Origin of the sequence: Solitalea lacus, assembly GCF_022014595.1 — a bacterium.
Classification (GTDB): Bacteria; Bacteroidota; Bacteroidia; order Sphingobacteriales; family Sphingobacteriaceae; genus Solitalea; species Solitalea lacus.
This window is the reverse complement of sequence record NZ_CP091740.1, coordinates 2,883,343-2,998,685: the sequence shown is the minus strand read 5'-3', so window position 1 is coordinate 2,998,685 and position 115,343 is coordinate 2,883,343. Positions and strand designations below refer to the sequence as shown.

The window sequence follows — 115,343 nt, the reverse complement described above, 5'->3', positions numbered from 1 at the left end:
CAGAAATTTTGATACGCGCAGTTTGCGATTCTTTAGTCAGCGAATTAAAGATATTGTAAAAGAGAAAAATAAAACGGATGTTTTTCTATTTCCAGATGCCAACTATGGACAATCAGCTTATTCAACTTTTATTGATTTGAATGGAGGTTACGCCATTCGTAATCAAGATGGTTCAGGCAGTGCAGAAACTGATGCAGATTATACTTGCGTGCATTTTTCATTGATTGATACACCACCTTCAAATGCTGGGGCCTATTATCTGTTTGGAAAGCTAACAGATTATCAGATAAAAGAAGATTATCAGTTGCATTTTAATGAAATAACTCAAAAGCTTGAAACACAACAGTTATTTAAACAAGGTTATTATGATTTCTCATATGTTTTTGTGCCTAACGATCAAACGGTCTCCGATATGTGCCAAACCGAGGGTTGTCATTTTGAAACCGATAATGTATACACAATTTACGTGTATTATAAACCTCCCGGTAAGAGGTATGATGAATTGGTAGGAGTAAGGAGGTTTAATTCAAGAGGGTATTTTATTATGCGTTAAAAACTGTAGGACAAGAACTATTTCAGCGGAATGTCAAGTTAATAGTTCTAAGTTTGAATGTATTTTGTAGGATTTTTTGTCTCTTTAATCCTCATTTATTTTACATCTTTGCGCACCAATCAATTATAATTTATGAATAGATTAAGTGCCGAAGATCAGCGCAAACTAGAGTCGTTATGCGAGAAAATCGAAACTAATACGCGAAATTTTTTAGGCTATCCAGTTTCTAAAGATTTTGATTATTCTGAGCTTGTTAACCTGTTAAAATTCCCGATCAATAACTTAGGAGATCCCTTTGCCGAATGCACTTACGCAGTTGATTCTCGTGAAATGGAAAGGGAAGTTCTTGAGTTTTTTGCACAAATTTTCCGTGCACCAAAAAGCGATTGGTGGGGTTATGTGACCAATGGCGGTTCGGAAGGCAATATGTACGGATTGTATATGGCCAGGGAACTCCACCCGAAAGGAATGGTGTATTATTCTGCTGCAACACATTATAGTGTACACAAAAATCTTCATTTGCTCAATATGCCTAACATCGTGATCAGAACTCAAAAAAATGGGGAAATCGATTACGAGGATTTGAGCAATACCATTCGAATGAATCGTCATATGCCGGTGATTATTATGGCAAATATTGGCACCACGATGACTGAGGCTAAAGACGATATCAATAAAATCAAAGCTATTCTAAACGATGCAGCCATACAGAATTATTATATTCATTGTGATGGAGCCTTATCGGGTAGTATCAGTCCGTTTTTAGAACCGCGCCCGGCTTTTGACTTTATGGATGGTGCTGATAGCATAGCTGTGAGCGGACATAAATTTATAGGCTCTCCAATTCCTTCTGGAGTATTACTGGTAAAGAAATCACATCGTGATCGTATTGCACGCTCAGTGGCTTATATTGGTAGCTTAGATACCACTATTACCGGATCACGAAATGGTCATAGTCCAATTTTTTTATGGTATGCCATTAAAACACTGGGTTATGAAGGATTAAAAAAACGTGTTGAACATAGTTTAAAGGTGGCAAATTATGTTGAGGAGCGATTAAAATCTATCGGTATTGAGGCTTGGAGAAATCCTAATGCCATTACGGTAGTATTTCCTCAACCTCACGAAATGGTTCGTAAAAAATGGCAATTGGCATCAGAAAAAGGATGGTCTCATGTTATTTGTATGCCCAATGTGACTGAACAACAAATTGATGAATTGATTTCAGACATTCAAAAACAACAAGAGGTTGTGCTTAAATAGTTATAATTACACAGGGTGCTTTCTTGTTTTCCTGTGTAATTATAATATAATCAGTGGGATATGTAACAATAGCTTTACCTCATTCTAATTATATTTTTTTAGATTTGCAGCAATGAAAAAATTTATCGCTATACTAATGAGCATTTTATTTCTATTCAATGTAGTAGGAGTGAGTGTCTATGCTCATTATTGTGGCAATAAATTACAGAGCGCAAGTGTCATGATTGCTGCTGACAGCTGTTGCGACGATGACACTGATAACTCTTCTACTGAAACTAAAAGCGATTGTTGCCATAATAAGGTGGAAACATTCAAAGTCAAAGATGATTTTCTTTCAATAGCAAAGTTTGAACAGGCAAAACTATTTCCGGTTGAACTGTTCCTTTTTGCATACCGTATTTCTTTTCAGAATAGCTTAACCGATCTCCATTCTGCAATTTCTGTTAATTTAAAGGGCCCTCCGCCCCGAAATTGCCCTATTATTCTTCTTACTCAAACTTTTCTTATTTGATCATTTTCTGTTGATGTATTTGCGAAAACATGTTGTTTTTGCCTAGAATTTTATTGTCATACAGATTTTGATATTTTATGAAACCATTTTTAATAGCTTTAATAATAGCTTTAATTGGTTTTGAGGTAAGTGCACAGCAAATTGTTAAAGGAAAGGTGTATGAGCTCGATACCAAGAATAAAGAAGTTTTGCTCGAAGGAGCAAGCATATCATGGATTAATACTTCGAAAGGGATATTTTCAAATGCAAATGGTGAGTTTGCAATTAATGCTCAAGGTATTGCCGATCGCAGGCTGATTGTATCGTTTGTGGGCTTACAAACTGATACAATTTTAGTAAACGATAACAAGAGTCTTAAAATCGTTTTAAAATCTAACGGAAAGCAACTTGACGAAGTGGTGGTTGCTCAACAGCGTGAATCGACTATGGTTTCCGTACAACCACGAAAGACCGAGATCCTTACGTCGAAAGAGCTTAAGAAAGCTGCTTGTTGTAATTTAGGTGAGAGTTTTCAAACTAATACCACTGTGGATGTTACCTATAGGGATGGTGTTACAGGTAGCAAAGAATTGCAGGTACTTGGACTGGCCGGCTCTTATACTCAAATATTGACGGAAAACGCACCCGTTATTACAGGATTGGGTACTACTTATGGAGTATATGGTATTCCGGGAACTCAAATTGATCAAATTCACGTTGTTAAAGGGCCTGGCTCAGTAGTTTTTGGTCCGGAGTCAATTAGTGGAATGATCAATGTGGAGTTAAAGGATCCAATGAGGGCAGATAAACTATTTGTTAACGGGTATTTAGATGGTTATGCTCGCGCTGAACTAAATGTTGATAAAACGTTTAAGATTAACCAAGACTTAAGTTCCTTATTTTCATTTCATATTGATCGTTTTAAGTTAAAGATGGATCAAAATGAAGACTCCTTCCTTGATATGCCTATGTTGCAAAATATTAATGTATTGAGCAAATGGAAATATGAAGCGGGTAATGGTTGGTTTTCTCAAAATTCTATAAAATACTTGAATGAAAACCGTCAGGGAGGACAATCTCATTTTAATTTCAATAATAATCAGCTTGACCAATCAATTTATGGGCAGCAGTTAAAAACAACTAGATTCGAATTCTATGGTCGTACAGGTTTTGTAGTTCCTTCAGGTAATTATAAAAGTCTGGGATTACAATATTCGTATGTTCTGCACGATTTAAGTGGGTTTTATGGTCCTCGCAGCAATAATGGCCGTCAGCAAAGCTTAAACCTTCGTTTAATCTATAACCAAGCCATAGGTAAGCATAATTCAATTAATGCAGGGGCAAGCTATCGTTTGGATAAAATTAATGAGCAGTTTGGTACTTTAATGCTGAACAACGATTTGAATATGCCAGGAGTATTTGTTGAGAATACTTATACCAGTTCTGGTAATAGGCCTCTGTCGGTAATTGTTGGCGGACGTGCCGATTGGGCCAACGGTGAGTTGGTATTTACGCCAAGAGGCAATGTGAAATGGTCAGTGGATAAAAACACGGACTTACGTTTCTCTGTAGGAACAGGTTTTAAAACAGCCAATATTCTAGCCGAAAATGCCAATATTAAGGTTAGTAACCGTGAAGTTGTTATTCAAGAACCTTTAAAGTTTGAAAAGGCACTTAACTACGGTTTCAACGTTAATAGAAAGTTCGAAATTGATTATAGAAAAGGGAGTATCGGAATTGATCTATACAAAACGCAATTTTCCAACAAAATTATTCCCGACTATGATACTGACCCAACAAAAGTATTCTTTCACAATTTAACAGGTAAGTCGTTTGCTAATAACATTCAGGTAGAAGCTGCTTATTTCATTTTGAAACCTGTAGAGTTAAAAGTGGCTTACAAGTACCTTGATGTATTTCGTAAAACGGATGGACAACGGATTGTTGAACCTTTTGTTCCTAAGCACAGAACAGTAGCATCTTTGTTTTATGAATCATTTAATCGTAAATGGAACGCCAACTTTACCTGGCAATGGTTTGGTAGCAAGAGAATGCCTTATTTGAATGAAATATTTCAACCAGAAATTAGCGACTACAATAATTATTCAAGATCTTATTCGACTATAAATCTTCAGCTCACACGTAATTGGAGAAATTTTGAATTGTATTTGGGTGCTGAAAACTTATTGGATTTCCGTCAACAGAATTACATTGTGGGTGCATCAAATCCCAATACAGGCTTTTTTGATGCTTCATACATTTGGGGGCCAATTGAAGGGAGAAGAGTTTATGCAGGATTCAGATATAAAATAGATCGTTAAAATAGTAAACCAGTTTAATCAATTTAACACGAAGAAAAACAATGAAAAAAATGAAATTTATTTTATCAGCTGCTTTATTGAGTTTTGTTGCTCAATATTCAGTAGCTCAGGATATTAAAACAGAAAGTTTTAAGGTTTGGGGTAATTGTGGCATGTGTGAAAACAGGATTGAAGGTGCTGCTAAAAAGGTGGAAGGTGTTCAAGCTGCAGATTGGGACAGTGCTACCAAACAGTTGAAGGTTAGCTTTACAGCCCCTGCAAGCTTACTGAGTATTCAGAAGGCTGTTGCAGATGCAGGTCATGATACAGATGGTATAAAAGCACCGGATAAGGTATATGACAAACTTCACGGTTGCTGTCAATATCCGCGCGAGATTAGCAATCAGGAGGTATCGAAAGGAAAAGTTCAAACTGTATACTTTAAAGTAACAGGGATGACATGTCCTGACGGTTGCGCTAAAGGAATTGAAAAGGCTTTGTATAAGCATAAAGGTGTAAAGCAAAGTGAGGTGAACTTTGAATCCGGAATTGCTAAAGTTGTTTTTGATCAATCGAAGCTTTCTGTTGAGGAAATGAAGAAAATTATTGAGGGCTTTAGTCCTGAAGGTGAATCATTGAAGTATCATGCCGAGGTTGTGAAACAATAACCAGGTAAATAAAAAGCGAGGCCGATTCTGTGATGAATCGGCCTCGCTTTTTATAAAGGAATTTCAATTACACATTAAAACGGAAGTGCATAATATCACCATCTTCCACTACATAGGTTTTTCCTTCTACACCAAGTTTTCCTGCTTCTTTACAGGCATTTTCCGAACCTAAGTTTACAAAATCATTGTATTTAATTACCTCAGCTCTGATAAAGCCCTTTTCAAAATCAGTATGGATAACTCCAGCCGCTTGAGGGGCTGTCATTCCTAAGGTAATGGTCCAGGCTCTTACTTCCTGTACTCCTGCTGTAAAATAAGTAGCCAGGTTCAATAAGCGGTAAGCTGCACGGATCAATTTATTTACACCAGATTCTTCTAAGCCTAAATCAGCCAAGAAAAGCTGTTTGTCATCATAATTGTCAAGTTCTGCAATTTCAGACTCGATTTTAGCAGAGATAATCAATACTTCAGCATTCTCACTCTTAACAGCTTCACGAACAATATCAACATATTTATTGCCGGTATTTACTGATGCCTCGTCAACATTACAAACATACATAACCGGCTTAAGGGTTAATAAGTGAATGTCGTCAACATGTTCAAAGTCTTTTTCTTCTAATTGTGCTGCACGTGCTGATTGCCCTGAAAGTAGTTTTTCTTTAACAGCGCTTAAAACCTCAACGGCTCTTTTAGCATCTTTATCGCCAGTTTTGGCTGATTTTTCAACTTTCTGTAATTTCTTTTCAACTGACTCTAAATCTTTCAGCTGAAGCTCAGTGTCAATAATTTCCTTATCGCGGATTGGGTCAACCGAACCATCAACGTGCACAACATTAGGATCATCAAAACAACGCAATACGTGCAAAATAGCATTGGTATTACGAATATTTGCCAAAAATTGATTGCCTAATCCCTCTCCTTTACTTGCACCTTTTACCAATCCGGCAATGTCAACAATTTCAACCGTGTTAGGAACCACACGTTGAGGGTTAACTAACTCGGTCAGTTTATTTAAACGTTCATCAGGAACGGTAATTACCCCAACATTTGGCTCAATGGTACAAAACGGGAAATTTGCCGCTTGTGCCTTTGCATTTGAAAGAGAGTTAAATAAAGTAGATTTACCTACGTTTGGTAGTCCCACGATACCACATTGTAAAGCCATATTCTATCTGTACGGTTTTTAAAATCAGGCGCAAAGATACGGTTTTATTAAAGGATAAAGGAAAGCATGACAAAGAATCTGCCTTTACATATTTATTTTAAATCAGTTAATGGCCTTTTTCAACCTTATCTAATGATTCATTAACCTGTTTTTTAAATTCGAATCGTTGTAGTGAAGGGTCATTTTGCTCGTCTAATTGAAATCCATAAAGTCGTGCTATTTCAATTCTAAAATTGCTGCCTCCATAATCCAAAACATGACCTCCGTGTTTCTTGTCATTTGATAGGAAATGAAAATGCAATCCACTGATACTTACACTATTTAAATAACCCGGCAGATAAAAACCAATTAAAGTGCCGTCAATGTTCTGTAAATTAAAGAATTGTTGTTTGTCAAGTACGGTTGACAGAGGCGGAAAGGGTTCCTGGCTGAAGGGAGGAAATGCCCTCGTTTTTACAGTATTGAATTTTCCAGTGATTTTAATCGCATACATCCCGTTCTTGTCTTTTAGGAAATTCATAATAGAGGTTGAAAAGTTTTTCTGGTTTAACTCATCTTTGACAGTAAAACTGGTATCGGCTTTAAAAAAGGTAACAAATGAAAGTGATGTGGTGGTTTGATTATTGGGTTCAATGGTTTCTCCGTTTGCTTTCGATTGATACACTTTTCCATCTAAAATGATCAGTTCCCCATCGAGCAAATTTGGCGCTCCCAGTCCGAAATTTCCATGTTGTTTTAATTCTTTTAGCGTGAGTGAGCCTTTGTATAATCCTCCTATAAAGGCATCAGCTACGCCATATTGATAAAAATGATTGAATCGCTTTGAATTGTTGATAGCATGTTGTGAAAAGCTGTTTATTGCATTTAGCAGTAAGCAACTAAATAGTAAAAATCTCAGTTTCAATGGATAAATATTAATGGTTATTTCAATGATTCAATAATAGTAATATGGAATCAATGTCCGAGCATTAAAATTATTTTAAAAAGATTGCCAAATATAAATGTGGATTTTAATTTTATTGCAAAATCAATTAGAATCTTTAAACATGATTAATAGAAGGAAATTTGTTAAGGCTGCAGGTTTAGCTGCTGTGTCTTCAACCTATGTTTTAGATGCATTAGCCAAATCTGATAGCAAAAAAGTCAATGCTAAGCCTATTGTTATTTCTACCTGGGATTTTGGCCAAGCCGCAAATGCAGCAGCTTGGGATGTGCTGAAAACCGGAGGTAGAGCACTAGATGCAGTAGAAAAAGGGGTGAGTGTTCCTGAGGCAGACCCAAGTAATCAAAGTGTAGGATTGGGCGGATTTCCAGATCGTGATGGGCGCGTAACGCTTGATGCCTGCATTATGGATGAACATGGTAATGCTGGTTCGGTTGCGGCACTGGAGCATATTGTTCATCCCATCTCAGTGGCACGCATGGTTATGGAAAAGACCCCTCATGTGATGTTGGTTGGAGAAGGCGCTTTGCAGTTCGCTTTAAAAAATGGCTTTAAAAAAGAAAATTTGCTAACTCCTGAGTCTGAAAAAGCATGGAAAGAATGGCTTAAAACTTCAAAGTATGAGCCAGTAATGAATATCGAAAACCGAAAAGCTGCTCCTAAGAAGCTTCCTGGAGGGAAAGACAATCACGATACCATTGGCATGATTGCCTTGGATGCAAATGGAAATCTTTCGGGGGCGTGTACCACAAGTGGAATGGCATTCAAAATGCATGGACGAGTGGGCGATTCGCCGATTATAGGTGCCGGAATGTTTGTAGATAACGAAATAGGAGGGGCTGCAGCTACTGGGGTAGGAGAAGAGGTTATTAAAATTGTAGGTTCCTTTTTGGTGGTTGAATTGATGCGTCAAGGTCGAACCCCACAACAAGCCTGTCAAGAAGCTGTTGAACGCATTGCTAAAAGAGATCCTAAAAAAGCAAAAGAAGTTCAAATAGGTTTTATTGCTCTTAATAAGCGTGGCGAATACGGTGCTTATTGCTTGCAGGCTGGATTTACCTATGCTGTAAAGTCAAACGATGAAGATATCGTGTTAAAAGGCAAAAATTTGTTTTAGTTTAGCAGTACCTTGTATTCAATATAAATGCCCAATCTTTTGAATAAATAGATTGGGCATTACTTATTATTCTGTTTTTGTTATTCTGTATTTGTAGTGATACAAATCACTCCGTCTTTGGCCTTTTGGCCATATAACAAAATACCTTTTTCTCCTTTGTAAAATAAAATGGATTTAATTTTATCCGACGGCAGTTTTGAAAAGGTGTCATTGTCTATCTCCTTCCCGTCTAAAATATAAAGAGGTTTTTCATTTGATGCTGCTTTACATTCAGAGCAATTTGGATTTAATTGCAAAGCTTCATTGAGGTCAAGATTATGATCCAGGTTAAACAACTTTTTAGACGATTTTTTGCTGAGATCGATTTTCTTGCTATTATCTAACTTAAATTTTGAGCTATCTAGCTTCAGAATTGAATCATTGTTTATTAGTGTGAGATAGCCTGATCGGAAATGCTGTGCATGAACGAAGGTTGTTAAGGAAATTAAAAATCCAAGAACGAAAATAAATCTCGATGTAGGTGTTGTCGTTAATAATTTTTTCATGATAGAGTTATGTTTTGGGTTTGAGTAGAAACTAAAATTCGTTAAAAATATTGTTTCGACAAAATATGAATGGTTGTTCATTTTTTGGTATTTACTTCTATCTTTATGTTCCAAATAAATGTATAATGAAGACCCAAATAACTGATAAACGTCAGTCGATTTTAAATGCATCTTTAGAAATAATAACTGAAAATGGATTTCATGGGTCGTCTATGAAATTAATAGCGGAAAAGGCAGGGGTAGCCTCAGGAACAATTTATTTGTATTTTAAAAGTAAAGAAGAGTTGATTAATGATCTGTTCTTGGAAATTCGTCATAGAATTAATGACGTTGTGCAAAATGCTTATGATGAAGGAGTTGATTATAAAGTCAATTTTACATCGATTTGGCACGCTCTTTATGACTTTTATTTAAATAACGATCAGGTTTTTAAATTTATTGAACAATATTCGAGTTCTCCGTTTATTGTTGAAGCCACTAAAAGAAAAGGAGAACGAATACTTGCTCCGGTTTATGAAATTTTAGGTGTTGGAATAGATCAAGGTTATTTAAAGCCAATGCATTTAACCGCTTTGTTGTCATTGGTATATGGGCCAATAATAGCATTAGTTCGTTTTCATCATAACAATGAAATTAACTTAAATGAAGATATCATTTTAGGGGATATTATTGAATCTTGTTGGTTAAGCATTAAAAAATAAAGGCATAAAAAAAGCATGGTACTAATCATGCTTTTTTTATCTTAATCTTAATATTTTGGGGTTAGAATGAGAAATCGTCATCAATTTTGTCATGAACGCCATTGCTTTCGTAAGCTTCGTAGCGTTTTTCAACAACATCCTGGTTCGATTTGATATAATCAACCACCTCATTCAAGCCTTCAGCGAATTTTTCGAAGTCTTCTTTGTAAAGGAAAATCTTGTGTTTCACAAACACCCCATCTTCCATGCGTTTTTTACTTTCTGTTACGGTAATATAATAATCTCCCGCACGTGTCGATTTTACATCGAAAAAATAAGTACGTTTTCCTGCTCTTACTTTTTTAGAGAATACTTCTTCGCGCTCTTTGTTATCAAAATCTCCCATTGTTAGTGTCAATAAGTTTAGCTTGGCGTAAATATAAAGTAATAATTTTCAAAATTCCAAATATTAAAAATAGGTATTTTTTGAACTTTTTTTAAAAAAAATAATCATTTGAAAATCAGTGTGTTTAAAAATGAGTTTAATGCAAATTTTAAAAGGCTACTTCTTAATTATACTAAAATAATTACACTATGTAATCTAATTATCTAATAACTCCTCTTCTTCTAATAATTGTTTTTCATATAATTCATAATATTCGCCTTTTAGGTCCAATAAAGTCTCATGATTTCCGCTTTCAATGATTGATCCTTGGTCTAAAACAAATATTTTATCGGCATTTTTTATCGATGAAACCCTGTGACTTATAATAATGCTGGTCTTATTTTGCATTATTTGTCCCAAATTGCTTAAAATTTCTTCTTCAGTCTTTGTATCTACTGCGGAAAGGCAGTCATCAAAAATCATAATTTGAGGTTCTTTAATTATTGCCCTTGCAATTGAGATACGTTGCTTCTGTCCGCCCGAAAGTGTTATGCCCCGTTCGCCAATTGTGGTTTCAAAGCCTTGTGGAAATGCCTGAATGTTATTGTAAACAGCAGCTTTCTTTGCAGCGTCATACACCTGCTCCTTTTCAATATTATGTATTCCGAAAGAAATATTATTACTTATTGTATCAGAGAATAAAAACACTTCTTGCGGAACAAACCCCATTGAGTTTCGCAGGTTATTAATTTCATAGTTTTTAATGCTTTTATCATCTATTAACACCATGCCTTCGGTCGTATCATACATACGGGCAATTAAATTGGCAATAGTTGATTTGCCCGATCCTGTACGTCCTATAAATGCAATAAACTTACCTTGTTCAGCTACAAAGCTTACATCCTTTAATGCTTCAATACCTGTATCAGGGTACGTGAAGCTTACGTTTTTAAATTCAATTTTTCCATTAATTTGAACTTGTTGACTGATAGCTGATTGAATTTCAGGTTCAATATTCATGAATTCATTAATTCGTTTTTGGGATGCTGCAGCCCTTTGTATAAGGGAAGTAACCCAGCCTAGTGACATCATCGGAAAGGTGAGCTGGTTTACATAAACAATGAACTCCGCAATATTTCCGGGTGTTATATTGCCATTGTTAACTTCGATGCCGCCTATGTAAACAGTTAACACCACGCTCATACCAGCCAGCAGCAATACAGTTGGATAAAAGAATGCCTGGATCTTTGCCAAACTCAGAGAACGTTTTTTATACTCTTCACTTTGCTGTTCAAAATCTTTTCGAACGGTTTCTTCTCGTACATATGCCTTTAAAACTCTCATTCCGGCAAAAGTTTCCTGAGTAAAGGTAGATAAGTTGGAAAGCTGTTCCTGAATATGTTCGCTTTTACGATGAATAATGGAGTTTACATAGTAAATGATGACAGCCATTAACGGTAAGGGTAGTAACGAAAATAATGTGAGCTTTAAATTGATGCTTGCCATTGTTGAGATGACCAATAAAAACAGCACTATCGTGTTTATGGTATACATAATAGCGGGTCCCAGATACATTCTAACCCGGCTTACATCTTCTGTAATCCTATTCATTAAATCGCCTGTATTGTTGCGACGGTAAAACGCCAAAGACAATTGTTGATAATGGTTATAAATGTCGTTTTTAAGGTCATATTCAATTAAGCGTGACACAACAATTATAGTCTGGCGCATAAAGAACAAGAATATTCCCCTTAAAATGGCCATCAATAACAGGGTTAGTCCAAAGATCAACATGGTTTTTCCGAAAACGGAGTAAATGCTTTCTTGGCTATTAAATCCAGAAAATAGTTTATAGAGGGTTATGTTCTCATTTACCAAATCAAAGGCCCGTCTTATAATTCGAGCAGGGATAACTCCGAAAAAATTCGAAATAATCACGAAGGAAATTCCTAAAAGCAAGCGATAGCGGTAACGGAAAAGGTATTTATTAAGGTATTTTAATTCACCCATTTTTAAGAGATATACGAAAACAAAAATATCGATTTAAAAAATACTCTGACTAATAAAAAGCTGAGATCATTGGTCGAAAAATATTTTTTAACAGCTGTTGATAACTAAAAGCTGTTTAATGTCTTTATTAGTAATGATTTGGTGCGGCTTTTGTTTCAAAAGCGTGAAAATTAATAGATTTGTTTATAAGGCTTTATCAAAATCTTTAACGCAGAAATAACTCTTTCGTATGTTCGAAACCAAAGAAATCAATTCCCTTGAGCTGAACCCGGTGTTCGGGAAAATGTTTGAAAACTCGCACAAAAACATCGTTTATTGTTTTGATAAATCAACAGGGTTAAAAGCCATCATTGCTATACATGATACTACTTTAGGGCCTGCAATTGGTGGAGTACGCATGTGGAATTATCGATCTGAAGCTGATGCGTTAGACGATGTTTTACGACTTTCAAGGGGGATGACTTATAAAGCTGCCATTACAGGGTTGAATTTTGGAGGAGGAAAGGCTGTTATCATCGGTGATTCGAATAAAGGAAAGTCTGAAGCATTAATGCGCCGGTTTGGAAAGTTTGTTAATAATATGAGTGGTGAATTTATTGCAGCTCAGGATGTTGGTACGAACCTTCGTGATATGGAATACATTCGAATGGAGACTAATCATGTAGCTGGAATCTCAGAAGCTGTAGGGGGAACAGGACATACCGGTCCGGTTTCAGCATATGGTGTTTACATGGGAATGAAAGCCAGTGCAAAGGAGCAATGGGGGAATGATAGCTTATCAAATAAGTCGGTTGCAGTTCAAGGTATCGGCAATGTTGGTGAGCACTTAGTGAAGTATCTTAGAGAAGAAGGAGCCCGGGTGTACATTTCCGATTTGGATGAAGACAGACTAACGCATGTAGCCCGTAAACATGACGCTATAATAGTTCCCAATAATCAGATATATGATTTAGATGTGGATATTTACGCTCCTTGTGCATTAGGGGCAACCGTAAATTCGGATACATTAAAGCGATTAAAATGTTCAATCGTTGCAGGTTCTGCAAATAATCAATTGGAAGATGAAGAACTGCACGGGCAAATGTTAATGGACATGGGTATTTTATATGCTCCCGACTTTTTGATTAATGCTGGCGGATTAATTAGTGTTTATGCTGAATTAAGTGGTGCCGGAAAAAAAAGAGCAATGCAATTAACAGAAGATATTTACAAGGTTACTCAAGATATTTTCCGCATGTCGAAAAAGGAGCAAATTACCCCGCATAAGGCAGCATTGAAAATAGCAGAGAAACGTATTGAAGATATCAGGCAGTTGAAAGCCAATAGTTAAGAAAGAAGATAGGAAAGGGAAGGCTTTAGATTTTAGATTACAGATGCATGGCAATTTCTTAAATGGCATAGTGGTTTAAACTATTTAAGGAAGCTTATGCATCTGGCGAATCTAAAATTACATTTCGTACTTCTAAAATATAACTTAAAATTGTACCTTTGCGGCCTTATTTTTAATTGTTCTTTTAGATGCTAAACAGAAGGCACTTGCGTATTAAAGCATTACAAACATTGTATGCTTTTTATCAGGCAGAAACCAAAGATATCCAGGGGTTTGAGAAAAGTTTGTTACAGAGTGTGGCAAAGGTGAATGAAGCGTACCTAACAGTATTAACCCTTACTATTGAAGTTGCAAAATATTCGATAATTGATGCACAGGAAAGAGCCTCTAAATACATTCCTACTGAAGAAGATTTAAATGCCAGTGTTCGACTTTCTGAAAATAAACTGGTTAAATTGCTAGACACATTTCCTACATATACCGATGAGGTAAAAAAACTTAAAATAGATTTTGCCAATGATCAGGAAGTAATCAGGACTTTGTTTAAAGATTTTTGTGCAACTCCTGAATACAAGGCTTATTGCATTGATGCTGATCATAACATGAATGCAGAACGCGATATATTAATCTTCTTTACCAAAAAAGTATTGCCTCAATCAGTTTTATTTGAGCAAATGATGGAGGATCGCTTCATTAACTGGCCTATAGATAAAGATTCAGTAATCAGTATGATGCTGAAAACTATAAAGGAGTTTGGAGAAACTAAACAAAAACTGGCTCCTATTTCAGCTAATTGGCTTGATGATAGAGACTTTATGATTGATTTGTTTCGTCTGACTATCCGCAATAATGGTGAGTATCAGGATTATATATCATCGAAAACTCAAAATTGGGATCCGGAGCGCATTGCTTACATGGACACCATTTTAATGAAAATGGCTATTTGTGAATTAATGAACTTTAATGAGATTCCTGTTAAGGTAACCATTAATGAATATATCGATCTTTCAAAAGAATTCAGTACTCCCAAAAGTAAAGTGTTTATTAATGGAATTCTTGATAAGATTCTATTAGATTTGAAGTCGCAAAATAAGATCAGAAAAGTGGGCAGAGGATTGGTAGAATAATCAACGTTTAAACCCAAATGAAAAAAATTGCATTAACAATTGTTTTAGCCGGAATATTGGCGGCTTGTAATAGTGGTAAAAGTGCCGACTCAAACGACAAAGGTGCCCAGGTGGAGATTGACTCATCAAAGTTTACCACAATTAAATTTGAAGAGGCCAAATACGACTTTGGTAAAGTAGCAGCAGGGGAAGTGGTGGAGCACTCGTATAAGTTTACTAACACAGGCCAGTTTCCACTTATTATAACCAGTGCTACAGCTAGCTGTGGTTGTACAGTACCAAGTAAACCTGATAAGCCAATTCAACCTGGTGAAACTGGTGAGATTATGGTGAAGTTTAATAGCGAAGGCCGCAAAGGCTTGCAAGAAAAAAACATTACAATTGTTGCCAATACAAATCCTAACATTACTGAATTAAGATTATTTGGCGAAGTACAGTAAATCTATAAACCCCATATTTAGAAATGACAGCTAACGTTTTATTACAAGCCGGTGGAACCAACTCCATTTCATCAATTATTATGATGGTGTTGATTGCCGTAGTATTCTATTTCTTCATGATCCGTCCTCAAACCAAAAAAATGAAGGATCAGAAAAAATTTATTGAAGAATTGAAGAAAGGTGATAAAGTAATTACCGTCGGTGGCATTCATGGCAAGATTTCTGAAGTTGGCAATGAATATTTTATGATTGAAGTTGATCATAACGTGCGCCTAAAAGTTCAAAAAACAGCCATTTCTTTGGATAATTCTAAGAACTTAACTTCAACAGAAACAACAGCTTAATCAAGCTAAAATGTATTTTTTAAAGCCATCCTTATAACAAGGATGGCTTTTTCGATTATATTGCATATAAAATAGCTTCATGTTAGAAAAGAATAATACATGGTTTAATTTAAGTAAACGAGATCAACGCAGAGCGAGTCTTTTTATCGTTTGCTTACTATTAGCTGTTGGCTTTTGGCTGATATCTTCTTTTTCTAACAAGTACACCTTTAATGTCAATACGGAGCTCATTTTAATTAATATACCAGAAGATAAGACCTTAAATGTCAAAAACGTTGAGGCTGTTACCTTAACTGTTCAGGGCTCAGGCTGGCAATTGTTGTTTTCTAAAATCGATTTATTTAAGCAGCCTTTACATTTGGATTTGGCTAAAGTAAATGATTCCAATATTAAGTTGATGAAATATGCGGAGTCCTTTAATCACCAGATGCCTGATGGCATTAAAATTATAGGAATAGCTCCGGTAAGCATTGACTTGGATTTTTCGAGTAGAGTCGTTAAAAAGGTGCCAGTAGAATTGTTAGCTGATATAACGTTTAAAAAGCAATATTTTTATTCTTCTAACCTCACGCTGGATCCTGATAGTATAACCATTAGCGGACCTTTTGATGAGATTTCAAAAGTGAAATCTTGGTCAACACCAAAATTATCGCTTACTAATTTAAGCGACAGCGTTTTCTCCATTGTTAAACTGGTAGATCGAAAGACTGATAATATACAAATTAGCCCAAACGTGATTTCTCTTCATATTCCGGTTGAAAAATTTACAGAAGGGCTGATAGAAATACCACTTAGCTTGGTGAATAATAAAGAAAATTTTGATGTGAATCTGTTGCCTGGTAAAATAAGAATAAAGTACCTGTGTCCGATTAGTAAATATGCTTTAGTGGATGAGGATATGTTTCATGCCCAGGTCGATTTAAACCAATGGAAACTGCAGCGAAAAAATCGACTTGATGTTAAAATGCTTCGTTCGCCTGATTTTATTCGTGTAATCAGTGTTCAACCTCAATTAGTTGATTTTTTAGTCACAAAATAATGTTGAAAGTAGGTTTAACCGGAGGTATTGGCAGTGGAAAAAGTACTGTGGTGAGTATTTTTAAGCAGTTAGGTGTGCCTGTTTTTATTGCAGACGATGAAGCCAAGCGTATTATGGTTGAAGACAAGCAACTTGTTGAGAGCATAAAGAAAGAATTTGGGGATGAGGTGTATACAGCGGATGGGACTCTTGATAGAGCACGGCTTGCCTCTTTGGTTTTTAACAATAAGGTGCGGCTGTCTGTTTTAAATTCACTAATACACCCAGCTACCTTGAGAGCTTTTGAAGAATGGTGTCAGAAACAGATTGATCGTAAATACGTATTGAAAGAGGCGGCTGTTCTTTTTGAAAGCGGTGCTTACAAGCAAAATGATATAAACATATTGGTAACAGCGCCTGAAGAAGCACGGATAAAACGGGTAATTCAACGTGATGGAAGTACTGAAGACCAGGTGCGCAGCCGTATTAATAATCAGCTTGGTGAGGATGAAAAACTAAAACTTGCTGATTTTGTGATTGTAAATGATGAAAAAAGTGCATTGATACCCCAAGTGTTGAACTTGCATCGTCATTTTTTGATTAGAGCAAATGATTGAAGAATATTTTAAGTTAACAGAAATAGGGCTGTATTGTCAGCGTTATAATTTTTACCTAGACCCTCAGAAGCCGGTGCAAAATGCGGTTGTATCGCATGCTCATGCTGACCATGCAGTGGCCGGTTCTGAAAATGTATATTGCACCGATTTTACACGTGCCGTCATGGAGCTTCGCTATAAAAAAAATGCTGGTAAGTTTTTTCATGTAAAAACTTACGGGCAAACATTTGTGATCGGAGAGGCTCGAATTACTTTCTATGGTGCTGGACATATTCTTGGGTCTGCTCAGGTTTTGATTGAAATTGATGGTGTAAAAATGCTGTACACTGGTGATTTTAAATTAGACCCTGATGCCACAGCTGAGCCTTTTGAGTTTGTTAAAGCAGATGTTTTAATTACCGAAACAACTTTTGCCTCAAAAGAAACTGAACACCCGGATGCAGCAATGGAAATTCAGAAGCTACAGCGTTTAAAGGGCAATGTTATTTTTGGAGCATATGCATTAGGGAAGGCTCAGCGGATAACACAGTTGATCAATAAATATTGTCCTGAATTTAATGTGTTGATTCATTACTCTATTGCGCCTATACATCGCTTATATGAGCAATTTGGGGTTGAATTGGGTAAGTGGCAGTTATATGATCGTAAAACTATGAAGCATAGCTCTAATAATGTTTATGTAGTTCCCCCTTTAACATTTTCTAGCTATAAGCATAGTCGAGACGTATTTAAAGTTTTTGCTTCCGGATGGGAAAATCTTCAGCAATATTGTGATGAGAAGCTGTTTATTAGTGATCATGCTGATTGGAGTCAAATTTTAAGACTGATAGAGCAAACAGAAGCCGCGGAGATATGGACACTTCATGGAGATGGAAATGAATTAAAAGCGCATTTACAGCATACTCACAAGGTTAAAATATTGAATGACTAATGCTCAAGCTTGGAGAAGATTATACAATTAATGAAAATGGACTAATGGTTTTTACACGGCAATATCACCTCAAAAGGGGATACTGTTGTAAAAATCAGTGCTTGAACTGTCCTTGGAATTACGCTGAAAAGCTTAAAGCAAACCAGTACATGCCTAAAGAAAAATGAAAATATTTTGAATAAAATATACTAAGCAATAACAATTAGTGTTGTTGCTTAGTATATTTGTAACTCAACCACTTACACAAAAATACCTACCATGCAAATTGAGAAAGAAATTGTTCAGGATAAGTTTGAGAACAATTACCAGAAAGCAATTGTAAATATTGTCTTTACACAAAGCTGGATCATGTCGAACATGAGAAATGTGCTTGATCCCTTCGATATTACCCCTCAACAATTCAATGTATTGCGTATATTAAGAGGGCAATACCCTAAACCGGCTACTTTAAATCTGGTTAAAGATCGGATAATTGATAAAATGTCTGACGTTTCTCGTATTGTTGATAGATTAGTGAAAAAAGAATTGATCGAACGGAAAATATGCAAAAGCGACCGTCGAGCAGTTGACTTACTCATCACTCCCAAAGGTTTGGAGTTATTGTCGACCTTAAGTAATGACAAAATTCAAGGATATGTTCATGAAAATCTTACCAGTGATGAACTTGAAACACTAAATAATCTTTTGGATAAATTTAGAGGGTAATCCAAAGGTTTCATAATTGATAATTCTGCTTTAGTTATAAATAATAAAGCTCATGAGAAAAATCATGAGCTTTATTATTTAGTGCTCTATTCACACTCCTAATGACTATGTGCATGAGCTCCTTGTAAAAAGAACAATGTTATGGAAATACCCGCCCCTAAAAAGATAGCAATGGTTTTGTAGAAATTGAATTTATGGTCTTCACTAGCTTCAAATAAAATGGTGGTGGAGATATGTAGAAAAATACCTATCACCACAGCCATAATGTAGTCAAAATACTGTGATAGTACTCCCGAGGCATTAGGTCCTAAATTCTTACTTAATATGAATCCTGCCGGCGACATAATGGCAAACAATACCAACATTAAAATAGTAGTTTGTTTGCTAACATGACTCTGAACTAAAATACTTCCTAGTGCAAATGCTGCCGGAATATGATGTACGGCAATACCAAATAATAATTCATTTTGAGCTTCTGAGCTTGCTAAAGGCAAGGCTTCCAGAAAAGCATGTAGACATAAGCTTATCATTAACCCAATTGGAAAAGCAGAACCATGTTCATGGCTATGAACATGAATGTGACCGTGCTCAACACCCTCAGAGAATTGCTCTAAAATTATTTGAAAGGCAAAGCCTACCAACACAAATAAACCAACAAGTGGATTATGAGAGCTGTATACTTCGGGCATTAGATGAAGTGCACAAATGGCAAATAAATAAGCTCCACTGAATGAAAGTATTAGCTTAAGTTGTTTGGTGGTCCCTTTTTGAATGAAAAATACAGCTATACCGCCTAAAAAGGCACTGCCAAATAATATTAAACTTTTAATTAATTCCATCTATTGGTACAAGTGTTTTACGGAGCGAAGAAACTCCATAACCAATTAATAAACCTAAAATTCCTCCGCAGGTTACATCAAACGGATAATGAACACCTACATAAACCTGAGCAAAGCAAACAAGGGCTGCCCAAATTAAAGCTGCCGGTAAAACCCATTTCCAGCGTTGGTAAAACGTGCCGATTAAAAACATGGAAATGGCAAAATGATTTGCGGCATGTGATGATACAAAGCTAAAACCATTGCCACAACGATTAAGACGTAATTTTACCAAGCCGACTAATGCCGGATCGTTACAAGGCCGGAGGCGTTGAAAATATTCTTTTATAATACTTGCACTTGTAAAATCAGCAATTGCAAACGTTAAAAGAAGGAAACCGATAAGATAAAGCCCTTTTTTCTTGTATTCTCGGATAAAGAAAACAATAAGGAATACATATACAGGTGTCCAAAAATATTGGTTACGCAGTAAAGGCATTAACAAATCAAAAAAAGAATTGGAAAGGCCTGTATTTATGAAAAAGAAAGCTTTTTGGTCAAAGGTGTTTAATTGATTAAGCATTATTGGGTTTTTCTGCAAATGAAAAGTAATCGGTCTGACTTTAACGGGTCAAATGGACGTAAGTCATAGTCGCCAAATGTTGCTTCAATATCAAAATTTGCATTCTTAAAATAACGTTCAAAATCCGTCATCATTAAAGCTTTAACTTCTTCTTTAAAGGCAAAATGGCGGCCTTTATTTTCAAAGTCTATTTTTTTGATAATTGCCCCGTCTTCAATTTTACGTTGAATGTGAAATTCGATGTTTTCAACCGTCTGAATCTCTCTAAATACCAAATTGTTTTTAAGTTTTTCAGCATTCATAAAATCAAGCACCAGAACACCTCCTGTTTTCAGTGATTTAGCAAACATGTTAATGGCATGTTGATGGTCGCGGTCTTTTTCAAAGAAGCCAAAACTGGTAAATAGGTTAAGAACGACATCGAAATAGTTTATGAAAAACAAATTTCTCATATCGTGAACGTAAAAATGCAATTTAGCATTTTCATGAGCAGTGGCTAACTTGATATTTTCCTCTGAAAGGTCAATACCGGTTACATCGTACCCCTTTTTATTAAGGTAGATGGCGTGTCGTCCTTTTCCACAACCAATATCAAGCATACGTTCCTTGATTGAGGGCGTCAGATATTCGCAAAGGTTGTCAATTAAATGTTCTGCTTCGCGTTCATCTCTTTTGTTATAAAGTATATGATAATAAGGCGAATTGAACCAATTCTGGTACCACTTCTGTTGTTTATCAGGCATAGCAACAAATATATAAAACCAATATGAGCAATTTCAGGCTAATTAAAATATCTTAATTGTATAAAATTTTGACAATCGTTTGCGTGCAATACTTCATATCCAATTTAAAAACTGGGCAATATCTTTACAAGGGCATAATTGCCTATTCTGATTTAATATTATAATTTTGTTCACTCTAATTTAAAATTAATAACATTGACACTAATTAAATCTATTTCAGGTATTAGGGGTACAATTGGTGGCGCCCCAGGTAATGCTCTTACTCCTGTTGATGTAGTAAAGTTTACTTCGGCTTTTGGCCAATGGGTAATTAATAAAACCGGTAACAAAAAGATTGTTATTGGTAGAGATGCTCGTATTTCAGGCGAAATGGTACGCAACCTGGTGGTGGGGACCTTGCAAGGTTTAGGAATAGATGTAGTTGACCTAGATCTATCAACCACTCCAACCGTTGAAATTGCGGTTCCTTTAGAAAACGCCGGTGGTGGTATTATCCTTACAGCCAGTCACAATCCTAAGCAGTGGAATGCATTAAAATTGTTAAATCATAAAGGTGAATTTATTTCAGCAGCTGATGGACAGGAGGTTTTGGATATTGCCGAACAAGCCGCTGTTGAATATGCTGATGTTGATTCATTGGGCTCATATAAGGTAGACAGTACTTATGTTGATAAACATATTGAAATGATTTTGGCATTACCATTGGTAGATGTTGAAGCTATTAAAAAAGCTAATTTCAGTGTGGTGGTTGATGCTGTGAATTCAACAGGCGGAATTTTTGTTCCAAGATTGTTAAAAGCCTTAGGAGTACAAACTGTTCATGAGTTGTATTGTACCCCTGATGGTAAGTTTCCCCATAATCCAGAGCCTTTGGCAGAACACTTAACAGAGCTTTCTAAAACAGTTACTGCTAAGCATGCCAGTTTAGGTATTTCAGTTGATCCGGATGTTGATCGTCTTGTATTTATGAGTGAGGATGGTAACTTATTTGGTGAAGAATACACCCTTGTAGCTGTTGCCGATTATGTGCTCCAGCATACAAAAGGTAATACAGTTTCCAACCTTTCATCGACACGTGCTTTGCAAGACATTACTGAAAAGCATGGTGGTAAATACAGTGCCGCTGCAGTAGGAGAGGTTAATGTGGTTGAAATGATGAAAGCTACCAATGCAGTAATTGGAGGAGAAGGTAACGGAGGGGTAATTTATCCTGAGTTGCATTACGGAAGAGATGCTCTGGTGGGAATCGCTCTGTTTTTAACGCACCTGGCTAAATTTGGTAAAAGTATTTCAGTATTAAGAAACTCTTATCCTAACTATCATATTTCAAAAAATAAGATCACCTTAACGGCTGATATGGATATTGATAGTTTGTTGAAGAAAATTCAAGATAAATACAAAAAGCAGCCAATAAATACAATTGATGGAGTTCGTATAGAATTTGATAAGGAATGGGTACATTTGCGTCGTTCTAATACTGAACCAATTATCCGTATTTATTCTGAAGGCAATTCAGAAACGGTTGCTGATGCATTGGCAAACAAGATAATTGCAGATTTTAAAGAAATGATATAATGAATGAAGTGAAATGAGGGATTTGAGATGAAACATGCCAGGTAACTTGCACATTTTATCTCATACATTTCACTTTATTGAACCAATACCAATTAATTTAACTTAACCTAAAAATGAGAGTTTATTTAGACAATGCTGCTACTACTCCAATTGATAAGGAAGTATTGGCGGTGATGTTCAACATGATGGAGAATCAATTTGGGAACCCTTCTTCCATCCATGCACACGGTCGCGAGGTGCGTTCTGCAGTTGAAATGGCGCGCAAGACTATTGCAAAATTGTTGAATACTTCACCTGCTGAGATTTTCTTTACTTCTGGAGGAACCGAAGCCGATAACACGGCAATCCGTTGTGGAATTATTGATAATGGTATTACTCACGCCATTACTTCAAAAATTGAGCACCATGCAGTTGGTCACACTTTTGAAGAACTGGAGAAAAAGGGCATTATCAAGCTAAGTTATGTAAACATTGACGATAAGGGAAATGTCGATTATAACCACCTTGAAGAATTGCTTAAAACCAACGAACGAAGCTTTGTTTCGTTAATGCATGCCAATAACGAAATAGGTACTTTATTGGATATTGAGCGAGTTGGCAACCTTTGTGAGCAGTACAATGCATTATTCCATTGTGATACAGTGCAAACCATGGGACACTATGTGCATGACTTAAGCAAGCTTAAAGTGCATTTTGTGGCTTGTGCAGCACATAAATTGCACGGACCTAAAGGAGTTGGCTTTTTATATGTAAACCATAATGTTAAAATTAAACCTTTAATTTACGGTGGAGCTCAAGAGCGTAACATGCGTGGTGGAACTGAGAATGTTTATGGCATTGTAGGTTTGGCTAAGGCATTGGAAATTGCTTATAATGAGATGGAGCAACATGCTCAACATGTTCAAGATTTAAAATCGTACATGAAAGAGCAATTACTTCAAAATTTCCCAGACATTCAATTTAATGGTGAAACTAACCCCGAAAAGAGTTTATATACAGTATTAAACGTGTCATTCCCTGAGTCTGATATGGGCGATATGATGTTGTTTAACTTAGATATTAACGGTATCTCGGCTTCAGGTGGAAGTGCTTGTTCTTCAGGTTCAAACATTGGTTCGCATGTGCTTTCGGGTATTGGAGCTGATCCAAACCGTCCGGCTATTCGTTTTTCTTTCAGTAAAATGACGACTAAAGAAGAGATCGACTATACAATCGAAAAATTAAAACAGATTGTTCCTGTGGAAGTTGCAGTGAAGTAATTTGTTTTTAGCAATATTTTAAAAAGTGGATTATCATTATAGATAATTCACTTTTTTATTTGTAATAAAAAGGGAGTCTTTGAAAATTACAATTCCCTGAAACACAGCTATTAATTGTGTTGAATTCAAAAAAATAACCCCGAAAAAGTCTCAAATGAGGCCAAATCGGGGTTTTTCATTATTTTGGTTTTGCGAAACAACAAAATAATATGCTGCAAAACTACTTATTTCCTGTCAACGAACTGCAAAGTCCCCGCGAAATTATTTTTCAGACGACCAGCTTGGGCAAACTCCGCCAGGTACTTCCACTGGACCGCTTGGCAGCCCTCTTACCGGCTAAGGGCAGTGCACGTGGCGCTAAAGCCTGGCTGGCTCCAGAGGGCATGTTGGCCTTGTTGTTTTTGAAGTCCTATACTGGTCTGAGTGATGAGCAGTTGATTGAACACCTGAACGGGAATTGGCAAATGCAGTTGTTTTGCGGCATGCGCCTGGCCGATAATGAACAAATCAAGGATGTCACCCTGGTCTCCAGAATCCGCAGTTATGTGGCCAAACACCTGGATCTGCAGCTGTTTCAGGAAGAACTGATTCGTTATTGGAAGCCGCAGCTGAAGGAAACGCAGGTTTTGTTCTGCGATGCCACCGTGTATGAAAGCGACATGAAATACCCTACCAGCGTGAAACTGCTGTGGGATTGCTGCCTGTTCAGTCATGAGTTATACGAAGATTTGTTGAAATCCTGTAAGCTAAAGCGGGCTAAAAACGCTTTTAATGAACAACAACTCAAACAATCGACTTTCAATTTACTCCGTAAGAAAAGCCAGCGCAAGTCACGTCGTCGCTGCCAGCAGTTAATCAAGTTACTCACCCGCTTGAATGGCCTGATTAAGGATGTTTTTCGCTTAATGGGCGACAGGCTGCAACTGGCCGGGCGGCTCCGGGAACGCTTTGACTTGGTGGAGCAAGTGTTAAAGGAGCAGCGGTTCTTGTTGGAAAATCCCGGTAAGAAACTACCCGACAGGGTATTGTCCCTGTACAAGCCTTTTGTGCGTTCCATTGTACGGGGCAAGGAAAACAAACCCTGTGAATTTGGGGCCAAAGTGCACATGCTGCAGGTGGATGGGATCAATATCATTGAACATTACAGCTATGCGGCTTATAATGAATGTAAGCGAGTAGAAGCTTCGCTAGCCCTACATGGGCGCCTGTTCGGTACCTGTCATCAATTTGCAGGCGACCGGATTTATGCCACCAATGCCAATCGAAAATACCTGAGCGAGCGGAAGATTGCTACCGGCTTTGTGCAAAAAGGCAGAGGCGATACGCCGGAAAAGAAAACCCTGAGAGCCCTGTTGAATAAAGAACGTTCCACCCGGCTGGAGGGTAGCTTTGGAACGGAAAAGAATCACTACGATCTGCGGCGCATCAAGGCACGTAACCAGGCTAATGAAACCCTTTGGATGTTCTTTGGGGTGATGACCGCCAACGCCGTGCGCATGGTCACTAAGCGGGAGAAGGCCCAAGCTCCCGATTTAGCCGCCTAAAACCTCCTGCCACAGCTGCCCAAGCAATCCCGCAAGGGCAAAGTGTGCCCTGTTGCATCGTTTTTTTCAAAATTTCGACCCTTTTCCACAAATCCTGCCCAGTTATCCACAAGTTGGTCGTGCTGGCCTACTCAAACTGCCACAAAGAAAGAAAGCGGCAACCCAAATTTTATTTGGATTGCCGCTTTCTTCGGAATTTCCCAAGAGTCCCTAAAAAAAACGGATGAAGCAGTAACCCCTCCATCCGTTAATTTTTTTAAGTATTTACTTTATTTCTGAACAATTTTTAAAAACGAAGCAATTTTGGATTTCATTTGGCGACGGTCAACAATGAAGTCTAAAAAGCCGTGTTCCAATACAAATTCAGCACTCTGAAAACCTTTAGGAAGATCCTTTTTAATGGTTTCTTTAATTACACGCGGTCCGGCAAAGCCAATCATCGCTCCAGGTTCCGAGATATTAATGTCACCCAGCATTGCATATGAGGCTGTAACGCCACCTGTAGTAGGATCCGTTAATAACGAAATATAAGGGATTTTAGCTTCAGCTAATAATGCCAGTTTAGCTGATGTTTTGGCCATTTGCATTAACGAGAAAGCAGCCTCCATCATACGGGCCCCACCTGATTTAGAAATCATCAGGAATGGAATTTTGTTCTTTAATGAGTAATCGATAGAGCGGGCTATTTTTTCTCCCACAACTGAACCCATTGAACCGCCGATAAAATCAAAGTCCATACAAGCAATAACCAAGTCTTGTCCTTCAATTTTACCAACACCGGCACGAATCGCGTCTTTTAGGCCAGTTTTGGCCATGGTTTCAATAATTCGATCAGTGTATTTCTTACTGTCTACAAAGTGTAACGGGTCACCGGAAGTAAGGTTGGAGAATAACTCAGTAAACTGGTTATCATCAAATAAAATCTCAAAATATTCTTTAGAGCCTATACGGATGTGGTAGCCGCAATGGTGGCAAACATACTTGTTTTCTACCTGCTCTGAATTATGCAAAACTTTTTTGCAAGAAGGACATTTATTCCAAAGACCATCCGGGGTTTCCTTTTTTTCTTCGGTTTTGGTTGTGATACCTTCTTTTGCACGTTTAAACCAACTCATGATTTGTTATGTAATGTGTTTGTTTTAGTTGTTAATCAGTTTTTTATATAAAGTTAAACAATGGAAACTAATCCGGTGTATAGCTACAATAAAAAGGGCTGCAAAATAGTAAAAATCTGTAACTCGTCGGCATATAGTTCTTAATTTAATCTTAGGTTCTCACTACCAATGGTTAGTAATTGTCAAATTCGTAAAAAATCGATTGAAAAACGGTTTTAATAACTATATTTAGCCACTCAATTTAAAAAATCTTCTATTAAAACTAATCTCGTATGTCAGATCAGACTCAAACAGCTATTTCAAAGGGCGTTTTGCACGGAGATGCAGTGCAGGAATTATTCGAATTAGCAAAGCAACATCAATTTGCATTACCAGCTGTGAATACTATTGGAACCAATACTATTAATGCGGTAATGGAAGCTGCTAAAGCGGTTAACTCTCCGGTTATTATTCAGCTTTCAAATGGTGGTGCTCAGTTTTATGCTGGTAAATCATTAAATAATGATAATCTGCAGGCCTGTATTGCCGGTGCTGTTTCTGCTGCACAACACGTACACTTACTGGCTGAAATGTATGGAGTTTCTGTTATTCTTCATACAGACCATGCTGCTAAAAAATTATTGACTTGGATTGATGGTATGCTAGAAGCAGGCGAAAAGTTTTATGCTCAGCATGGCAAACCTTTATTCTCGTCGCACATGATTGACTTGTCAGAAGAGCCATTGCATGAGAATATTGAAATCTGCAAAACTTACCTTGAGCGTATGAGCAAAATGGGTATGACTTTAGAGATTGAACTTGGAGTTACAGGTGGTGAAGAAGATGGTGTTGACAACTCTGATGTGGATAGCTCAAAATTATATACTCAACCTGAAGAAGTTGATTACGCTTATACCGAGTTAAGTAAAATCAGCCACCGCTTTACTATTGCAGCTGCTTTTGGTAATGTTCACGGTGTGTATAAGCCAGGTAATGTTAAATTATCTCCGATTATTCTCAAAAACTCACAAGAGTATATCAAGAAACAACATAATTTATCAGCTGAGAAACCGGTTAACTTCGTATTTCATGGTGGTTCAGGTTCTTCTCAAGAAGAAATTCGTGAGGCAATCTCTTACGGAGCTATCAAAATGAACATTGATACAGACTTACAATGGGCATATTGGGAAGGTGTTTTAGGTTTCTATAACGATAAAAAAGACTATTTGCAAGGTCAAATTGGTAACCCTACAGGTGAAGATGCTCCTAACAAGAAATACTATGATCCACGTGTTTGGTTGCGTAAAGGCGAAGAAACATTTGTTAAGCGCTTAATTCAGGCATTTGAAGATTTGAATGCAAAAGATGTACACAGTAGAGTTTAAGCTATATTGTTGAAACTAAATAAAAAACAAAAGCTTTCCGGCATCGGAAAGCTTTTGTTGCTTTTAGGGTTTAGCCGAGGGATATAATGTTCAAATTTTCTATTTTTAATCCATGATAACTGTTAAACATGTCCATGCACGAACCGATTTAGAAGAGGTTTTTAAAATCAGGAGAAAGGTTTTTGTAGAAGAGCAGGGTGTTCCTGCTGATTTGGAGTATGATGAGCATGATGATGAGGGAGCTGCTCATTATCTGGCCGAGATGGATGGAAAGCCTGTTGGAGCCGCACGCTGGCGAGAAACTGAAAAAGGATTTAAATTGGAGCGTTTCGCTGTGCTTAAAGAATTTAGAGGCAAAGGAATAGGAGTTGAGTTGGTGAAAAATGTTCTAAATGATATTCCTGTAAGCGACAAAGAAATTTACTTAAACTCTCAGCTCAAAGCGGTAGAGTTTTATGAACGACTAGGTTTTCATAAAGTTGGAAATATATTTGTTGAGGCGGGAATTGAACATTTTCAAATGCAGTTAAAACGATGATAGGTTAGCTAATCAACATCTTATGAAAAAAAAACTTTCGTTTATTCTTGGGTTCATTCACTTGATCTCATTTTCTTATGCTCAACAAGTTGATATTTCAGGAGACTGGTTTGGAGGTGTCGATGTAGGTGTATTCTTACGGATCAGCTTTCATATAACTAAAACTGAAAACGGCTTAAAAGCCACTATGGATAGCCCTGATCAAAAAGCTTTCGGCATTCCAGTTGACGAGGTAACTGTTTTAGGAGATTCTATTAGGTTGAAAATTAATAGGATAAATTTCAGTTACCATGGTTCTTTTAATCCCTCTCAACAAACAATTCAAGGAAAATTCTCTCAAAACCTATTAACCAAAGAGATGAATTTAAGCAGAAAAGAGCTTGCACCACGTGTTGATGTGAAGCATTTTCAAGAGCCTAAGCCACCATTTGCTTATTATACGGAAGATATAGGTTTTGATAACACAATTGATAATATAAGGCTTTCCGGAACATTTACCCGGCCTAAAGCTGAAGGTAAATACCCCACAGTTGTATTGATTTCAGGCTCAGGACCTCAAGACCGAGATGAAACTATTTCTGGTCATAAACTATTTTTAGTTATTGCAGATTATTTGACCAACCAGGGGTTTGCTGTTTTACGTTTTGACGATCGGGGATTTGGTCAATCTACCGGTTCATTCGCCAACTCTTCATTATATAACTTTGCAGATGATGTAAGGAGTGCTATTGAGTACTTGAAAAAACGATCAGATGTAAATGTAAAACAAATTGGCTTGGTTGGACATAGTGAAGGAGGTTATATTGCTCCGTTGATTGCCTCTACTAATAAAGATGTTGCTTATTTGGTACTTTTGGCTGCTCCAGGAACTAAGGGAGAACAGGTTTTACTTGAGCAATCAGCATTGTTAATGAGAGCCAATAATGCACCTCAAAACAGAATTGATCTGGAACTGGAAACAATTGAAAGATGTGCTTCTATCATCAAGGAAGCAGACAAGAATCAAGAATATGAGTTGAAAAAAGAGTTTGACAACTACTTTACGAAACTTAGTCAGTTGGAATCATTAGGGAATCTGAATAAAGATGCTTTTATAGCCAGTAGAATAAATATATGGATGGCACCATGGTTTGTTAATTTCCTGAAATTTGATCCTACCCCTTATCTCATTAAAATAAAATGCCCCGTTTTGGCTTTAAATGGCACTAAAGATTTGCAGGTTCCTTATCAATCAAATCTCTCCGCCTTGAAATCTGCTCTTGATAGAGCAGGAAACAAACGTTGCACATTTGCTGCTATGGAAGGTTTGAATCATTTATTTCAGACAGCAAATAAGGGAACTGTTGATGAATACCAATCCAGTGCTGAAACGTTTTCTCCTAAAGCCCTTCAACTTATTGGTGATTGGTTGAAACAACATATTAATGAGCATTAAGCTTAGTATGATAAGTCAATAATTAGTAGGGTGGTTTTGTGTTGAAATGATTGTTATTTGAATTCTTTTGTTTTTTCATCTCATATTCCAACTTGCAATGCTCAAATCTATACCTCATGCTTGATTTTAGATTAAAAGTGTTTTATACCGTTGCAAAGCAAGCCGGTTTTACCCGTGCTGCTCGAGAACTATATATTTCGCAGCCGGCTATAACCAAACATATTAAGGAGCTTGAATCGACAATGGATGTCCGCCTGTTTGAACGCAGTGGTTCCAAAATATTTTTAACCCAAACAGGAAAAGTGCTTTTTTCTTACATTGAAAAGGTGATTGAGTTAAATCGTGAGTTGGAATATGAGTTGGGGCTGTTGAAGGAAAAAGTGAGCGGGCAAATCCGTCTGGGGGCGAGTACTACAGTGGCGCAATATGTTTTGCCTGCGGCTTTAGCAGTATATCATGAGCGCTTTCCTGAAGTAAAAATTCAATTGTTGACAAACAATACGCAAGCCATTGAAGAAATGCTATTGAGGGGTGAGATAGATATGGGTTTGGTAGAAGGGAAAAGCCATCGAAATGACTTGCAATACAAAACCTTTATGGCCGACGAGTTGGTGTTAGTGGCTCATCAAAACAACAAAAAAGCTTTTGCTAAAGAGATTTCCCTTGCAGAATTAAGAAACTTTGATTTAGTGATGCGAGAGCCCGGTTCGGGAACCTCCGAAGTTATAGAAGCGGCTTTACAGGAAAAAGGCGTTAAATTTTCAGACTTGAAGATTGTAATGCAATTGGGAAGTCCCGAAAGTATAAAATCATTTCTTGAACATTCATCCTGTTTAGCTTTCCTTTCTAAACTCATAGTGAAACGTGATTTAGAAAACGGTATGTTTCAGGTTATACCTGTAAAAGATTTAGCCATAATCAGAAGTTTTGATGTTGTGCTTCCATTGGGGAAGTCAACTAAAATTATTGAGCGTTTTTATCGGTTTTTGTTAGACTTCTATAACTTCAGGTAATGGTTTATAGTAATTAGTGATTTGATTGACAGATCTTGCAGAGGTAGTTTTGTAAGGTTGTAAAATCAATCATCAGTTATGTCGACAGGGACTTCTCTTCATAAAATAGCTTTTATCTTTTTGGCCTTATTCAGTTTTTTGCCAGGTATTGATTCTGCTGTAGCATTATTATTGGGTGTTGTGGTAGTTAACATCTTTGGAAATCCTTTTGTAAATCATACTTCCGGTTTAATGCATCAATTGTTGAAATATTCGATAATAGGGATGGGGTTTGGAGTAAATTTTCAGGAGGCTTTAAAAATTGGAGAGGAGGGTCTTGAGTTAACAGTATTGTCAATTTTACTCACCATCATTTTAGGTTTGGCACTGGGGCGACTGTTCCGTACAGAAAAGAAAACCTCATTAATGATTTCAAGTGGAACAGCTATTTGCGGTGGAAGTGCTATTGCTGCTATTTCTCCGGTTATTGAAGCCAATCCCAAACAAATTTCAGTCGCATTGGGAGTCGTTTTTCTGCTTAATTGCGTGGCTTTATTTGTTTTTCCTGCAATTGGGCATTATTTCGGGCTTTCGCAGAGGCAGTTTGGTTTATGGGCAGCCATTGCCATTCATGATACCAGTTCGGTGGTTGGAGCGGCGGCCAACTATGGCTCTGAAGCCTTGCAGATAGCCACAACGGTAAAACTTTGCCGGGCATTGTGGATCATTCCAGTATCGCTGATTTTTGCATTCAGGTTTAGAGGTGATGTTAAAAAGATCTCCGTGCCTTACTTTATTTTTGGTTATGTAATGGCAATGATTATCAGTACGTATGTTCCACAAATTCATCAACTTTCTACAGGAATTACCGGTCTTGCCAAATCAGGTTTTTCTCTTTCTTTATTTTTGGTGGGCACAGGATTGTCAAAGTCAGCACTAAAACAAGTAGGTATTAAGCCTTTATTGCAGGGACTGTTTACATGGGTATTTATTTCGGCTATAGCATTAATTTACTGCATCAATTGGTAATAGGATGTAAAGTCGCCGGTGTCTTTGAGGCTTTGCCTGAAAGTTTTTATGCAATTGTAATCTCCTTATTCAAGTAAATATCCTGCACTGCATTTAGAAGCTCAATGCCTTCTTTCATGGGACGTTGAAATGCTTTTCGTCCCATTATGAGTCCCTGTCCAGCTGCTCGTTTATTAATTACAGCAGTAGTTACGGCCTCTGTCATATCGCTAGCACCTTTTGATTCCCCGCCCGAATTTATAAGCCCAATACGGCCAGCATAGCAATTTAACACCTGATAGCGACATAAATCTATCGGGTGGTCTGAACTTAAATCAGAATACATTTTGGGATTACTTTTAGAAAAGTTTATGGCAGTAAAACCTCCGTTGTTTTCAGGTAACTTTTGTTTAATGATATCAGCCTGAATAGTTACGCCTAAATGATTGGCTTGTGAAGTAATATCTGCTGCAACATGATAGTCAATGCCATCTTTTTTAAAAGCATTGTTACGTGCATAGCACCAAAGGACAGTTGCCATGCCCAGCTCATGTGCACGTTCAAAGGCTGCTGCTATTTCAATAATTTGTCGAGATGATTCCTCGGAGCCAAAATAAATAGTGGCACCAACGGCCACAGCCCCCATGTTCCAGGCATCTTCAACACTTCCAAATAATATTTGATCAAACTTATTAGGGTAGGTAAGTAGCTCGTTGTGATTTATTTTTACTAAAAACGGAATTTTGTGGGCATATTTTCTCGAGACAGCTGCTAAAACACCAAATGTAGAGGCTACAGCATTACAACCACTTTCAATGGCCAGTTTCACAATGTTTTCCGGGTCGAAATAAATAGGATTTGGGGCAAAAGAAGCTCCTGCCGTATGTTCTATGCCTTGGTCAACAGGTAATATGGATAAATAACCTGAATTTCCAAGCCTTCCATGTCCATAGAGGGCTTGCAGGCTTCCTAAAACTTGGTTAGTGCGATTACTTCCAGCAAACATTCGATCAACAAAATCAGCCCCCGGTAGGTGTAAACCCTCTTTGCTTACCTTGGCTTTATACGTTAATAGTGATTCGGCTTTATCGCCTAACACTTGAGAGATGTTTTGGAGAGACATACTGAAAATTGATTGGTATTTTAAGATAAATAAAATTCTTGCTTAAAACCAGAGTGGGATTAAGTTTTTAATTCTAGCGTATTAACTTAATACGTTTAGCTAGTTTAAATAACTCAAAAGGTACTATTGATAGAGCCCCGATAATTGCACAATGGCTAAACTGATCTATAGTTGGTTGCTCAAAGTAGAATAGTTGGAGTAAAAAAGGTTGTGTGATTAACAGGTAAAGTGCAATTAACGTTATTGCGATAATTAATGGAAAAAACCTGTTCTTATAACGAAATGTATAAAGAAATGAGTAGTAAAACGAGCGGTTGGCTAGAGTTAAAAATATATTGGAAGTGATTAATGTACTGAAAACAAGTGTACGTGTCAGGTTTTCAGTGTAATTGTTTTGAAGAGCGAAGTGATAAATATAAAAACAGCCAGTAGTAATTACCAAACCCTGAAAAATACTGATGCTTAATTCGTGAAGAGTAAGAAACGTATCTGTCATTTTTCGAGGAGGTTGCAACATCAGGTTCTTTTCGATCGGTTCGTTTTCATAGATAATAGAACAGGTAGGCCCCATTACCAATTCCATAAAAATCACATGTATGGGACTAAAGATATTCGGGAATTTCCAACCCAGGAATAAGGGCAGTGCAACCGTTAAGATAATGGGAATATGAATGGAAATTATATACTGAATTGCTTTTTTTAGATTGCTGTATATTTTTCGACCCATAGCGACAGCATCAACCATTTTTCCTAAATCATCGTCTGATAAAATTAACGCAGATGCTTTTTTTGCAATTTCAGTTCCCCTTTGACCCATAGCAATTCCAATGTGAGCCGCTTTTAAGGCCGGTCCGTCATTTACCCCATCACCAGTCATGGCTACAATTTCATTGTTTGCTTTGAGCGCGTTAATGATGCGTAGTTTTGCCTCCGGAAACATTCTGCTAAACAGATTGGTGGTTTTAATGCGTTCAGATAATTCCACGTCGGTTAATTGCATGAGCTCCTTGCCGTTTATGGAGTTTTCTATGCCTTTGAAATTCACTAATCGAGCAATTGCGCCGGTTGTTTCCGAATTATCTCCCGTGATAATTTTTACGTTGATACCAGCCTTGTAAAAACTGTCAAATGTTTGCATGATATTGGCTTTAGGAGGGTCAAAGAAAGCTACCAATCCAATAAATTTAAATTGAAATGATTGTTGGATTTCAGGGAAATCGTCACCTATAAAAATGGTTTCAGCTACAGCCAAAACTCGATAACCTTGCGCTGAAAGTCCTCTTGAAATTCGAAGTATTTCTTTGATTGCAGTTTCCGAAAGTTCGCATGATGGTAAAACTCCTTCAACAGCACCTTTGGTTGCAACAATGCGTTCTTGTAAGGAGTTTTCAAAAATATGTGTCATCATCGGTGGTGTACCTGAAAGAGGATATTCATGATACATTTTGAAATCCTTTCGCAAATCTCTTGATGTTAATTTTTGGTAAGCAGAATGCAACGACTTTTCCATTGGGTCAAATGGAATGGGTTCGCTTGCCCACATTGCTGTTGTAATTATAGTTAAGGCTTCAGTTTGATGGAATTGTTCCGGTAACAGCACTTGTTTTGTTTTGGGACAGTACACCCGTGCTAGTTCCATGCGATTTTCAGTAATAGTACCCGTTTTATCTGTACAAATTACAGTTGATGAACCCAGCGTTTCAATGGTTTGGGTTTGCTTAACCACAATCCCCAAATTCATTAATCGCCAGGCGCCAAGGGCCATAAATGTGGTAAAAGCAACAGGGATTTCTTCAGGTAAAATAGACATGGCAAGTGTGAGGCCTTTTAATAAACTCTGCAGTAAACTTAAACCTTCAAAATAATTGACAATACAAATGAGTAAAAACACAATTATGCCTACAATAGCCATTTTTTTTACAAAAGTGGTTATTTGAGCTTGCAGGGGAGTGATTTCGGGTTTAATATCTTCTATGGATTGGCCAATTTTATCCAACTGTGTTTGACTTCCAATTGCTGTAATCCGCACAATAGCAAGCCCAGAGGAAACGGTAGTACCTTTGTAGACTTCATTGTTTCCTTCCTCTGCATTCTTTTGAACGGGAAATGATTCTCCGGTAATTATGGACTCGTTAACAGAAAAGTCGTTAGAGTGAATTATGGTGCCATCGGCTGCAATACTATTACCCTCATCAATTATCAATAAATCACTAATAACTAATTCCTCTATTTCAACTTCATGTTTTTTGCCATTTCGTAATACGGTTGCTTTTGATGAGGTGAGTTTTCTTAATGCTGCTAACGCGTTACTACTTTTATAGTCCTGATGGATTGAAATGGCTGCCACTAAAACTATAGCAATAAGTAAAAAAAAGCCCTCCTGCTTTTGATTCAAAATGAAATAAATAAATGAGGAGGCGACCAGAAATAGAAACATGGGTTCACTGGCAGCTTTCTTTAATGCATGTATTAATCCGGATGTTTCTTTTTTATGGTCAACAATGTTTCTACCATATTTTGCTCTTGAGGCTAAAACTTCTTCATTATTTAATCCTTGTTGGGTAATAGGCAGTGCTTGAATCCGATCCATGACTCTGTTGATTGTTACCTCGTTTAAATTTTTACTACTGTTAGTACTAACAGTTCAATTGCGTTAAATTTGCGGCCTCGTAGTGTTAATATAATGAAAAAAAATATCCTTCTGATGTGTAGTCTTTTGATTAAGAGTCAATTGTTTGCTTATGAAGTAACTGGCTTACCGTGTAGTCATATTAATGAAAAGGAATCCAATTTTTAAGTACTCAGTAAAGAACTCCTTTTCATGCACAAATCCATAAAGTATTTTCCCGGTTTAAGCGCACTTCGTTTTTTTGCAGCCTATTTGGTGTTGATGCATCATACAGAAACCATTCGTAAGAAAAATGGCTTGTTTAATTTAGAAGAGCTTTCACTTTTTAAAAACGGGAGTACGGCTGTTTCTTTTTTCTTCGTTTTAAGCGGATTCTTAATCAGCTATTTATTGCTGAAAGAAGATAAGGAACATGGTGACATTAGCGTCAGGGGTTTTTATTGGCGGCGAGTGGTGCGTATTTGGCCACTTTATTTTTTGTTGGTAATAATTGGTTTGTTACTTGTTCCGTTAGCCCTAAATATCATTGGGTTTAATTATGATATGCCATACACGATAGCTCAAACATGGTGGATGTACCTGTTGTTTCTGCCATTTTCGGTTAATATACTATTCGGAAGTAGTTTGTTGGAGCCATTGTGGTCAATAGGGGTGGAGGAGTGGTTTTACATTATTTGGGCGCCATTAATGAAGTTTTTCAGACATCATATGTTAAGACTGTTCTGGTTAATTATTTTTATTAAAACTGTATTGATTGTTGGGTTTAAATTTGTTGATATTGTGCCCGGCTCTGCTCTGGACAATATTTATCAGATAATTGATACCTTAAAGTTTGAGGCTATGGCAATTGGTGGAATAGGTGCATATTATGTGTTTTATGGTGATAAACCTTTTGCTAACTGGAAAATTTTTACACCTTCTATCCAATTGTTAGGTTTTGTATTAATAACATGGCGATTAGCATTTCATTGGGAATTGGTAAAGGCCGGTGGGCTTTTAGGACAATTATCTGACCTATTGTTCAACACTCCAGTTCTTTCAAATCTTATTCTATATCTGTTGTTTTTGTGGTTGATTCTAAATATTTCATTGAACCCAAAATCTTGGATAAAATTGGATATCAAATGGTTAAACTCTTTAGGCGATATTTCGTACGGTATTTATATGTACCAGATGCTGGTGATTTTTGGAGTTATTTTACTATTTAAGAATACATTGCATAGTCTAGCACCTTTCATCTCTACCTTGATTTTTTATGGTTTGATAACCGCAGGAGTATTGGCAATATCGTATGCCTCCAAGTTTTGGTTTGAAGACAAGTTTCTTAAGCTTAAAGGTAAAGTAAAGTAATTTATGAAGAAACTATTCAGCTTCTTTGAGCATGCGCTACTTTTTCAATATAATTACCAATAACATAACCGGCAGCTCCTCCTACAAGTGCTCCAATTATAATACTCATCCAATTAGAATCGTATACCAAAAATCCTATTGAGGCTCCCATAAGCCCAATAAAAGCGGTAAAAAACAACGCAGTATTATTGTGGCTGCGCTTGTCTTTTTTAGGATTTGCGGATAAGCTTGTTTGCTGTTGATGATTTCGGTGTGGGTGGTAACCGTGGTGTTTATTTCGAGTGCGACTTTGAGGCATAGTGTCAATTATATAGTTAAACAAATCAATTTTATAAATTATACCATCATAATTTACTAATTATGAATGATTTAAACCTAGTTCAGGCTTAAGTTTACTTTATAATGTGTATGGTATTGAATAGCTTATTCTTGTACTAAAATAGAGAGTAGTCGCATTCTGGCATTTTGAAAAAATCCTTTGTTTGGGCTAATGCAACCTGCTCATCAAAATCAGCACAGGTGTAAATTATCAGTGAAAGAAACTTATGTCCTGACCAAATTGCAATATAGATGCCAGAATCGATCAATGGGACAAAGGCATCGTATCCCTGGTTTTCTATTTTTCCGAGCCCGCCCGTTGAATGAATAATTGGATCTCCGTATGTACTAAGGTGGAGACTTGCCGTAATGAAATGAAAGAAGTCGGCTAGTGTATTTTCTTCAACAGTAATGCTAAAGAACCCTTCTATTAGCATTCGTTTCCTAAAGATTTGGGGGGCAAGATTTTTCATACTTTAATTTAATGAAAAATTCGGCTCGCAAACTCCATGGCGTCTTGCCATGTGTTTAAATCTAGCCCTAAATCAATGTTTTTTTTCTGAAAGAAGGAAATTATGCTTTCTGTGGCAATATTTCCTGTAAGCTCATCTTTTGCCATTGGACAGCCTCCGTAACCTTTCAATGCCGAGTCAAATCGGTAGCAACCGGATTGCCATGCGGCTTCAATTTTTTCAAGCTGAGTATTGGGGGTTGAGTGCAAGTGCACACCAAATTCAAGTTCAGGATGATTGTTACGTAAACTACTGAACAAATAAGAAATGGTATCAGGGGTAGAAACACCAATGGTATCAGACAAGGCCATTGTTTTAATTCCTATACTGTTTAAACGATCAGCCCAATATGAAACAATGTCTGAATTCCATTCATCTCCATAAGGATTTCCAAACCCCATTGAAAGGTAAACTACCAACTCTTTTCCATTTTTCATACAAAGAGACTGTATTTGTGCAAGTGTATCGAACGACTCTGCAATAGTGCTGTTCGTATTTCTTCTTTGGAACGTTTCTGAGACAGAGAATGGAAAACCGAGGTAATGTATCTCCTCAAACTGCACGGCGTCTTCTGCGCCTCTTAAATTGGCCGTTATTGCCAAAAGCTTAGATGGGGTAGAAGTAAGGTCGAGAAGTTTCAATACCTCCTTTGTATCCTGCATTTGCGGAATAGCCTTTGGTGAAACAAAACTGCCAAAATCAATAGTGTCAAAACCTACTTTTAATAGTTTATTGATGTATTCGGCTTTCAAAGCTGTAGGAATAAATTCAGAAATTCCTTGCATTGCATCACGAGGACATTCGATGAGTTTTAGCTTCATAGATTTTTATTGTTGTCAATAGACCATGTCTCCATGGTACGGATCGTACCGTGTTGACCACTGGCCTAGCAAACATTGAACGTTTAAACTTCGACTGGATCTAATTTTTTATCTGCTTCCCTTTCAAAACGACGGATAATTAAGCGAGTGCCACGGTCATAACTGAAATAGCTCCAAACCCAATTAACAAATACTACCACACGGTTTCTGAAACCTACTAAGGTCATTAAATGTACAAACATCCAAACAAACCAGGCAAAAGTCCCCTGAAAGCGAACAAATCCCATATCAACTACAGCTCGATTGCGTCCAACAGTAGCCATTGATCCCTTGTCAAAATAGTTGAAAGGTTCCATCGGGATATCATTTATTTTTTGAACCAAGTTTTTTGCCAACAATTGTCCCTGTTGTATCGCTGCAGGAGCAACACCAGGGTGCCCTTTAGGGTAATCATCTGTAATCATTGCAGCCACATCGCCAATGGCAAAGATGTTATCATAACCCTCAATCTGATTAAAGGTGTTTACTTTAAAGCGATTTCCGGGTACAATTACGTTATTATTAATACCGGGAAGGGTGACTCCTTTAACTCCAGCCGACCAAATAACTATTTTACTGTTCAGTTCTTTACCACTCGAAAGTTTTATTACATTTCCATCATATCCCAATACTCGCTCTTTAGTTCGTACGCTAACTCCCATTTGCTTTAGGAACTTTTCTGATTTAGCTGAAGCTTGTTCCGACATTGCTCCTAATAAACGATCTCCGCCCTCAATCAAATTGATTTGCATACGACGAATGTCCAATTCAGGATAATCATGCGGAAGTACATGGTTTTTAAGTTCGGCAAGTGCTCCGGCTGTTTCGACTCCGGTTGGTCCGCCGCCGATCACTACAAAATTCATATAGGCTTCCTGCTCATTAAGGCTATCAGTAAGCAGGGCACTCTCTAAATTCTGCAATACCATACTTCGCATGTCCAATGCTTCAGGTATGGTTTTCATAGGCATAGTATGAGACTCCAATTCTTTGCTGCCAAAATAATTTGAGTCTGAACCAGTTGCAATAACCAAATAATCATATTGGATATTTCCAATATTGGTAACTAATACATTTTGTTCTGCTTCAACTTTTAGCGCCTCGGCAACACGAAATACAAAGTTCTTTTGGTTTTTGAAAATCTTCCTTAAAGGATGGGCAATGGAATCGGGCTCTAAACCTCCGGTTGCTACCTGATATAATAGAGGTTGAAAAGTATGATAATTATGACGATCAATCATTATTACCTGCACCTCTTTGTTTTTTAGTTTTTTAGCAACTTGTATGCCGCCAAATCCACCACCGATTATGACTACTCTGGGAAAGTTTGTTTGGGGAATATCAACTGACATAGTTATAGTGTTTGTTCAATATTAATAAAAACTATTGACACAGAATTATGTTTTGTTCTGTTTCGTAATTATTAATAATAATAACCACTATAAAGGAATAAAAAAAAAGCGCAAACCATTCGATTTGCGCTTTAAACTACATTAAGTAGTAATTATTGTTTTTTATCGTCTTTACGGATAAAGTCAACTACAATAGGAGTAGCAACGAACAATGATGAGTAAGTTCCTACAACGATACCCACTAGTAACGCGAATGAGAAACCGCGTAATACAGCGCCACCGAAGATGAATAACACGATCAATACCAACATGGTACATAAACCGGTTACTACAGTACGGTTAAGGGTGCTGTTTAGGGCACTATTAATTACCTGACCCATGGTTTCGTTTTTACTGTGGTGTAAGCCTAAGTACTCACGTATACGGTCGAATACTACCACGGTATCGTTCATTGAATAACCCATAATGGTTAGGATTGCAGCAACAAATGTTTGGTCAACATCTAACGAGAATGGTAACAAACCGTTAAAGATTGAGTAAACCGCAATAATGATCAACACGTCGTGGAAAAGGGCTACAGTAGCACCAACACCAAACTGCCATTTGCGGAAACGGATCAAAATGTAGATGTAGATAATGATCAGCGCCAGCGCAATTGAATAGAATGCTGATTTCTTAATATCGCTTGCAATGGTAGGACCTACTTTACGTGAGTCCATGATTTGCGCCTTGTTATTATCCATCTTCGCTAAACCTGTTTTTAGTTTAGCTTCAATTTCTTTATCAATTGTTTCTGATTGATTATCGATTTGATAAGCAGTAGTGATACGAACTTGTGAAGAGCTACCGAATGTTTTTACCTCTGGAGCTTCACCATCAAATACTGGAGTTAATGCCTTTCGAACATCACCTACTTTTACATCTTTATCAAAACGAACGGTATAAGTACGTCCACCTTGGAAATCAACACCTAAACTTAATCCACGCGTAACTAATGAAACCGCTCCAGCAAGGATGATAGCACCAGAAATGTAGTAGAAAATCTTACGCTTAGAAACGAAATCAAAATCCGTGTCTTTAAACCAATTTTTAGAAAACTCATTGGTAAACTTAATCACTTTGTTTTTGGCCAACTGCGCTTCAAAAATCAAACGGGTAATAAAGATTGCTGAGAATAATGAAGTGAAAATACCGATTACCAATGTGGTAGCGAAACCTTGGATCAATCCTGATGAGAATACATAAAGGATGATACCTAATAATAAGATGGTTACGTTCGCATCAATAATTGCTGAGTAAGCGTGTTTGAAACCATCTGTAATGGCCATACGTAAGCTCTTACCATGATCAAGTTCCTCTTTGATACGCTCATAGATCAATACGTTAGCATCTACTGCCATACCAATGTTCAGAACGATACCGGCAATACCTGGCAATGTTAATACCGCGCCAAATGATGCCAATACCCCAATCATGAAGAATAAGTTCACGATTAAAGCAAGATCGGCAGAAAGACCTGCTTTATTATAATAAATCGCCATGAAAATAAATACGACGATTAGACCCGCTAAACACGATACTAAACCGGCGTTGATAGCTTCCTGACCTAAAGTAGGACCTACGGTTGCTTCTTCAACGATTTTAGCAGGAGCAGGTAATTTACCCGCTTTTAAGATATTTGCTAAGTCTTGAGTTTCTTCAACTTTGAAGTTACCTGAAATTGAAGAGATACCACCTGAAATTTCATTTTGTACACTAGGAGCTGAATAAACTGCATCATCTAAAACAATCGCCACAGCACGATTATTTGCAGCAGCAGCTTCGGCAGTAATTCTTCTCCACTCTTTAGCACCATCAGCGTTCATAATCATCACAACTTCAGGTTTGCCATCCTGGCTGTAATCTGCACGAGCTGTTGAAATTACATTACCTGCCAAAGCAGCTTTACCTTCGCGGCCTGATGCTTTTAAAGCATTAAGGGCAAAAATATTTTTGTCGTTAATTGCCTTTACGCTCCATGCAAATTTGATATTTGCTGGAAAATTTGCTCTAACGGCAGGAGTTGCTAAGTATTGGTTGATTTTTGCAGTGTCTTTTAATGCTGCATAACCGATAACTGATCCTGGAGCTAATGATTGCTGTCCGTTTTGAGCTTGGTAAGTATTCGGAATTAATACAGCGAATAATGGATTTTGTTTAGCCATTAACGCTTGAGCGGCCGAACTGTCTTTTTTACCTGGCTCAGATTTAATTTTATTTAAAAGCGCTAGATCACCTTTTTTCTGAGTTGTATCAGCACCTTTTGTAGTAGAATCTGTTTTAGCTCCGGTTTTTTCAGTTAAAGCTTCTTGAGATGCTAAAGCTTTGTTACCAGCTTCTAAAGCGCCAAATACCTCACGGTTATCGTAGGTCTCCCAGAACTCAAGCTTAGCCGAACCTTGTAAAAGTTTACGAACACGTTCTTTATCATCAACACCTGGTAATTCGATTAGAATACGGCTGCCACCAATTTTTTGAATATTTGGCTGGGTTACTCCAAATTTATCGATACGGGTACGAAGAATCTCAAATGAACGATTGAATGCGCTTTCTGACTCGGTCTTTAATACTTTAATTACATCAGCATTTGAAGTATTATAATCGATACGGCCTTTATTTTCAGCTGTAGCGAAAATCGAGGCTAATTTACCATTAGGGGCTACTTCGTTATAGGCCTTATCAAAAAGCTCAACAAAATCTTTAGAACCACCTTTAATTGAACGTTGTTTAGCTAATTCAAGAGCTTGATTGAAAGCAGCATCAGTGCTGTTTCCGGCCATTGAACGGATAATGTCAACCATGGAAACTTCCATTGTAACGTTCATACCGCCTTTTAGGTCAAGACCCAGGTTTAACTGTTTCTCTTTACATTCCCTGTAGGTAAACTTTGCTATACCCAGGTTAAAAACCGGTTCGGTAGCAATCGAATCCAAATAATAACTCTCTTTGGCAGCGTTGCCGTTGGCATATTCCTTTGCCTTTTTCTCCACTTGGCTTGTTACCACGGTAAATGAAATGTGGTATAGGCAAGCAAGCGCCAGTGCAATAGCCACAAACCTGATGACACCTTTTCCTTGCATAATGCGGTTAATTTTAATTAAAGCGTTGTTTCTTTAGTTTTCTTGGTTTTTTACGAAGTCGCAAATCTAAATAAATTTTGAATCTACGCAAGTTTATCTTACATATTATGTGGTTTGTACTTATAAATAATAAGCAAAGTCCATGCTTTTTATTTATGTTGTAGTAGCTTTTATTTAGTTAATTAATTTATATTAATAAGATATAATAAATTGTAAATCAGTATTTTATTATTTTTTTTATTAAAAAAATCTAACTTTAGACCACCTTTGAAAGTACATTTACAAATTATGGAAAACAATAAAATTTATGCTTTAGATTGGTTAAGAGACCTGTCAAGCTTTGTGGATTATACCCCAGTGTGGAGCTATGATCGGGAATTGGCCGTTTACGGTAGGTCTTATTCAAAAATGCTTGAATAATGCCGAAATTTTAAAGCCTAAAAAACATTTTTACCAATTACATCTCTAACATCTAAATTAATTACCTATGGCAAAGTTGAAAATCACAACTTTAGTTGCTCACTGGGAGGTCTAATCCAAGGTGGTCCCTCTATTTGTTCATGGGCAAATGGCAGGCTGGATATATTTGTAGTTGGGTTAAATCACCATCTTTATCATAAATGGTATCAAGGCGGTTGGAGTGGTTGGGAAGATTGGGGAGGATTACTTACGTCAGATCCTTATTGTGTCAGTTGGGGACCTGACCGTATCGATATTTTTGCAGCGGGTATGGATTCGGCTCTATGGCATAAATGGTGGGATGGTGCATGGCATGGATGGGAAAGTTTAGGGGGTATAATAACAACTGCCCCAACAGTTTGTTCATGGGCAAGCGGCCGATTAGATATTTTTGCCAGAGGAACCAACAATAGCTTATTCCATAAATGGTGGGATGGATCCTGGCACAATTGGGAAGACTTAAATGCCCAGGTATTTGGAAACCCCGGAGCTGTTTCATGGGGGCCAAATCGAATTGATATCTTTTTCCCTGGACAGAATAATCATATGATGCGTGGTGGGATGGATAATGGAGTGGCGTGGAAGATCTTAGTGGGGTATTAAGTTCTGGTGTTGGAGCTGCTTCTTGGGCATCAGGCCGATTAGATTGCCTTGTTATGGGTACAGATTCTGCAATGTATCATAAATGGTATGTTTAAATAACCTGTTCAATTTTCCGGGATCAAAAAATAATGATTCTGGTCCCGGAATATTTAATCATAGATTTATCTTGATTATAAGCATTTTATTTTGTTTAAATTTAGCAAAGTGTAAGTCAGCCCTTCAATCACATAAGATGGAGTCAAAGAATGTACAGTTAAATGACAGTATTTTTATTTCATTACCTGGCAAAGGTACCTCCGGTCTGCTTTGGCAATATAGGATCGAGAATGATGGAGTTATTGATCTGGAGAGAATTGATTATGAAGATGATGTTCATAAAATTGATTCAACCATTCCTGTGGGAACCTCAATTCCTGAAGTATTTAAGATTACAGGCCAGAAAAAGGGATCGACTAAAATCTTTTTTGAGCAGAGAAGGCCATGGGAGCATGGCTCTCCACCTTATGATACCCGTGAATTTGAAATCAATGTAGATTAATTATTGACTTTTCTTTTATAGGTTACAAAAGAATAATTGAACTGATTCTTTTCATCAGCATTGTGATCGGTTCTACACGCTTCGTCCCAATCGTTCAATGAAAAATCAGGAAAGAACGCATCTCCTTCAAACCCAGCCTTCACTTCGGTAACGTATAAAGTATTAGCCAGAGTTAATGCTTGTTTATAGATTTCAGCCCCTCCAATTACGAAAACTTCATTTTCATTACTGGTTATTTTCAGAGCTTCTTCTAACGAATTAACCACATCGCAACCTGGTATGTTTAGTTCAGTGTTCCTGCTGATTACAATGTTTCTGCGATTCGGTAATGGTTTTCCAATAGAATCATAGGTTTTACGACCCATAATAATTGTATTACCTGTGGTTAGCAGCTTAAAATATTTAAGGTCGGCAGGCAGATGCCAAATTAATGTATTGTTTTTACCGATAACGTTATTTTCAGCTTTAGCAACAACGATGCTTATTTTCATACTTTACCTTACTCTTCAATTCTATATTTATACAGCTACTGCTGCTTTAATGTGTGGATGAGGATCATACCCAGTTAGTGTAAAATCTTCGTACTTAAAATCAAAAATATCTTTGACTTCCGGATTGATTTCCATTTTAGGCAGTGGTCTGAAATCTCTGCTCAGTTGAAGTTTTGCTTGCTCCAGATGATTCAGGTATAAATGGGCATCTCCAAAAGTATGAACAAAATCACCGGGTTGCAGACCGCATACTTGCGCCACCATCATGGTTAATAAAGCATATGAAGCAATATTAAATGGAACACCAAGGAAAATATCGGCACTACGCTGGTAAAGTTGACAAGAAAGCTTGCCTTCTGCTACATAAAACTGAAAAAAACTATGGCAAGGAGGGAGCGCCATGTTTTCAATTTCTGCAACGTTCCAAGCACTTACGATAATACGCCGAGAATCTGGATTGTTTTTAATTTGATTTACAACCTGGATTATTTGGTCAATTTTTTTTCCATCGGGTGTAGGCCATGAGCGCCATTGTGATCCGTACACAGGGCCCAATTCACCATTTTCATCAGCCCATTCGTCCCAAATACTTACACCGTGTTCCTTTAAATAGGCAATATTGGTTTCGCCTTTTAAAAACCAAATTAATTCATGAATAATTGATTTGAGGTGAACTTTTTTAGTGGTTACTAATGGAAACCCTTCGCTGAGATTAAAACGCATTTGATATCCAAAAATACTAATTGTTCCCGTTCCGGTACGATCATGTTTTTCAACGCCGTTTTCCAGAACATGCCTCATTAAATCGTGATATTGTTTCATGAACTTTTCCTTTTTGCAAAATTAAAAAGCTGATATTAAAATCATACTTTATTTGAATATAAGTCTTAAATACAACTCACCTAAATCATGATAGTTTTAAATTGAGTTGCTTCAACGTTTTTTGCAGGGGCTTTTCATGTTAAATTTTTGAGGAGTAAAATTATTGGTACACTGTTTGATTAACTAAAAGTGAACTAAGTTTCTGAAATATTAAATAAAATAAATTATAGTAACAAGTTCTTGAATATCAGCCTCTATGAATACTAAAAATCCTAAATGAACAGCTTGCTACTAATAATAATAAATTAGTAATAATAATAGTTAGTTTTGTTCGGTGTTGGCCTGCAATAGTATTATTGTGGGCTTTTTTATGCATAATTTTTATTTTCGTTGCCAGATATGATTCTCTTTCCCAACGCTAAAATTAATATTGGCTTAAATATCGTTGAAAAACGAAATGATGGTTTTCATAATATCGAAACGGTATTTTATCCAGTAAAAATTCATGATTCTTTAGAGGTAATTGAGGCTGGCGAAACTCGTTTTTTTGCTTATGGTACCACTATTCCGGGAACTGCCGATGATAATATTTGCCTAAAAGCTTATGAATTACTGAAGCGTGATTATAACTTACCATCGATTCACATTCATTTATTAAAAAACATTCCGGTAGGTGCTGGATTAGGTGGGGGCTCAGCTGATGCGGCTTATATGATTCGACTTTTAGATCAAAAGTTTGAATTAGGATTGCAGACTCAGCAAATGCAGCAGTACGCCCGACAATTGGGAAGTGACTGTGCTTTTTTTATTGAAAATAAACCGGTTTTTGCTTACGGTAAAGGTGATGAATTTGTATCCCAGGAAATAGACCTTGACCGATACTTCTTGGTTTTGGTTAAGCCTCCTGTCCATGTTTCCACTGCTGATGCTTATGGTGGCTGTAAGCCGGCAAAACCAGCTTCATCTTTACAAATGTTGTTACACCTTCCCATTTTGGAATGGAAAGCTTTAGTTAATAATGATTTTGAAGCAACAGTATTCCCTAAATACCCGGAAATTGCTGCTTTAAAGAAAGAGCTTTATGATAATGGGGCCTTATATGCTTCTATGAGCGGTAGCGGCTCATCCGTATTCGGCATTTTTAAAGAACCAATACTACTGCCACAATTAGAAAAGGACAATAAAGTTTTTTACGGAGTATAAATATACTAGGCTGTAAATTAACTTATTGTAAATTTTGATTAGTTTAAGAACAAAATTTTTACTGATGCTTATGGAATAAGCTTTCTGGCTACATCTTAAGAGAAACTTAACTCTTATAGCCATGAAGAACCTGTTCACAAACACCCACGACTTAACTGAAATTGTTTTCGAGAACCGTAACCGCGAGTATGGAGCCTATCAATTACGTGCGCGTTATGATAAAACCATGCGTAAAGCCCTTTTTTCTTCTGTTGGGAGCTTGGTAATTTTAGGGGTAATAACAGTGAGCCTTCATTCTAAGGCTGATGAAGGGCCCAAAGTAATTTCAATTCCCTATGTAATTGACACCAGAAAATATGAAATCGTTCCTGACAAACCTTTGGAGCCAGAACTTCCTAAAAAAACAGCAAGTTTACCCCCTGCGGCAACCGTAAAAAGTACAGAGTTAACAGTTGTTCCCGATGAAAAAGTTGCCAAACCAGAACATCCTCCTACGAAAGAGGAATTGGAGGGAAAGGCAATTGGTAGTATTTCTTCTGAGAATACAGGAGCAGGAAATACCGAGAATATGATGCCAGGGAATGAAGGAGAAAGTCTCAATGGCACTGAAAATGGCAACAGTACAGCTGAAACACCATTTGTTCATGCCGAAGAAATGCCGGAGTATGAGGGTGGATTTCAAAAGATGTTCAAGTTTATAGGAAGGAATTTGCGTTACCCCAATATGGCTGTAGAAAATGATATTGAGGGAGCGGTAACGGTTCAGTTTGTGGTTGATAAGGATGGTAATGTATATAACGCATCTGTGTTGAAAGGGATTGGCGGAGGATGTGATGAAGAGGCCGTGAGAGTAGTAAAGTTGTTAAAGTTTAAGCCAGGTCGTCAGAATGGTCAACCCGTTAAAGTCCAATTTAGTTTGCCAATCCGATTTACGCTTAACAAATAACTAGTTATTCGTGATTGTTCATAATCATCTGTCTTAATTTTGTTGTGTGAATGCGCCGGAAAATAACTGGTGCATTTTTTTAATGTGCTGTTTTATAGTTACTTAAATTGGTTTAGTGTCTGGAAAAACCTAAAGATAGTTCGTTTTGGTAGACTCTTAATAGAAAGCGAATTTTAATCTTCATAATAAAATACAGACTGGATTGCGATTTTAGCATCGAAACTTTGATTAGTTGTTGGATATCTAAATTTTTATACATCCACTTATGAAAAACTATTGTTTGGTATGATTTTTTTAATACTTTTGCAATTAAACTACTAAACCGATAGGATTTATGTATAGCGAATTAATTGAACAACTTCAAAAAGAAGCAGAGGGATTAGATTTAGCTACTTCATTGACCTTGATTGCCACTCGTTTTCCAGGAAAGGTGTCTTTTTCAACCTCTTTCGGGATAGAGGATCAGGTTATTACTGATGCCATTTTTAGGTCAAAGGCAGCTATTGATATATTTACCCTCGATACAGGCCGTTTATTTAATGAAACTTACGAAGTTTATTCAAGAACTGTAGCTCGTTATAAACTTTCTATTACTCCATATTATCCAAATCAGGACGAAATTCAGCAGTTTGTTCTTAATAAGGGCATCAATGCTTTTTACGAATCGGTTGAAAATCGGAAAGAGTGCTGCCGTATTCGAAAAATAGAACCTTTGAAAAAAGCATTAGCGGGAACCGAAGTTTGGATTACTGGCGTTAGAGCTGAGCAATCAGAAAATAGGAAAGGTTTTCATCTGTTTGAATACGATCATGGATTTAACCTTATAAAATTTAATCCACTTCTAAATTGGACAGAAAAAGAAGTATTTGAGTATGTTAAGAAGAATGCCGTGCCATATAATCCTTTACATGATAAAGGTTTTGTAAGTATTGGCTGTCAGCCTTGTACCCGGGCCATAGAACCAGGAGAAGATCCGAGAGCCGGTCGTTGGTGGTGGGAAGATTCAAAGAAAGAATGCGGACTGCATACACAGTAATAGCTATAGTCCATGGTTTATGCATTACCCATGGTTTAAATTGATTTAGTGTTTTATTTTTCTGTGGACTGTACCTTGGTCTATAGACTCAAATGTAAAAATATGAATAACCATTTAAAGACATTAGAAGAAGAATCGATATATATTTTGCGCGAAGTGGCAGCGCAATTTGAACGTCCAGCCTTATTATTTTCAGGAGGTAAAGACTCCATTACCCTTGTGCATTTAGCTAGAAAAGCCTTCTTTCCGGCAAAGTTCCCATTTCCATTGGTCCATATTGATACCGGGCACAATTTTGAGGAAACCATTGTATTCAGAGACTGGCTGGTGAATAAAGTTGGGGCTCAGTTAATAGTGGGCTCTGTTCAGGAAAGTATTGATCAAAAGAAAGTGGCTGAAGAAACAGGTAAATATGCCAGCAGAAATGCCCTGCAAACGGTTACATTACTCGATACCATTGAGAAGCACAAATTTGATGCTTGTATTGGTGGAGCCCGTAGGGATGAGGAAAAAGCCCGCGCTAAGGAACGTATTTTCTCTGTACGCGATGATTTTGGTCAGTGGGATCCAAAACGTCAACGCCCTGAGATTTGGAATCATTTAAATGGAATGATCAATTTTGGTGAAAACGTACGCGTGTTTCCAATTAGCAATTGGACAGAACTGGATGTTTGGAGCTATATCAAACAAGAAAATATGGAGTTACCAAGCATCTACTTTACTCATAAAAGAGAAGTATTTGAGCGTGATGGTTTGATTTTTCCTGCTTCTCCTTACATCAACATGGATGGCGAAGCAATTTTTGAAACTGATGTTCGTTTCCGTACCGTAGGAGACATGAGTTGTACTGCTGCAGTGCTCTCAACAGCTGATAATGTGGACGATATCATCACAGAAATTAAGGCCTCTACTATTTCTGAACGTGGAGCTCGTTTCGATGATAAACGTTCAGAGGCTGCAATGGAGAAACGCAAGCTGGCAGGATATTTTTAAGAGATAAGAATTTAGAAGTAAAAATTTAGGAAATGTTAAAATGGGTGAACGAATGTGATATGTGTATAGAGGCTATAAATCGGTTCACCAATAACAGATAATCGATAACAGAGGACATAATATGGAATTACTGAAATTTTCGACTGCAGGAAGTGTAGATGATGGCAAAAGCACTTTAATAGGTCGTTTATTATATGATACGAACTCACTTACTACTGACCAAATTCAGGCAGTAGAGGCTGCAAGTAAACGTAAAGGGTTTGATTACCTTGATCTTTCTTTGCTTACCGACGGCTTAAGCGCCGAACGGGAACAAGGAATTACGATTGATGTGGCACATATCTATTTCAATACGGATAATCGCAAGTTTATTATTGCCGATACTCCGGGCCACGTCGAATATACGCGTAACATGGTTACCGGATCTTCGAATTCGCAGCTTTCCATTATTTTGATAGATGCTCGTAAAGGAGTAATTGAGCAAACACATCGACATTTTTTCATTGCCAATCTGCTGCAAATTCCGGAAGTAGTGGTTTGTGTAAATAAAATGGATTTGGTGGATTATTCTCAGGAGGTTTTTAATAAGATTCGTGAGGAATTTGAGCAGTTTGTGAAAGGATTTGACCGTTTGCATCAAAATTTAACATTCATACCGGCTTCATCGTTAAAAGGGGATAATATTGTAAATCCTTCAGAAAGCATGACATGGTACAAAGGACCTACCTTGTTAGCGTATCTTGAAAATGTTCAGGTAAATCAAGACATTAATACTAAAGATGCACGTTTTCCGGTACAGTACGTAATTCGTCCCCAATCAGAAGAGTTTCATGACTATCGTGGTTATGCAGGAAGGGTAGTAAGTGGCCAATTAAGTGTGGGAGATGAAGTGGTGGCACTGCCATCAAACTTAAAGTCTAAAATAAAACAAATTACCACGTTTGATGGTAATTTTGAAACAGTTGGCGCAAAACAATCCGTTACGCTTTTACTGGAAGATGAAATTGATATAACCAGAGGTAACCTGATTACGAAAGTCGGTAACGAGCCGAAGACGGATAAAGAATTTATAGCTCAGATTTGCTGGATGGATACAACTCCTTCGGTACCAGGTGGAAAATACATTATACAGCACAGTAATAATCGTGTTAAAGCGATGCTTCGTGATGTGGATTTCATTGTAAATACAAGTACACTTGAAAAAGATACAGAACGTAAGCAGTTAAAGTTAAATGATATTGCTCAGGTTCAGGTGAAAACTGCCCAACCGCTATTTTTTGATGCTTATGAGCAAAACAAAGCTAATGGTTCATTTATTATTATAGATGAAGGCAGCAAAAATACAGTGGCTGCCGGAATAATTTTGTAGTAGATAGGGATTATGAGTAAAGATGTAAGAAAGAATAGAAAGTTTGATTTACTTAATTCCCATCTTTGCTTTTTGATCTAATATCTTTGTTCTAAATTAAAACTATGAATATTAAACTCGAACGTAGGAATAACGCATATCATTTCGAAGCTGTTAATGAACAGGGAAATGTGTTAAGTATGGATGCAAACCCTGCAATTGGTGGCGAAAATAAAGGGTTTAGGCCAATGGAAACTCTTTTGGCAGGTTTAGGCGGCTGCAGTGCAATTGATGTGATTTCAATTTTAACCAAACAAAAAGAACCAATTCAAGACTTAAAAATCAGTATTGATGCAAAACGTATTGAAGGAGAGGTGCCTTCTTTATTTGAAGTAATTAATGTTGAATATCATTTCTTTGGTGAATTAAGTATCGAAAAAATTGAACGGGCACTGGCTTTAACGTATGATAAGTATTGTTCGGTAGCACAAATTTTAGGTAAATCGGCTAAGCTAAATTATACCTATAAGTTGAATTAATAGACTTCTTAACCCGTATTGAAATCCGGGGAAAATATAACCGAAACCCATGGCTTAAACCATGGGTTTTGTTTATCAATATATTAAGACCACTAAAAATAGTGTTTGCAGTTTAGAATAAGGCTCTTATCTTTGCAACACATTGAATTACCTCTTAGCATTCCACTAAGTACTGTAATTCTTATAAAGAAGAGGCGAGAGAACAGGCTCATTGACCCTCTGGCAACCGCCCAATACGGAAAGGTGCCAAATCCTGCCCAAGCTATTGTTTTGGCTTGGGAACTATAAAAATTACAAGATCATGAATCTAATAATAGTCTTAACTTTCAGGAAACTTAATATTCGTTTGTCATTGACAAATCGAAATATGTTTGCTTTTCAGTTTCTCATTCAGTCATTTTTTTATCCAAAAAATTTTTAGCCCATGTCTAATTTCGAAACCAACGCTATTCGTATTCAAGCAGAACGCTCAGGAGCCAAAGAACATTCAGTGCCATTGTACCTTACATCGAGTTATAAATTTGATGATGCAGAAGACATGCGTGCACTGTTTGCAAATGAGCGCGAAGGAAATATCTACAGCCGTTATTCAAATCCAAATACTTCGGAGTTAATTGAGAAAATGGCAGTTTTAGAAGGTGCAGAAGCCGGATGGGCCACTGCAACGGGGATGGCTGCTATTTTTACCACTTTTGCGGCGTTTTTAAAATCTGGTGATCATGTATTATCGAGCCGTTCTGTATTTGGTTCAACTCACCAGTTATTGGTAAACGTATTTCCTAAATGGGGTGTAACGTCAACTTATGCAGATTTAGATAAAACAGATGAATGGGAATCTTTAATTCAGCCAAATACCAAACTGATTTTTGTAGAAACGCCTTCAAACCCTGGGATCGATATTATTGATCTTGAATGGTTAGGTAATTTTGCAAAAAAGCATAAAGCAATTTTAGTTGTCGATAACTGCTTTGCTACTCCATATCTGCAACAACCAATTAAATACGGAGCCCACCTTTCTATTCACTCTGCTACTAAATATATTGATGGTCAGGGACGTACATTAGGGGGCTTGATTTTAGGCAGCAAAGAATTGATCACTGAAATAGAGGCATTTGCCCGTCATTCAGGGCCGGCCATGTCACCATTCAATGCGTGGGTTTTATCTAAAAGTTTGGAAACTTTAGCTGTTCGTATGGATCGTCATTGCGAAAATGCCCTTAAAGTTGCAGAATTCTTAGAATCAAATCAGGAAATAGAAGTAGTGAAATACCCTTTGCTAAAATCACATCCTCAATACGAAATCGCCAAAAAACAAATGCGCGCAGGAGGGGGGATTGTGACTTTTGTGGTTAAAGGTGGCTATGATCGCGCAAGCAAATTTATGGATGCCTTAAAGATGTTCTCTATTTCTGCTAATTTAGGCGATACACGTTCTATTGCCACACATCCGGCTTCAAGTACACACTCCAAATTGAGTGAAGAAGAACGCCAACAAGTTGGAATTAGCCAGGGTACAATACGTGTTTCCATAGGTCTTGAACATATTGATGACATATTAGCTGATATTAAACAAGCCCTGGAGCTTACAAAGCTTGCGCTTGCATAGAAATTCTTTCAAATTCAGATAACTCTGTAAAATCCCGAAAGTAAAAGCTTTCGGGATTTTTAATTCTCCCCCGAAAAATCCCGGGTTTGGTATAATACCTTAGGATCGTTATCCACTTCAATAAATAGTTAAAAAAACATTTACAATACTCTACTTATTCTGTAGATTTTATATATATTTGTCTTGTAAAGAAATTTATATGGAAAGCAAATATATAATACACTATCAGTTTACCTGTTGTAGTTAACTGTCAAAACAAAACAGTTGATTTTGCTCATTAGCAAATCAGTTTAATATTCAAATTTTTCAACTAAACTAACACTTAATAGAATGAAGAAATCATTACTACTGGCTATTCTTTTGTCCTTTTCGTTAGGACTATTTGCCCAAGATGCAGTTGTCATTAGCGGAATAATTAAAGATAAAGACTCATTGGAACCGCTCGCAGGAGTGTCTGTTCGCATAAAAGGAACAAATTCTGGTACTGCAACCAATAACGATGGCAGATTTGAACTAAAAACCCGTCAGAAGATACCTTTTATCCTCCTGGTAACTTTGATAGGCTTTCAGGCTCAAGAATTTGAAGTAAAAGACTTAAACCAATCTATCGTCTTAAATCTTTCAAGTATAAATATTCAGGCAAATGAAGTTGTGGTAACTGCTTCAAGGGTTGAGGAAAATATTCTAAAATCACCTGTAGCAATTGAAAAACTGGATATAAGAGCGATCAAACAATCTCCGGCACCATCATTTTATGATGCTTTGGAAAACGTGAAGGGAGTGCAAATGACTACTTCAAGTTTAACTTTTAAAGTTCCTAATACCCGAGGGTTTAATATTCCCAATAATTTTCGTTTTATGCAATTGGTGGATGGGGTTGACATGCAGGCTGCAACCTTGGGTGTTCCATTGGGCAACGCCATAGGCCCAACAGAACTTGACATTGCCAGTGTTGAAATTACTCCTGGGGCTGCTTCTGCATTGTATGGTATGAATGCTATTAACGGTATGTCCAATTTGTTGACCAAGAGTCCTTTTGTTTATAAAGGATTAAGTGTGTACAGCAGAACAGGGTTAAACCATGTCGGAGAGGGAACAGGCAGAGATATCAGTAATTTAACAGAAACAGCAATACGGTATGCCATGGCCTTTAATAACAAGTTTGCTTTTAAGGTTAATGCAAGTTATATGCAGGGAACTGATTGGTTATCGGACACTCATACAGACCAAAATCCGAATAACTTAAAAACGGCCAATCCTGCTTATGCTGCATTAGATGGTGCTAATAATATAGTTTTTGATGGCTGGAATAAGTATGGAGATGATGCATTAGCAGGAAGTAACACTGTCTCCCTCACCGGGTTAACAATTGATGGGAAAACTAATCAAACACTTACGGTTGCCCGCACGGGCTATTGGGAACGCGATTTAATTAGTCCTAAGGTAGATAATCTAAAGTTTGATGCCTCTCTGTTTTACCGCGTGAATGATCATTTGGAAGCATCTTATTCATATCGAATCGGAAAAATGGACGGAGTATTTCAACGTGGAAATAAAATTCAACTGGATAATGTAATGGTGCAAAATCATAAAGTTGAGTTAAAAGGAAGTAACTTTTTGGTAAGGGGATATCTGTCATTAGAAGATACAGGTGATTCTTTTAATGTAAAACCGCTTGCCGATAATATGGACTTATATAGTGGAGGCAGTGGAAGTGTTTGGGGCGCAAAATTCAAAAACGCACTGAATACCTACAGTGCCGAACACGGAGGAGCTTTGACTTCAGCTAATTTAGCTGCTGCAACACAATATGCCCGTCAACAAGCCGATGCCAGTCGTGTGCAGCCTGGAACTCAAGCATTTGAGGATTTAAAAAATACTATTATTAAGATAAATAACTGGGATATTAAATCAGCTACAATACCCGATGCCCCTGAAACAGGTGGCGCTGCCTTGGTTCAAAAAAGCCGGTTGTATAATTTGGAAGGTCAATGGGATCTGTCCAAACAGGTTAGATACTTTGATTTATTAATTGGAGCTGATGCTCGAATTTATGATATCATTCCGGATGGGAACAACTTTGTTGACTTTTCCCGTCCTATTGATGAGCGAAATACACCATTGGATGATGGAACTTTCGGCAACGATGTGTCTTATAAAAAGTTTGGCGGCTTTGTTCAGACCACCAAAACCTTCTTTGCAGAGAAACTGAAGCTGTTTGGTTCATTACGATTGGATTACAATCCAGAATTTCAGCCAAAGTTAACTCCTCGTATTGCAGCAGTTTATACACATGCCGACAAGCATAATTTTAGGGTAACTTATCAACAAGGATACCGTTTTCCGGCAATATTTGAAGCCCTTTCATATGTTAACAATGGCAGGGTAAAGCGTGTAGGAAGTTTGCCGGTTATTAATGAGGGATTAGGTTATCTTGAAAACAGTTATACTCAGGCTTCAGTGGTAAACTTTAACGCTGCTGTTAAAGCGGCTGGAAATACTGATGCTGCCGCATTAGCTAACAGAGATCTATTGAAAGTGGCTAATTTACCTAACGCCGGTCCTGAACGAATCAATTCTTTTGAAGTTGGATATAAAAGCATCGTGTTTAATAATAAGCTGGTAATTGATTTTGATGCCTATACAAACACTTATACGGGCTTTTTAGGCCAGGTGCAAGTGTATGTGCCCAAAGACGAAACGGTGGGCACTGACCCAGCCGTAATCGCAATGATTGATCGTAATCGTGATCCTAATCCAGGTACAGGAGGAAATGCTCCAAGTAAAGGCCAGGATCGTTATCGTGTTTATACCAATGCAAAAAATACTTACACCAACTTTGGTTCAGCGTTAGGCTTGACATACAATTTTTATAAAAGATACGTAGTTGGAGGAAATGTCAGTTTCAATAAAATGAAGGCAAATGAAACCTCTGATATTTTCGTAACAGGTTTCAACACTCCTGAATTCTCAGGGAATGTTTCATTTGGTAATCGTGAGCTGTTTAAAAATGTAGGCTTTAGTTTAATCTACAAATGGCAGACCCCCTTCTTATGGGAAAGTCCGTTGGTTACAGGTAAAATAGATGCCATTCACACTTTTGATGCACAAGTGTCTTTGGCTATTCCTCAGGCTAAAGCCAATGTTAAGGTAGGAGGTACCGACCTTTTCAATAGAAAATACCTGCAGTATGCAGGAGGACCGACATTGGGAGGTTTGTACTACGTAGCAGTTACATTTGATGGTTTGTTAAATAAATAGAATTAAAGAAAAACTCAATTGGTTGTCAGTAATAGCATAGTCGTATTTATATGGCTATGCTTATTATTTGCCAATATGGTTAAGGAGTATAAATAGCTGTTATTTAGATTTTTACTTAAAAAATGGCAACTTTTTTTTTTCATTATCGTACAAACGAACATGAAGAATTTCAAAGAAGTTGTACAATCTTTAAAACGGGGAGAAGAAGTAACTATAGAAATCAAATTGGAATTTGATGAACGCCATGTGCTTTTGCTAGCAGGGGTTTTAACAGTTACTATTTTCAACCTAATGATTTTCTAAAAAAAATATTATCCTCCGGTACTTGTCTAAAATATAGTCAAGTGTTTCCTTTTTTTTCTACAGTTTCAACTTTCAATAAGTTTTTAAGAGATTAATTAGTTAGGTATTTATTTCACTTGTTTGTTGTAATATTTTTAATAAATATCAATTGTCAGTGAGTTTTTAGCATTTATTACTTAACTGTTTTAAAACTCTTTTACACTTATTTTTTGAATCCTCAATAAAAGGTCTTATAATTGCATAATAATCCACATAATCCATAGACTATATAATTACAATATGCAAAGCTTCAGAACAGAACTTGAAAACCCGGTAGTAGAGCGTGACATTATTGAATTGGAGCGCAAAATTACACTATACCGTGAAGGGAAGATTGATGAAGAGAAATTCCGTAGTCTGCGTTTAGCGCGTGGTGTTTACGGTCAACGTCAGCAGGGTGTTCAAATGGTGCGTATAAAATTGCCTTATGGTAAGGTTACTATGCAACAGTTGGAGCGCATTTGTAAGGTTTCGGATGAATACTCAAGAGGAAGATTACACATTACCACTCGTCAGGATATCCAAATACATTATGTTAGTCTTGATCGTACCCCTGAGTTATGGGCAGAGCTTGAGCGTGACGACATTACTTTGAGAGAAGCTTGTGGTAATACTGTGCGTAATGTTACTGCTTCATCAATGGCTGGAATTGATCCAAATGAGCCATTTGATGTAACTCCTTATGCTCATGTCATGTTTGAGTATTTTCTGCGTAATCCAGTGTGCCAGGATATGGGACGAAAAGTTAAAATTGCTTTTTCATCATCAGAAAAAGATACCGCATATACATTTATGCATGACTTGGGTTTCGTTCCTAAAGTTAAAATCATTAATGGTGAAGAAGTTCGTGGTTTTAAGGTAATGTTGGCAGGAGGCTTGGGTTCGCAACCTTATTTAGCTGAGGTTGCTTATGAGTTTTTGCCTGTCAATCAGATTGTTCCTTTCTCTGAAGCAGTATTACGTGTCTTTGATCGTTATGGAGAACGTGTCAAAAGGCATAAAGCCCGTATGAAATATCTGATGCAGGATGTAGGGCTTGAGGGTTTCTTAAAATTGATTGAGGAAGAGCGCTTGGCTCTTAAATATAAGATTTTTGAGATTGATGGAACTGTTAGCCAGGAGCCGCAACTTCCTGCTTTAATCCAACTTCCTGATTTTGAAATAGCTGACAGTTCTAAGTATGAAAAATGGTTCAAAACCAATGTTTTCAAACAAAAGCAAGACGGTTATTTTGCTGTTGGACTAAAGATTGTGAATGGAGATATTCTAACTCCTGTAGCCCGTAAACTAATTGAAATTGTTAAAGAGCTTTCGGCAGATGAAATTAGGCTTACTAACACTCAGGGAATTTTATTAAAATATGTTCATGCTGCTCATTTACCATACTTGTTCTATAAGTTAGATGAGCTTGGTTTGGCGGAAATTGGCTTTGAAAGTACGGCCGATATTACTTCTTGCCCTGGTACTGATACTTGTAACCTTGGAATTTCCAACTCAACAGATATCACTCGCGAGCTGGAAAAGGTGATTTATGAAGAATACCCTGATTTTATTTTCGGCAATGATGTCTCTATAAAAATCTCAGGCTGTATTAATTCTTGTGGTCAACATGCCATGGCTGCCATTGGTTTTCACGGATCAAGTCTTAAGAAAGATAAGTTGGTACTTCCTGCTCTTCAGGTACTAATAGGAGGAGGTGTGCTTGGAGATGGTTTAGGCGCTGTTGCTGATAAAGTAATTAAGGTGCCAAGTAAACGTGGTCCTGAAGTATTGAGGATTCTTTTAAATGATTATCAGCAAAACGGAGAAGAGGGTGAGTATTTCTTAAGCTATTATCAGCGTAAAGGAAAAATCTATTTCTATGATTTATTAAATCCTTTAGCTGACCTAGCCAATATTACCGACGATGACTTCATTGATTGGGGACAAGACAAACCATATGTACAAGCTATTGGAGTAGGTGAGTGTGCCGGAGTTACTATTGACTTGATTGCAACCCTTTTATTGGAATCTGATGAGAAGATTGCAGGTGCTCAGGAAGCGTTTGAAAAGGCCGAATATGCAGACAGTATTTACAATGCCTACACCTCATATATTAACTCTGCTAAGGCTATTTTAACTTCTGAAGGTGTAAAAACCAATACACAAAGCGGTATTGTAAAAGATTTTGATACGCATTTGGTCCAAACTGCTAAAGTAAATCTTCCGGTTTCCTTTGAAGAGTTGATTTATCAAATCAACAAAAATGAGCCAACAGCTGATTTTGCAGCGTATTATTTAGATCAGGCTCGCAACTTTACCAAATTGGTTAAAGAATACCGTGAATCGATTTTAATTCAATAGTTAAATCTTTAAGAAAGTAGAAGCTAATGATTATTAATGATAAAAATATACAGCCTAAATTAACATTGGTAGGAGCTGGTCCAGGTGATCCTGACTTGTTGACTATTAAGGGATTAAAGGCTATTGCCGATGCCGATGTGGTGTTGTTTGACGCATTGGCTAATGAGGAACTGCTTAAATATGCTTCAAAGAAAGCGGAGCTAATCTCAGTTGGAAAACGAGCTGGCAAACATTCCATGAAGCAAGAACAGATAAATGAACTGATTGTGAAAAAGGCTTTTCAATGTGGACATGTAGTTCGTTTAAAAGGTGGTGATCCGTTCATTTTTGGTCGTGGGTATGAAGAAATTGACTATGCTGAAGCTTTTGGTATTGAAACTGCGGTTGTGCCCGGTATTTCTTCATTTTACTCAGTTCCTGAATTACAAAAAATTCCTGTTACAGTTCGTGGTACCAATGAAAGCTTTTGGGTGGTTACAGGTACTACTGCATCTGGGGAGCTTTCCAAAGATATTTACCATGCTGCCCAATCTTCTGCTACGGTTATCATTTTGATGGGAATGAATAAGCTTGAAGAAATTGCTTCTGTGTTTGCCCAAAATAACAAAGGCGAAATTCCGGTTGCCATTATTCAAAATGGTTCATTACCTGAAGAAAAAGCTGGTTATGCAACTATCGACACGATGGCTTCTATGGTAAAAGAACAGCAATTAACCAATCCTGCCATAATTGTAATCGGTGAGGTGGTTCGATTGGGACGTAACTCTTATTTCTTTGAACAATTAGCATCACTTAAGAAGGAAAACACATGGAAGTAGCAGAAGTTAAAAAGGAATCTTCAGAAACAGCCGAAGTTGTTCCTCATCATTCCTATATAGGACATGATCGTCCCCGGAATAATCTATTTCCGGTGTTTTTAAAACTGGAAAGCCTCAATACACTGATTGTTGGAGGGGGTAATGTTGCCCTTGAAAAGCTACGTGCGGTAATCAGTAACAGCCCTGATGCCAAAGTTGAAGTAATTGCCAAAGATTTTATTGCAGAAGTAAAAGAATTTTTGGAGGAATATGAAATTCCGTTCAAACAAAAGGAATTTGAGGAAGAAGACCTGGAAGGTAAAGACTTGGTCATTGTAGCTGTAAATGACAAGATTAAAAGTGCTGAAATACATCGTTTAGGGCATGCAAAAAATGTTTTGGTAAACGCCGCTGATACGCCAGAGTTTTGTGATTTTTATCTGAGTTCGGTTGTTCAAAAAGGCAATTTGAAATTGGCTATTTCAACCAATGGTAAATCTCCCACAATGGCAAAAAGGGTAAAGGAGATCTTAAACGATGCTTTCCCTTATGAAATTGATGATGTTTTGAATAACATGGAGGTTATTCGTAAAAAACTAAATGGTGATTTTGCTGACAAGGTTCGCCAATTAAATGATATTACCTCTGTCTTAGCAGTAAGAACTCAGCCGGAGACGCCCAAACGTCGTAAAATTGTAAATATTCTTACCTATGTGTTTTCGGGCTTAGGCCTGATTATTTTAGGATTTCTTGCTGGCAAATACGCAACCAGCGATAATTTTACGGCAGCAGGAAACTGGGTAGGTAACCATGTCACTTCCGAAATATTCATCTTTATAATTGGTGGTTTTATTGCTCAAATGATTGATGGTGCGTTAGGAATGGCCTACGGCGTTAGTGCGACAACATTTTTAATGTCATTTGGTATTACACCCGCGGCGGCAAGTGCCAGTGTTCATGCTTCTGAAATCTTTACCACCGGAGTTTCAGGTATAAGTCACCTTAAATTTGGCAATGTAAATAGTAAGCTTTTTAAAACATTAGTGATTCCTGGGGTTTTAGGTGCAATTGCAGGAGCTTATCTCTTATCCTCATTGCAAGAATATGCTTATGTAATGAAGCCAATTGTAGCCACGTATACGCTGGTTTTGGGAGTAATTATCATTCGTAAGGTGATTAGTAAGAAAAAATCCAAAAAGAAATTAAAGAAAATTGGCTGGCTTGCGGGGTTTGGCGGTTTTATGGATTCAGTCGGAGGTGGAGGATGGGGACCAATCGTTACTTCAACATTAATAGCCGGAGGCCGAAATGCACGTTATACTATCGGCTCAGTAAACTTAACTGAATTCTTCGTTTCATTTGCAAGTTCAGTAACCTTTATTTTAGTTTTAGGACTGGATCATTTTCAGGTTATTGCAGGCTTAATTATAGGAGGTTCCATTGCAGCACCAATTGCCGCTCGTTTGTCAAGTAAATTACCGGTTAAAACAATTATGTTGGTGGTTGGAATTGTAGTCATATTAGTTTCGCTACGGATTATTTTGATGATGCTTGGCAAGTATATTTAGGAGTATCAGTTTGTCATACTTAGAATTTTGGCTATTCATATTCAAACTACTTAATAAATCGGTTTTGTATTTTTTTCAATTTTGGGTTACATTTGGTTAATTTGCAGTTTTAACCTACTATAAACTTTAGAGAAATTGTTATCCAAAAAGACTAAATACGCTATTAAAGCACTGGTGGCTTTGGCTAAAAATGAAACTAACCAGCCCATGCTGATTGCCGACATTGCTAAAAATGAGCAACTTCCGAAGAAGTTTCTGGAGGCAATTCTATTGGAACTGAAGCATAACGGATTTGTAAGTAGTAAGAAAGGTGCAGGTGGAGGTTATTATATGCTTAAACCAGCTGAGGAGATCAATCTTTCTGCTATTATACGTATTGTCGATGGACCAATTGCGTTGTTGCCTTGTGTTAGTTTAAACTTTTATGAGCGTTGTGAAGAATGCAAAGACGAGGTTACTTGTGGAATAAGAGATGTAGCCAAAGATGTTCGAGATGCTACTTTGAAAATTTTACTTGAAACCAGTATTGCCGATATCATTAGACGTGAGCAAGTATTGGCTGATCAAGCTAAAGATGCTAAAATGAATTAATAAGAACAAAGGTCTTAATCTTAGTTTAAGGCCTTTGTTTTGAATGGATCGCTTTCAAAGTTATTGAATATAGTTCTTGTCATCCTCACTTAATCCACTATCAGGAGTTGAAGGAGAAACTGGTCCTGAAACGCTTCTTTTTTGTCGGTATGCAGCCAGATAGCCAATCAAAAAGCATAATATAGCAATGCATGCCATTAATAAAATAAAAGAAACCCTTACATCCCAAAGCAAAATCCTCACATTAACATCGCTTGTATTTTGCATGAGTACAATGGTAAGCAACGCGGTCACCACTATAATGAAGATTGTTTTTAAGCTCATAATATAGTTGTATCAGTTTAACGTCTTAATTTATAAGATTTAACTGTAATACAATGCGATTAAACAAAGTTTTATAAACTAAAATTGAAAATAAGTTCAAAAGCCGGTGATTGAATACTTTTATTTGCAAAAAGAATCATTTTAGTCCCGATGTCAAATTGTGGCAGATAGAAACGTAATAAATTACAATCCGCCCGTAATTCCAGCCCGTAAGATTTTAATTCTCCTGCATTGTTAATGTTTTCAAAATCAGTAAATAAACCGCCTTTAAAACGTTTGATATAAGCAAAACGACCTAATTCCCAATCAGGGTAAAAAAGAGGGAAACGATACCTGAATAAAAGCGAATTTTCTAAAGGAGCCGTTCGGTTAAAATAAGAAGCTCCTGATGCTTGAGGAATTTCAATTGCGTTGCGAAAAACGCCGGTATTGTTTTGATAATTAAAGGAAACCAAAAAGGAGTGATGCTTGATTATTCCTGGAAATAGAAATGTACTTTCCAATGTGAAAATTGAACCATCTAAATTGTCATCCAATGGAAATGAATTATATCTTAGGCTTATCTGCTGGCCCCATTTAGGGTTAATATCCCTCGCACTACTTCTGGAGGTACGATAAAAATAAAGTGTATTATCTATCGGAAACTTTATCTCTTTTATAAAGTCTTGTGGACCGTTTTCAATATTATATCTTGAAATGTAGCTTAGTTTTGATGTTAAACCAATGCTGTAATTAAAATTGGCTTTGTAAAAGCTTAGCGGGACCGTAATGCTTAAGTCAGCTCTGTTTTCTCTGAAATTAAATTGCCTATAAAAGGTTTGTTGGTTAATAACCGAATCGAAAACCGCTACTCTTTTTCGGTTTGTGTAATTTAAACTAAAAATTGGATAATATTTTTTATAAGCAATGGATGCATTGTATTCCCCTGACTTTACTGAATTATCATACGTATAACCAAGCGTTACTGACATCGTATTTAATAAGTTGTTCGATTTAAGGCTAATTCCAGCCGTATAGTTGTCGTTATCTCCACTCATAGCATAAGGACTCAAACTGTGAAAGTTAATTAAATGTAGGCCTTCTTTATAAGTCGAAATTTTATAGCTATTGTTCGGGAAACTATCTAAAACTGACTTGCCATGTTCTCGGGCAACTATAGGCTGATAATAATTTATAAATGCGGATGGTGTCTCTTTAACCTCAATTATATTGCCTTTGTCTAAAGGGATTAATGAAATATCTTGTCCCCTGTAACTGAAATTGTTGAATAATAATCGTTTGTACAACAAGTCAACAGTAGCATTATATGCTCCTGATGAGCTATATGTAAGCTGTTTTATACTTTTAGATGCCAAATCAAGTTTAAAAATGTTGTCAATTCCTGTATAGGAAGAATGATAAAAAAGCTGGTTTTGATAAAAGGAGGGCCTTAAGGATTGTTTAAAATTCCAATCCAGCAAAAGAGTTTCTTTTAATTGGGAAAGATCATAAACAGCTAAATTTCTACCATGATTATCAGAAACTGCATAAGCAATCATATTACCATCAGCGTTAAATGCTGGAGTCTGTAAAAAATAGTTTTTCGGGTTGTCTATTGTCTTTATAATATTACCAGTTTCCCTGTCAAGAATTACCAAATTGAATTGATTGTTTTCTGTCACCTGCACGCAAACAACGGTTTTTCCATCGGCTGAAAGCGAGGGTGAGAAGTACTTTGATTTTTTTGTCAGCTGCTTAAACTCTTTTGTTTTTAAATTGTAAGTGCATATAACGGAGTAGTTTCTATATTGATATCGCGGATCAAACCTTATTTCGTCCCAAATCAAAATATTTTGTTTAAGGTCGAAATGCGGGCTTAATTGAGGACCCATTGTCAAAATGGATGTTTCTTTTCCAGTTTTTATGTCGATTTTAAAGAACGTGCTCACATCGGCCAGACCTTTTTTTATACACACAATTTCATTTTCATTTAGTGCTTTGGGTAAAAAATAATCAGTTGCGACGTCGTTTTTTCGTTTGTTGATAGTTGAATAATTAACACTTTGAGTTGAATTGAGCTGATTTTCCCATTTGTTACCGAGTTCTTTTACTGTTTGATAATAAAACTGATTGGTATTAAAACCTGTATGATGCTTCAGGGAGTTTGAAAAAGGCCACGGTATATAAAACTTATTCTTGGCACGCGTAAAAATGGAATTGAAAACAGAATCGCTATAATCTCTTCTCATTTTTGCTGCCATATAGTATCCTAAGTGATAATAATCGGGGATGTTATCTTTTAATGAGCCGAAGTAATGCTTTGAATAGCTATAATTTTTACCCGAAAGTACATTGCCTCTAAATTCTTTTTCCCAATCAGGTAAGCGCCCTCTGCCTGAACTTGTTAAAGCAGTCTCTGTAACTACTGCATCACCCTCTATAAACCAAATTGGAAAAACCCCTCCAAATAAAGCAAACTGAATTTCTTCGATTAGGGGAATATTAATTCCAGAAGTTGTTTTGTCAATTTGAACCACATGTCTTAGCTCATGAATAGCCAAGCTGTTGATCCAATTGTTAGGTTCTAAATCTTGAGGAGGAGTTGTATAAAACTCTGAATGACGGGGAGCCAGGGTGACAAAACCATTTGAAACAGTCGATTGATTTTGCAGGATAATTGAAATTTTTCTGCTTTTAGTTTTTAATGATTTCCCAACGTAGTTGTACAGGTGCTCCAAAACATTGGCTGTTCGTTCGGCTTCTTTTTCCAATCCGGTAGGAAAGATAACCTGATAATTTTCGGTATTAATTTGTTGCCATTTTAAAGAGGGAGGGTTTTGACCATTGTTAAATACTTGTGCAAAAATTGAATATGAATTAATTGTTAAAATAACTGATATAAATATACTGATATACAATAATTTAAACTTTTGTAAGTGCCTCATTTTTAAGGTTATGCTAAAATAATTAGATTCTGGATGGATTTTATATTAATTAATAGTTTAAATGTTATTGTGAATTATCTGATTTATTGATTTTTATGTTAAAAAATAAAGCTTAAATATTCACTTCTGTCGCCCTAAAATAATGGATTTATGCTGATGTAAGAAATGTACTTTTCTATTTAAGAATTATTGCTACAGTTTAGGATGATAAATAAGATCTAATGATTGAGGAGTTTTAAGGAAAGATGGGGGCTTAATAGTACAAACAAAATCTAAGGAGTCTTTTTGGTTTGTTTCATTTTGCAGACGGGGAGGAAATATTAAAATGAGATTTGAAGTTTATTAGGCTAATGAAGCTCTTTTTGTAATCAATGTTTTAACAAAGGGGGGACTAGAGAATTAGTATTCCTAAATAAATAGAGAAACCTAAATCAACTTGTGAGACTTAGACTTCATTGGTAAAGAAAGGGATTTATAATTTTGAGCGCAGGTTATTTTGAGCTTGCTTCGAAGCGTTGCTTTTTGTAGGCTTCACTTTTTCGTTTAAGCATAGGATAAAGAGCAACTGAGGCAACAACAATTAGAGCTCCCACATAAAACCCTGTAGTCATTTTTTCACTGTCTTTAAAAATGAGTAAAGCTAAAATTACTCCGTAAACAGGTTCAAGGTTGGTAACTAATGCAACTGTGTAGGCTGTTAATTCTTTCATTACGGCAATTCCAACAACATAAGCTACTGCAGTACAAATAATACCCAAAGTAAGTAGGTAAAATATATCTGAAGAGGTTAAAACTAAATTCTGAGCGAAGTTGAAATGGCCGGTTAATGCCAAAAAGATTGTTAACGCCACCCATCCACCTGCAAGTTCATAAAAGCTGATTAAAACAGGATCTTCACGTTTAACCATTTTTGCATTTAAAATATTGAAAAGACAAGCCAGCACAGAAGCGGCTAAACCAATAATAATACCCAAAGTATACTGACCTTCAAAATGAAAAATACAGGTAATTCCAATTACAATGAGTATTCCTACAAGGACATCAAGTTTAGATATCCGGGTTTTCATAAATAATGGTTCTAAAATACCTGTAAATAAAGTTTGTGAAGAAAGACAGACCAGAGCAACTGATACAGTAGATATTTTGATGGAATGAAAGAAGAATACCCAGTGAAGAGTAACAAGCAAACCTATGCCGATTAATTGAAATAAATCTCTTTTTGAAACTCTGAGGCTGCTCTTTTTGAATTTCAAGAAAATAAAAAGTGCTATAGCAGCAATAATTACACGGTACCAAACTAATGAAAGTGCCGAAACTGTAATCAGTTTGCCCAAAATGGCAGTAAAACCCCAAACAATTACAGTTAAATGGAGCTTGAATAAATTGTTACTTAGGAGCAATTTTATAAAGATAAATAGCTAATGAACCAAATACAATGTGCGGAATCCAGGCAGCGATATATGTTGGTAACCCACCCTTGGTTGAAAAGATGACTGCAAATTGCATCAAAACTATATAAGCGAATGAGCACCCGATCCCGATTCCTAAAGGTAAACCAACACCACCACGAACTTTTTTTGAAGATAGGGTAACGGCTATTAAAACCAATATGAAAATGGAAATGGGAGTGGTAATAATGCGCCATCTGTCCATTTCATAAGAAGAGACATTCCCGGTGCCACGTAATTTTTCCACTTTAATTTGTTTATTTAACTGAGGTAGGGTTAAGGCCCCTCGTTCATCATCTTGTTTTTCTAGGTCTTGAGGATTCAGACTAAGCTTTAGGAACATTTTCTCACCACTTTCCATGCGTTCCTTCAACCCATTGGTATATCTGATGGAATAATTCTCAATTCTCCATACTTTCTTTACTGTATCCCAGGCAATACGGTTGGCAACCAATTTGTAATAAAGCGAATCACCTTTAAACTTCTCAAGAGTGAATTTATAGCCACTATTATCCTTTGAATCATAGCTTTGTATGTAGGCAAAATTACCTTCATCAATTTTAAAGTGGCGGTTTTGACCTTTGTATTCCGTTTTTTTAATAATATACTTTTGTTCAAAGTTTAGCTTGTTGCGAGTTGATGGCGGTATTATGTAAGCATTAGCCACAAAGCTTAAAACAGCTAAAAACGTGGCAGCAACAAAGTAAGGGTACAAAAAACGAATATAACTTATGCCACTGCTCAAAATGGGTACAATTTCAGTGTTGTTAGCCATTTTTGCAGTAAAGAAAATAACAGCCAGGAAAATAACAAGAGGGCTGAGCATACTCACATAAAACAAAATGAAATTGCAATAATAGTCAATGGCGATTTCTTTCATCGTTGCCGTACTTTTCAGGAAATCATCCAGTTTTTCAGAAATATCAAAAATTACGATGATAATCACGAAAATGGCCAACCCAAAGAAAAAGGTGGTTAAAAACTTTTTGATGATAAACTCATCCAGTTGAGTGATATTCAGTAGTTTCTTAAACTTTTGTATTAAACTTTTCAAATGCAGTCAAAATTTTAGCAACTGGCAAATTTAAGAGTAAATACGGAAATGCAAATCAGCTTTTCAGTATTAAAACTTCAATACGTTATAACTTACTTTTTATTACTTCCAAATCTTTTTGAATCTTCATTAATTGAAAATATAACTCATTAAAACTGTTCTTCAGCTGATCAACAGAAGAAGTTATTTTAAGCTGAAACTCCCACACTTCTTTTAGTTCATTTATCTTCAATATTTCATTAGCAATTGTTTCATTATCGGTAAGTAAGATAAGTTCATTTGAAGCTTTAATACAATTGATGATTCTGCGTAAAATGATACGTTTATTATTTACCAAAATATACAGTCCATTGTTTTTCATTGATTCAAATTCATCAACCTTAAAGCCGACAGCAATATCTCCCTCATAAAACAGAGGTTCCATTTCTCTTCCGCTCACTTCAAATGCTCTGAATATTCCGTTTTCCAAATCATGGAGTTTTATAGAAGGTAAGTTATTGAGAAAATCTTCATCAGCGCATAGCTCAATGTAATTCTTCGTATTCAGTTTTTTTATCAAAGGGATGCCTGGCTCCAACTTGATTTTTTCCTTTGTTACCATCTTAGGCTGCGGAAGATTCGGTATAACTTCTTTTGCCGGAACCGCACTTACAGGTTCATTTTTATCAATCGATAATTGATCATTTAACTCATTGTTTGAATGATTAGTTATATGGTCTACTTTAAGAGATAATTCAGGTGAAATTTCAGAGGCATTGTCTTTTGAATATTCCGTATCAATGGTCAGTTGTGTTTCAAATATGCGATTCTCAGGGGTTTTGTTTTTTACTGAAAATTCGGGGTTTTTAGGCTGTAAATTTGGTTGAATAGGAGTACTTATACCATTTTTAGGCTCTGGTGGTGAATAGCTGAAAACCTGGTTTAAATCAGCTTTAATATTCATTAGATATTGAATAAACTGATAGGGAATAAATTTCTTTAACCCTGCTTCTAGTTGAGATATATCGCGTTGTGACAGTCCTGAGCGTTCAGAGGCTTGTTTTTGAGTTAATCCAACCTTTTCTCTGGCTATTTTGAATACGGAGTAATTAAATTGAATAGTTTCAGGGTCGATGGAGCGAATACGTCCCAATCGATTTGTTATCAAATTTTGAATATTCAAAGTATTCGAAAATAGAATATTCAAATTTACACCATTGTGATTCAAAAAAAGAATATAAGCCAAAGGAAAAAACTTCTTAAGCCCCGATTCGAGCTGCGAAATATCCCTTTGGCTTATTCCTGAGGCGTTAGCGGCCTCTTTTTGAGTTAATCCTAGTTGCTCCCTAGTAACTCTTAAATGACTATAATCAAAATCTGTATACATAATTTGAATATTCAAATATTGAAAATCACATTGATTCAATAAATGAATATTCAAATTTATAATCTTTTTGCCATATCAACAACCATTTTATTCTTCCATTGAATAAAATCTCCTTGAATAATATGCATACGAGCTTCCTTAACCAACCATAAATAAAAATGCAAATTATGCAACGAGGCAATTTGGGCCCCTAAAATCTCTTTTGATTGTAATAAGTGTCTTAAATAGGCTTTGGTATACACCTGATCGGCATACAAGTCACTGGTTTCATCAATTGGAGAAAAGTCGTTTTTCCACTTCTCATTTTTAATGTTGATGATACCATGCTTTGTAAACAACATTCCATTACGAGCATTTCTTGTCGGCATAACACAATCAAACATATCAATGCCCAATGCTATACACTCCAAAATATTCATAGGAGTACCTACACCCATTAGATATCGGGGTTTAGCTTTTGGTAAGATGTTACACACTATTTCTGTCATCTCGTACATTTCAGGAGCCGGTTCACCTACCGATAATCCACCGATAGCATTTCCTTCGCGCTCAAAAGAGGCAATGGTTTCGGCAGAACGTATACGAAGATCTTTATATGTACTGCCTTGTACAATTGGGAATAATGTCTGATTATATCCATACAAACCCTCTGTGGTATCAAATCGTTCGCAACAGCGCTTTAACCAACGGTGAGTCATCTCCATGGATTTACGGGCGTAAGAATAATCACAAGGATATGGAGTACACTCATCAAATGCCATAATGATATCGGCGCCAATTACCCTTTGTATATCCATTACATTTTCGGGGGTAAATAAATGTTTTGACCCATCGATATGGGATTGAAAGGTAGCTCCGTGTTCTTTTATTTTACGAATATCGGCCAGGGAATAAACCTGGTATCCACCACTATCTGTTAAAATTGGCCTTTCCCAGCCATTAAATTTATGAATACCGCCCGCTTTTTGAATTGTGTCTAATCCTGGTCGGAGGTATAAATGATAGGTATTACCTAAGATAATTTGCGCTTCAATATCTTCTTTTAATTCGCGCTGATGAACCGCTTTAACCGTCCCTGCAGTCCCTACCGGCATAAAAATCGGGGTTTCTATCGTTCCGTGGTCGGTTTGCATTAACCCTGCCCGGGCGCTGGAGGCGTTATCGGTTGCTACTAAATCAAACTTCATGAATGCTTTAAGCTTTTTACTGAAAGTAATATTTTTTTCTGACCGTAATCACTGCCTGAAAAAAGGCAAGGAACCCGCAATGTGTTCACGGCCATTCAAAAACATTTGTTGTGCGGGCTCTATATAAACCTGCAAATATAGGAACTTCTAATTTGGGAATTTCACACTATTATTTTATCAACACTACACGAATAGTAGATTAAAAATGTTTTCTTTGCCTTAATTTTTTTCGAACCATGCCAATAGAATTTACGCCATTAGCAATTACGCTGCTATCTGTACTGGGAGTTGCATTCTTAGTTAATTGCGGTTATCTTTTTTTGTTATACAATAAATTTGCCTTTACGAAAGAACATCAACCTGGGATAACTAAAAATGAACCGGTAAGTATTATTATTTGTGCCCGAAACGAAGCAGAAAACTTGCAGGCAAAATTGCCAGCCATTTTAGAGCAGGATTACCCGGAGTTTGAGGTTGTTGTCGTTAACGATTGTTCGTACGATAGTTCAATAGATATTTTAGAAGAAATGACTTCTAAATATGAAAACTTACGTATTGTTCACCTTGAGGAAAATGATAAGTACAAACACGGTAAAAAATTTGCCCTTACCTTAGGAATTAAAGCATCTAAGTATGATCTGCTTTTATTAACCGATGCAGATTGTTTACCATTAAGCAACCGTTGGATTGCAAAAATGATGGAAAACTATAATGGCCAAACAGAAATCGTATTGGGGTATTCTCCATATGTCCGTAAATCCGGTTTTCTAAATAAGTTCATTCGGTTTGAAACCTTTATGACGGCACTTAACTACTTTTCTTTTGCTTTGGCAGGAAAACCTTATATGGGGGTAGGTCGAAATTTATCATACCGTAAGGATTTATTTTTCAGAAATAAAGGATTTGCTAGTCATATGCATCTCTTATCGGGTGATGATGACCTGTTTGTAAATGCTCATGCCAATGCAGTCAATACACGTATTGAAATATCAGAAGAAGCAACAATGTTAAGTGAGCCCAAAGAAAGCTTTACTGATTTCTGGAGACAAAAACGCCGCCACATGAGTGTAGGAAAGTATTACAAACCCTATCACAAAATAATGCTTTCAATCAGAACGCTTGCTACCGTTGTTTTTTATGGCGTTGTAATTGCAAGTTTAATTTTGCAAGTTAATTATCAAATAATACTAGGTATATTTGTATTATATTTAATATTCTTAACTATTACCTATAAAAAAGCAATGCAAAAACTTCAAGTACCTGATTTATGGTTCTTTTCATTTTTGTACGATTTTATTTATAACCTATACCTAGTGTTAATGACTTTGGTTAAACCTGCAGCAAGTAAAGTACGATGGAAGTAAACCCGAACTTTTCAAGTAATGCTGTTAACGATTTAAACCTTGTTAAGCAAGCAATTGAAGGGGACCAGAAAGCATACGGCTCCTTAATGTCACGCTATAGAGATTCCATCTACTTTATGTTACTCAAAATGGTAAATAATAAAGAAGATGCTAACGATCTTACCATTGAAACATTTGCCAAAGCATTTCGAAATCTTGATAAATACCAGCCAACCTTTGCATTTAGTACCTGGTTATTTAAGATCGCAACAAACAATTGTATCGATTTTCTGAAAAAGAAACGTATTGCAACTTTGTCTATTGATGAACCAATGGATGATGACGAAGACTCGGGTAAAAGTTTTGACGTTGCTGGATATACTCCAACTCCTGAGGAAAGCATAATACGCAAACAAAAAGCCGCATTGTTAAAAACAGTTGTTGAAGGTTTGCCTCCTCGCTACAAAAGATTGGTTATCTTGCGTTATTTTGAAGAATACTCATATGAAGAAATAGCGAGGGAGCTCGATTTACCTTTAGGAACTGTAAAGGCGCAGTTGTTACGTGCTCGTGATTTGCTATATAATACACTTAGAAATACCAAACATAATATTTAGTGGATACCATTCTCAATTATTTTCCTAACCTTACCGATACCCAAAAAGAGCAGTTTGCCCAGCTTTATTCTTTATATGCTGAGTGGAATGATAAAATAAATGTGGTCTCACGGAAGGATATTGAGGAACTCTACGAGCGACATGTATTACACTCATTAGCCATTGGCAAGGTTATAACATTTGCTCCAGGGTCAAAGATACTAGATATAGGTACTGGAGGCGGGTTCCCAGGCATTCCTTTGGCAATTTTATTTCCTGATGTATCTTTCCATTTGGTTGACTCCATTGGAAAAAAAATAAAAGTTGTTACTGAAGTGGCTAAAGCATTAGGCTTAAAAAATGTAAAAGCCGAACAAGCGCGGGCAGAAACAATCAACGGTCAATATGATTTTATAGTATCTCGAGCCGTAACCCGTTTGGCTAATTTTTATCCATGGGTAAAGGGGAAATTCCTAAAAGAGTCAAAAAATAAGCTGGCCAATGGCATCTTGTACTTAAAAGGGGGCGATTTGGAAGAAGAGATTGCTGAAATTAAACGACAGGTCGTTTTGTATTCAATTAGTGACTTTTTTAAAGAAGAATTTTTTGAAACTAAGTATGTTTTGCATATTCCATCTGCATAAACATATTTCCCTTGTCCTTATTACATCAACTTGTACTAACTATTATACCCGGATAGTAAGGTTCCGTTTGTATATTACTAAACTATTGCGGTTCGGAATTTTTAATACGAAAAAGTCCTCCCAAATAAAAAATATCTGAATTTGCAATAAGGTAGTCAATGCCATTACTAATCTATCTATTTCGATCGGGTTGAAAGAGGCTGAACTTGTATAATGTTATAAAATAGATGAATTTTATACTTTATCTAATTTCTTATACGGCTAAAAATTGTTAAGATACCCCTTTGCTACTTTACTCAAAAGAATGGTTGATTTTAATTGCCCCAATATCATCAATATTGTAGCCACTGAGTAGGGTAAGGAGCTAACCTGCTGAAATCAACAAATGAATTTCCCTCTGAAGTCAAACCGGACCGAGAAAATTTTCCTATGCATTACCGTATAATTACCGAAATGTGCTACGCCCTTGCTTAATCACAGAAATTGGATGAGAATTTGCTCTTTTTTTTGATTTTTTAGAATAGGAAAAGATAGTATATGGTTTTTTGGAAGAAAAGTTGTTTTATTTTGATTATAAATTAATTTGAATCTTAATTTTCTTTAGGTTTTATTCATAAAATGCTGTTAAAACTTGAAATTAGTTCAATTATTAAATAGTTTACTATTAAAAAATGTTATGATTTTTTGATAATTTTTTAATTAATTGTATTATTTATTGAAAATTTTTATTTTATAATTAAAATTTAATTCTATTTTTACGACATAATACAAATTATTAATGTTTATGTCTAGAAAGTGGTCTTTTTTTTTACTCATTCTGTTATTAATTTCAGTTTTTGGTTTGTTTGTACCAATTTCTGGCGATAATTCTGATAAATCTTCAATAGTTCCTGCGGATATTGCCTGGATTTTGACTTCAACCGTGCTAGTTTTCTTTATGACACCAGGATTGGCCTTTTTTTATGGTGGAATGGTTAATAAAAAGAACATTATTTCTACGATGCTTTCAAGTTTTATTGCTTTAGGTGTTGTTACGGTTTTATGGGTGGTAGTAGGCTTTAGTTTAGCTTTTGGTGATGATGTGGGCGGGTTTATAGGAAATCCTAAAACATATTTTATGTTTAACAATGTGTTTAGTGGCAGCCCTTGGAAATTAGCTCCTACTATTCCTTTGCTTCTTTTTGCATTATTTCAGTTGAAATTTGCCGTTATAACACCTGCAATTGTGGTTGGTGCTGTGGCTGAACGTATAAAATTTGCAGGTTATTTATTTGTAATGATCTTGTTTTGCCTATTTGTATATACTCCTTTAGCACATTGGACCTGGCATCCTGAAGGTTTCTTGTTTAAAATGGGAGTTTTGGATTTTGCCGGAGGTACCGTTGTACATATTTCAGCTGGTTGTGCTGCTTTAGCAGGTGCTATAGTGCTAAAACCACGTAAAGATTTACTGAAAGGGAACAATATTTTTCCGGCCAATATCCCATATGTAATTTTAGGAACCGGAATGTTGTGGTTTGGCTGGTTTGGGTTTAATGCTGGTTCAGCCTTATCCGCATCATCGCTGGCTGTGTATGCATTTGCTACTACTGCTGTATCATCCGCTTCTGCTGCACTTACCTGGATTTTCTTTGATGCTTCCCGAGGTAGGAAACCCTCTGCACTGGGAGCATGTATCGGGGCGGTAGTTGGTTTAGTAGCCATTACTCCTGGTGCCGGTTTTATTGCGATAGCGCCAAGTATATTTATTGGAGCGCTTTCAAGCATTATTTCTAACCTTGCAGTTCATTGGAAATCAAAAACATCTATTGATGATACGCTTGATGTTTTTCCTTGCCATGGTTTGGGAGGAATTGTAGGTATGTTATTAACAGGTGTTTTTGCCAACAAAACAATTAATCCGGCTGGTGCGAACGGATTGTTTTATGGTGGTTTTGAGTTATTTAACAAGCATTTGATCGCCTTGGTGATTGTGGTTGCTTATAGTTTCTGCGTTTCCTGGGTAATTTTTAAACTGGCGAATGTGCTAATTGGCTTAAGAGTAAATGAAGAGAATGAAACGATTGGACTTGACCTTAGTCAACACGATGAAACCTATTCCAGCCGTCGTAATATTTTTGCACCTCAATCTTAAGGTTTATTGATAAATTGGTAGAGCTCTAATCCCAACGCCCAGTTGGGATTAGAGCTCATTTTTATCTGTTGTTTTTAGGATAATCGATATAAGTCGAAGTTCCTGTTCCATGACTTACCAGTTTCCAGCTTTGCAGATCGAAATCAATTTTTACAATACCACAAGTTGGTAAGTTTAATAAATTATTGTCCGTTAAATAGTTGAATAAGTCTGTTAATCCAGGATTATGCCCAAACATTATTACCGTATTTAACTGATCTTCAAGTGAATTAATAACACCAAGTAAAGTTGTAACATTGGCAGCATATACTGAAGGATTTAGCCGAATGCTTTCAACATCATAGTCAATCACTTCTGCAAAAAGCTGAGCTGTAGTAAACGCTCTTAATGCAGGGCTTGAGACTATTAAATCTGGGTTTTTAATTTTTTTCGATAAAATCTTAGCCATTGCCGGTGCGTCTTTTAACCCCCGATCATTCAATGGACGGTCAAAATCATTTATATTGATTAAGGATTTATCAGATTTGGCATGCCTTACCAAGTATAATGTCTTCATTATCAGAAATTAAATTCAATATCAGTCATACATTTGAAATGCTTCTTCGGACAAGAATCCCTACCTGCTTTTGAGCATGGACGGCAGTTCAAATTATTATTCTCGAATATAACGGGATTTTTGCAATATGGCTTGAATCCAATAGGAGAGGTTGTGCCCCAAATTGAATAAACGGTTTCGTGAAATGCAGCACCAATATGTGTTAATCCGGTGTCATGACCAAAAACTCTTTCAGCATTCTTTACCATCCATGCTGATTGACTGATAGTTAGCTTACCCGCATAATTTACAATAATTGGAGTAGATCCTTTTGGATGGGTTAAGGCTTTTTGCTGATAATAGGCTGCAAGTTTATCACCTGTTTCAGAATCTTCTTTGCCTCCAACTAAAACAATTGGCTTGCTTATTTTATCACATAGCTCAATCATTTTATTGAAAGGTAAGAGTTTAGTATATGAGCTTCCACCAATAACAAAGCAATCGAAACCATTTTGTAAAGCCAAAGGCAATGTATCTTTGGCAATTTCATCTTCAGGCAAAAAGTAATAGTCTAAACCTTTACCATCATTTTTTACCCCTAGAGGTTCAACGGTTTTCATATACCTGTCAACAATATGCCAGTCAGGCATTACTTTCAGTTGAAAACGGGTAAAAAAGAAACGTTGCAAGCTTAATTTTGTGTATGTGTATGACTTTACACCTAATTTCCATTTAATTTTAGTTGTACGGATATTTTTGTGTAGGTCAATAACATAATCAAATCCTTCAGTCTTCCAAGTCTTAATCAAATCATTCAGATTGTCTTTGGTGAGCAAATGAAGGTTGTCTATGTAAGGATTTGCCTTCACAACATCTTTAAATACAGCTTTAACTGCAAAATGTAATTCAACATTTGGTAATTGCTGTTTTATACACCTGATTACAGGGGTGGTCCACACTATATCACCAATAGAAGAGAAGCGTATAATTAAAATTTTGGTCTTTTGATTCATGCTGAGTTCTGTTAATGAGCTCGGGTTTGGTTTTAAGGAAAGTTAGATTATATTTTCTTGTTAGAAGATTTTTTTTGCTCAAATTTTCGGGCAATTTCATTTGCAGATAAAGCATTGAAGCACAGGTTTTTGGTCAATCCTGCTTTTCTGGCAACATTTACACCGTATTTCATGTCATGATAACCCTCTTTTCTATGGGCATCAGGGTTGATTGATATCATAACGTTTTTGCTAAGTGCATAATCAATCCAACGCCAATCCAAATCTAAACGCAATGGGTTGGAATTTAATTCGATAACCACATTGTTTGCAGCACAGGCATCAATAATTAATTTATGATCCAGTGGATATCCCTCTCGTGCTAAAAGTAAGCGTCCGGTAGGGTGTCCTAAAATAGTTGTATATGGATTTTCAATAGCCTTGATCAAGCGCTCATTCGCTTTTTCTTTAGTCATTTTTAATTGAGAGTGTACAGAAGCAACAACTAAGTCAAAGCTATCCAGTATTTCATCTGAATAATCCAAAGAACCATCGTATAAAATATCAGATTCAATACCTTTAAATATTTTAAATGGAGCAAGTTCTTGATTAAGTTTTTCTATTTCGGCATGTTGCTGTGCAACGCGTTCTTCGGTTAAGCCATTGGCGTAAAACGCAGATTTTGAGTGATCACAAATTCCCAGGTAATCATACCCTAACTCTTTGCAATACAGAGCCATATCCTTAAGTGTATGAATTCCGTCGCTATAAGTACTATGGTTGTGAATTGTACCTTTTAGGTCTTCTAGAACTATAATATTATTATGATCAATTGATTTTAGCTTTTCTTCATTCCATTCCTCTCGCAATTCAGGAATAATATATGGCCAGTTTAGCGTTTGATAAATTTCGGCTTCACTGCTCTTGTTTTTTAATATATCTGTTGATTCCAGCGCTTCGATGTGCTGAATATGATTAGAACTTCCGGTGGCTTTAAATTTATTCCATGTAAATTCCTGAGGTGATGAAAAAGTGATTTCTATTGAAAAATGATCAAACTTTCCATTCCATTGATTCTCCGTCATTAATGCTCCTGAAAAGTTTTTATTATTATTGATCGCATTAAGAACTGTTGATGAATTCTCCGAAGCTATCACAAAACTGAAAGTTTCTATTATGTCGCATTTTCGGGCCATCTGACCTGCTGTGGCCACTTGAGAAACTGACGGTAAGGTTAAGAGTTCCTTTTCAATTGTTGCATTGAGCTCTTCTGCTTGTGCATATAGCAATTTACCAATGTTTGACATGGTAAACTCTATAACTTTCTTTATTTCTTCTTGAGTTTTTAATCCAAACCCTTTGGCTTCTACCAAACGATTCTCATTGCAAGCATAATACAACTCAACAATATTTTCAATCCCAAGTTGCTTCCATATAATCTGAATTTTTTTTGGGCCTAAACCTTTTATTGAAAGCATTTCAATAATTCCGTCTGGAGTAATAGCAAGCAGTTTGGTCAACTCATCAATTGCTCCGGTTCGGTTCAGTTCATCAATTTTTAAAGCTATACTTTTTCCAATTCCCTCAACTTTTTCGAGTTGTTCAAGGTTCAAACCGTAAACTTTTACAGGGGACTTATCAACTTTAAACGCGGCATTGGCTACTGATTTTACTTTAAATGGGTTTTCTTCCTGAAGTTCCATCAATTGTGAAAGCAACCGTAAGGTACGAGCGATCGTTTTGTTTTCCATCTCACAAAAATAATTTAATTCCTAAAAGAAAAGCAGTTTATATCCCAAACAACTAATTATAATTATATTGAGAGTTTTAACCTTTTGTTTTCAAATGAAAAACGACCGGGAGTTCCGGTCGTCTATTTAAATTTCGATTGTTACGCAGTTGCTATATCAATTGAGCTTCTAATGTAATCTTAGTGTTTAGTAGTTTTGAAATTGGACAGTTTTTCTCAGCGTCTTCAGCGCATTCAGCAAATTTATCTGCACTGATACCCGGAACTTTTGCCCTTAAAGTTAAATGACTTTCAACGATTGCCCCATTTTCAAATGAAATTGCACAATCAGTATGAATTTCATCAGCTGTAAAACCTGCTTCATTTAAAGAAAAGCTCAACTTCATGCTAAAGCATCCGGCATGAGCAGCTGCCACCAATTCTTCAGGGTTAGTGCCTACACCATCGGCGAAGCGACTATTAAATGAATATTGCGTATTATCTAATACAGTACTTTGAGTTGAAAGGATTCCGTGACCTTCTTTACCAGAGCCTTTCCAAATAGCAGTTGCGGTACGTTTCATGGGTGAATTAGTTATGTTAAAAGGTTAAAATCAACTTTAATTAATTGATAATTCAAATGGCATACGGGCTTGAATTCCTTTAAGCTGAGATACTTGTTTAATTTTTTGATAGATTTTATACTCATCACCCAACTCTTTTTTAAGTAGTGAGGTTTGAATATCATCGGTTACGTTACCAAAAAAGCTTTCAAATATGGATTTCTGGCTAGGATAAGACACTGTTCTGTACGAAGTAAGTTTTGCCAATTTAGCAGCTTCTGCTACTGCATCATTTATTCCACCTAATTTGTCCACCAATCCAATCCGTAATGCTTCAATGCCACTCCAAACCCTTCCCTGACCAATACTATCGATGCTTTGCTGTCCTTTTTTACGTCCATTGGCTACCTTTTTTGTGAAAATATTATAAGTATTATTCACCTGAGCCTGAAGTATTGCTCTTTCAGATTCAGTTAAAGGACGGCTTATACTGCCCATATCGGCATATTCACCGGTTTTAACACCATCAAAAGTAACACCCAATTTATTGTTGAAAAACTTTTGTGCATTAGGAATAATTCCGAATACTCCAATTGATCCTGTGATCGTATTAGGCTGAGCTAGAATTTTAGATGCAGCGCATGAAATATAATATCCTCCAGAGGCAGCATAATCGCCCATAGAAACAACAACCGGTTTAGCTTTTCTGGCTAATTCAACCTCACGCCAAATAACATCTGAAGCTAAAGCGCTTCCTCCAGGAGAGTTTACACGTAAAACAATAGCTTTAACTTTTTTATCCTCGCGTACTTCACGTATTGCTCTTGAAATTCGTTCCGAACCAATAGTGTTATCATTACCTTCACCTCCAATAATATCCCCTGATGCGTAAACTACAGCAATTCGATCTGATGGTAAATCAGTTTTGCTTGTTTCAGCGCTTTTGTATTTTCTTAAGCTGATCACGTTCAGGTCGTCATCTTCAGCGATATTTGAACGATTTTTTAATTCATCAATAACCTCGTCTTTATATTTTAAACCGTCAGCCAGGTTGAATTTTAAAGCATCTTCGGCCCTTTGAATTAATAGTCGATTAGCAATTCCACGCAATGAATCAGGCGTGATATTGCGCGATTGGCCAATTTTAGAAAGAAAGTGACTGTACATCGACCCAAGAAATGAGTTGGTTTGTAATCTGTTGGCATCACTCATTTTATCCAAAATAAATGGCTCTACAGCACTTTTATAGGTGCCAACTTTAATTACTTGAGCTTCAATTTCAAGCTTTTCAAGAGCTCCTTTCAAAAACATAATCTGACTTCCAAAGCCTTTAAATTCAATTTCGCCAACAGGGTTCAAATAAACTTTATCGGCAACTGAAGCTAAATAGTATCCTTTTTGGGTGTAATACTCGCTATAGGCTACAATAAATTTTTTAGACTTTTTAAAATCGATAAGTGCGTTTCTGATTTCTTCAACAGTTGCAAAACCAGCACCTACCGATGTTGTATTGATGTAAATACCTTTAATTTTGTCGTCTTCTTTTGCATTTTTAATCCCTACCAAAATATCATCTAAACCAACTGTATTCTTACTTTGCATTTCGTTATAGTTATAGTCAGAAAACGGATCGGCTGGGGTACGTTCAGGAATTTCATAATCGAAATTTAAAGCTAGAATTGAGTTCTCATGAACTTGAACGTTTTTTTCCTTACTGGCTGAATTAACTACTCCAATAATGATAGCAACAAAAAGTATGGCTGCTAAAACAAGAGTAATGAAAGTACCAACCATTGAAGCAAAAACGAATTTGAAGAATTGAGCCATAATGTTAAACTGATTTTTGAAAAGCGTAATAAAAATACAATTAAGTTTTTATAGGGCGATGTTTACGGTGCAAAAATATCAGTCACAAGTATACTAAAATAAATTATTATTAAAATTGCTCAATATTTTAATATTTAGAATAGGGTAGATGAACGATCTATATATCTTATTGGGAGGAAACTTAGGAAATCGTAAGGAAAATCTGGAAAAAGCAATTAAGCTTATTAATGAAAGGGTTGGGGGTATAGAAAAATGCTCGTCGTTATTTCAAACGGCGGCATGGGGTAAAACAGATCAACCTGATTTTTTGAACCAGGCAATAAAGGTAAATCCGAAAAAGAGTGATGTTTCCGTTATTTTAAGTGATTTATTATTAATTGAACAAGAACTCGGACGCAAGCGAATAGAGCATTGGGGAGCAAGGGTAATTGATATAGATATTTTGTTGTTTGGAAATGAAATTGTTAATACTCAGCGATTAACTATTCCGCATCCGCAGTTGCCCAACCGAAGATTTGCATTAATTCCTTTAAACGAAATAGCAAGTGACGTTATTCATCCGGTTTTTCATAAAACTATTGCAAACTTACTTTTGGAATGTAAGGATGGATTGGAAGTGATTCAGATAAAATAAAAAACATACCGGATTTTTACCACCGGTATGTTTAACATCTTTAATGTGAAATGTACAGTAGCAATCCTACTGATACATTTTTATTTATGCTTGGTGCAATGTGAAGTGATATTGCTCCATAATTAAGTTTGCAAGTAACTTTTTGCAGGCAGTATCAACTTTTTCTTTTGCCACTGCCTCATTTTCGGCTTCAATTTCCAACGTAACATGCTTTCCGATACGCACATTATGAATTTCGCTTAAACCTAAGTTTTTCATACTTCCGGTTACAGCTTTTCCTTGTGGATCAAGGATTTCTTTAAGGGGCATTACGTCAATTTCGGCGATAAATTTCATGTGTGTTTTATTTTATTTTTAAGTTGTAGTCCGTCAAACTCCAACAGCTTGACAACAACAATTATGATGAAAGTTTATATTGTATCAGCGATAATAGGATGTAAACCAATAGTATCAGCGGAACGGCGGCAAATTTAAACAAAATGATGAACACCACCGAAGAGATTATTAAAATATACCTCAGTTTATTTACTTCCCAGTCGAACGACTTAAATTTCAACGCAATTAATGGCAGCTCACAAACTAATAGATAGCTCTGCACAATTATTAATATGAAAATGAAGTAAGGCGGATGCTCTAAAATCCAGTACACAATCGGATATCCATCTATTATAAATGGCAATGAGCCAATAAATATGGCATTTATAGGAGTAGGTACACCTATAAACCGATCACCTTGACGCTCATCAACATTAAACTTGGCTAATCGTAGTGCTGAAAATACGGTTACAATAAAACCTGAAAAAGCAAGGTATTTTACCTCTGGCGCTAAAGCATAATTTAAAATGCTAAAAAGAATGGCCCCCGGCACAAAGCCAAAGCTCACCATGTCAGCTAGTGAGTCCAATTCTTTTCCAATAGCTGAATGTGCATTTACTAATCTTGCGACAAATCCGTCAATAAAATCAAAGAAAGCAGCAATCAACATTAAGTAGGTTACCACTTCCAACTCAGCTATTTCATGGGCCTTTAATGCATAATAAGCAGCAATACACCCAGTGAATAAATTTAAGCAAGTAATAAAATTAGGAATGTGTTTTTTCATTGAAAGATAGTTTGGAAATATGAGACAGGAGATCGTTTAGAACATTTCTCCAGTCTCATATTTTCACAGCTATTTTATCCGTTCATAGAAACCATAAATTCTTCGTTTGACTTGGTGCCTTTCATGCGAGAAAGCATGAATTCCATTGCCTCTTGCGAAGTCATATCGGCTAAGTGATTACGTAAAATCCAGATACGCTGCAACATATCTTTATCTAATAAAAGATCTTCGCGACGGGTACTTGAAGCGGTAAGGTCAATAGCAGGATAAATACGTTTGTTAGAAAGCTTGCGATCTAACTGTAACTCCATGTTACCGGTTCCTTTAAATTCTTCAAAGATTACCTCATCCATTTTCGATCCGGTATCAATTAAGGCAGTTGCTAAAATGGTTAAAGAACCTCCATTTTCTATTTTACGTGCCGCACCGAAGAAACGTTTAGGTTTGTGTAATGCGTTGGCATCAACACCGCCCGATAAAATTTTGCCCGAAGCAGGCTGTACGGTATTGTAAGCGCGCGCTAAGCGTGTAATAGAGTCAAGAAGGATTACTACATCATGACCACACTCTACCATGCGTTTAGCTTTTTCAAGTACGATGTTAGCAATTTTAACATGACGTTCAGCCGGTTCGTCAAAAGTTGAAGAAATAACTTCAGCTTTTACGTTACGAGCCATGTCTGTAACCTCTTCCGGACGTTCATCAATTAACAAGATAATCAGATAAACTTCAGGATGGTTTTCGGCAATTGAATTAGCAACATCTTTTAATAATGATGTTTTACCAGTTTTAGGCTGTGCTACAATCATACCACGTTGCCCTTTACCAATTGGTGTAAACATATCCATAATACGGGTTGAGTAATTGCCTGTATTAGTAAATAAATTTAAACGCTCATAAGGGAAAAGTGGTGTCAGGTAATCAAATGGAACGCGATCACGAACTTCAGCCGGAACACGACCATTAATAGATTCAACACGCACTAAAGGAAAATATTTTTCTCCTTCTTTTGGTGGACGAATACTACCTCTAACGGTATCGCCGGTTTTTAAACCAAATAGTTTTATTTGAGACTGAGATACATAAATATCATCAGGTGAGGTTAAATAGTTATAATCGGCAGAACGTAGGAAACCATACCCGTCAGGCATAATTTCCAATACACCCTCGTTTACAATAACATTTTCAAAATCAACAGTTGATAATGCATTAGATTCTAAACTAGTACGAGTAATTGGGGTGGATTGTTGTGATTGAGCTGCCTGTTGTCTCGGGCCTCTATCATTAGAAGAAGGCTCAGTGCGACGGCGCTGTATGCGATTATCTGTTTTGGATTCTTCTGGAGCAGTTGGTGCAGTTGGAGCAGTTGGTGCAGTTGGTGTGGTTGGGCTTTCTGGGATAGCGGCTAAGGGTTCTGTCGGCGTTGTTTTGCCTCCGTAAACCACTTTTTCGGGCTCTTTGGCAACTTTACGAGTGATGCGCTTACGTTTTGAAACTTCTTTGAGCGAATCGTCATCAAAAATTGGTTCATCTCCCTCGATATCTGCATCTGGAACCGATTCTGTTTCAGCTTCATCAGAACTGCCCGTGCTGATACTTGAAATAGCCTGACTATCAAGGATACGATAAATTAACTCCTGTTTCCTTAATTCGTCAAAATCAGGAATTCCAAGTCCTTTAGCAATCTCTCTAAGCTCCGAAACGAGCTTGTCGTTCAGTTCAATAATGTCGTACATCAATTAAAAAAATGTTTAGGAATCTGTATTAAGAAATTTAGTTGTGAATAGAGATATTAGTAACTAGCGAATAGCAGTATAATTATATTTTGATTTAATGTTCAAGAAAAGTTACGTTGATTTTCTCTCAAAAGAGTTTTAGAAAGAGATAACATTGCAATAGTAGTTATTAAATTTAATTTATCAAATTTTTTATGCGTTTTGTTTTTAATTTTTTTATTCGGTTTGCTAAGTTGACTGAATCTCAAATATTCTAATGGATATGCACTTTTCAGAACGATAGTTGGTTATGTATGGTACTATGAAAATTATCCTAACTTTGCGAAAAAATTAGCATGACCAAAGAACAGCTTTTTGAAAATATTCTTAAAAAAAGATCTTTTTTGTGTGTTGGGCTTGATACAGATATTACAAAAATACCCAAACATTTACTGAAATACGACAATCCGGTAGTGGAGTTTAATAAGCAAATTATTGAAGCGACTGCCGAGTATTGTGTAGCGTATAAACCCAATACAGCATTTTATGAAAGTAGAGGTGTGATCGGATGGCAAGATTTGCTGGCTACCATGAACCTGATTCCTCAAGATATTTTCACTATTGCTGATGCCAAAAGAGGTGATATTGGAAATACTTCGGCCATGTATGCTCGTGCTTTTTTTAGCAAAGAAGAGTCGGGGTTTGACTTTGATTCAGTTACAGTAGCTCCTTATATGGGTGTTGATAGTGTAAGTCCTTTTTTAGGTTTTGAAAATAAATGGGTAATACTACTTGCTTTAACTTCTAATGAAGGCAGCAAAGATTTTCAATTTTCATCATTAAACGGAGATGAAAAACTATATGAAAAGGTGATTAAAAGAGCACATACCTGGGCTGGGGCAGAAAGATTGATGTTTGTGGTAGGTGCTACACGTGCCAGTGAATTACAAGCTATCCGTGCAATTGCTCCCGATAACTTTCTATTGGTGCCAGGTGTTGGTGCCCAAGGAGGAAGCTTGCAGGAAGTTGCCCAATTTGGCATGAACTCAACTTGCGGCCTATTGGTCAATTCTTCAAGAGGAATCATATATGCTTCAACAGGAGAAGATTTTGCTGAGAAGGCTAGGATAGAGGCTAAAAAGTTGAGAGATGAAATGGATATTTTATTAGATAAATATTTAGGTTAATATTTTAAGAAAAATAGTACTAGAGTCTGGGAGCGAATAGCTTTCAGGCTTTTTTACTTTTCTGAAAATTAGATAAGTGTTAGTGGCCAACTTCTCCCTTTAGCTTTACGCCTTGTAACAAGCTCACACATTATCAAGGTCTACTATGCCCCGTCTTTTATGTTTTAATTGTTTAAAATAGGAAGGAGTTAATCCGGTGATTCTTTTAAATTGGTTAGAAAGGTGGGAAACGCTACTAAAATGCAGCTTATAGGAAATTTCAGTCAGACTCAGTTCATCATACACCAATAATTCTTTTACCCTTTCAATACGATGGATTATAAAGAATTTTTCAATAGTGATACCTTGCACTTCAGAGAAAAGGTTGGCTAAATAGGTATAATCGTAATTAAGTTTTTCGCTTAGGTAGTCAGATAGGTTTACTTTTAATTGTTCATCGGTGTAATGAACAAGTTCGATAATTACACTTTTAATTTTCTCAATGAGTATACCCCTCTTATCATCCATCAACTCCAGCTCATATTTTCGCAGCCCTTTGTCGAGCTGTTTTAGTTGTTCTTCAGTAATGCCCCCCTTAATTTCAACTTCACCTAATTCCAATTGGGAATAATTCAAACCCAGCTTTTCCAATTCGGCTTTCAATATCATTTTACATCGTATACATACCATATTTTTGATGTGAATTTTCACTGTGTATTAACGTTTTCTTCATTTTAATGAATTCATATAAATTTACAAAAGACATTTCTTTATTAGGGGATTAAACTGTTTATCATTTGAGTACTTAAACTTCACGGTCTTTTAAAACTGTAATAAGTTTGTTTAAAGACAATCCTTGTACAATTATAGAAAATAACACTATAAAGTAGCAGCCCGAAAGTATGCCTTCCTTGTAAGGCGAATCTGGTAATGATAATGCCATTGCAATAGAAATACCACCACGAAGGCCTGCCCAACTAAGTATAAATAAGTTGTTGAAGTTAATTTTCCCGAGGAGGAAGAGTGCTGGTAATGACACACTTATAATTCTGGCAATAAGGATTATCATAATTGCAAAAATGCTTAACATCCAATATTCCCTTAAAAAAGGCATGGCAACCATCTGGAGGCCAATCATGGCAAAGAGGATGGTATTGAGTACTTCATCTATGAGTTTCCAGATTCGTAAGAGGAAATCATCTGATACTTTATCTTCATGAAAGCTATTGTTGCCTATGATAAGGCCAGCTGTTACGGATGCAAGCGGTACAGAAGCATTAAAAAAACCTGCAAGCATTGAAATGCCTAATACTAACGCTATGGAAATAAGCAAAATGGTCTGAAAATCTTTAATTGATTTAATCAGCATATACCCAACATATCCAATGACAAGCCCAATAACTATTCCACCCAAAACTTCATGGATAAGCAGCCCTGCTATGGTATTGAAACTAATGACTACATCAGGTTTATGTACCAGTTCCAGTAGGAGTATATACAACAGCAATCCGACTGCATCATTAAAAAGAGATTCCCCGGCAATAACAGTTGACAGTTTTTCCGAGATTTTAGAGCGTTTTAGAATTGACCCAACAGCTATGGGGTCAGTGGGAGAAATCAGCGCGCCAAAAATAAAACAATAGATCAGCGAGAGGTTGATGCCAAACAAGCCAGAAAGATGATATAGGAATGTCCCAAACAACAATGTTGAAAGCAGAACACCTAAAGTGCTTAGCGCAAAAACAGACCATTGCTGTTTCCTTAATTTTTGGTAATCAAAATGCAATGCACTGGCAAAAAGTAGGAAACCAAGCATTACATCAAGCAGGATACTCGAAAAATTCATGCTGTCCGAGGCCGCTCTGATCTTAGCCGCGAGTTCGTTATTTGTTTTACCGACAATTACAATAATTACAGAAAGTACTACGGAAATTGCTACAATGCCTATGGTTCCCGGCAGCTTGATAAAGCGCTGGTTGATATAGGAAATCCCTGCGCTTACAAGTATGAGCAGGGTTATAAGTTGTAGTACACCCATAAAATCTCTTTAGATTTAACTACCTACAGTTTTATTAAAAGTTAATCATTTATTTTTTCAAGCTTAATCTTTGACGTAATTAATAAGTTACTGATTATCAGTTAATTTGATTAAATTTAAGGTAAATGCTAATTTATTTTATTATGACTAAACTAAAAGCTGCTTACTTAACATTCGGGATTCCAAATACTTCTAAAAAGTATTCGTGGGAAGGGAATAATATACTAAGAATTACTGTTGTGATTTATTTGATTAATGGTAAGTTTTATTCGGCAACCTCAGAACATAGAAATTCCCATATTCGTCCTGGACAGATAATTCATATTGGACTTCGTTTCCCAGATGAATCTATTGAGGAAATACAACAACATAATATATTTGAATTTTATGTTTATTTAGAGGCATTTGATGGATATCAAACATTAAGTATTGAAACTATGAATGATACATTCATAGTTGACGGAATGAGAATAATCTTAGATAAAGACACAATTTCATATAATTCGACTTCTAAAAAACAATTATTTGAACATCGTATTGAATATAAAGAAGAAATTGTTTTAGTTTTTGAGGATAATACTGTCGTTACTTCCGGATCAAATGACCCTAAAGGATATTTAATTATTGATGGTGGTCCCAGTGAAGTTAGATTTAGAAGACCACCTGAACCAAACTATTTCCCATTGCAACCAACGCTAAAAGAACCTGTGGGATAATTCAATATAATAAGAATATTAAATCATACAGAAATCAATAATAGGTTGATCAATTGTATGTTAGACTGTTACTAAATACAATTTGAAAGATTCGTTTCATGGTATAATTGTTAAAGTGGTTGTGTGAACCATAACTAAAGTTGATATGGTTATGTAATTTACTCCTTTGGCAGTCATATCTAGGGTGACTGAAGCAATTAATGAAAGAATGAGCTATTATGTACCTATATAGACACCTTACTTTTGTATATCTCTTATCAGCCTTAACAACTTAAGTCATTCCTTTTATATCAGCCTCATAAGTGATATTCTTTAAATATTAATAAAAATTAGAAGATTTTGACTTTGCTTGTTAAGCTTATTATAGGTGGCAGGACGAATAATAAACTTCCAGCTCCCTCCAAATTGTGCTACATTATCAGAAAGTTTTTGCCCTTTTGAAAAAGAGCTCCTCCGGAGGATGCTGGAGTTTATTAATAATCAGGTGTTCTTCTTTGATGACGTCATTTACTAATTGGTGCAGTTTCTTCATCTGATCATCTTCTGCCTTGAATTTTTTTATACTCATTCAGTTCATCCTACTATACTAACTACTACACTGATTAATATTAATTAAGCTTCCATCATAACTCTTACCTACAGAATTAATTCATAATTAAACGACAGGTTTGCCCTGCAAAACCCTTATAATTATTGCAACTAAAGCAATAACTAACAGAATGTGAATGAGACCACCTGCATGAAAAGCAAAAAAACCAACTAGCCATCCTATTATTAATAGTACAGCCAGTATATACAATAAATTTCCCATAATTTTAATTTTTAAGTTTGCTAATCCTGTTTAACAGATTTATTTTCATTTATTCATAGCCACTTTTTATAACCGTTAATATCATTTTAAAGCGCTCATTTGCTTTTATACTATTGGGTGAGTGTGCAGGTATAATAATCGATTGCCCTGTCTCTAATAAGTTCAACTTACCATCGATAATTACTTCCGCATTGCCTTCTATTATTTGTGCAAACGTATCAAATGGAGAAATTTTTTCAGTCAGCATTTCGCCGGTATCAAATGAAAGTACACTAATATTGCCGGTCGACTTCTTGATGATTGTTTTGCTTACAACCGCATTCGATAAGTACTCTATTATTTCAACAATGATGAGTGCTTTTGATTTTTCAACTTCATCGCTGTCCATCTTCTGTTCTCCTTTACTCACTGCACATAAGCTGTGCGCTACCTCAACTTAATATACTTCCTGACTTGTCCTCCCTTGTCGCACTAAAACTAATTCACTTCTGAATATCAGTATTTTACAGTTTTGAAAACCGTAATTTGTCGCACTAAGCTTAAATTATGCTACGAATTCGAACTGTTACGACTGCCTCAGGAGCAAAGGCTGTTCAGGTAATTTATTATTATAAGCGAAAAAGGGTAGTCTACAAGCATATCGGTTCAGGAAGGTCAGAGGCGGAAGTCGAATCTCTTATGTTGGTCGCGCAGGATTTCATCGACAATTACACACCGAGCTTGCCGTTCAAGGAGGAAACAAAGTTTGACAATTTGATTTTCCTGGACAGAGCGCAGTTTTTAGGTGTACATTATACCTTTTTATATGAAGTACTTTCGAAAGTCGTCAACAAGGTCGGTCTATCCTATATCAAGAAACCACTATTGTTGGATCTTGTCATTATGCGGATCTTAGAGCCTGCTTCAAAATTGCGATCTATAGAGCTGATGGATACCTATTTTGGCATTCGTCATCGAAGGCAGAGCTTTTATAAGTCAGCCAGGGATTGGCTGGAGCTGAAGCAGGATGTCGAACAGATCGTTGTTGCCTTCGCAAAGAGCAGCTACGCGTTCAATTTCGAGCTGTTGTTCTATGATGTAACCACCTTGTATTTCGAGACTTTTGAGGAAGACGAGCTCAGGGAGAATGGCTTCTCTAAAGACAATAAATCACAACAACCCCAGATATTGGTTGCTTTGATGGTGACCAAAGAAGGCTTCCCTGTATCCTATGAGGTGTTCTCCGGCAGCACATTTGAGGGGCACACGATCCTTCCCGTCGTACAGAAGTTCATCCGCAAGCATGGCGTTGCCAATTTTACCATCGTCGCAGATGCGGCCATGATAAGTTCGGTCAATGTCCAGGCATTGGTCGAAAGTAATATCAATTATATCGTAGGTGCAAGACTGGGGAATCTTTCGAGTCCCTTGATCGAACAAATCGATCGCTCTCTCAAGAGAGAAGACGGCCATAGCATCAGGATAAAAACCGATAATGGATATCTGATATGCAGTTATTCGGCAGTACGATACAAAAAAGATAAGTACGAAATGGAAAAGCAGATACAGAAAGCAGAAACGATTATCCAGACTCCCTCAAAGGGTAAGAAGACAAAGTTTACCAAATCGAGAGGCGAAGTATTAGAACTCAACCGTACGCTGATCCAAAAAACGAAAAAATTGTTGGGAATAAAAGGGTATTACACTAATCTGGAAGAAAGTGTTGCTGACAACAATACGATAATAGGGCATTATCACGAACTGTACAGGATTGAACAGGCTTTTAGGATATCTAAAAGCGATCTTCAGACCAGACCAATTTTCCATTACAAAGAAGAGCCTATAAACCTTCACTTATTGGTCTGCTTCATGTCGCTAGTAGTATCCAAACATATTGAATTGTCAACCGAAGTATCTATAAAAAAGTTCGTAACCGAATTGAAAAAGGTCACGGACGCCAGGATGGTGAATGGAATTACAGGGAAGGAAATACGCATTAGGGCCAAAATAACGCCGTTAATCGAAAAATTGGTGCAAAATCTAAAACTGCCGCACTAAAAGGGACAAGTCAGGAGGACGAATAATAAACTTCCAGCTCCCTCCAAATTGTGCTACATTATCAGAAAGTTTTTGCCCTTTTGAAAAAGAGCTCCTCCGGAGGATGCTGGAGTTTATTAATAATCAGGTGTTCTTCTTTGATGACGTCATTTACTAATTGGTGCAGTTTCTTCATCTGATCATCTTCTGCCTTGAATTTTTTTATACTCATTCAGTTCATCCTACTATACTAACTACTACACTGATTAATATTAATTAAGCTTCCATCATAACTCTTACCTACAGAATTAATTCATAATTAAACGACAGGTTTGCCCTGCAAAACCCTTATAATTATTGCAACTAAAGCAATAACTAACAGAATGTGAATGAGACCACCTGCATGAAAAGCAAAAAAACCAACTAGCCATCCTATTATTAATAGTACAGCCAGTATATACAATAAATTTCCCATAATTTTAATTTTTAAGTTTGCTAATCCTGTTTAACAGATTTATTTTCATTTATTCATAGCCACTTTTTATAACCGTTAATATCATTTTAAAGCGCTCATTTGCTTTTATACTATTGGGTGAGTGTGCAGGTATAATAATCGATTGCCCTGTCTCTAATAAGTTCAACTTACCATCGATAATTACTTCCGCATTGCCTTCTATTATTTGTGCAAACGTATCAAATGGAGAAATTTTTTCAGTCAGCATTTCGCCGGTATCAAATGAAAGTACACTAATATTGCCGGTCGACTTCTTGATGATTGTTTTGCTTACAACCGCATTCGATAAGTACTCTATTATTTCAACAATGATGAGTGCTTTTGATTTTTCAACTTCATCGCTGTCCATCTTCTGTTCTCCTTTACTCACTGCACATAAGCTGTGCGCTACCTCAACTTAATATACTTTTCTAGTGTTTAAGAAATAGCTTTAAAAATTTCAAAAGAATAATGAGCCAAAAGGTATTGACCCATTATCATATTAAATAGAAATTATAGTTCTTGAATAATTAAATTTAATTCCTCTTTGGTTTTACCCAATTTGGCTTCAATCTTTCTCAACATTTCTTCTCTATTACCCTGTTCGTAGTGAACATCGGCTTCTGTTAAAACAGGAAACTTTGCAATAAGCTTAGCTTTTTGTTCAAACCATTTTCCTTGTCCGAACGTTCCTGTTGATTTGGTTTCTTCCATGATTTTTATCTTAATGGTGTTTAACAATTATAGAATAAATGTACTACTATAAACCAACGGGAACGTTACATAACTAAATCTAATAGTTACATAATTCACACATTATCAATATCTAAGGCACCCACTTCTTTCTTTACGTTTAAAAAGAGATTGTTTTTGATAGGATTATTGAGCTGACCGAACATTTGTTCGGGATAACCGACAGGCTTACTACCGTAAACTCAAAGAAAATCAATTAAACAACAAAAGCTCGCCTATCGGATGGAACTGGTAATGTGCAAGCAAATCTACATGCCCAGATAGGGTGGCAAGAAACTATTTTGCTTAAAGGATGAATTAATAGGCCAGAATAATTTTTTGATATCCTCATAGGTAATCAGTCGCTGTACAATCTTAGTGCCGTCATATATCAACCTTATTGTCGATATATGAAAATCAAACGACTCGGTTAGATGGGTATTCTAAAAAGATTATGAACTATTACGAGTCAAAATGTATCAATAAATTAAAGATTTCTGCGTTGGCAATCTTACTTGACAAACTTCAACAGCCATTTTCTTTCGAAAAATTGGTGTTTTTTTATAAAAGTGATGAAACTAACCTCGCTGATGCATCACCAAACTTTTTCAGTTGATTTCGTTTGCTCCAAACACCTAACTTAAGCTCTTTACTCTGTTTAATATCATTTATAAATGCTGTTTTCAGTTCCTGATTTAATCTTTTATCATAAACCATGGCATTCACTTCAAAGTTCAAATAGAAGCTTCTTATATCCATATTTGCGGTTCCTATTATAGATAAATTATCATCCACAGTTATTGTTTTAGCATGAACAAAACCTTTTTGGTATCGGAATATTCTTACTCCGGTACTTAATAGTTCTTCATAATATGAACAAGATGCTGCGTTCACAAATTTTGAATCCCCTTCACCAGGAACCAATAAACGTACATCTACTCCACTAAGAGCCGAGCGCTTAATAGCGTTCAAAATACTTTCATTAGGAATAAAATAAGGAGTTGTAATATATAACTTTTCGAGGGCAGAATTTATAGCTGCAAAATAAGAAAACATAATATTGGCCATTGGTGAATCGGGTCCGCTGACCGCTATTTGTACCAAAGCATCATGCTGAAAGCCCTCAATATGAGGAAATAATTCTTTCGTAATCTTTAATTTACTTCCACTGCAAAAATTCCAATCAGCAATAAATGTTGATTGAAGGCCTGCTACTGCACCTCCCTTCACCATTAAATGGGTATCGCGCCAAAAAAGCTCCTTAGACTTTCCATTATTAAGATAGCGATCCCCAACATTTATACCGCCAACAAATCCTATATTTCCGTCAATGACAATGATTTTACGATGGTTACGATAATAGATCCGGTTGGATAAAAGAAAAAATTTAATACTATAGAATGGATAAATTTCAATGCCTGCTTCCAGTAGTTCTTTCTCTAATTGCTTTTTAATTGCATGACTACCAAAAGCATCGTAAATAAATCGGACTCTTACACCTTCTTTAACTTTACGTATCAGAATATCTTTAATCTTATTTCCAATCACATCATCCTCATAAATGTAATATTCCAAATGGATATGATTTTTGGCTTGTTCTAATTCAGCTAACAGCATTTCAAACTTCTCATTCCCATTAAGTAACAGCTTTATCTTTTCTACCGGATAAAGTGGTGACAAAGCCTCATTTAATAAGAATTTAATAATGGGTTCTTTACCCTTTAATAGGTCCTTGTTTTTTTTCAAAAAATTTTCTGAATCAAGAACCTTCTGCTGCTTTGTTGCTGAAAACATCGCTGCATCCTGTTCAATTTTTTTTGTATAGAGCTTTTTCTTACGAAAATTCAACCCAAAAAATAGGTAGATAATAACCCCTGCAACTGGTATTAGCACAACAATAAGAAGATACCCTAATGATTTGGCAGGAGTTCTATTATCCATTACTATTTTTATTAATACTGTAATAATTAGTAATATATATAGAGTCACTATAATATAATAAACAGGTGATGTAATAGACAACATGAGTCGTAGGTATTTCTCTCTATAATATCGGAAATTTAATCTGCACCTCGCAAATGCATGAGAAACATCTTTGAATAACTTTTTTTCAGTTTAAAAATCCGTCAATGAATAAATTTTTAATTGTATTCTGTATATCAGCAAAAGGAAAACTAATATAGCGTTGTGAATTTCTATTCTTGCAGGTTTATTCAAAGCGTATAAATTCAGGACGTTGAATGGGCGTAGTTCTGAATCGTATATTGGGGATGCCCCTGATCTGAAAACCAGTATTTTTCATATCTGAAGGTCCTCCGGGGTAGAGATAAGCCACTATTTCTAAGGTACGAAACGCGAGACTTTCATTTCTAATGCGTACGCCAGTTCCCAGTACGGAGTACAGACGGTTCCCGAAAAGGAGTTCATCATTGTCTCCAAGCTGCGCTACCTGGGCAACTGCGAAAAAATTAAATTTAAACCCTAATAACTGGAAAGGAGCATAGCAATTAGCCTCACCTGTAAGCTTAAGGCGTTGATATCCATGTAGCAAATCAGAATCAAAGCCTATGATGCCTTTTTCAGTGTTAAGGTTAATTGATTTATTAAAATGGGGGTTTATGCCAATCATATAGTTTAAACCGACCATGTAGCGAAGCTTCCATCGACTAAGGGTATGAAGATTACTGTAATAATCATTTTTAAACTCCATCACCACATCTTCAAACTCATTTCTAAAAAAACCGCCAAGGCCAATGGTTGTTATCATAAAATTGCCTTTGGTAAATATCTTTGAGCGTTCAAATTGTGCTCCTGTGTAAATCCGTTCCCTGTTAATCCATCTCTCCACACCTGCTGTTAGTGCCAAATTGTAGCCACTGGGAATATCTTCTATGCGGCCAAATCCATACACATAATGGGTTTTGAAATAGCTTTGTAGGAAAAAGTTGTATTGTCCGATTACATACTGGCGATTGTTATAAACTGGATCTAGCCGGTAAATCTGCTGTTGTGGTTGGCGACTAAAATCAATCAAGCTATACCTTAATGATATCGCTTTGCGAGTACGATTCTCAAAACCTGTTTTAAGCAGTTTCTGCACATTAAATGCCCAGGCTCCCCAAACATCAAAATATTTGTAGGCATAGTTTCGATAAGAACCAGCAGATTGGGAATCAACATTCATGGAGTAATTGTATGAAATGGTTAAGCCACCACCTATCCGCACGGTAGGTTTATAGAGTTGCCTGTCCATATGCATAAATAAAGAAGTTTCATAAACCCCAGTATCAATAGGAACTGCGTCGTTTAATGTAGTATAGCCAATGGCTGCGTCCACAAAACTCCCCCAAATATTATATTTGACATATGAAGCGGCCGTTCCTACAGTCGGATTACGATACTTGTCAATGCTCATCGCCACATCAATTCGCTGACCTCCTCCCAGAAAATTGACATTGTATAGTGTCACCTTAGAGTGGGCAAAGCTTGCTCCGAATTCAAAAGCATCCTGAATAATGATTACTACATCGACAGAGTCCTTAGTATGTGAAAGAGGTTTTATGGAAATTTCTGCTGCCTGGAAGAAGGGTAAATTACGCAGGTAATACGCGTTATATGACATAAGATATGGACTCACTGTATCGTTCTTGCTGAAAAACAATCCTTCCTTGATAACCTTTGTTTTGGTGTTTACGTGCAAAAAGTCCAGAAGATGTTGAAGTTTTTGAATGCTATTACGTTGTTGACGATTTTCCTTTGTGTCTTTGTTAAAAACATTCACCTGAGCGATAATGATATCACGGATCACCTTACCTTGGTATGGCCGATATGGTCTTTCACTTAGAATATCATAGGCAGTATTCTTCAATATTTTAATCAGTGTATCTCTCGAATTGCTATATCTTAATCTTAGTGATTCGATGCGAAAACTCATTTTATTTCCCGAATCGGAAGAAAGTGTGTCACTGTAAAAAGAAAAATTTGTAAGTCCCCAAGTGCCGTTAACAGCTTGTACTATGAGAGGAAATGAACAAAAGAATATGTAAGCAAATAAAGCAAAACAAATTATAGGCCGACTTCTGTTATTCTTTAGCTGCATTATGCTAAAATATACACAAATAGCTTGTTTATTTCAAGATCACTTATAAAGCTCCTAAATGTTGTAATCCAATGATTGACCCCTATTATATCATTTTAAAGCTTTCGTTGCATTGGTGGTATTGGGCAAGTTTAAACACACTAATATGGCCTACTGACTTTTGACAATTATTTTGCTTACAACCTTCACTCGAAAAGTATTATATTATTTCAAAAATGATAAATTATAAAAGGTTCACCCCTTTATATGATGGTGAACCTTGGCTTGTTTACTTTTGGGAAGTAAATCCTTTAAATGCTTTGCCTAAATCATACATGTCATGATTGAACTTTTGCTTAAATGACGACCAATCACTGTTATTATATTTGTAATCGGTAATTCGCTGACGCAGATCATCGTTTTTAGCTTCCAGATTCTCAATATTTTTACTGTATCGGCTACTGGCCTTAGTATTGCCTTCTTTAGCTTTTGATTTCATTTTTGCTTTTAAATCGGCAATATCTTTATCATTACTCTGAATTTTTTCCTGGGCATCTTTCTTAAACTGTGCATAGTCTAAAGAATCTACATTATTTGCTAAAACCTTAATGTCCTGGGGGGGGTAATTATTTTTAATAAACCCTCTTGGCCAAAGGCCAAAGCACTCATTCCCACTATAAAACCTGTTATAACTAAGGACATAATTAACTTTTTCATCTTATTAAATAAGTTTGTTTAAAAACATTCATTTAACTCGCTACTGCTTATGCCACTAACTCAATATACCTTTCTAGCGTTTAAGAAATAGCTTTAAAAATTTCAAAAGAATAATGAGCCAAAAGGTATTGACCCATTATCATATTATTATAGTTCTTGAATAATTAAATTTAATTCCTCTTTGGTTTTACCCAATTTGGCTTCAATCTTTCTCAACATTTCTTCTCTATTACTCTGTTCGTAGTGAACATCGGCTTCTGTTAAAACAGGAAACTTTGCAATAAGCTTAGCTTTTTGTTCAGACCATTTTCCGTGCCCGAACGTTCCTGTTGATTTGGTTTCTTCCATGATTTTTATCTTAATGGTAGTTTAACAATTACAGAATAAATGTATCACTATAAACCAGCAGGAATGTTACATAACTAAATCTAATAATTACATAATTCACACATTATCGAGGTCTACTATGCCTCGTCTTTTATGTTTTAATTGTTTAAAATAGGAGGGGGTAATCCCATTAAACGACCTTAAAGGTAGCGGTCAGTTGTCCGATAGTTTTTAAGCGACCCTTCTTCCAATTTTGGTATAAAAAGCACAAAAAAAGACTTTAAGGAGTTCTAGGAGTGTTAGCGGATCAATCCCAAAAGTTGTGGAGTAAGCAATAAAAGTTCATTTTTGTGCATCCTAAAAAACACCATGCACGAGTCCTATAAAGCCCTGATCCCACTGATCCTTCCTGAATCCATTGAGGAATATTTCGAATTAACCGACGTGGAGAAAAAAGACGCCGCAATCCATATCTATTTAAAGGAAGTCAACAAGACCCCTGAAGAGTATTCGGCAAACAAATTGCACTCCAAAGGCTTTTTTGAGCCCATCACTTTGCAGGATTTTCCCATTCGGGGTTTTCAGGTATACCTGCACATTACCCGCCGCCGATGGATGAATGAGGATACCGGCAAAGTCGTTTACCGCAATTGGGATTTAGTGGCCCAAGGCACCCGCATTACCAAGGATTTTGCGGCTTTTTTAAAAGCATTCAGCCGATACACAGGCGCATAGCCTGCAAACCATCGCCGGTTTCTATGGCGTGAATGGCAAGAAACTTCATCGCAGCTACCGGAACCGCTTAAGTAATTTTAACTCCTGGAAAGCGGGCAACGATATCGAAAAAGGACTTTTGTTTCCCCAAAACAGGGGACCTTATCTTTCCATTGACGAAACTTCGTTGTCCTTAGGGGAACTCTATACCATCATCACAAATAAAGACGCCAGGGGCAAAAAAGGGACCGTTGTGGCCATCGTCAAGGGCACGCAGTCCGATGGGATCATTCCCCTGCTCAAGCGACTTCCCAAACGGTTACGGAACGAAGTAAAAGAAGTAACCATGGACCTGGCAGGAAGTATGAACCTTATTGTCAAACATTGTTTTCCCTATGCCAAACAGGTGATCGATCGTTTTCATGTGCAACAACTGGGGGGAGAGGCCTTGCAGGAAATTCGCATCCAGCATCGCTGGAAGGCCATAGAGGCGGAAAACAAGGCCTTGGAAAAGGCCCGAAAAACCCAAGCAGAATATCATCCGAAGATCTATGCCAACGGGGATACGCTCAAGCAATTGCTGGCCCGCAGCCGTCACCTGCTGTATAAAGCCCAGGTGAACTGGAGCCAGGAACAAGAAAAACGGGCAAGTCTTCTCTTTGAGCTATATCCAGATCTGGGACAGGCTTATGCATTGGCTCAAAAGCTCTCCTGGATTTACAACCACTCCTCATCTAAATCCCTGGCCTTAACGCGCTTCCCAATGGTATGACCAGGTGGAAAAGGCCGGCTTTAAAACGTTTAATACCCTGTCCAAAACCATACAGCTCCATTACGAACGGATCCTGAACTACTTTGACAACCGCAGCACCAACGCTTCGGCCGAATCGTTCAATGCTAAAATCAAAGCCTTCCGGAGTCAATTCAGGGGTGTGAAGGATGTACCTTTTTTCCTTTTCAGGCTTACTAAATTATTTGCTTAAGAAAGGGTTGCTCCACAGGTTTTGGGATTGATCCGTGTTAGCTCATCATAAATTTGATTTGTTTTGATTTTAGACGATAGGAGAAAATGAAAAAAACCTCTAAATAATATAATTTAGAGGTTTTTGACTTTGCTTGTTAAGCCTGTTGTCGGGGTGGCAGGATTCGAACCTACGACCTCCACATCCCAAATGTGGCGCGATACCGGGCTACGCTACACCCCGAGGCGTTACTTAAAGAGTTCTAAAGTTTTTAGTCGGGGTGGCAGGATTCGAACCTACGACCTCCACATCCCAAATGTGGCGCGATACCGGGCTACGCTACACCCCGAAAACTTTAGCGGTGAGGGAGGGATTCGAACCCTCGGTACACTTTTGGCGTACGACGGTTTAGCAAACCGTTCCTTTCGGCCTCTCAGGCACCTCACCTGCTTTAAAAACCTTTGTAAGAACTCCGTTTCGTAACGGGACTGCAAATATAGAAATAAGATGCTTGCACCAAAAACTTTTTCAAATAATTTTTGCCCTTTTTAGCTCACTTGCTCACTTTCAGTTAATTATTTTTTATAATTTTTTCATGCTATGACTCAAAAACCGGATTTTCCGGAGTTTTAATAGCTGTGGATTGATATTCTACACGTACATGATAGATGCTCATGAGCATTTGTTTAAAGATTTGCTTAATGATTTCAATATCTTTTAAGGTAATGTCGGTATTAATAAGTTGTTGTTGTTCTAGTTTATAATTAATGATTTTATCTACTAATAGATCAATACTACGGCCATCGGGATCCTTTAGTGTTCTTGATGCAGCCTCAACCGAATCGGCTAGCATTAATACGCCGGTTTCTTTAGAAAATGGAATAGGGCCCGGATAGCGAAATACCTGCTCATCAAAAATGCGATCAGGGAAGTTTTTTAGGAATGACTGATAGAAATAATCCACACGTGTTGTTCCGTGGTGGGTTTTAATAAAATCGATTACCGATTCCGGGATATTATTTTTTTCAGCAAGCTCAACTCCATCTGTTACGTGGCGAATAATTATTCTGGCGCTTTCTTCGTAGGTTAACTCATCATGTGGATTGCCGGTTTTTTTCTGGTTTTCAACAAAATAGTTAGGCGCTTTCATTTTTCCTATGTCATGATATAAGGCTCCGGTACGAACTAGCAGTGCATTACCTCCAATTTTATAAATGGCTGCTTCGGCTAAGTTGGCCACTTGCATAGAATGTTGGAAAGTGCCTGGAGCTTTAAAGGCTAACTCCCTTAATAATGGGTTATTGGTATTGGAAAGTTCCATTAAGGTAATATCCGAGGTTACACCAAATAGCTTTTCAAATAAATAAATCATAGGATAGGCAAGTAATGATAATAAAACACTCAGAACAAAAGGTGAGAATGCTATCCAGTCTATTTTTGTAAAACTACCTTCATGTATAAAGGAAATTCCAATAAAACAAACCAGATAAGTCAATAATATGAAGAAAGCCGAAACAAGGTATTGAGAGCGTCTTAATAAGTTTTGAATACTGTAAATGGCAGTCATTCCGGCTGTAATTTGAAAAAAGGTGAATTCAAAGCCATTGGGAACGAAGAAGCCGGCTACAAGTACAACCAAAATGTGAATGTTCAATGCCAAGCGGGCATCAAACAATAATCTGATAATAATAGGAACGATGCAGTAGGGTATATAATACAAACTTGGAAGCTCAATTTTTATAGCCCATGAAAGGGTAATTAGCATTCCTGAAACAATGATAAGTATTAAGGAAAGTTGTCGATAATCGTAATAAAGATCTTTTCTGAATAAGTATAGAAAGACCATTAGTAAGGACAGTGAAATTCCAACCAGAATTAATTGTCCCAATGCCACGATTTGTCGTTTACCTGAAAATAAACCGGTCTGTTCGTATTCTTTTCGAAGGGATTCTATTTTTTTATAGACATCATCTGTAACCACATCTTTATTAGAAACAATCAATTCTCCTTTTTGTACCATGCCTCGGTAAAGAGAAATACTTTCAATGGCTTTCTTTTCAAGTTTTTGGGTTAAGTTTTCATCGAAAATAACATTTGGTTGAATGTGATCTTGAATGATATCTATTAGAAATGCAATTTCTACATCAGACTCTTTTCTCAATTTGATTCGTACATAATCTAATGCCCGGGACGGAGTAAATAACGTAGAAGAATTTACATTAGTTGCTACATTGTTTTGCACCAGCGTTAAGTAATAATCAGCAAGCTTGTTTTTTTGATAGTGATTATTTAACTCAATGATACCGCGTTTATAAAATTCATCGATCAAATCAATCCCAACTCTGAAGTTTTTAGCGCGGTTACCGTTCCCTTGGAATCTTGACTTCCATTTGATGTCAAAGTCTATCTTGAAAGCCTCTTGTTCTACAGAAGTTACCTTGTCATCAACTTTATAAACAGGAAGTACAGCACTAATTGCTTCGTTTTTATCAGCTTCCAGCTCTTTATTGGTTTTTTCTATGGCGAAGTTAAAAGGAGAAATAAGGTCAGGATGCATCCAAACTTTGCCTTTTTCATACTCATATTTAAATCTTTTTTCTTTAGGAAGAATCAATACCACCACTACAATACAAATTAAAAGCATAATAATGTGGTACATTTGAGCGTATTTAACTCGAAAAAACCTTAAAACCTTACTGTTAATAATCACGTTATGACAAATATATAATCGCTTGAAAATACAAATTTGCACAATATTGCGCATATATATAATTAGACGTTTTTTTACAACTAAGGAAAGTTTGAGAAAGCCAAAATTTGCCTAACTTGCAGGGCATATATCAATCAATATAACCTTATATAATTAGCATGAAAGAAGTTGTTATCGTTTCGGTTGCTCGTACACCAATTGGGAGTATGGGTGGAAGTCTATCATCATTGTCTGCAACCAAATTGGGTGCAATAGCCATAAAAGCTGCTGTTGAAAGGGCTGGAATAAACCCCGAATTAGTTCAGGAAGTATTCATGGGCAATGTTCTGTCGGCTAACTTAGGGCAAGCTCCTGCAACACAAGCTGCAATTTTTGCTGGCCTGCCTTACCTTCCAGCTACTTCAGTTAATAAAGTATGTGCATCAGGAACTAAAGCGCTAATGTTGGGAGCACAATCTATTATGACTGGTCAGAATGATATAGTTGTTGCCGGTGGAATGGAAAGCATGAGCAATGCGCCTTATTATTTGGATAAAGCCCGCCAGGGATATCGTTTAGGTAACCAACAGGTGGTGGACGCTATGATAAAAGATGGATTATGGGATGTTTACAATGATTACCACATGGGGTCAGCTGCTGAATTGTGTGCGGCAGAATGCAAAATTTCTCGTGAGGATCAGGATAACTTTGCCATTGAATCATACAAACGTGCATTAAATGCTCAGGAAAAAGGTTTATTTAAAGAGGAAATCGTTCCGGTTGAAATAGAAGGCAAAGGTGGAGTAACAGTAGTATATGATGATGAGGAACCGAAAGCTGTGAAATTTGATAAAATTACAGGTTTACGTGCGGTGTTTAAGAAAGAAGGCACTGTAACAGCAGCTAATGCATCTAGTATTAATGACGGAGCAGCTGCGGTAGTTTTAATGAGTGCTGAAAAAGCCAAAGAATTAGGTGTTAAGCCCCTTGCTAGGATTGTTTCTTTTGCTGATGCTCAACAAGCGCCAGAATGGTTTACCACCGCACCAGCCAAAGCAATTCCCAATGCATTAGCAAAAGGTAATATCGATATTAAAGCCGTTGATGCCTTTGAAATAAATGAAGCATTTTCTGTTGTTTCACTTGCCAACAATCAAATTCTCGAATTAGATCCTGCTAAAGTTAATGTTAACGGTGGCGCAGTTGCTTTAGGTCACCCTATTGGAATGTCAGGTGCACGTATTGTTATCACCTTACTTTCTGTCTTGAAACAACAAAACGGTAAGTATGGTGTAGCTGGTATATGCAATGGAGGAGGTGGTGCTTCTGCAATTGTAATTGAAAACTTGAACTAATTATTAAAATAAAGCTCAGTAAAAATAAAAGTCCGACAATTTTTGCCGGACTTTTTTATGTTATAACCTTCTTTTCAAGATTAATTATAAACTTTTACCATATAAACATAATCTTGTAGCTTTTTGATTTGTTGTGTACGGCTTAATCCTGATAATGAATTTTTCTTGTTTACAATGATTTTGTTCTTCAGTGAATCTTCAGGAATTGAATTGATAAACTTCAATACACTTTGAGATCGAACTGCAAAGGTTGCACCTTCAATTAAGGTTTGTTTTCCACTAATTACACCAACTACATTTCCTTTGCCGTCAACCACCGGTCCGCCACTGTTTCCTGGGTTTGCAGGGATAGAAACCTGATAGGCAATTGTATCGCCTCCAAAACCTGTTGCAGAGCTTAAGTAACCTTTTCCGTATACCATTTCATCACGAGGGAAGCCAAGTGTAAATACTTCCTCACCCAAATCAGATTTTGACTTTTTAAAGGTATAAGGCAGTGAACCAAATGATTTAAATGATGGGTCATCGATTTTTAAAACAGCAAGGTCAAATTTTGGATCACTGTAAACGGTTTTTACTTTAAATGCATCACCTTTTTCGTTTTGTATGTAAATTGAATCTGCTCCATTTACTACGTGAAAATTGGTGATTAAATAGCCATCTCCGCTCAATACAAAGCTTGTGCCTCCGAAAGAACCAGGATTAGCTGGTAACTTGTTTTGGCTCTTTGAACTGTTAATGTTTCGAATCAATGCATTTTGTGATCGCTTGATCGATTCCATATCTCTGCGCAGTGCACTATATGTAGAGCTTTGTTTTCCGGAAAAGTTTTTGGAAACGAGGAGGGTACCAAATACAGTTAATATAGCTACCGAAGCTGCCACTGCAATGTTCGAACTGTACCGTCTGAAGAGCTGAATGATTTTTACTTCTTCTGGCTTGACAACTTTTTTAATTTCAGGTACATCCAGTTCTGAATGTATTAAGTCAAGTTTAGCTTTAAGGTTTCTTCTATCAGCTACGGAAGTCAATCGGTTTCTAAATTGCTCTTGTTCAACTACCTGATGATCAAGGTCTACATCTTCTCCCCGTAACAAATCAAAACGTTGACGTTCTTCTGCCGTCATCTCACCATTAAGGTATCGTTCAATTTCGTTAAATAAGTTAAGATCGCCGTACATAAATTTCTTCCGTTTTTCCACTTGATTGAAAGAATATCTTTTTCAATCGCATTAAACACTTATATTTCTGGTTTTTGGCATTTTCAGCATTTGTATATCCGAATTTCTCTGCAATTTCTTGCATTGATTGATTGTGTAAATAATAATCCTCAATGATGGTTTTACACGGTTCGCCAAGCTTTATAAGTGCTCCTTCCATTAAATTTAGTTGAGCATCTTTTTCTTCATGACGTTCAAGATCATCCTCTACCGGAATAAAATCCTGAAAATCGGTTACATTGCCAGCACTACGACTCATCAGTTTTAAACGTTTGAGCCACAAACGCCTGCACACGGAGTAAATAAATGTTTTTAATTTACTATTTAGCTCAAATGAACCTGATTTGATTTTATCATAAACTACTATAATAGCTTCCTGATAAATATCTTTAGCATCATCTTCATCACCGTTATTGTTCAATACAAACTGAAGTATGCTGGGGAAATACATTTTGTAGAGTTGGCGCAATGCCTCATCTGAATTTTCAATTATCCCTTTAATCAGTTCATTATCCGATGAATATGAATCCTTTATCACTCTGTGCTCTATTTAATACGTTTAAACGGAAATGGTAACCCAATTATAGGAAAAAAAATTTTTAAATATTTTTTCAAATTCTTGGGTTACCTTTTAATATCTGTGGTATTAAGATCAAATTGAATCTTAAAAATTTTAAAACTAAAACAAAAATGAAAAAAGTATTTGCTTTAATGTTAGCTGCTGGTGTATTTGCAGTTGTTGCTTGTGGTGAAGGTAAAAAAGCTGAAGGTTCTGCTGACTCAGCTAAAGTTGATTCAGCTGCTGCTGTAGTTGATTCAGCTGCTGCTGTAGTTGATTCAGCTGCTGCTGTTGTTGATTCAGCTAAAGTTGATACAACTAAAAAGTAATTAATTCTTACTTAATTAGATTGGCCGTCTTGTTATTAACGAGACGGCCTTTATTTTTGATAAAGTTTACAAAGCCTTTTAAATTCTCGTGATAGTCTAATCTAAAAAAAACGTTTAATAATCAGGTTGATAATTGTAATAAGTAAACTGGCCAGAATCATAGTGGTGATAGGGAAATAAAATCTGAAATTCTCTTTCTCAATACGTATATCTCCGGGTAATCGGCCTATCCAATTTAGTTTATCATAAAAAAAATAAATAAGTACACCTGTAAGTATAACTGTCAGTCCTATTCCTATAATTATTTTTCCTGTCTCTTGGTTCATTATAGATTGAATAAAATAAAAGGTGAATGATAGTGTATGCCCATCATTCACCTTTTATAAATTATCATTAATACTTAGTAACACCTAATTCTTTCAATATAAAATCAGCTTTATCAACCTTTTGTGCTACCCATAATACATAGCGTATGTCTACTCCAATTGAGCGGCTGTAGCTATTGTTCCATGCAAAATCGTTAATTGTTGCACTGTAGGCACGGTCAAAGTTGACTCCAATTAAATTGCCATTTGCATCCATGATCGGGCTGCCAGAGTTTCCTCCGGTTGTATCCATATTATATAATAATGCAACCGGGACATCTTCGGTTTTAGGATTTTTGAACATGCCAAAATCTTTCTTATTATATAAATCTTTGATGATTGGGGGGTATTTGAAATCAGGATTACCAGTAGCACCTTTTTCGATAATTCCTTTAATGCCAGTGAATGGAGCATAATAGGTTGCATCTGCAGGTGTATACCCTTTGATGTAACCATATGTAAGGCGTAAAGTACTGTTCGCATCAGGAATAAAATCTTTCTTTTTATACAGCTCTTTAACCGTTACGTAATCTCCCATGAGTTTATTCAAGGTCCCTTCACGTTTCTGTTTAATTGGATCCAATTGAGCTTGTTGTTCACTTAGTTCTTTTACAAAGTTCATAATTGGCTCATTGAAGGCTAATAAATCAGTTTCGCTTGATCCAGTGAGAAGCTTGTTTGTAAATTCAGGATCTTTAAGTGAAGTACTTAGTATTCTATTAGTAGCTTCGGTTGCACTAGTTTCAATACCCGTATCCATTATCAACAAACGTTGAAGGGCATCAACCTTCTGGTTTTGTGGTAATTTAAAGCCATCTGCCATCATGTGTTTGAAAATCTTTTTATCCGATTCGTACACATAACTCTCGTAAAAACCGTCAATCGCTTTTTTAAATCGATCTTTATTCTGATTGTAATAAGCTGTTTTATTAGGAGCTGCTTCGAGTTGTTTTTTAAACGTATTTAAGGCATTTGCTACAGCCAGGAGGTTGGTGCTGTTAAAAATTTCAGACAACCATAAATCACGTTGAGCATCTGTAAATACCTCTTTATAAAGATTGTCGATGTTTTGCAAAAGCGAACCGTATTGCTGCTTTAGCTTTGCATCAGCATTAATAAACTTTTGCATTTCCTCGTCTTCAGCTCTTTTTTGTTCAACAAGATCAATTGCTTTTAATCCTTGAAGTTTACCCTGGTAGTTTTTTAAACGGTTTGCATTGCGTTTAATACGAGTCGCTTGTTTTAATTGCAGTGCAACATTGTTCCCTGCTGTTTCTTCCATGGTTTTATTTTCGAAAGTGTACAACTCTGAAATATATGGGAGCAAGTATTGTTCTTGGTATTGTAAATATTGTGCCGGTCTATGACGAAATGTCCTGCCAGGATATCCTAAAATAAATGCAAAGTCATTTTCGGCAACGCCTTTTGGATTAACTTTCAAAAACTTTTTAGGTTTATATGGCACATTGTCTTTTGAATAGGTAGCTGATGAACCGTCTTTGGCAACATAGGCACGTACAAATGAAAAATCGCCAGTATGACGAGGCCAAACCCAGTTATCCGTCTCGCCACCAAACTCGCCAATTGAGCGTTGTGGGATATAAACTAAGCGAATATCCTTTATGGTTTTGTATTTAAATAATACGTACGATTTTCCAATAAACATTTCAGAAACCTGAGCCTTGATTGATTTATCGTTTGCTTCTGCCTCACGCTCAAGCTCTGCACATTTATTTTGAATAATACGAATGCGCTCAGCCGGGTCATTTGTGGTTGAAGCTGCATTTAATACTTTAGTTGATACATCTTCATATGAATCAGTAATACGTACTGTTAAGCCTTTGGCCTCAATTTCTTGTTCGCGGGTACGGGCAACGAAGCCGTTTTCAAGATAATTGGCCTCAGGAGTACTTGCCAATTGGACAGCGCTAAATGCACAGTGGTGGTTGGTAACAATTAACCCGTCATTTGATACAAAAGAACCTGTACAGCCACTAATTTGTACCAATGCATCAATTAAACTGATACCGTTGGGGTTATAAATGTCAGATTGATTAATTTTTAATCCAGCTTTTTTTAAGTCAAGTTTATTAATCTCACTTAACGGAAACATCCCTTCGTCAGGCGGCGTTACTTTATTGGTGTAAGCCGAAGAGACAATTAAACTAATTCCTAGCGGAATGCTTAGCAAGTATTTCTTCATATTTATTGAGTGATTTGAGAATGCTAAGGTACATATAAAATGAAAAAGCCCCACCGGGGTGGTGGGTGCTTTTCCAACAATTAAACCAAACCAAAAACCAAAAAAATCTTTATTTATAACATTACGTAAACTTTAGTGTTACTTACGTAAGTGCAAAATTTCTAAACTTTCTAAGTTGTTTATATATGCATAAAAACTATGCCAAGATTTATTTCCCCTTAAGATTAATTTTATATTCGCAATATGTAGAGAATGCTACTCAGTTTTAATTTATTCCTTTCAACAACAAAAGTATAAAAATATGGCTGAAGAACTAAAACTAATTGATACTAAGGACAAAACAATTCAATATCAATCATTATTACCACAGATAGAAGGTTTGTTGAATGGGGAAGATGATCTGATAGCCAACCTTGCAAATGTTTCTGCAGCGTTAAAACAAACTTTTAATTTTTTTTGGGTAGGGTTCTATCTTGTGAAAGATCAAGAGCTCGTTCTGGGTCCTTTTCAAGGTCCAATTGCTTGTACCAGAATAAGTTTTGGTAAAGGTGTTTGCGGAACAGCTTGGAAACAGCAAGAAATTATCATTGTTGATAATGTGGATGAATTTCCGGGACATATTGCATGTAGTTCTCTTTCTAAATCAGAAATTGTTGTTCCTGTACGGAAAAACGGAATTATTGTAGCAGTTTTGGACATCGATAGTGATGAGCAGGCTCAGTTTGATGAAACCGATGCTCGGTTTCTTGAACAGATCGTAAAACTGATAAATTTTTAATTTATTAATTTTTAGTTAATTACTTTAAGCTTTGGTCACTAAAACAGGTACTAAACTGGATGCTGCATTTTATCTTCGGGAAGATGTGGTGCAAATTAGTAAAGACTTATTAGGGAAGTTTCTGTATACTAAAATTGACGGTGTACTTACCGGAGGGATGATTACAGAGACAGAAGCCTACTGTGCGCCTGATGACAAAGCTAGTCATGCCTACAATTTAAAGCGAACCCCTCGGACTGAAACTATGTTTCTTCATGGCGGAACAGCATATGTTTATTTTTGCTATGGTATGCATTATTTATTTAATGTGGTCACAAATGTGAAGGATGTACCGCATGCAGTACTGATCCGTTCGATTGAACCAATAGAAGGAGTCGAGATTCAATTGCAGCGTCGAAATCTTGATAAAATTCATCCTAGAATCACTTCAGGACCCGGTGCAACAGCAAAAGCGCTTGGAATTACCAAATCGCAAAATGCTAAAAGCTTATGTTCAGATGAGATTTGGATTGAAGATCAGGGAATTAAAATTTTGGGAAATAATATTGTTGCAGCTCCACGCGTAGGTGTTGACTATGCCGGAGAGTATGCTTTATTACCATGGAGATTCTATATTTCAACCAATAAGTTTGTGAGTAAACGGGTTAAGAGGACTTAACCCGTTTTTTATGTCTTCAAATTACAATACCAATCCATTTTTTTTACTTTTGTTCATCATTCTTTAAGCCTAAACATGAATTTTGAAAATACACTTAGTTTTGCTCTGCAATTGGATGAGCAGGATAATCTTAAATCATTCAGAGATGAGTTCTTAATTCCACAGCATAATGGAAAAGATATTATTTACCTATGCGGAAACTCTCTAGGGTTACAGCCAAAATCAACAAAGAATCATATTAATACCTTGTTAGATCAATGGCAGAATTATGCCGTTGAAGGCTGGTTTACCAAAGGTGTTGAGTGGATGTATTTTCATGAGTCGTTGCAGCAGTCATTGGCAAAAATCTGCGGTGCCAAACCTAAAGAGGTTACGCCTATGAATAATTTAACTGTGAACCTGCATATGATGATGGTAAGTTTTTATCGTCCAACTAAACAACGGTATAAAATTCTTATGGAAGCCAGAGCTTTTCCGTCGGATCAATATGCTATTGATTCTCAGGTTCAGTTTCATGGGTTTAATCCAGAAGATGCAGTTATTGAGTTAGGGCCTCGTAATGGTGAAAATTTATTGCGTACGGAAGATATACTAGCTACAATTGATCAACATAAAGACGAACTGGCGCTGATTCTAATGGGAGGGATTAATTATCTATCGGGACAATTGTTTGACATGGAAACTATTACCAAACATGCTAAACAATATGGAATTACTGTAGGTTTTGATTTGGCCCATGCAATGGGTAATGTTCCTTTGCAACTTCATAATTGGGGTGTCGATTTTGCAATGTGGTGTTCTTATAAATACATGAACTCTAGTCCAGGGGGAATTAGCGGTATTTTTGTTCATGAAAACAATTTTAACAATGCTGAAATTCAGCGATTTGCCGGTTGGTGGGGATATGAAAAAGCTACACGTTTTTTAATGACTCGCAAGTTTAAACCCGAGGAGGGGGCTGAAGGCTGGCAGCTAAGCACATCACAAATGTTGTTACTTGCAGCACATAAAGCTTCATTGGATATTTTTGATCGTGCTGGATTTGAAAACCTAAGAGCGAAAAGTGAAGTATTAACGGCTTACCTTGAATACATAATCGATGGTGTAAATGAAAAAGCTGGTAAAATTGTGTACGAAATTGTAACTCCACGTGATAAAAAACAGCGTGGATGTCAGTTGTCGATTATAGCTCATCATCCCGAGCCTAAAACAGTATTTGATAAACTGGCAGATAATGGAGTTATAGGTGATTGGAGAGAGCCGAATGTCATGCGCTTTGCTCCGGTTCCTTTATATAATACATTTGAAGATGTTTACCGTTTTGGAGAAATATTGGCAACAATTTAAAGAATATAAAAAGGTTGTCCTCCTTCCAGGCAACTTTGCAAGTCCAGATAGGGGTGCAGTCAAATTTTATAAAAAACCTGTAGGTTAATATCTTACGGGTTTTTTCTTTTTCTTTACTATCGCTATTACTATCGGTTTTGAAGATGAAGTTTGAATATGCTCAGAATTGATATGGTTGCGATTCGTTCTCGAAATCAAAATTTTTTCTTGCGAAAAGATTTAATCCATCTCGGTGCCGTCCACCAAAAACAAAGAAAGGAAGCCTTTTAGGATTTGAACTGAACGGTGCAGTTGAAAGACTTCCTCTTTGGTGGAATTCTCATTGACTTTAAATTGTTCTCTTGTTAGGTCTGATACTCAAACTACTGCAGATATCCTAATGCCAAATAGCTATATGAATGATTTCCATAGGTAAATCAACCAAAAAATTAATTATGATAAGTGTCACAACTGGAACTGATCGTAATCATTGGCTTTGTTCTACAAATTAATTTAATTTTAATTGAGTTGTAGAAATGAAAGATCATATTATGTCCAATGTTCCTTTGGCTTTGGAATAGAATATGAGACTAGAAATAATCCATAAAATATTATTATATGTTAGGAGCATTAAATACTATAGAAATTGAAGAGCTTTTGAAAAGTCAAACCATTGGCCGTATTGGTTGCCATGCGAATGATACGACATACATTGTGCCGGTAAGCTATGCTTATGATGGTGAATATGTTTATGCCCACTCACGCGATGGCATGAAAATTAATATGATGCGACAAAACCCGGAAGTATGTTTTGAAGTTGAAGAAATAGTGAACATGGCCAATTGGGAAAGTGTGATTGCATGGGGAGAATTTGAGGAGTTAACAAATGAAGAGGAGCGAAACAAAGCCATGGAATTGTTAATAAAGCAACTGATGCCCTTTATAGTTAGTGAAACAGTGCTGCCTTCTCATGGTTTGGGTACCATGAAAGTGGCGGTTGTTTACCGTATCCGCTTAAGCAAAAAAGTTGGAAGATTTGAAAAACAAGGATAAATTTTACTCAATACACACCTTGTGCTTTCAAATTTCTTTTAATCCCTTTTTCAAGTATTCCCTTTGAATGATAACGGAATTGTGATTCCTTTTGCTTTTTGCCGCCATGCAGTTTTATAGATGAAATCGATGGTATGAAATACTTGCATCCTCCGGCAGGTTTATGTTTTTTGAAACTGCATTGTCAAGGTATTTTTGTAATGTCATCTGGTGTTTAATGTGACATTCGGGCGAAATTTCCAATACAGTTTTAAATATATTTTTAACCTTAAAAGGGAGTTCCTTCAAGGTTTTTGAAATCCCGTAAGCAATCTAAATGAAAAAAGTATGGTTTTAAATAACATCATTCCCATTCCTTAAAATGAATGTTTATTTCCGACAGCCCATTGAAGAATTTCCTTTCCTTTTTTAGGGCTTTAAGATCAAAAAACAAAAAGTCGAGCGACATCCAGATCGTAAACCAACCGGCTGGTTCCAATAATACTTTTATGGCAACCAGCGGAATTGAATTTGCACTCTTATAACCAATATAGGTGTTAATGGCCATAATAGCAATGCCCGCTACCAGCCACTCTATTCCACTGTGTAGTTTTTTGCGGCAGTTGGCATCGGTAAGGTGGTATTGATTGATAAAGAACCCTTTCAGACTAGTGGCAATTACTTTTTCTATTTCTGCGTTACGAATGTTTTGAGGTAGGAGCAAAAAAAGATCTGTAACTTCCTCCGGCTTGGTTTTGAGCGCCATATTGAGTTCATGCATAAAATCTTCTGAAACTCTTCGATTTAAATAATGGCGCGAATCGAAGTCGGAGTAGATATCATCATAAGAATCCAACCATAGCCTAAGCTCTTCCATACATAATTGCTGTTGCCTTATGCAAGTTTATAAAAAAACTGTCAAAAGGGCAGCTTTAATTTTGGGCTAAATTATATTATTATGAGACTTTTGAGCCCCTTTTTATTCATTATCGCTGTTAAACCACTCAGCGTAAGAAGTTGGGGTTTCGTTTAACTTTAATGAATGGAGTTTAATATTCTCAGGTAAACGTTTTTTTATCCGTTCTGCAAAATCAGCTAGCATGTTTTCACATGTTGGTTGATAATCAGTTAATAAAACACGTTCCATGTGTTCCATCAATTGACCAGCCAGTTTAATGTGTGGTGAATTTCTATTTAAAACCGTAGCATGGTCAAACACATCTACAATTTCTGATTTAACAATTTTCTTCAAATCGCCAAAATCCATCACCATCCCATTTTTTACATGAGTTGCATCATTAATGGCATCACCTATTATGGTAACATATAATTCGTAGCTATGTCCATGCACATTACGGCATTTTCCGTCGTATCCATATAAAGCATGAGCTGTTTCAAAGTTGAAATATTTGGTAAGTCTGATTTTTGCCATCACTTAAAATAAGCCGCAAAGATACAGCTTTTGATTTTTTAATTATACTTGCTTTATTGCTAAGAGAGATTAAATATTAACCACTATCTGTTTGGTTTTGGTAAAAAACTGAATTAAATTTAGGTAAAATAGTCGAATATGTACAGCTACGATACTATAGTTGATGCCCTCAACGGACTGAATGAGCGTGGATATACGCTCAATTTCAATCTTAAACAAGATCATCTTGCTTGTGAAGAGCATGATTTGTTTTGGCATCCAGAGCAGTTCGAAATTATGGAGGTTTATCGGTTTGAAGGTATGACAGATCCGGATGAACAAGCTGCCGTTTACGCTATCCAATCTGTTGATGGTAAAAAAGGAGTTTTTGTAAGTGCTTATGGAATTTACTCCGATCCAATATCAGACGAGCTACTGAAAAAAATGCAGATGCATCATAATTAGGTATAGGCATTTTATCTCAACTTAAACCAAATATGTACTTTTGGGTTTTGAGTTTGATGTTAAAAATTTCTTTCGATCCGATTTACTCACATCCACTGCCTGAAGGTCATCGGTTTCCGATGATCAAGTATGAACTCATTCCTGAACAACTACTGCATGAAGGTTCTATTTCAGTGGAAAATCTTTTTCGTCCGGTTCCGGTTGAAGAAGAAATTATCTTATTAACTCATGATAATGATTATTGGAATAAACTGAAAACACTTACACTCTCACCTCAAGAAGAACGTCGTACAGGATTTCCTCTTTCAAAGCAATTGGTTGAAAGGGAACTTACAATTGCTCAGGGAACTATTGACTGCTGTTATTTCGCCCTAGAACATGGAGTGGCAATGAATGTTGCTGGAGGTACGCATCATGCATTTACCAATAAAGGAGAGGGGTTTTGCCTATTGAATGATATTGCAATTGCTACCAATTACTTGCTGCATAAGAAGATAGTAAATAAAATTTTGATCGTAGATTTGGATGTGCATCAGGGAAATGGAACGGCTGAAATTTTTCAACATAACCCTGCGGTTTTTACATTTTCTATGCATGGAAAAACCAATTGGCCTTATAAAAAAGAACGTTCCGATTTAGATATTGAATTACCGGATAACACCAATGATGCCTTGTATTTAAGCTTGTTAAAAGAAACTTTACCGCGCTTAATAGAATGTGAGAAACCAGAGTTTATCTTTTATCTGTCTGGAGTGGATATTTTAGAAACAGATAAACTGGGTAAATTATCTGTTTCTAAGGCTGGTTGTAAAGAGCGAGACAGGTTTGTTTTTGAACAGTGCAAATTGCATAATATACCTGTTTCTGTGAGTATGGGCGGTGGATACTCGCCGCGGGTAGCCGATATTGTTGAGGCCCATTGCAATACTTTTAGGCTTGCAAATGACCTGTATTTTTAGTTTGAAGCAACTTCTGACGTTTGATTACTTAATGAGTGTTCTAACTTTCTTGTTAAGCTATTAAAGCGAATCAACAGTAAAACTGCCGCTACCAATAAGCCAGTTAGTAAGGCCCACCAAATTCCAAATACTCCCATATTCAATTTAAAACCCAATACATAACCCAAAGGCAAACCAATAATCCAATAAGCCATAAGAGTGATTGCAGTTGGAACTTTTACGTCTCCCATGCCTCGTAAAATACCCAAGCCAACCACTTGCATTCCATCAAACAATTGAAAAAATGCAGCAATAATCAACAAGCCGGCTGCAATGGTAATTACATCATTATTTTTTATGTATAACGACGGCAGAAAATAATTGAACACAGTGAAAATGAAGGCACAAGTTAGCATAAAGACAATTACCATATGGTAGCTTGCAACAGCCGAAAAGCGTAGCTCCTTATAGTTTTGTTGACCAAAATAATTTCCGGACTTTATTCCAGCTGCTGCAGAAATTCCACTTGCCATCATAAATGTTAATGAAGCTAAACTTAAAGCAATTTGATGTGCAGCAAGCTCTTTAGCGCCTAACCACCCCACCATAATAGCTGCCCCACTAAATGCACTCACCTCAAAAATGTATTGCATTGAAACTGGAATGCCAATTCCTAGTATTTTTTTACACTGTTGCCATGAGTATGCTTTAAGTTTGAATTCTTTTAAGTATTCTTTAAATCTTTCTGAGCGAAATACATAAGTGCTCATGGCA

The 115,343-nt window shown here is 36.5% G+C and carries 112 protein-coding genes, 3 tRNA genes and 1 riboswitch (2 of these 116 only partly in view); of the genes, 60 read left to right on the top strand and 55 right to left on the bottom strand.

The annotated features are described in order from the left end of the window. From L2B55_RS13005 to L2B55_RS12985, 5 genes are all read left to right on the top strand, one after another. Window positions 1-553, top strand: partial view of a type IX secretion system plug protein gene (locus tag L2B55_RS13005; RefSeq protein WP_237846401.1) — the 3' end only. Its footprint begins 743 nt before the window's first position; 553 of the gene's 1,296 nt are visible here — the last part of the coding sequence; its start codon lies beyond the left edge, outside the window; it ends in the stop codon at window positions 551-553. 132 nt (window positions 554-685) lie between these two features. After that, window positions 686-1,816: a histidine decarboxylase gene (locus L2B55_RS13000; protein WP_237846398.1), complete on the top strand. Its 1,131-nt coding sequence runs from the start codon at window positions 686-688 to the stop codon at window positions 1,814-1,816. A gap of 112 nt (window positions 1,817-1,928) precedes the next feature. Beyond that, window positions 1,929-2,327, top strand: coding sequence for an HYC_CC_PP family protein (locus tag L2B55_RS12995; RefSeq protein ID WP_420854506.1), 399 nt, complete (start codon window positions 1,929-1,931; stop codon window positions 2,325-2,327). 77 nt (window positions 2,328-2,404) lie between these two features. Continuing rightward, window positions 2,405-4,627: a TonB-dependent receptor gene (locus tag L2B55_RS12990; RefSeq protein ID WP_237846394.1), complete on the top strand. Its 2,223-nt coding sequence runs from the start codon at window positions 2,405-2,407 to the stop codon at window positions 4,625-4,627. Between the two features lie 50 nt (window positions 4,628-4,677). Continuing rightward, window positions 4,678-5,274, top strand: a complete 597-nt coding sequence (locus L2B55_RS12985; RefSeq protein ID WP_237846391.1) for a heavy-metal-associated domain-containing protein — start codon at window positions 4,678-4,680, stop codon at window positions 5,272-5,274. Window positions 5,275-5,341: 67 nt separating this feature from the next. On the opposite strand, the gene ychF is transcribed toward L2B55_RS12985, so the two are convergent. Next, a complete protein-coding gene (gene ychF, locus L2B55_RS12980) occupies window positions 5,342-6,439 on the bottom strand; it encodes a redox-regulated ATPase YchF (protein ID WP_237846390.1) in 1,098 nt (365 codons plus the stop codon). 106 nt (window positions 6,440-6,545) lie between these two features. Further along, entirely contained in the window at window positions 6,546-7,343 is a 798-nt protein-coding gene (gene budA, locus L2B55_RS12975; protein WP_237846385.1) for an acetolactate decarboxylase, read from the bottom strand. Between the two features lie 142 nt (window positions 7,344-7,485). Between budA and L2B55_RS12970 the strand changes: the two genes are divergently transcribed. Then, window positions 7,486-8,499, top strand: a complete 1,014-nt coding sequence (locus L2B55_RS12970) for a glycosylasparaginase (protein WP_237846383.1) — start codon at window positions 7,486-7,488, stop codon at window positions 8,497-8,499. A gap of 80 nt (window positions 8,500-8,579) precedes the next feature. On the opposite strand, the gene L2B55_RS12965 is transcribed toward L2B55_RS12970, so the two are convergent. Beyond that, window positions 8,580-9,044, bottom strand: coding sequence for a hypothetical protein (locus L2B55_RS12965; protein ID WP_237846378.1), 465 nt, complete (start codon window positions 9,042-9,044; stop codon window positions 8,580-8,582). Between the two features lie 125 nt (window positions 9,045-9,169). On the opposite strand from L2B55_RS12965, the gene L2B55_RS12960 reads away from it, so the two are divergent. Next, window positions 9,170-9,745, top strand: a complete 576-nt coding sequence (locus L2B55_RS12960) for a TetR/AcrR family transcriptional regulator (RefSeq protein WP_237846377.1) — start codon at window positions 9,170-9,172, stop codon at window positions 9,743-9,745. A gap of 61 nt (window positions 9,746-9,806) precedes the next feature. Here the strand turns inward: L2B55_RS12960 and L2B55_RS12955 are convergent, their stop codons facing one another. Beyond that, window positions 9,807-10,130 (bottom strand): DUF3276 family protein, encoded by a 324-nt coding sequence (locus L2B55_RS12955; protein ID WP_237846375.1) that lies wholly within the window; start codon window positions 10,128-10,130, stop codon window positions 9,807-9,809. 195 nt (window positions 10,131-10,325) lie between these two features. After that, window positions 10,326-12,119, bottom strand: a complete 1,794-nt coding sequence (locus L2B55_RS12950) for an ABC transporter ATP-binding protein (protein WP_237846374.1) — start codon at window positions 12,117-12,119, stop codon at window positions 10,326-10,328. Window positions 12,120-12,348: 229 nt separating this feature from the next. Between L2B55_RS12950 and L2B55_RS12945 the strand changes: the two genes are divergently transcribed. From L2B55_RS12945 to L2B55_RS12905, 9 genes are all read left to right on the top strand, one after another. Further along, complete coding sequence (locus tag L2B55_RS12945) at window positions 12,349-13,449, top strand: Glu/Leu/Phe/Val family dehydrogenase (protein WP_276573973.1); 1,101 nt, start codon at window positions 12,349-12,351, stop codon at window positions 13,447-13,449. A gap of 188 nt (window positions 13,450-13,637) precedes the next feature. After that, window positions 13,638-14,576, top strand: a complete 939-nt coding sequence (gene nusB / locus L2B55_RS12940) for a transcription antitermination factor NusB (RefSeq protein ID WP_237846372.1) — start codon at window positions 13,638-13,640, stop codon at window positions 14,574-14,576. 17 nt (window positions 14,577-14,593) lie between these two features. Further along, on the top strand, window positions 14,594-15,016 hold the full coding sequence (locus L2B55_RS12935; protein ID WP_237846370.1) for a DUF1573 domain-containing protein: 423 nt from the start codon (window positions 14,594-14,596) through the stop codon (window positions 15,014-15,016). Window positions 15,017-15,039: 23 nt separating this feature from the next. Next, window positions 15,040-15,360, top strand: a complete 321-nt coding sequence (yajC, locus tag L2B55_RS12930) for a preprotein translocase subunit YajC (protein ID WP_237846368.1) — start codon at window positions 15,040-15,042, stop codon at window positions 15,358-15,360. Window positions 15,361-15,439: 79 nt separating this feature from the next. After that, window positions 15,440-16,399 (top strand): CdaR family protein, encoded by a 960-nt coding sequence (locus L2B55_RS12925; RefSeq protein WP_237846363.1) that lies wholly within the window; start codon window positions 15,440-15,442, stop codon window positions 16,397-16,399. Further along, window positions 16,399-16,995, top strand: coding sequence for a dephospho-CoA kinase (gene coaE / locus L2B55_RS12920; RefSeq protein ID WP_237846361.1), 597 nt, complete (start codon window positions 16,399-16,401; stop codon window positions 16,993-16,995). The genes L2B55_RS12925 and coaE overlap by 1 nt, the downstream gene beginning before the upstream one ends. Continuing rightward, window positions 16,988-17,926, top strand: coding sequence for an MBL fold metallo-hydrolase (locus L2B55_RS12915; RefSeq protein WP_237846359.1), 939 nt, complete (start codon window positions 16,988-16,990; stop codon window positions 17,924-17,926). Before coaE ends, L2B55_RS12915 begins: the two co-directional genes overlap by 8 nt. Next, entirely contained in the window at window positions 17,926-18,093 is a 168-nt protein-coding gene (locus L2B55_RS12910; RefSeq protein ID WP_255696449.1) for a C1orf53 family protein, read from the top strand. Before L2B55_RS12915 ends, L2B55_RS12910 begins: the two co-directional genes overlap by 1 nt. 91 nt (window positions 18,094-18,184) lie before the next feature. Then, window positions 18,185-18,631: a MarR family winged helix-turn-helix transcriptional regulator gene (locus tag L2B55_RS12905; protein ID WP_237846358.1), complete on the top strand. Its 447-nt coding sequence runs from the start codon at window positions 18,185-18,187 to the stop codon at window positions 18,629-18,631. A gap of 98 nt (window positions 18,632-18,729) precedes the next feature. Here L2B55_RS12905 and L2B55_RS12900 read toward each other — a convergent pair whose 3' ends face one another. Genes L2B55_RS12900 through L2B55_RS12890 form a run of 3 tightly spaced genes read right to left on the bottom strand, consistent with a single transcriptional unit; the run spans window position 18,730 to window position 20,775 of the window. Continuing rightward, window positions 18,730-19,470, bottom strand: a complete 741-nt coding sequence (locus tag L2B55_RS12900; RefSeq protein WP_237846357.1) for a ZIP family metal transporter — start codon at window positions 19,468-19,470, stop codon at window positions 18,730-18,732. After that, window positions 19,457-20,032, bottom strand: a complete 576-nt coding sequence (locus L2B55_RS12895) for a phosphatase PAP2 family protein (RefSeq protein WP_237846355.1) — start codon at window positions 20,030-20,032, stop codon at window positions 19,457-19,459. The genes L2B55_RS12900 and L2B55_RS12895 overlap by 14 nt, the downstream gene beginning before the upstream one ends. Further along, window positions 20,032-20,775 (bottom strand): class I SAM-dependent methyltransferase, encoded by a 744-nt coding sequence (locus L2B55_RS12890; RefSeq protein ID WP_237846350.1) that lies wholly within the window; start codon window positions 20,773-20,775, stop codon window positions 20,032-20,034. Before L2B55_RS12890 ends, L2B55_RS12895 begins: the two co-directional genes overlap by 1 nt. Before the next feature lie 195 nt (window positions 20,776-20,970). Between L2B55_RS12890 and glmM the strand changes: the two genes are divergently transcribed. The 3 genes from glmM (at window position 20,971) to L2B55_RS12875 (ending at window position 25,153) form a co-directional block, all read left to right on the top strand. Beyond that, window positions 20,971-22,350: a phosphoglucosamine mutase gene (glmM, locus tag L2B55_RS12885; protein WP_237846349.1), complete on the top strand. Its 1,380-nt coding sequence runs from the start codon at window positions 20,971-20,973 to the stop codon at window positions 22,348-22,350. A gap of 113 nt (window positions 22,351-22,463) precedes the next feature. Then, window positions 22,464-23,609, top strand: a complete 1,146-nt coding sequence (locus L2B55_RS12880) for a cysteine desulfurase family protein (RefSeq protein ID WP_237846347.1) — start codon at window positions 22,464-22,466, stop codon at window positions 23,607-23,609. A 209-nt stretch (window positions 23,610-23,818) separates the two neighbouring features. Beyond that, window positions 23,819-25,153: a transposase gene (locus L2B55_RS12875; RefSeq protein ID WP_237846346.1), complete on the top strand. Its 1,335-nt coding sequence runs from the start codon at window positions 23,819-23,821 to the stop codon at window positions 25,151-25,153. Between the two features lie 269 nt (window positions 25,154-25,422). On the opposite strand, the gene accD is transcribed toward L2B55_RS12875, so the two are convergent. Next, entirely contained in the window at window positions 25,423-26,268 is an 846-nt protein-coding gene (gene accD, locus L2B55_RS12870) for an acetyl-CoA carboxylase, carboxyltransferase subunit beta (protein ID WP_237846344.1), read from the bottom strand. 272 nt (window positions 26,269-26,540) lie between these two features. On the opposite strand from accD, the gene fbaA reads away from it, so the two are divergent. From fbaA to L2B55_RS12845, 5 genes are all read left to right on the top strand, one after another. Then, window positions 26,541-27,632, top strand: a complete 1,092-nt coding sequence (fbaA, locus tag L2B55_RS12865; RefSeq protein ID WP_237846341.1) for a class II fructose-bisphosphate aldolase — start codon at window positions 26,541-26,543, stop codon at window positions 27,630-27,632. 112 nt (window positions 27,633-27,744) lie between these two features. Then, on the top strand, window positions 27,745-28,170 hold the full coding sequence (locus tag L2B55_RS12860) for a GNAT family N-acetyltransferase (protein ID WP_237846338.1): 426 nt from the start codon (window positions 27,745-27,747) through the stop codon (window positions 28,168-28,170). Between the two features lie 22 nt (window positions 28,171-28,192). Beyond that, entirely contained in the window at window positions 28,193-29,605 is a 1,413-nt protein-coding gene (locus tag L2B55_RS12855) for an alpha/beta hydrolase family protein (RefSeq protein ID WP_237846337.1), read from the top strand. A 116-nt stretch (window positions 29,606-29,721) separates the two neighbouring features. After that, window positions 29,722-30,618, top strand: coding sequence for a LysR family transcriptional regulator (locus tag L2B55_RS12850; protein ID WP_237846336.1), 897 nt, complete (start codon window positions 29,722-29,724; stop codon window positions 30,616-30,618). Window positions 30,619-30,696: 78 nt separating this feature from the next. Then, a complete protein-coding gene (locus L2B55_RS12845; RefSeq protein WP_237846334.1) occupies window positions 30,697-31,626 on the top strand; it encodes a YeiH family protein in 930 nt (309 codons plus the stop codon). Between the two features lie 46 nt (window positions 31,627-31,672). Here the strand turns inward: L2B55_RS12845 and L2B55_RS12840 are convergent, their stop codons facing one another. Beyond that, the gene (locus L2B55_RS12840) at window positions 31,673-32,728 is read right to left on the bottom strand and encodes a class I fructose-bisphosphate aldolase (protein ID WP_237846332.1); all 1,056 of its coding nucleotides are present in this window, start codon (window positions 32,726-32,728) and stop codon (window positions 31,673-31,675) included. A gap of 73 nt (window positions 32,729-32,801) precedes the next feature. Next, window positions 32,802-35,318, bottom strand: a complete 2,517-nt coding sequence (locus L2B55_RS12835) for a cation-translocating P-type ATPase (protein WP_237846329.1) — start codon at window positions 35,316-35,318, stop codon at window positions 32,802-32,804. Window positions 35,319-35,549: 231 nt separating this feature from the next. On the opposite strand from L2B55_RS12835, the gene L2B55_RS12830 reads away from it, so the two are divergent. Continuing rightward, window positions 35,550-36,707, top strand: coding sequence for an acyltransferase family protein (locus tag L2B55_RS12830; RefSeq protein ID WP_237846327.1), 1,158 nt, complete (start codon window positions 35,550-35,552; stop codon window positions 36,705-36,707). Window positions 36,708-36,723: 16 nt separating this feature from the next. Here L2B55_RS12830 and L2B55_RS12825 read toward each other — a convergent pair whose 3' ends face one another. The 5 genes from L2B55_RS12825 to secDF all read right to left on the bottom strand — a co-directional run bounded on the left by L2B55_RS12825 (window position 36,724) and on the right by secDF (window position 42,868). Further along, window positions 36,724-37,005: a glycine zipper domain-containing protein gene (locus tag L2B55_RS12825; RefSeq protein WP_237846325.1), complete on the bottom strand. Its 282-nt coding sequence runs from the start codon at window positions 37,003-37,005 to the stop codon at window positions 36,724-36,726. 136 nt (window positions 37,006-37,141) lie between these two features. Further along, a complete protein-coding gene (locus L2B55_RS12820) occupies window positions 37,142-37,498 on the bottom strand; it encodes a hypothetical protein (protein ID WP_237846323.1) in 357 nt (118 codons plus the stop codon). 8 nt (window positions 37,499-37,506) lie between these two features. Continuing rightward, the gene (locus L2B55_RS12815; protein WP_237846321.1) at window positions 37,507-38,358 is read right to left on the bottom strand and encodes a hydroxymethylglutaryl-CoA lyase; all 852 of its coding nucleotides are present in this window, start codon (window positions 38,356-38,358) and stop codon (window positions 37,507-37,509) included. 83 nt (window positions 38,359-38,441) lie between these two features. Next, window positions 38,442-39,749: an NAD(P)/FAD-dependent oxidoreductase gene (locus L2B55_RS12810; RefSeq protein WP_237846319.1), complete on the bottom strand. Its 1,308-nt coding sequence runs from the start codon at window positions 39,747-39,749 to the stop codon at window positions 38,442-38,444. A gap of 152 nt (window positions 39,750-39,901) precedes the next feature. After that, the gene (gene secDF, locus L2B55_RS12805; RefSeq protein ID WP_237846317.1) at window positions 39,902-42,868 is read right to left on the bottom strand and encodes a protein translocase subunit SecDF; all 2,967 of its coding nucleotides are present in this window, start codon (window positions 42,866-42,868) and stop codon (window positions 39,902-39,904) included. Between the two features lie 288 nt (window positions 42,869-43,156). Between secDF and L2B55_RS18890 the strand changes: the two genes are divergently transcribed. From L2B55_RS18890 to L2B55_RS12795, 3 genes are all read left to right on the top strand, one after another. Then, window positions 43,157-43,288 carry a hypothetical protein gene (locus tag L2B55_RS18890; protein WP_255696448.1) on the top strand — a complete coding sequence of 44 codons (132 nt, stop codon included), beginning with the start codon at window positions 43,157-43,159 and terminating at the stop codon, window positions 43,286-43,288. A 36-nt stretch (window positions 43,289-43,324) separates the two neighbouring features. Next, complete coding sequence (locus tag L2B55_RS19120) at window positions 43,325-43,930, top strand: PLL family lectin (protein ID WP_476749664.1); 606 nt, start codon at window positions 43,325-43,327, stop codon at window positions 43,928-43,930. A 232-nt stretch (window positions 43,931-44,162) separates the two neighbouring features. Further along, window positions 44,163-44,468, top strand: coding sequence for a protease inhibitor I42 family protein (locus L2B55_RS12795; RefSeq protein ID WP_237846313.1), 306 nt, complete (start codon window positions 44,163-44,165; stop codon window positions 44,466-44,468). Here L2B55_RS12795 and L2B55_RS12790 read toward each other — a convergent pair. After that, on the bottom strand, window positions 44,465-44,959 hold the full coding sequence (locus L2B55_RS12790; RefSeq protein WP_237846312.1) for a dihydrofolate reductase: 495 nt from the start codon (window positions 44,957-44,959) through the stop codon (window positions 44,465-44,467). The genes L2B55_RS12795 and L2B55_RS12790 overlap by 4 nt on opposite strands. A gap of 27 nt (window positions 44,960-44,986) precedes the next feature. Then, window positions 44,987-45,781 carry a thymidylate synthase gene (locus L2B55_RS12785; protein WP_237846310.1) on the bottom strand — a complete coding sequence of 265 codons (795 nt, stop codon included), beginning with the start codon at window positions 45,779-45,781 and terminating at the stop codon, window positions 44,987-44,989. A 399-nt stretch (window positions 45,782-46,180) separates the two neighbouring features. On the opposite strand from L2B55_RS12785, the gene ispE reads away from it, so the two are divergent. The 13 genes from ispE to L2B55_RS12720 all read left to right on the top strand — a co-directional run bounded on the left by ispE (window position 46,181) and on the right by L2B55_RS12720 (window position 62,354). Further along, complete coding sequence (gene ispE / locus L2B55_RS12780; RefSeq protein ID WP_237846307.1) at window positions 46,181-46,984, top strand: 4-(cytidine 5'-diphospho)-2-C-methyl-D-erythritol kinase; 804 nt, start codon at window positions 46,181-46,183, stop codon at window positions 46,982-46,984. Between the two features lie 121 nt (window positions 46,985-47,105). Next, a complete protein-coding gene (locus L2B55_RS12775; protein WP_237846300.1) occupies window positions 47,106-47,930 on the top strand; it encodes an energy transducer TonB in 825 nt (274 codons plus the stop codon). A gap of 334 nt (window positions 47,931-48,264) precedes the next feature. Further along, window positions 48,265-48,966, top strand: coding sequence for a phosphoadenylyl-sulfate reductase (locus L2B55_RS12770; RefSeq protein WP_237846299.1), 702 nt, complete (start codon window positions 48,265-48,267; stop codon window positions 48,964-48,966). Window positions 48,967-49,068: 102 nt separating this feature from the next. Beyond that, entirely contained in the window at window positions 49,069-49,959 is an 891-nt protein-coding gene (cysD, locus tag L2B55_RS12765) for a sulfate adenylyltransferase subunit CysD (RefSeq protein WP_237846298.1), read from the top strand. Between the two features lie 121 nt (window positions 49,960-50,080). Next, window positions 50,081-51,328: a sulfate adenylyltransferase subunit 1 gene (locus tag L2B55_RS12760; protein ID WP_237846288.1), complete on the top strand. Its 1,248-nt coding sequence runs from the start codon at window positions 50,081-50,083 to the stop codon at window positions 51,326-51,328. Window positions 51,329-51,432: 104 nt separating this feature from the next. Beyond that, on the top strand, window positions 51,433-51,846 hold the full coding sequence (locus L2B55_RS12755) for an OsmC family protein (protein ID WP_237846282.1): 414 nt from the start codon (window positions 51,433-51,435) through the stop codon (window positions 51,844-51,846). A 178-nt stretch (window positions 51,847-52,024) separates the two neighbouring features. After that, window positions 52,025-52,137: riboswitch (SAM riboswitch) on the top strand. 133 nt (window positions 52,138-52,270) lie between these two features. Next, window positions 52,271-53,452, top strand: a complete 1,182-nt coding sequence (locus L2B55_RS12750; RefSeq protein WP_237846279.1) for a trans-sulfuration enzyme family protein — start codon at window positions 52,271-52,273, stop codon at window positions 53,450-53,452. A gap of 330 nt (window positions 53,453-53,782) precedes the next feature. Further along, window positions 53,783-56,713, top strand: coding sequence for a TonB-dependent receptor (locus L2B55_RS12745; RefSeq protein ID WP_237846274.1), 2,931 nt, complete (start codon window positions 53,783-53,785; stop codon window positions 56,711-56,713). 159 nt (window positions 56,714-56,872) lie between these two features. Next, window positions 56,873-57,016: a hypothetical protein gene (locus L2B55_RS12740; RefSeq protein WP_237846273.1), complete on the top strand. Its 144-nt coding sequence runs from the start codon at window positions 56,873-56,875 to the stop codon at window positions 57,014-57,016. 279 nt (window positions 57,017-57,295) lie between these two features. Next, complete coding sequence (locus L2B55_RS12735; RefSeq protein ID WP_237846271.1) at window positions 57,296-59,398, top strand: nitrite reductase; 2,103 nt, start codon at window positions 57,296-57,298, stop codon at window positions 59,396-59,398. Between the two features lie 26 nt (window positions 59,399-59,424). Continuing rightward, window positions 59,425-60,216 (top strand): uroporphyrinogen-III C-methyltransferase, encoded by a 792-nt coding sequence (gene cobA, locus L2B55_RS12730; protein ID WP_237846268.1) that lies wholly within the window; start codon window positions 59,425-59,427, stop codon window positions 60,214-60,216. Beyond that, the gene (locus L2B55_RS12725) at window positions 60,207-61,763 is read left to right on the top strand and encodes a TSUP family transporter (RefSeq protein ID WP_237846266.1); all 1,557 of its coding nucleotides are present in this window, start codon (window positions 60,207-60,209) and stop codon (window positions 61,761-61,763) included. Before cobA ends, L2B55_RS12725 begins: the two co-directional genes overlap by 10 nt. Window positions 61,764-61,898: 135 nt before the next feature. Next, window positions 61,899-62,354 (top strand): RrF2 family transcriptional regulator, encoded by a 456-nt coding sequence (locus L2B55_RS12720; RefSeq protein ID WP_237846260.1) that lies wholly within the window; start codon window positions 61,899-61,901, stop codon window positions 62,352-62,354. Between the two features lie 60 nt (window positions 62,355-62,414). Here L2B55_RS12720 and L2B55_RS12715 read toward each other — a convergent pair whose 3' ends face one another. From L2B55_RS12715 to tgt, 6 genes are all read right to left on the bottom strand, one after another. Then, window positions 62,415-62,678 carry a hypothetical protein gene (locus L2B55_RS12715; protein WP_237846258.1) on the bottom strand — a complete coding sequence of 88 codons (264 nt, stop codon included), beginning with the start codon at window positions 62,676-62,678 and terminating at the stop codon, window positions 62,415-62,417. A gap of 71 nt (window positions 62,679-62,749) precedes the next feature. Continuing rightward, on the bottom strand, window positions 62,750-65,602 hold the full coding sequence (locus L2B55_RS12710) for a TolB family protein (RefSeq protein WP_237846256.1): 2,853 nt from the start codon (window positions 65,600-65,602) through the stop codon (window positions 62,750-62,752). 491 nt (window positions 65,603-66,093) lie between these two features. Next, on the bottom strand, window positions 66,094-67,002 hold the full coding sequence (locus L2B55_RS12705) for a DMT family transporter (RefSeq protein ID WP_237846253.1): 909 nt from the start codon (window positions 67,000-67,002) through the stop codon (window positions 66,094-66,096). Next, on the bottom strand, window positions 66,989-68,104 hold the full coding sequence (locus L2B55_RS12700; protein ID WP_237846251.1) for an LptF/LptG family permease: 1,116 nt from the start codon (window positions 68,102-68,104) through the stop codon (window positions 66,989-66,991). The genes L2B55_RS12705 and L2B55_RS12700 overlap by 14 nt, the downstream gene beginning before the upstream one ends. Window positions 68,105-68,189: 85 nt before the next feature. Continuing rightward, a complete protein-coding gene (locus L2B55_RS12695; RefSeq protein WP_237846249.1) occupies window positions 68,190-69,470 on the bottom strand; it encodes a helix-turn-helix domain-containing protein in 1,281 nt (426 codons plus the stop codon). A 56-nt stretch (window positions 69,471-69,526) separates the two neighbouring features. Then, entirely contained in the window at window positions 69,527-70,657 is a 1,131-nt protein-coding gene (gene tgt, locus L2B55_RS12690) for a tRNA guanosine(34) transglycosylase Tgt (protein ID WP_237846247.1), read from the bottom strand. A 236-nt stretch (window positions 70,658-70,893) separates the two neighbouring features. Here tgt and L2B55_RS12685 point away from each other — a divergent pair, with 236 nt between their 5' ends. The 4 genes from L2B55_RS12685 to L2B55_RS12670 all read left to right on the top strand — a co-directional run bounded on the left by L2B55_RS12685 (window position 70,894) and on the right by L2B55_RS12670 (window position 75,374). Beyond that, window positions 70,894-72,021, top strand: a complete 1,128-nt coding sequence (locus L2B55_RS12685; RefSeq protein ID WP_237846242.1) for a glycosyltransferase — start codon at window positions 70,894-70,896, stop codon at window positions 72,019-72,021. Further along, on the top strand, window positions 72,012-72,617 hold the full coding sequence (locus L2B55_RS12680) for an RNA polymerase sigma factor (RefSeq protein WP_237846240.1): 606 nt from the start codon (window positions 72,012-72,014) through the stop codon (window positions 72,615-72,617). The genes L2B55_RS12685 and L2B55_RS12680 overlap by 10 nt, the downstream gene beginning before the upstream one ends. After that, the gene (rsmG, locus tag L2B55_RS12675) at window positions 72,617-73,240 is read left to right on the top strand and encodes a 16S rRNA (guanine(527)-N(7))-methyltransferase RsmG (RefSeq protein ID WP_237846238.1); all 624 of its coding nucleotides are present in this window, start codon (window positions 72,617-72,619) and stop codon (window positions 73,238-73,240) included. Before L2B55_RS12680 ends, rsmG begins: the two co-directional genes overlap by 1 nt. Window positions 73,241-74,024: 784 nt before the next feature. After that, on the top strand, window positions 74,025-75,374 hold the full coding sequence (locus L2B55_RS12670; protein ID WP_237846233.1) for an ammonium transporter: 1,350 nt from the start codon (window positions 74,025-74,027) through the stop codon (window positions 75,372-75,374). A gap of 61 nt (window positions 75,375-75,435) precedes the next feature. On the opposite strand, the gene L2B55_RS12665 is transcribed toward L2B55_RS12670, so the two are convergent. From L2B55_RS12665 to sppA, 5 genes are all read right to left on the bottom strand, one after another. Next, window positions 75,436-75,930, bottom strand: a complete 495-nt coding sequence (locus L2B55_RS12665; RefSeq protein WP_237846232.1) for a SixA phosphatase family protein — start codon at window positions 75,928-75,930, stop codon at window positions 75,436-75,438. 2 nt (window positions 75,931-75,932) lie between these two features. Next, window positions 75,933-76,922 (bottom strand): glycosyltransferase family 9 protein, encoded by a 990-nt coding sequence (locus tag L2B55_RS12660; protein WP_237846229.1) that lies wholly within the window; start codon window positions 76,920-76,922, stop codon window positions 75,933-75,935. Window positions 76,923-76,969: 47 nt separating this feature from the next. Further along, entirely contained in the window at window positions 76,970-78,652 is a 1,683-nt protein-coding gene (locus tag L2B55_RS12655; protein WP_237846226.1) for a DNA polymerase/3'-5' exonuclease PolX, read from the bottom strand. Window positions 78,653-78,803: 151 nt separating this feature from the next. After that, window positions 78,804-79,214, bottom strand: coding sequence for an OsmC family protein (locus tag L2B55_RS12650; protein WP_237846223.1), 411 nt, complete (start codon window positions 79,212-79,214; stop codon window positions 78,804-78,806). Window positions 79,215-79,250: 36 nt separating this feature from the next. Continuing rightward, on the bottom strand, window positions 79,251-81,020 hold the full coding sequence (sppA, locus tag L2B55_RS12645) for a signal peptide peptidase SppA (RefSeq protein WP_237846220.1): 1,770 nt from the start codon (window positions 81,018-81,020) through the stop codon (window positions 79,251-79,253). Between the two features lie 148 nt (window positions 81,021-81,168). Between sppA and folK the strand changes: the two genes are divergently transcribed. Next, complete coding sequence (folK, locus tag L2B55_RS12640; RefSeq protein ID WP_237846217.1) at window positions 81,169-81,654, top strand: 2-amino-4-hydroxy-6-hydroxymethyldihydropteridine diphosphokinase; 486 nt, start codon at window positions 81,169-81,171, stop codon at window positions 81,652-81,654. 84 nt (window positions 81,655-81,738) lie between these two features. Here the strand turns inward: folK and purS are convergent, their stop codons facing one another. The 3 genes from purS to rho all read right to left on the bottom strand — a co-directional run bounded on the left by purS (window position 81,739) and on the right by rho (window position 84,492). Continuing rightward, window positions 81,739-81,990 (bottom strand): phosphoribosylformylglycinamidine synthase subunit PurS, encoded by a 252-nt coding sequence (gene purS, locus L2B55_RS12635; RefSeq protein WP_237846216.1) that lies wholly within the window; start codon window positions 81,988-81,990, stop codon window positions 81,739-81,741. 61 nt (window positions 81,991-82,051) lie between these two features. Then, a complete protein-coding gene (pssA, locus tag L2B55_RS12630; protein WP_237846211.1) occupies window positions 82,052-82,756 on the bottom strand; it encodes a CDP-diacylglycerol--serine O-phosphatidyltransferase in 705 nt (234 codons plus the stop codon). A gap of 74 nt (window positions 82,757-82,830) precedes the next feature. Beyond that, a complete protein-coding gene (gene rho / locus L2B55_RS12625; protein ID WP_237846209.1) occupies window positions 82,831-84,492 on the bottom strand; it encodes a transcription termination factor Rho in 1,662 nt (553 codons plus the stop codon). Between the two features lie 335 nt (window positions 84,493-84,827). Between rho and pyrF the strand changes: the two genes are divergently transcribed. Then, the gene (gene pyrF, locus L2B55_RS12620) at window positions 84,828-85,658 is read left to right on the top strand and encodes an orotidine-5'-phosphate decarboxylase (protein WP_237846207.1); all 831 of its coding nucleotides are present in this window, start codon (window positions 84,828-84,830) and stop codon (window positions 85,656-85,658) included. Window positions 85,659-85,781: 123 nt separating this feature from the next. On the opposite strand, the gene L2B55_RS12615 is transcribed toward pyrF, so the two are convergent. Beyond that, window positions 85,782-86,306: a helix-turn-helix domain-containing protein gene (locus L2B55_RS12615; protein WP_237846205.1), complete on the bottom strand. Its 525-nt coding sequence runs from the start codon at window positions 86,304-86,306 to the stop codon at window positions 85,782-85,784. A 136-nt stretch (window positions 86,307-86,442) separates the two neighbouring features. After that, window positions 86,443-87,675, bottom strand: coding sequence for a cation:proton antiporter (locus L2B55_RS12610; RefSeq protein WP_237846204.1), 1,233 nt, complete (start codon window positions 87,673-87,675; stop codon window positions 86,443-86,445). Window positions 87,676-87,818: 143 nt separating this feature from the next. On the opposite strand from L2B55_RS12610, the gene L2B55_RS12605 reads away from it, so the two are divergent. Next, window positions 87,819-88,391 (top strand): hypothetical protein, encoded by a 573-nt coding sequence (locus L2B55_RS12605; RefSeq protein WP_237846201.1) that lies wholly within the window; start codon window positions 87,819-87,821, stop codon window positions 88,389-88,391. 655 nt (window positions 88,392-89,046) lie between these two features. Here the strand turns inward: L2B55_RS12605 and L2B55_RS12600 are convergent. Together L2B55_RS12600 and L2B55_RS12595 are read right to left on the bottom strand one after the other, a co-directional pair. Continuing rightward, a complete protein-coding gene (locus L2B55_RS12600) occupies window positions 89,047-89,202 on the bottom strand; it encodes a lmo0937 family membrane protein (protein WP_237846195.1) in 156 nt (51 codons plus the stop codon). 49 nt (window positions 89,203-89,251) lie between these two features. Beyond that, window positions 89,252-89,611: a cupin domain-containing protein gene (locus L2B55_RS12595; RefSeq protein WP_237846192.1), complete on the bottom strand. Its 360-nt coding sequence runs from the start codon at window positions 89,609-89,611 to the stop codon at window positions 89,252-89,254. A 137-nt stretch (window positions 89,612-89,748) separates the two neighbouring features. On the opposite strand from L2B55_RS12595, the gene L2B55_RS12590 reads away from it, so the two are divergent. Further along, window positions 89,749-91,239, top strand: coding sequence for an IS1634 family transposase (locus L2B55_RS12590; RefSeq protein ID WP_237846199.1), 1,491 nt, complete (start codon window positions 89,749-89,751; stop codon window positions 91,237-91,239). 298 nt (window positions 91,240-91,537) lie between these two features. On the opposite strand, the gene L2B55_RS12585 is transcribed toward L2B55_RS12590, so the two are convergent. From L2B55_RS12585 to L2B55_RS12555, 7 genes are all read right to left on the bottom strand, one after another. After that, window positions 91,538-91,693 (bottom strand): lmo0937 family membrane protein, encoded by a 156-nt coding sequence (locus tag L2B55_RS12585; RefSeq protein ID WP_237846195.1) that lies wholly within the window; start codon window positions 91,691-91,693, stop codon window positions 91,538-91,540. A 49-nt stretch (window positions 91,694-91,742) separates the two neighbouring features. Next, the gene (locus L2B55_RS12580; RefSeq protein WP_237846192.1) at window positions 91,743-92,102 is read right to left on the bottom strand and encodes a cupin domain-containing protein; all 360 of its coding nucleotides are present in this window, start codon (window positions 92,100-92,102) and stop codon (window positions 91,743-91,745) included. A 122-nt stretch (window positions 92,103-92,224) separates the two neighbouring features. Continuing rightward, window positions 92,225-92,425, bottom strand: coding sequence for a general stress protein CsbD (locus L2B55_RS12575; protein WP_237846190.1), 201 nt, complete (start codon window positions 92,423-92,425; stop codon window positions 92,225-92,227). Between the two features lie 579 nt (window positions 92,426-93,004). Further along, window positions 93,005-94,384: a cardiolipin synthase gene (gene cls / locus L2B55_RS12570; protein WP_237846189.1), complete on the bottom strand. Its 1,380-nt coding sequence runs from the start codon at window positions 94,382-94,384 to the stop codon at window positions 93,005-93,007. 268 nt (window positions 94,385-94,652) lie between these two features. Then, on the bottom strand, window positions 94,653-96,311 hold the full coding sequence (locus L2B55_RS12565) for a BamA/TamA family outer membrane protein (protein WP_237846184.1): 1,659 nt from the start codon (window positions 96,309-96,311) through the stop codon (window positions 94,653-94,655). A 499-nt stretch (window positions 96,312-96,810) separates the two neighbouring features. Next, window positions 96,811-97,020: a hypothetical protein gene (locus L2B55_RS12560; protein WP_237846182.1), complete on the bottom strand. Its 210-nt coding sequence runs from the start codon at window positions 97,018-97,020 to the stop codon at window positions 96,811-96,813. Between the two features lie 365 nt (window positions 97,021-97,385). After that, window positions 97,386-97,586: a general stress protein CsbD gene (locus L2B55_RS12555; RefSeq protein WP_237846180.1), complete on the bottom strand. Its 201-nt coding sequence runs from the start codon at window positions 97,584-97,586 to the stop codon at window positions 97,386-97,388. Window positions 97,587-97,934: 348 nt separating this feature from the next. Between L2B55_RS12555 and L2B55_RS12550 the strand changes: the two genes are divergently transcribed. Genes L2B55_RS12550 through L2B55_RS18885 form a run of 3 tightly spaced genes read left to right on the top strand, consistent with a single transcriptional unit; the run spans window position 97,935 to window position 99,262 of the window. Continuing rightward, window positions 97,935-98,300: an ISAon1 family transposase N-terminal region protein gene (locus tag L2B55_RS12550; protein WP_237846177.1), complete on the top strand. Its 366-nt coding sequence runs from the start codon at window positions 97,935-97,937 to the stop codon at window positions 98,298-98,300. A 28-nt stretch (window positions 98,301-98,328) separates the two neighbouring features. Beyond that, window positions 98,329-99,051 carry an ISAon1 family transposase gene (locus L2B55_RS12545; protein ID WP_255696445.1) on the top strand — a complete coding sequence of 241 codons (723 nt, stop codon included), beginning with the start codon at window positions 98,329-98,331 and terminating at the stop codon, window positions 99,049-99,051. 4 nt (window positions 99,052-99,055) lie between these two features. Next, window positions 99,056-99,262: a transposase gene (locus tag L2B55_RS18885; RefSeq protein WP_255696444.1), complete on the top strand. Its 207-nt coding sequence runs from the start codon at window positions 99,056-99,058 to the stop codon at window positions 99,260-99,262. Window positions 99,263-99,410: 148 nt separating this feature from the next. Here the strand turns inward: L2B55_RS18885 and L2B55_RS12540 are convergent. From L2B55_RS12540 to L2B55_RS12525, 4 genes are all read right to left on the bottom strand, one after another. Beyond that, window positions 99,411-99,484, bottom strand: a tRNA-Pro gene (locus L2B55_RS12540). 32 nt (window positions 99,485-99,516) lie between these two features. Continuing rightward, a tRNA-Pro gene (locus L2B55_RS12535) sits at window positions 99,517-99,590 on the bottom strand. A 10-nt stretch (window positions 99,591-99,600) separates the two neighbouring features. Next, window positions 99,601-99,688: transfer RNA gene (locus L2B55_RS12530), tRNA-Ser, on the bottom strand. 151 nt (window positions 99,689-99,839) lie between these two features. Beyond that, window positions 99,840-101,885 (bottom strand): HD family phosphohydrolase, encoded by a 2,046-nt coding sequence (locus L2B55_RS12525; protein ID WP_237846176.1) that lies wholly within the window; start codon window positions 101,883-101,885, stop codon window positions 99,840-99,842. 224 nt (window positions 101,886-102,109) lie between these two features. Here L2B55_RS12525 and L2B55_RS12520 point away from each other — a divergent pair, with 224 nt between their 5' ends. Next, a complete protein-coding gene (locus L2B55_RS12520) occupies window positions 102,110-103,285 on the top strand; it encodes an acetyl-CoA C-acyltransferase (RefSeq protein ID WP_237846169.1) in 1,176 nt (391 codons plus the stop codon). Between the two features lie 80 nt (window positions 103,286-103,365). Here L2B55_RS12520 and L2B55_RS12515 read toward each other — a convergent pair whose 3' ends face one another. Together L2B55_RS12515 and L2B55_RS12510 are read right to left on the bottom strand one after the other, a co-directional pair. Next, on the bottom strand, window positions 103,366-104,466 hold the full coding sequence (locus L2B55_RS12515) for a S1C family serine protease (RefSeq protein WP_237846167.1): 1,101 nt from the start codon (window positions 104,464-104,466) through the stop codon (window positions 103,366-103,368). Continuing rightward, a complete protein-coding gene (locus L2B55_RS12510) occupies window positions 104,450-105,043 on the bottom strand; it encodes an RNA polymerase sigma factor (RefSeq protein ID WP_237846165.1) in 594 nt (197 codons plus the stop codon). The genes L2B55_RS12515 and L2B55_RS12510 overlap by 17 nt, the downstream gene beginning before the upstream one ends. Before the next feature lie 152 nt (window positions 105,044-105,195). Here L2B55_RS12510 and L2B55_RS12505 point away from each other — a divergent pair, with 152 nt between their 5' ends. Continuing rightward, entirely contained in the window at window positions 105,196-105,393 is a 198-nt protein-coding gene (locus tag L2B55_RS12505) for a PG1828 family lipoprotein (RefSeq protein WP_237846163.1), read from the top strand. Between the two features lie 101 nt (window positions 105,394-105,494). On the opposite strand, the gene L2B55_RS12500 is transcribed toward L2B55_RS12505, so the two are convergent. Then, window positions 105,495-105,719, bottom strand: a complete 225-nt coding sequence (locus tag L2B55_RS12500) for a DUF2905 domain-containing protein (protein WP_237846161.1) — start codon at window positions 105,717-105,719, stop codon at window positions 105,495-105,497. A 67-nt stretch (window positions 105,720-105,786) separates the two neighbouring features. Further along, entirely contained in the window at window positions 105,787-107,961 is a 2,175-nt protein-coding gene (locus L2B55_RS12495) for a S46 family peptidase (protein WP_237846160.1), read from the bottom strand. 301 nt (window positions 107,962-108,262) lie between these two features. Between L2B55_RS12495 and L2B55_RS12490 the strand changes: the two genes are divergently transcribed. From L2B55_RS12490 to L2B55_RS12475, 4 genes are all read left to right on the top strand, one after another. Continuing rightward, window positions 108,263-108,739 (top strand): GAF domain-containing protein, encoded by a 477-nt coding sequence (locus tag L2B55_RS12490; RefSeq protein ID WP_237846158.1) that lies wholly within the window; start codon window positions 108,263-108,265, stop codon window positions 108,737-108,739. Window positions 108,740-108,770: 31 nt separating this feature from the next. Further along, the gene (locus tag L2B55_RS12485) at window positions 108,771-109,397 is read left to right on the top strand and encodes a DNA-3-methyladenine glycosylase (protein ID WP_237846156.1); all 627 of its coding nucleotides are present in this window, start codon (window positions 108,771-108,773) and stop codon (window positions 109,395-109,397) included. Window positions 109,398-109,472: 75 nt separating this feature from the next. Continuing rightward, window positions 109,473-110,744: a kynureninase gene (gene kynU, locus L2B55_RS12480; RefSeq protein ID WP_237846155.1), complete on the top strand. Its 1,272-nt coding sequence runs from the start codon at window positions 109,473-109,475 to the stop codon at window positions 110,742-110,744. A gap of 597 nt (window positions 110,745-111,341) precedes the next feature. After that, window positions 111,342-111,776, top strand: coding sequence for a pyridoxamine 5'-phosphate oxidase family protein (locus L2B55_RS12475; RefSeq protein WP_237846154.1), 435 nt, complete (start codon window positions 111,342-111,344; stop codon window positions 111,774-111,776). Between the two features lie 114 nt (window positions 111,777-111,890). Here L2B55_RS12475 and L2B55_RS19070 read toward each other — a convergent pair whose 3' ends face one another. The 3 genes from L2B55_RS19070 to L2B55_RS12465 form a co-directional block, all read right to left on the bottom strand. Continuing rightward, window positions 111,891-112,064 carry a hypothetical protein gene (locus L2B55_RS19070; RefSeq protein ID WP_420854505.1) on the bottom strand — a complete coding sequence of 58 codons (174 nt, stop codon included), beginning with the start codon at window positions 112,062-112,064 and terminating at the stop codon, window positions 111,891-111,893. Window positions 112,065-112,119: 55 nt separating this feature from the next. Next, window positions 112,120-112,632 (bottom strand): hypothetical protein, encoded by a 513-nt coding sequence (locus L2B55_RS12470; protein WP_237846151.1) that lies wholly within the window; start codon window positions 112,630-112,632, stop codon window positions 112,120-112,122. Between the two features lie 102 nt (window positions 112,633-112,734). Then, the gene (locus L2B55_RS12465) at window positions 112,735-113,187 is read right to left on the bottom strand and encodes a 6-pyruvoyl trahydropterin synthase family protein (RefSeq protein ID WP_237846149.1); all 453 of its coding nucleotides are present in this window, start codon (window positions 113,185-113,187) and stop codon (window positions 112,735-112,737) included. Between the two features lie 138 nt (window positions 113,188-113,325). On the opposite strand from L2B55_RS12465, the gene L2B55_RS12460 reads away from it, so the two are divergent. Both L2B55_RS12460 and L2B55_RS12455 read left to right on the top strand, forming a co-directional pair. Next, window positions 113,326-113,631: a phosphoribosylpyrophosphate synthetase gene (locus L2B55_RS12460; protein ID WP_237846146.1), complete on the top strand. Its 306-nt coding sequence runs from the start codon at window positions 113,326-113,328 to the stop codon at window positions 113,629-113,631. Window positions 113,632-113,687: 56 nt separating this feature from the next. Then, window positions 113,688-114,590, top strand: coding sequence for a histone deacetylase family protein (locus L2B55_RS12455; protein ID WP_237846141.1), 903 nt, complete (start codon window positions 113,688-113,690; stop codon window positions 114,588-114,590). Here the strand turns inward: L2B55_RS12455 and L2B55_RS12450 are convergent. Beyond that, on the bottom strand, window positions 114,587-115,343 hold the 3' portion of the coding sequence (locus L2B55_RS12450) for an MATE family efflux transporter (protein WP_237846138.1). 632 nt of this gene lie beyond the right edge of the window; only the last 757 of its 1,389 coding nucleotides appear in the window; its start codon lies beyond the right edge, outside the window — the gene reads right to left on this strand; its stop codon occupies window positions 114,587-114,589. The two genes, L2B55_RS12455 and L2B55_RS12450, sit on opposite strands and share 4 nt — an antisense overlap.

Bases quoted from the DNA above. Each gene is read 5' to 3' on its own strand.
- L2B55_RS12615 (WP_237846205.1), bottom strand. From the start codon at position 86,306: ATGATATTGAAAGCCGAATTGGAAAAGCTGGGTTTGAATTATTCCCAA.
- L2B55_RS12695 (WP_237846249.1), bottom strand. From the start codon at position 69,470: ATGTATACAGATTTTGATTATAGTCATTTAAGAGTTACTAGGGAGCAA.
- L2B55_RS12745 (WP_237846274.1), top strand. From the start codon at position 53,783: ATGAAGAAATCATTACTACTGGCTATTCTTTTGTCCTTTTCGTTAGGA.
- ychF (WP_237846390.1), bottom strand. From the start codon at position 6,439: ATGGCTTTACAATGTGGTATCGTGGGACTACCAAACGTAGGTAAATCT.
- L2B55_RS12460 (WP_237846146.1), top strand. From the start codon at position 113,326: ATGTACAGCTACGATACTATAGTTGATGCCCTCAACGGACTGAATGAG.
- L2B55_RS12555 (WP_237846180.1), bottom strand. From the start codon at position 97,586: ATGGAAGAAACCAAATCAACAGGAACGTTCGGGCACGGAAAATGGTCT.
- purS (WP_237846216.1), bottom strand. From the start codon at position 81,990: ATGAAATTTATCGCCGAAATTGACGTAATGCCCCTTAAAGAAATCCTT.
- L2B55_RS12840 (WP_237846332.1), bottom strand. From the start codon at position 32,728: ATGTCTCTCCAAAACATCTCTCAAGTGTTAGGCGATAAAGCCGAATCA.
- L2B55_RS12955 (WP_237846375.1), bottom strand. From the start codon at position 10,130: ATGGGAGATTTTGATAACAAAGAGCGCGAAGAAGTATTCTCTAAAAAA.
- sppA (WP_237846220.1), bottom strand. From the start codon at position 81,020: ATGGCTCAATTCTTCAAATTCGTTTTTGCTTCAATGGTTGGTACTTTC.
- L2B55_RS12970 (WP_237846383.1), top strand. From the start codon at position 7,486: ATGATTAATAGAAGGAAATTTGTTAAGGCTGCAGGTTTAGCTGCTGTG.
- L2B55_RS18890 (WP_255696448.1), top strand. From the start codon at position 43,157: ATGGAAAACAATAAAATTTATGCTTTAGATTGGTTAAGAGACCTGTCA.
- L2B55_RS12945 (WP_276573973.1), top strand. From the start codon at position 12,349: ATGTTCGAAACCAAAGAAATCAATTCCCTTGAGCTGAACCCGGTGTTC.
- pyrF (WP_237846207.1), top strand. From the start codon at position 84,828: ATGACCAAAGAACAGCTTTTTGAAAATATTCTTAAAAAAAGATCTTTT.
- L2B55_RS12550 (WP_237846177.1), top strand. From the start codon at position 97,935: ATGCACGAGTCCTATAAAGCCCTGATCCCACTGATCCTTCCTGAATCC.
- L2B55_RS12715 (WP_237846258.1), bottom strand. From the start codon at position 62,678: ATGAGCTTAAAAACAATCTTCATTATAGTGGTGACCGCGTTGCTTACC.
- L2B55_RS12785 (WP_237846310.1), bottom strand. From the start codon at position 45,781: ATGAAACAATATCACGATTTAATGAGGCATGTTCTGGAAAACGGCGTT.
- L2B55_RS12935 (WP_237846370.1), top strand. From the start codon at position 14,594: ATGAAAAAAATTGCATTAACAATTGTTTTAGCCGGAATATTGGCGGCT.
- L2B55_RS12665 (WP_237846232.1), bottom strand. From the start codon at position 75,930: ATGAAGACATTATACTTGGTAAGGCATGCCAAATCTGATAAATCCTTA.
- accD (WP_237846344.1), bottom strand. From the start codon at position 26,268: ATGAGTTGGTTTAAACGTGCAAAAGAAGGTATCACAACCAAAACCGAA.
- L2B55_RS12600 (WP_237846195.1), bottom strand. From the start codon at position 89,202: ATGGGAAATTTATTGTATATACTGGCTGTACTATTAATAATAGGATGG.
- L2B55_RS12735 (WP_237846271.1), top strand. From the start codon at position 57,296: ATGCAAAGCTTCAGAACAGAACTTGAAAACCCGGTAGTAGAGCGTGAC.
- nusB (WP_237846372.1), top strand. From the start codon at position 13,638: ATGCTAAACAGAAGGCACTTGCGTATTAAAGCATTACAAACATTGTAT.
- L2B55_RS12890 (WP_237846350.1), bottom strand. From the start codon at position 20,775: ATGCCTGATAAACAACAGAAGTGGTACCAGAATTGGTTCAATTCGCCT.
- L2B55_RS12475 (WP_237846154.1), top strand. From the start codon at position 111,342: ATGTTAGGAGCATTAAATACTATAGAAATTGAAGAGCTTTTGAAAAGT.
- rho (WP_237846209.1), bottom strand. From the start codon at position 84,492: ATGTACGACATTATTGAACTGAACGACAAGCTCGTTTCGGAGCTTAGA.
- L2B55_RS12830 (WP_237846327.1), top strand. From the start codon at position 35,550: ATGCACAAATCCATAAAGTATTTTCCCGGTTTAAGCGCACTTCGTTTT.
- L2B55_RS12710 (WP_237846256.1), bottom strand. From the start codon at position 65,602: ATGAGGCACTTACAAAAGTTTAAATTATTGTATATCAGTATATTTATA.
- L2B55_RS12575 (WP_237846190.1), bottom strand. From the start codon at position 92,425: ATGGAAGAAACCAAATCAACAGGAACGTTCGGACAAGGAAAATGGTTT.
- kynU (WP_237846155.1), top strand. From the start codon at position 109,473: ATGAATTTTGAAAATACACTTAGTTTTGCTCTGCAATTGGATGAGCAG.
- yajC (WP_237846368.1), top strand. From the start codon at position 15,040: ATGACAGCTAACGTTTTATTACAAGCCGGTGGAACCAACTCCATTTCA.
- secDF (WP_237846317.1), bottom strand. From the start codon at position 42,868: ATGCAAGGAAAAGGTGTCATCAGGTTTGTGGCTATTGCACTGGCGCTT.
- L2B55_RS12905 (WP_237846358.1), top strand. From the start codon at position 18,185: ATGCAAATTGAGAAAGAAATTGTTCAGGATAAGTTTGAGAACAATTAC.
- L2B55_RS12755 (WP_237846282.1), top strand. From the start codon at position 51,433: ATGAATATTAAACTCGAACGTAGGAATAACGCATATCATTTCGAAGCT.
- fbaA (WP_237846341.1), top strand. From the start codon at position 26,541: ATGTCAGATCAGACTCAAACAGCTATTTCAAAGGGCGTTTTGCACGGA.
- L2B55_RS12915 (WP_237846359.1), top strand. From the start codon at position 16,988: ATGATTGAAGAATATTTTAAGTTAACAGAAATAGGGCTGTATTGTCAG.
- pssA (WP_237846211.1), bottom strand. From the start codon at position 82,756: ATGAAAAAACACATTCCTAATTTTATTACTTGCTTAAATTTATTCACT.
- L2B55_RS12670 (WP_237846233.1), top strand. From the start codon at position 74,025: ATGTCTAGAAAGTGGTCTTTTTTTTTACTCATTCTGTTATTAATTTCA.
- L2B55_RS12950 (WP_237846374.1), bottom strand. From the start codon at position 12,119: ATGGGTGAATTAAAATACCTTAATAAATACCTTTTCCGTTACCGCTAT.
- L2B55_RS12985 (WP_237846391.1), top strand. From the start codon at position 4,678: ATGAAATTTATTTTATCAGCTGCTTTATTGAGTTTTGTTGCTCAATAT.
- L2B55_RS12505 (WP_237846163.1), top strand. From the start codon at position 105,196: ATGAAAAAAGTATTTGCTTTAATGTTAGCTGCTGGTGTATTTGCAGTT.
- L2B55_RS12685 (WP_237846242.1), top strand. From the start codon at position 70,894: ATGCCAATAGAATTTACGCCATTAGCAATTACGCTGCTATCTGTACTG.
- L2B55_RS13000 (WP_237846398.1), top strand. From the start codon at position 686: ATGAATAGATTAAGTGCCGAAGATCAGCGCAAACTAGAGTCGTTATGC.
- L2B55_RS12965 (WP_237846378.1), bottom strand. From the start codon at position 9,044: ATGAAAAAATTATTAACGACAACACCTACATCGAGATTTATTTTCGTT.
- L2B55_RS12900 (WP_237846357.1), bottom strand. From the start codon at position 19,470: ATGGAATTAATTAAAAGTTTAATATTATTTGGCAGTGCCTTTTTAGGC.
- L2B55_RS12820 (WP_237846323.1), bottom strand. From the start codon at position 37,498: ATGAAAAATCTTGCCCCCCAAATCTTTAGGAAACGAATGCTAATAGAA.
- L2B55_RS12490 (WP_237846158.1), top strand. From the start codon at position 108,263: ATGGCTGAAGAACTAAAACTAATTGATACTAAGGACAAAACAATTCAA.
- L2B55_RS12760 (WP_237846288.1), top strand. From the start codon at position 50,081: ATGGAATTACTGAAATTTTCGACTGCAGGAAGTGTAGATGATGGCAAA.
- L2B55_RS12995 (WP_420854506.1), top strand. From the start codon at position 1,929: ATGAAAAAATTTATCGCTATACTAATGAGCATTTTATTTCTATTCAAT.
- coaE (WP_237846361.1), top strand. From the start codon at position 16,399: ATGTTGAAAGTAGGTTTAACCGGAGGTATTGGCAGTGGAAAAAGTACT.
- L2B55_RS12605 (WP_237846201.1), top strand. From the start codon at position 87,819: ATGACTAAACTAAAAGCTGCTTACTTAACATTCGGGATTCCAAATACT.
- L2B55_RS12775 (WP_237846300.1), top strand. From the start codon at position 47,106: ATGAAGAACCTGTTCACAAACACCCACGACTTAACTGAAATTGTTTTC.
- L2B55_RS12750 (WP_237846279.1), top strand. From the start codon at position 52,271: ATGTCTAATTTCGAAACCAACGCTATTCGTATTCAAGCAGAACGCTCA.
- L2B55_RS12650 (WP_237846223.1), bottom strand. From the start codon at position 79,214: ATGAAACGTACCGCAACTGCTATTTGGAAAGGCTCTGGTAAAGAAGGT.
- L2B55_RS12770 (WP_237846299.1), top strand. From the start codon at position 48,265: ATGTATAGCGAATTAATTGAACAACTTCAAAAAGAAGCAGAGGGATTA.
- L2B55_RS12500 (WP_237846161.1), bottom strand. From the start codon at position 105,719: ATGAACCAAGAGACAGGAAAAATAATTATAGGAATAGGACTGACAGTT.
- L2B55_RS12655 (WP_237846226.1), bottom strand. From the start codon at position 78,652: ATGGAAAACAAAACGATCGCTCGTACCTTACGGTTGCTTTCACAATTG.
- L2B55_RS12520 (WP_237846169.1), top strand. From the start codon at position 102,110: ATGAAAGAAGTTGTTATCGTTTCGGTTGCTCGTACACCAATTGGGAGT.
- L2B55_RS12610 (WP_237846204.1), bottom strand. From the start codon at position 87,675: ATGGGTGTACTACAACTTATAACCCTGCTCATACTTGTAAGCGCAGGG.
- L2B55_RS12660 (WP_237846229.1), bottom strand. From the start codon at position 76,922: ATGAATCAAAAGACCAAAATTTTAATTATACGCTTCTCTTCTATTGGT.
- L2B55_RS12880 (WP_237846347.1), top strand. From the start codon at position 22,464: ATGAGAGTTTATTTAGACAATGCTGCTACTACTCCAATTGATAAGGAA.
- L2B55_RS12910 (WP_255696449.1), top strand. From the start codon at position 17,926: ATGCTCAAGCTTGGAGAAGATTATACAATTAATGAAAATGGACTAATG.
- L2B55_RS12855 (WP_237846337.1), top strand. From the start codon at position 28,193: ATGAAAAAAAAACTTTCGTTTATTCTTGGGTTCATTCACTTGATCTCA.
- L2B55_RS12740 (WP_237846273.1), top strand. From the start codon at position 56,873: ATGAAGAATTTCAAAGAAGTTGTACAATCTTTAAAACGGGGAGAAGAA.
- cls (WP_237846189.1), bottom strand. From the start codon at position 94,384: ATGGATAATAGAACTCCTGCCAAATCATTAGGGTATCTTCTTATTGTT.
- L2B55_RS12455 (WP_237846141.1), top strand. From the start codon at position 113,688: ATGTTAAAAATTTCTTTCGATCCGATTTACTCACATCCACTGCCTGAA.
- L2B55_RS12825 (WP_237846325.1), bottom strand. From the start codon at position 37,005: ATGCCTCAAAGTCGCACTCGAAATAAACACCACGGTTACCACCCACAC.
- L2B55_RS12465 (WP_237846149.1), bottom strand. From the start codon at position 113,187: ATGGCAAAAATCAGACTTACCAAATATTTCAACTTTGAAACAGCTCAT.
- L2B55_RS12525 (WP_237846176.1), bottom strand. From the start codon at position 101,885: ATGCTTTTAATTTGTATTGTAGTGGTGGTATTGATTCTTCCTAAAGAA.
- L2B55_RS12895 (WP_237846355.1), bottom strand. From the start codon at position 20,032: ATGCTTAATCAATTAAACACCTTTGACCAAAAAGCTTTCTTTTTCATA.
- ispE (WP_237846307.1), top strand. From the start codon at position 46,181: ATGATTCTCTTTCCCAACGCTAAAATTAATATTGGCTTAAATATCGTT.
- L2B55_RS12590 (WP_237846199.1), top strand. From the start codon at position 89,749: ATGCTACGAATTCGAACTGTTACGACTGCCTCAGGAGCAAAGGCTGTT.
- L2B55_RS12585 (WP_237846195.1), bottom strand. From the start codon at position 91,693: ATGGGAAATTTATTGTATATACTGGCTGTACTATTAATAATAGGATGG.
- L2B55_RS12795 (WP_237846313.1), top strand. From the start codon at position 44,163: ATGGAGTCAAAGAATGTACAGTTAAATGACAGTATTTTTATTTCATTA.
- L2B55_RS12835 (WP_237846329.1), bottom strand. From the start codon at position 35,318: ATGGATCGGATTCAAGCACTGCCTATTACCCAACAAGGATTAAATAAT.
- cysD (WP_237846298.1), top strand. From the start codon at position 49,069: ATGAATAACCATTTAAAGACATTAGAAGAAGAATCGATATATATTTTG.
- L2B55_RS12495 (WP_237846160.1), bottom strand. From the start codon at position 107,961: ATGAAGAAATACTTGCTAAGCATTCCGCTAGGAATTAGTTTAATTGTC.
- tgt (WP_237846247.1), bottom strand. From the start codon at position 70,657: ATGAAGTTTGATTTAGTAGCAACCGATAACGCCTCCAGCGCCCGGGCA.
- L2B55_RS12810 (WP_237846319.1), bottom strand. From the start codon at position 39,749: ATGTCAGTTGATATTCCCCAAACAAACTTTCCCAGAGTAGTCATAATC.
- folK (WP_237846217.1), top strand. From the start codon at position 81,169: ATGAACGATCTATATATCTTATTGGGAGGAAACTTAGGAAATCGTAAG.
- L2B55_RS12845 (WP_237846334.1), top strand. From the start codon at position 30,697: ATGTCGACAGGGACTTCTCTTCATAAAATAGCTTTTATCTTTTTGGCC.
- L2B55_RS12790 (WP_237846312.1), bottom strand. From the start codon at position 44,959: ATGAAAATAAGCATCGTTGTTGCTAAAGCTGAAAATAACGTTATCGGT.
- L2B55_RS12990 (WP_237846394.1), top strand. From the start codon at position 2,405: ATGAAACCATTTTTAATAGCTTTAATAATAGCTTTAATTGGTTTTGAG.
- L2B55_RS12470 (WP_237846151.1), bottom strand. From the start codon at position 112,632: ATGGAAGAGCTTAGGCTATGGTTGGATTCTTATGATGATATCTACTCC.
- cobA (WP_237846268.1), top strand. From the start codon at position 59,425: ATGATTATTAATGATAAAAATATACAGCCTAAATTAACATTGGTAGGA.
- L2B55_RS12925 (WP_237846363.1), top strand. From the start codon at position 15,440: ATGTTAGAAAAGAATAATACATGGTTTAATTTAAGTAAACGAGATCAA.
- L2B55_RS12960 (WP_237846377.1), top strand. From the start codon at position 9,170: ATGAAGACCCAAATAACTGATAAACGTCAGTCGATTTTAAATGCATCT.
- L2B55_RS12725 (WP_237846266.1), top strand. From the start codon at position 60,207: ATGGAAGTAGCAGAAGTTAAAAAGGAATCTTCAGAAACAGCCGAAGTT.
- L2B55_RS12515 (WP_237846167.1), bottom strand. From the start codon at position 104,466: ATGTACGGCGATCTTAACTTATTTAACGAAATTGAACGATACCTTAAT.
- L2B55_RS12860 (WP_237846338.1), top strand. From the start codon at position 27,745: ATGATAACTGTTAAACATGTCCATGCACGAACCGATTTAGAAGAGGTT.
- L2B55_RS12850 (WP_237846336.1), top strand. From the start codon at position 29,722: ATGCTTGATTTTAGATTAAAAGTGTTTTATACCGTTGCAAAGCAAGCC.
- L2B55_RS12875 (WP_237846346.1), top strand. From the start codon at position 23,819: ATGCTGCAAAACTACTTATTTCCTGTCAACGAACTGCAAAGTCCCCGC.
- L2B55_RS12680 (WP_237846240.1), top strand. From the start codon at position 72,012: ATGGAAGTAAACCCGAACTTTTCAAGTAATGCTGTTAACGATTTAAAC.
- L2B55_RS12560 (WP_237846182.1), bottom strand. From the start codon at position 97,020: ATGAAATCAAAAGCTAAAGAAGGCAATACTAAGGCCAGTAGCCGATAC.
- L2B55_RS12815 (WP_237846321.1), bottom strand. From the start codon at position 38,358: ATGAAGCTAAAACTCATCGAATGTCCTCGTGATGCAATGCAAGGAATT.